Annotated in this window: 100 protein-coding genes and 2 pseudogenes (2 of these 102 only partly in view); 49 read left to right on the top strand and 53 right to left on the bottom strand. The window is 51.7% G+C overall.

What is annotated here, in order from left to right:
• Positions 1-897, top strand: partial view of a sugar-binding transcriptional regulator gene (locus OGX95_RS05665; RefSeq protein ID WP_286628642.1) — the 3' portion only. Its footprint begins 69 nt before the window's first position; the window shows 897 of its 966 coding nt (coding positions 70-966); the start codon falls outside the window, past its left edge; it ends in the stop codon at positions 895-897.
• Positions 898-927: 30 nt separating this feature from the next.
• On the opposite strand, the gene hxlB (OGX95_RS05660) is transcribed toward OGX95_RS05665, so the two are convergent.
• From hxlB (OGX95_RS05660) to OGX95_RS05640, 5 genes are read right to left on the bottom strand one after another with little or no spacing between them, the layout of a single operon-like run.
• Entirely contained in the window at positions 928-1,449 is a 522-nt protein-coding gene (gene hxlB / locus OGX95_RS05660; RefSeq protein ID WP_286628708.1) for a 6-phospho-3-hexuloisomerase, read from the bottom strand.
• A gap of 55 nt (positions 1,450-1,504) precedes the next feature.
• Positions 1,505-1,963, bottom strand: a complete 459-nt coding sequence (locus tag OGX95_RS05655) for a PTS sugar transporter subunit IIA (protein ID WP_286628707.1) — start codon at positions 1,961-1,963, stop codon at positions 1,505-1,507.
• The gene (locus OGX95_RS05650; protein ID WP_062938225.1) at positions 1,963-2,256 is read right to left on the bottom strand and encodes a PTS sugar transporter subunit IIB; all 294 of its coding nucleotides are present in this window, start codon (positions 2,254-2,256) and stop codon (positions 1,963-1,965) included. Before OGX95_RS05650 ends, OGX95_RS05655 begins: the two co-directional genes overlap by 1 nt.
• 21 nt (positions 2,257-2,277) lie before the next feature.
• On the bottom strand, positions 2,278-3,648 hold the full coding sequence (locus OGX95_RS05645) for a PTS galactitol transporter subunit IIC (protein WP_286628641.1): 1,371 nt from the start codon (positions 3,646-3,648) through the stop codon (positions 2,278-2,280).
• Positions 3,649-3,651: 3 nt separating this feature from the next.
• A complete protein-coding gene (locus tag OGX95_RS05640) occupies positions 3,652-4,188 on the bottom strand; it encodes an RpiB/LacA/LacB family sugar-phosphate isomerase (protein ID WP_286628640.1) in 537 nt (178 codons plus the stop codon).
• Positions 4,189-4,568: 380 nt separating this feature from the next.
• Here OGX95_RS05640 and OGX95_RS05635 point away from each other — a divergent pair, with 380 nt between their 5' ends.
• The 7 genes from OGX95_RS05635 (at position 4,569) to hxlB (OGX95_RS05605) (ending at position 9,839) form a co-directional block, all read left to right on the top strand.
• A complete protein-coding gene (locus OGX95_RS05635) occupies positions 4,569-5,324 on the top strand; it encodes a DeoR/GlpR family DNA-binding transcription regulator (RefSeq protein WP_286628638.1) in 756 nt (251 codons plus the stop codon).
• A 356-nt stretch (positions 5,325-5,680) separates the two neighbouring features.
• Entirely contained in the window at positions 5,681-6,130 is a 450-nt protein-coding gene (gene gatA, locus OGX95_RS05630) for a PTS galactitol transporter subunit IIA (RefSeq protein WP_286628637.1), read from the top strand.
• Between the two features lie 21 nt (positions 6,131-6,151).
• A complete protein-coding gene (locus OGX95_RS05625; RefSeq protein WP_000628511.1) occupies positions 6,152-6,445 on the top strand; it encodes a PTS sugar transporter subunit IIB in 294 nt (97 codons plus the stop codon).
• A gap of 27 nt (positions 6,446-6,472) precedes the next feature.
• On the top strand, positions 6,473-7,726 hold the full coding sequence (locus OGX95_RS05620) for a PTS transporter subunit IIC (protein WP_286628635.1): 1,254 nt from the start codon (positions 6,473-6,475) through the stop codon (positions 7,724-7,726).
• An 18-nt stretch (positions 7,727-7,744) separates the two neighbouring features.
• Positions 7,745-8,389, top strand: coding sequence for a ribulose-phosphate 3-epimerase (gene rpe / locus OGX95_RS05615; RefSeq protein WP_286628634.1), 645 nt, complete (start codon positions 7,745-7,747; stop codon positions 8,387-8,389).
• Positions 8,390-8,511: 122 nt separating this feature from the next.
• Complete coding sequence (locus OGX95_RS05610; protein WP_286628633.1) at positions 8,512-9,264, top strand: SDR family NAD(P)-dependent oxidoreductase; 753 nt, start codon at positions 8,512-8,514, stop codon at positions 9,262-9,264.
• A gap of 14 nt (positions 9,265-9,278) precedes the next feature.
• Complete coding sequence (gene hxlB / locus OGX95_RS05605; protein WP_286628632.1) at positions 9,279-9,839, top strand: 6-phospho-3-hexuloisomerase; 561 nt, start codon at positions 9,279-9,281, stop codon at positions 9,837-9,839.
• A gap of 238 nt (positions 9,840-10,077) precedes the next feature.
• Here the strand turns inward: hxlB (OGX95_RS05605) and OGX95_RS05600 are convergent, their stop codons facing one another.
• From OGX95_RS05600 to OGX95_RS05570, 7 genes are all read right to left on the bottom strand, one after another.
• The gene (locus OGX95_RS05600) at positions 10,078-11,148 is read right to left on the bottom strand and encodes an ABC transporter ATP-binding protein (protein ID WP_286628631.1); all 1,071 of its coding nucleotides are present in this window, start codon (positions 11,146-11,148) and stop codon (positions 10,078-10,080) included.
• Complete coding sequence (locus OGX95_RS05595) at positions 11,141-12,910, bottom strand: ABC transporter permease (RefSeq protein ID WP_286628630.1); 1,770 nt, start codon at positions 12,908-12,910, stop codon at positions 11,141-11,143. Before OGX95_RS05595 ends, OGX95_RS05600 begins: the two co-directional genes overlap by 8 nt.
• 76 nt (positions 12,911-12,986) lie before the next feature.
• Positions 12,987-14,075: an ABC transporter substrate-binding protein gene (locus OGX95_RS05590; protein ID WP_286628629.1), complete on the bottom strand. Its 1,089-nt coding sequence runs from the start codon at positions 14,073-14,075 to the stop codon at positions 12,987-12,989.
• A 182-nt stretch (positions 14,076-14,257) separates the two neighbouring features.
• The gene (locus tag OGX95_RS05585) at positions 14,258-14,956 is read right to left on the bottom strand and encodes a response regulator (RefSeq protein ID WP_137384444.1); all 699 of its coding nucleotides are present in this window, start codon (positions 14,954-14,956) and stop codon (positions 14,258-14,260) included.
• Complete coding sequence (locus OGX95_RS05580) at positions 14,949-16,601, bottom strand: ATP-binding protein (protein WP_286628705.1); 1,653 nt, start codon at positions 16,599-16,601, stop codon at positions 14,949-14,951. Before OGX95_RS05580 ends, OGX95_RS05585 begins: the two co-directional genes overlap by 8 nt.
• A gap of 207 nt (positions 16,602-16,808) precedes the next feature.
• Positions 16,809-17,345 (bottom strand): tetratricopeptide repeat protein, encoded by a 537-nt coding sequence (locus tag OGX95_RS05575; RefSeq protein WP_137384445.1) that lies wholly within the window; start codon positions 17,343-17,345, stop codon positions 16,809-16,811.
• A gap of 582 nt (positions 17,346-17,927) precedes the next feature.
• A complete protein-coding gene (locus tag OGX95_RS05570; RefSeq protein ID WP_271450303.1) occupies positions 17,928-18,392 on the bottom strand; it encodes a hypothetical protein in 465 nt (154 codons plus the stop codon).
• Between the two features lie 223 nt (positions 18,393-18,615).
• Here OGX95_RS05570 and OGX95_RS05565 point away from each other — a divergent pair, with 223 nt between their 5' ends.
• Complete coding sequence (locus tag OGX95_RS05565; RefSeq protein WP_286628625.1) at positions 18,616-19,065, top strand: IrmA family protein; 450 nt, start codon at positions 18,616-18,618, stop codon at positions 19,063-19,065.
• 62 nt (positions 19,066-19,127) lie between these two features.
• On the opposite strand, the gene OGX95_RS05560 is transcribed toward OGX95_RS05565, so the two are convergent.
• The 13 genes from OGX95_RS05560 to OGX95_RS05500 all read right to left on the bottom strand — a co-directional run bounded on the left by OGX95_RS05560 (position 19,128) and on the right by OGX95_RS05500 (position 38,079).
• Positions 19,128-19,628 (bottom strand): hypothetical protein, encoded by a 501-nt coding sequence (locus OGX95_RS05560; protein ID WP_286628623.1) that lies wholly within the window; start codon positions 19,626-19,628, stop codon positions 19,128-19,130.
• 46 nt (positions 19,629-19,674) lie between these two features.
• Positions 19,675-21,243 carry a formylglycine-generating enzyme family protein gene (locus OGX95_RS05555; protein WP_286628622.1) on the bottom strand — a complete coding sequence of 523 codons (1,569 nt, stop codon included), beginning with the start codon at positions 21,241-21,243 and terminating at the stop codon, positions 19,675-19,677.
• 48 nt (positions 21,244-21,291) lie between these two features.
• A complete protein-coding gene (locus tag OGX95_RS05550) occupies positions 21,292-22,506 on the bottom strand; it encodes an ABC transporter permease (RefSeq protein WP_286628621.1) in 1,215 nt (404 codons plus the stop codon).
• The gene (locus OGX95_RS05545) at positions 22,496-23,221 is read right to left on the bottom strand and encodes an ABC transporter ATP-binding protein (RefSeq protein ID WP_131380056.1); all 726 of its coding nucleotides are present in this window, start codon (positions 23,219-23,221) and stop codon (positions 22,496-22,498) included. Before OGX95_RS05545 ends, OGX95_RS05550 begins: the two co-directional genes overlap by 11 nt.
• Positions 23,221-25,182 (bottom strand): vWA domain-containing protein, encoded by a 1,962-nt coding sequence (locus OGX95_RS05540; RefSeq protein ID WP_280556971.1) that lies wholly within the window; start codon positions 25,180-25,182, stop codon positions 23,221-23,223. The genes OGX95_RS05545 and OGX95_RS05540 overlap by 1 nt, the downstream gene beginning before the upstream one ends.
• Positions 25,179-26,192 (bottom strand): flagellar basal body-associated FliL family protein, encoded by a 1,014-nt coding sequence (locus OGX95_RS05535; RefSeq protein ID WP_252170789.1) that lies wholly within the window; start codon positions 26,190-26,192, stop codon positions 25,179-25,181. Before OGX95_RS05535 ends, OGX95_RS05540 begins: the two co-directional genes overlap by 4 nt.
• Positions 26,186-28,900, bottom strand: a complete 2,715-nt coding sequence (locus OGX95_RS05530) for a virulence factor SrfC family protein (protein WP_286628617.1) — start codon at positions 28,898-28,900, stop codon at positions 26,186-26,188. Before OGX95_RS05530 ends, OGX95_RS05535 begins: the two co-directional genes overlap by 7 nt.
• Entirely contained in the window at positions 28,900-31,968 is a 3,069-nt protein-coding gene (locus OGX95_RS05525; RefSeq protein ID WP_271457256.1) for a virulence factor SrfB, read from the bottom strand. Before OGX95_RS05525 ends, OGX95_RS05530 begins: the two co-directional genes overlap by 1 nt.
• Before the next feature lie 17 nt (positions 31,969-31,985).
• Positions 31,986-33,467, bottom strand: a complete 1,482-nt coding sequence (locus tag OGX95_RS05520; protein ID WP_286628612.1) for an SrfA family protein — start codon at positions 33,465-33,467, stop codon at positions 31,986-31,988.
• A gap of 50 nt (positions 33,468-33,517) precedes the next feature.
• Positions 33,518-34,663 carry a tellurite resistance domain protein gene (locus tag OGX95_RS05515; protein ID WP_286628611.1) on the bottom strand — a complete coding sequence of 382 codons (1,146 nt, stop codon included), beginning with the start codon at positions 34,661-34,663 and terminating at the stop codon, positions 33,518-33,520.
• A 127-nt stretch (positions 34,664-34,790) separates the two neighbouring features.
• The gene (locus OGX95_RS05510; protein WP_286628610.1) at positions 34,791-35,297 is read right to left on the bottom strand and encodes a hypothetical protein; all 507 of its coding nucleotides are present in this window, start codon (positions 35,295-35,297) and stop codon (positions 34,791-34,793) included.
• 64 nt (positions 35,298-35,361) lie between these two features.
• Positions 35,362-36,099, bottom strand: a complete 738-nt coding sequence (locus tag OGX95_RS05505) for a hypothetical protein (RefSeq protein WP_286628608.1) — start codon at positions 36,097-36,099, stop codon at positions 35,362-35,364.
• An 867-nt stretch (positions 36,100-36,966) separates the two neighbouring features.
• Positions 36,967-38,079 carry an agmatine deiminase family protein gene (locus tag OGX95_RS05500; protein ID WP_286628607.1) on the bottom strand — a complete coding sequence of 371 codons (1,113 nt, stop codon included), beginning with the start codon at positions 38,077-38,079 and terminating at the stop codon, positions 36,967-36,969.
• 474 nt (positions 38,080-38,553) lie between these two features.
• On the opposite strand from OGX95_RS05500, the gene OGX95_RS05495 reads away from it, so the two are divergent.
• Positions 38,554-39,123, top strand: a complete 570-nt coding sequence (locus tag OGX95_RS05495) for a DJ-1/PfpI family protein (RefSeq protein ID WP_271449952.1) — start codon at positions 38,554-38,556, stop codon at positions 39,121-39,123.
• A 110-nt stretch (positions 39,124-39,233) separates the two neighbouring features.
• Here OGX95_RS05495 and OGX95_RS05490 read toward each other — a convergent pair.
• Together OGX95_RS05490 and OGX95_RS05485 are read right to left on the bottom strand one after the other, a co-directional pair.
• Positions 39,234-39,353, bottom strand: a pseudogene (locus OGX95_RS05490) (SAM-dependent methyltransferase); the annotation flags it as partial.
• 10 nt (positions 39,354-39,363) lie between these two features.
• On the bottom strand, positions 39,364-39,621 hold the full coding sequence (locus OGX95_RS05485; RefSeq protein ID WP_048212521.1) for a YjhX family toxin: 258 nt from the start codon (positions 39,619-39,621) through the stop codon (positions 39,364-39,366).
• 1,317 nt (positions 39,622-40,938) lie between these two features.
• Here OGX95_RS05485 and pepT point away from each other — a divergent pair.
• The 3 genes from pepT (at position 40,939) to OGX95_RS05470 (ending at position 44,491) form a co-directional block, all read left to right on the top strand.
• Positions 40,939-42,195, top strand: a complete 1,257-nt coding sequence (gene pepT, locus OGX95_RS05480) for a peptidase T (RefSeq protein ID WP_286628605.1) — start codon at positions 40,939-40,941, stop codon at positions 42,193-42,195.
• Positions 42,192-43,553 (top strand): C4-dicarboxylate transporter DcuC, encoded by a 1,362-nt coding sequence (dcuC, locus tag OGX95_RS05475; protein ID WP_286628604.1) that lies wholly within the window; start codon positions 42,192-42,194, stop codon positions 43,551-43,553. Before pepT ends, dcuC begins: the two co-directional genes overlap by 4 nt.
• Before the next feature lie 305 nt (positions 43,554-43,858).
• The gene (locus OGX95_RS05470) at positions 43,859-44,491 is read left to right on the top strand and encodes a DUF2913 family protein (RefSeq protein ID WP_286628603.1); all 633 of its coding nucleotides are present in this window, start codon (positions 43,859-43,861) and stop codon (positions 44,489-44,491) included.
• Between the two features lie 401 nt (positions 44,492-44,892).
• On the opposite strand, the pseudogene OGX95_RS05465 reads toward OGX95_RS05470, so the two are convergent.
• A pseudogene (locus OGX95_RS05465) lies at positions 44,893-45,510 on the bottom strand (LysE family translocator).
• 109 nt (positions 45,511-45,619) lie between these two features.
• Here OGX95_RS05465 and OGX95_RS05460 point away from each other — a divergent pair.
• The 3 genes from OGX95_RS05460 to foxA all read left to right on the top strand — a co-directional run bounded on the left by OGX95_RS05460 (position 45,620) and on the right by foxA (position 49,854).
• Complete coding sequence (locus tag OGX95_RS05460) at positions 45,620-46,525, top strand: LysR substrate-binding domain-containing protein (protein WP_286628704.1); 906 nt, start codon at positions 45,620-45,622, stop codon at positions 46,523-46,525.
• Between the two features lie 115 nt (positions 46,526-46,640).
• Positions 46,641-47,624 carry a helix-turn-helix transcriptional regulator gene (locus OGX95_RS05455; protein ID WP_286628602.1) on the top strand — a complete coding sequence of 328 codons (984 nt, stop codon included), beginning with the start codon at positions 46,641-46,643 and terminating at the stop codon, positions 47,622-47,624.
• Positions 47,625-47,745: 121 nt separating this feature from the next.
• Positions 47,746-49,854 carry a ferrioxamine B receptor FoxA gene (gene foxA, locus OGX95_RS05450; protein ID WP_286628600.1) on the top strand — a complete coding sequence of 703 codons (2,109 nt, stop codon included), beginning with the start codon at positions 47,746-47,748 and terminating at the stop codon, positions 49,852-49,854.
• Positions 49,855-49,980: 126 nt separating this feature from the next.
• Here the strand turns inward: foxA and OGX95_RS05445 are convergent, their stop codons facing one another.
• A complete protein-coding gene (locus tag OGX95_RS05445) occupies positions 49,981-50,490 on the bottom strand; it encodes a hypothetical protein (protein WP_286628598.1) in 510 nt (169 codons plus the stop codon).
• 181 nt (positions 50,491-50,671) lie between these two features.
• Positions 50,672-52,834 carry a TonB-dependent siderophore receptor gene (locus OGX95_RS05440; protein WP_286628597.1) on the bottom strand — a complete coding sequence of 721 codons (2,163 nt, stop codon included), beginning with the start codon at positions 52,832-52,834 and terminating at the stop codon, positions 50,672-50,674.
• A 446-nt stretch (positions 52,835-53,280) separates the two neighbouring features.
• Between OGX95_RS05440 and OGX95_RS05435 the strand changes: the two genes are divergently transcribed.
• From OGX95_RS05435 to OGX95_RS05415, 5 genes are read left to right on the top strand one after another with little or no spacing between them, the layout of a single operon-like run.
• A complete protein-coding gene (locus OGX95_RS05435; RefSeq protein WP_286628595.1) occupies positions 53,281-54,108 on the top strand; it encodes an ABC transporter ATP-binding protein in 828 nt (275 codons plus the stop codon).
• Positions 54,105-55,118, top strand: coding sequence for a FecCD family ABC transporter permease (locus OGX95_RS05430; protein ID WP_286628594.1), 1,014 nt, complete (start codon positions 54,105-54,107; stop codon positions 55,116-55,118). The genes OGX95_RS05435 and OGX95_RS05430 overlap by 4 nt, the downstream gene beginning before the upstream one ends.
• Entirely contained in the window at positions 55,115-56,167 is a 1,053-nt protein-coding gene (locus OGX95_RS05425) for a FecCD family ABC transporter permease (protein ID WP_286628592.1), read from the top strand. The genes OGX95_RS05430 and OGX95_RS05425 overlap by 4 nt, the downstream gene beginning before the upstream one ends.
• Positions 56,168-56,182: 15 nt before the next feature.
• Positions 56,183-57,130: an ABC transporter substrate-binding protein gene (locus OGX95_RS05420; protein ID WP_286628591.1), complete on the top strand. Its 948-nt coding sequence runs from the start codon at positions 56,183-56,185 to the stop codon at positions 57,128-57,130.
• A gap of 2 nt (positions 57,131-57,132) precedes the next feature.
• On the top strand, positions 57,133-58,026 hold the full coding sequence (locus OGX95_RS05415; RefSeq protein ID WP_286628589.1) for a MurR/RpiR family transcriptional regulator: 894 nt from the start codon (positions 57,133-57,135) through the stop codon (positions 58,024-58,026).
• 73 nt (positions 58,027-58,099) lie between these two features.
• Here OGX95_RS05415 and OGX95_RS05410 read toward each other — a convergent pair whose 3' ends face one another.
• The 3 genes from OGX95_RS05410 to OGX95_RS05400 form a co-directional block, all read right to left on the bottom strand.
• Positions 58,100-59,206 carry a 4Fe-4S binding protein gene (locus OGX95_RS05410; protein ID WP_286628587.1) on the bottom strand — a complete coding sequence of 369 codons (1,107 nt, stop codon included), beginning with the start codon at positions 59,204-59,206 and terminating at the stop codon, positions 58,100-58,102.
• Between the two features lie 219 nt (positions 59,207-59,425).
• The gene (locus tag OGX95_RS05405) at positions 59,426-60,814 is read right to left on the bottom strand and encodes a diguanylate cyclase (RefSeq protein WP_286628586.1); all 1,389 of its coding nucleotides are present in this window, start codon (positions 60,812-60,814) and stop codon (positions 59,426-59,428) included.
• An 88-nt stretch (positions 60,815-60,902) separates the two neighbouring features.
• Positions 60,903-61,535: a LysE family transporter gene (locus OGX95_RS05400; protein ID WP_286628585.1), complete on the bottom strand. Its 633-nt coding sequence runs from the start codon at positions 61,533-61,535 to the stop codon at positions 60,903-60,905.
• Positions 61,536-61,883: 348 nt separating this feature from the next.
• Here OGX95_RS05400 and yahO point away from each other — a divergent pair, with 348 nt between their 5' ends.
• Positions 61,884-62,159: a DUF1471 family periplasmic protein YahO gene (yahO, locus tag OGX95_RS05395; RefSeq protein WP_286628702.1), complete on the top strand. Its 276-nt coding sequence runs from the start codon at positions 61,884-61,886 to the stop codon at positions 62,157-62,159.
• Positions 62,160-62,207: 48 nt separating this feature from the next.
• On the opposite strand, the gene prpR is transcribed toward yahO, so the two are convergent.
• Positions 62,208-63,800, bottom strand: a complete 1,593-nt coding sequence (gene prpR / locus OGX95_RS05390) for a propionate catabolism operon regulatory protein PrpR (protein WP_286628584.1) — start codon at positions 63,798-63,800, stop codon at positions 62,208-62,210.
• 251 nt (positions 63,801-64,051) lie between these two features.
• On the opposite strand from prpR, the gene prpB reads away from it, so the two are divergent.
• The 4 genes from prpB (at position 64,052) to prpE (ending at position 69,600) form a co-directional block, all read left to right on the top strand.
• Positions 64,052-64,933, top strand: coding sequence for a methylisocitrate lyase (prpB, locus tag OGX95_RS05385; RefSeq protein WP_286628583.1), 882 nt, complete (start codon positions 64,052-64,054; stop codon positions 64,931-64,933).
• Positions 64,934-65,014: 81 nt separating this feature from the next.
• Positions 65,015-66,184 carry a bifunctional 2-methylcitrate synthase/citrate synthase gene (prpC, locus tag OGX95_RS05380; protein WP_286628582.1) on the top strand — a complete coding sequence of 390 codons (1,170 nt, stop codon included), beginning with the start codon at positions 65,015-65,017 and terminating at the stop codon, positions 66,182-66,184.
• Positions 66,185-66,221: 37 nt separating this feature from the next.
• Positions 66,222-67,673, top strand: a complete 1,452-nt coding sequence (locus OGX95_RS05375) for a bifunctional 2-methylcitrate dehydratase/aconitate hydratase (RefSeq protein WP_286628580.1) — start codon at positions 66,222-66,224, stop codon at positions 67,671-67,673.
• A gap of 40 nt (positions 67,674-67,713) precedes the next feature.
• Entirely contained in the window at positions 67,714-69,600 is a 1,887-nt protein-coding gene (gene prpE / locus OGX95_RS05370; RefSeq protein WP_286628579.1) for a propionate--CoA ligase, read from the top strand.
• Between the two features lie 98 nt (positions 69,601-69,698).
• Here prpE and OGX95_RS05365 read toward each other — a convergent pair whose 3' ends face one another.
• Complete coding sequence (locus tag OGX95_RS05365) at positions 69,699-72,776, bottom strand: beta-galactosidase (RefSeq protein WP_286628578.1); 3,078 nt, start codon at positions 72,774-72,776, stop codon at positions 69,699-69,701.
• Between the two features lie 106 nt (positions 72,777-72,882).
• A complete protein-coding gene (locus OGX95_RS05360) occupies positions 72,883-73,977 on the bottom strand; it encodes a LacI family DNA-binding transcriptional regulator (protein ID WP_286628700.1) in 1,095 nt (364 codons plus the stop codon).
• A 125-nt stretch (positions 73,978-74,102) separates the two neighbouring features.
• Here OGX95_RS05360 and OGX95_RS05355 point away from each other — a divergent pair, with 125 nt between their 5' ends.
• The gene (locus OGX95_RS05355; RefSeq protein WP_286628576.1) at positions 74,103-74,753 is read left to right on the top strand and encodes a class I SAM-dependent DNA methyltransferase; all 651 of its coding nucleotides are present in this window, start codon (positions 74,103-74,105) and stop codon (positions 74,751-74,753) included.
• Here OGX95_RS05355 and OGX95_RS05350 read toward each other — a convergent pair.
• Together OGX95_RS05350 and OGX95_RS05345 are read right to left on the bottom strand one after the other, a co-directional pair.
• Entirely contained in the window at positions 74,750-75,700 is a 951-nt protein-coding gene (locus OGX95_RS05350; RefSeq protein ID WP_286628575.1) for a GlxA family transcriptional regulator, read from the bottom strand. The genes OGX95_RS05355 and OGX95_RS05350 overlap by 4 nt on opposite strands.
• Positions 75,701-75,718: 18 nt before the next feature.
• Positions 75,719-76,495, bottom strand: a complete 777-nt coding sequence (locus OGX95_RS05345) for an MBL fold metallo-hydrolase (protein ID WP_286628573.1) — start codon at positions 76,493-76,495, stop codon at positions 75,719-75,721.
• A gap of 485 nt (positions 76,496-76,980) precedes the next feature.
• Here OGX95_RS05345 and OGX95_RS05340 point away from each other — a divergent pair, with 485 nt between their 5' ends.
• Positions 76,981-77,226 (top strand): YmjA family protein, encoded by a 246-nt coding sequence (locus OGX95_RS05340; RefSeq protein WP_005127954.1) that lies wholly within the window; start codon positions 76,981-76,983, stop codon positions 77,224-77,226.
• 86 nt (positions 77,227-77,312) lie between these two features.
• A complete protein-coding gene (locus OGX95_RS05335; protein WP_048212495.1) occupies positions 77,313-77,789 on the top strand; it encodes a cold-shock protein in 477 nt (158 codons plus the stop codon).
• A 39-nt stretch (positions 77,790-77,828) separates the two neighbouring features.
• On the opposite strand, the gene OGX95_RS05330 is transcribed toward OGX95_RS05335, so the two are convergent.
• Entirely contained in the window at positions 77,829-78,440 is a 612-nt protein-coding gene (locus tag OGX95_RS05330; RefSeq protein WP_286628572.1) for a cysteine hydrolase family protein, read from the bottom strand.
• 328 nt (positions 78,441-78,768) lie between these two features.
• Between OGX95_RS05330 and OGX95_RS22930 the strand changes: the two genes are divergently transcribed.
• The 4 genes from OGX95_RS22930 (at position 78,769) to OGX95_RS05310 (ending at position 82,342) form a co-directional block, all read left to right on the top strand.
• A complete protein-coding gene (locus OGX95_RS22930; RefSeq protein ID WP_353655419.1) occupies positions 78,769-78,993 on the top strand; it encodes a hypothetical protein in 225 nt (74 codons plus the stop codon).
• Positions 78,994-79,525: 532 nt separating this feature from the next.
• Positions 79,526-80,209 carry a hypothetical protein gene (locus OGX95_RS05320; protein WP_286628569.1) on the top strand — a complete coding sequence of 228 codons (684 nt, stop codon included), beginning with the start codon at positions 79,526-79,528 and terminating at the stop codon, positions 80,207-80,209.
• A 727-nt stretch (positions 80,210-80,936) separates the two neighbouring features.
• Entirely contained in the window at positions 80,937-81,653 is a 717-nt protein-coding gene (locus tag OGX95_RS05315) for a YebC/PmpR family DNA-binding transcriptional regulator (protein WP_286628568.1), read from the top strand.
• Between the two features lie 236 nt (positions 81,654-81,889).
• Positions 81,890-82,342, top strand: a complete 453-nt coding sequence (locus OGX95_RS05310; protein WP_286628567.1) for an acyltransferase — start codon at positions 81,890-81,892, stop codon at positions 82,340-82,342.
• 125 nt (positions 82,343-82,467) lie between these two features.
• Here the strand turns inward: OGX95_RS05310 and catA are convergent, their stop codons facing one another.
• The 3 genes from catA to OGX95_RS05295 form a co-directional block, all read right to left on the bottom strand.
• Complete coding sequence (gene catA / locus OGX95_RS05305; RefSeq protein WP_286628565.1) at positions 82,468-83,145, bottom strand: type A chloramphenicol O-acetyltransferase; 678 nt, start codon at positions 83,143-83,145, stop codon at positions 82,468-82,470.
• A gap of 148 nt (positions 83,146-83,293) precedes the next feature.
• Positions 83,294-83,605 (bottom strand): putative quinol monooxygenase, encoded by a 312-nt coding sequence (locus OGX95_RS05300; protein ID WP_286628564.1) that lies wholly within the window; start codon positions 83,603-83,605, stop codon positions 83,294-83,296.
• Positions 83,606-83,740: 135 nt separating this feature from the next.
• Positions 83,741-84,553 (bottom strand): DNA-binding transcriptional regulator, encoded by an 813-nt coding sequence (locus tag OGX95_RS05295; RefSeq protein ID WP_286628562.1) that lies wholly within the window; start codon positions 84,551-84,553, stop codon positions 83,741-83,743.
• 191 nt (positions 84,554-84,744) lie between these two features.
• Here OGX95_RS05295 and OGX95_RS05290 point away from each other — a divergent pair, with 191 nt between their 5' ends.
• From OGX95_RS05290 to mmuM, 9 genes are all read left to right on the top strand, one after another.
• Positions 84,745-86,409: a bifunctional 3-(3-hydroxy-phenyl)propionate/3-hydroxycinnamic acid hydroxylase gene (locus OGX95_RS05290; RefSeq protein ID WP_286628561.1), complete on the top strand. Its 1,665-nt coding sequence runs from the start codon at positions 84,745-84,747 to the stop codon at positions 86,407-86,409.
• 1 nt (position 86,410) lies between these two features.
• Positions 86,411-87,355 carry a 2,3-dihydroxyphenylpropionate/2,3-dihydroxicinnamic acid 1,2-dioxygenase gene (mhpB, locus tag OGX95_RS05285; RefSeq protein WP_271449923.1) on the top strand — a complete coding sequence of 315 codons (945 nt, stop codon included), beginning with the start codon at positions 86,411-86,413 and terminating at the stop codon, positions 87,353-87,355.
• A gap of 39 nt (positions 87,356-87,394) precedes the next feature.
• Positions 87,395-88,261, top strand: coding sequence for a 2-hydroxy-6-oxonona-2,4-dienedioate hydrolase (gene mhpC / locus OGX95_RS05280; RefSeq protein ID WP_286628698.1), 867 nt, complete (start codon positions 87,395-87,397; stop codon positions 88,259-88,261).
• A gap of 9 nt (positions 88,262-88,270) precedes the next feature.
• Positions 88,271-89,080: a 2-keto-4-pentenoate hydratase gene (gene mhpD / locus OGX95_RS05275; protein WP_286628560.1), complete on the top strand. Its 810-nt coding sequence runs from the start codon at positions 88,271-88,273 to the stop codon at positions 89,078-89,080.
• Positions 89,077-90,027, top strand: a complete 951-nt coding sequence (mhpF, locus tag OGX95_RS05270) for an acetaldehyde dehydrogenase (protein ID WP_286628559.1) — start codon at positions 89,077-89,079, stop codon at positions 90,025-90,027. The genes mhpD and mhpF overlap by 4 nt, the downstream gene beginning before the upstream one ends.
• Positions 90,024-91,037: a 4-hydroxy-2-oxovalerate aldolase gene (mhpE, locus tag OGX95_RS05265; RefSeq protein ID WP_286628558.1), complete on the top strand. Its 1,014-nt coding sequence runs from the start codon at positions 90,024-90,026 to the stop codon at positions 91,035-91,037. Before mhpF ends, mhpE begins: the two co-directional genes overlap by 4 nt.
• A 68-nt stretch (positions 91,038-91,105) precedes the next feature.
• Positions 91,106-92,320, top strand: coding sequence for a 3-(3-hydroxy-phenyl)propionate transporter MhpT (gene mhpT, locus OGX95_RS05260; protein ID WP_286628557.1), 1,215 nt, complete (start codon positions 91,106-91,108; stop codon positions 92,318-92,320).
• A gap of 275 nt (positions 92,321-92,595) precedes the next feature.
• Positions 92,596-93,999, top strand: a complete 1,404-nt coding sequence (gene mmuP, locus OGX95_RS05255) for an S-methylmethionine permease (protein ID WP_286628556.1) — start codon at positions 92,596-92,598, stop codon at positions 93,997-93,999.
• Positions 93,986-94,918 carry a homocysteine S-methyltransferase gene (gene mmuM, locus OGX95_RS05250; RefSeq protein WP_286628555.1) on the top strand — a complete coding sequence of 311 codons (933 nt, stop codon included), beginning with the start codon at positions 93,986-93,988 and terminating at the stop codon, positions 94,916-94,918. The genes mmuP and mmuM overlap by 14 nt, the downstream gene beginning before the upstream one ends.
• A 90-nt stretch (positions 94,919-95,008) precedes the next feature.
• On the opposite strand, the gene fbpC is transcribed toward mmuM, so the two are convergent.
• The 6 genes from fbpC to OGX95_RS05220 all read right to left on the bottom strand — a co-directional run bounded on the left by fbpC (position 95,009) and on the right by OGX95_RS05220 (position 102,802).
• Entirely contained in the window at positions 95,009-96,055 is a 1,047-nt protein-coding gene (gene fbpC, locus OGX95_RS05245; protein ID WP_286628554.1) for a ferric ABC transporter ATP-binding protein, read from the bottom strand.
• Positions 96,056-96,066: 11 nt separating this feature from the next.
• The gene (locus OGX95_RS05240; RefSeq protein WP_286628553.1) at positions 96,067-98,145 is read right to left on the bottom strand and encodes an ABC transporter permease; all 2,079 of its coding nucleotides are present in this window, start codon (positions 98,143-98,145) and stop codon (positions 96,067-96,069) included.
• Positions 98,146-98,213: 68 nt separating this feature from the next.
• Positions 98,214-99,245, bottom strand: a complete 1,032-nt coding sequence (locus OGX95_RS05235) for an ABC transporter substrate-binding protein (protein ID WP_271441120.1) — start codon at positions 99,243-99,245, stop codon at positions 98,214-98,216.
• On the bottom strand, positions 99,242-100,546 hold the full coding sequence (uhpC, locus tag OGX95_RS05230; RefSeq protein WP_286628552.1) for an MFS transporter family glucose-6-phosphate receptor UhpC: 1,305 nt from the start codon (positions 100,544-100,546) through the stop codon (positions 99,242-99,244). Before uhpC ends, OGX95_RS05235 begins: the two co-directional genes overlap by 4 nt.
• 85 nt (positions 100,547-100,631) lie before the next feature.
• A complete protein-coding gene (locus OGX95_RS05225) occupies positions 100,632-102,173 on the bottom strand; it encodes an MASE1 domain-containing sensor histidine kinase (protein WP_286628551.1) in 1,542 nt (513 codons plus the stop codon).
• The gene (locus OGX95_RS05220) at positions 102,173-102,802 is read right to left on the bottom strand and encodes a response regulator transcription factor (protein ID WP_286628550.1); all 630 of its coding nucleotides are present in this window, start codon (positions 102,800-102,802) and stop codon (positions 102,173-102,175) included. The genes OGX95_RS05225 and OGX95_RS05220 overlap by 1 nt, the downstream gene beginning before the upstream one ends.
• Before the next feature lie 584 nt (positions 102,803-103,386).
• On the opposite strand from OGX95_RS05220, the gene tauA reads away from it, so the two are divergent.
• Genes tauA through tauD form a run of 4 tightly spaced genes read left to right on the top strand, consistent with a single transcriptional unit; the run spans position 103,387 to position 106,801 of the window.
• Complete coding sequence (gene tauA / locus OGX95_RS05215; RefSeq protein ID WP_286628549.1) at positions 103,387-104,349, top strand: taurine ABC transporter substrate-binding protein; 963 nt, start codon at positions 103,387-103,389, stop codon at positions 104,347-104,349.
• Between the two features lie 12 nt (positions 104,350-104,361).
• The gene (gene tauB, locus OGX95_RS05210) at positions 104,362-105,129 is read left to right on the top strand and encodes a taurine ABC transporter ATP-binding subunit (RefSeq protein WP_286628548.1); all 768 of its coding nucleotides are present in this window, start codon (positions 104,362-104,364) and stop codon (positions 105,127-105,129) included.
• Complete coding sequence (gene tauC / locus OGX95_RS05205; RefSeq protein ID WP_286628547.1) at positions 105,126-105,953, top strand: taurine ABC transporter permease TauC; 828 nt, start codon at positions 105,126-105,128, stop codon at positions 105,951-105,953. The genes tauB and tauC overlap by 4 nt, the downstream gene beginning before the upstream one ends.
• On the top strand, positions 105,950-106,801 hold the full coding sequence (gene tauD / locus OGX95_RS05200; RefSeq protein WP_286628546.1) for a taurine dioxygenase: 852 nt from the start codon (positions 105,950-105,952) through the stop codon (positions 106,799-106,801). Before tauC ends, tauD begins: the two co-directional genes overlap by 4 nt.
• Positions 106,802-106,859: 58 nt before the next feature.
• Here the strand turns inward: tauD and olsF are convergent, their stop codons facing one another.
• The 3 genes from olsF to ampH all read right to left on the bottom strand — a co-directional run bounded on the left by olsF (position 106,860) and on the right by ampH (position 110,975).
• On the bottom strand, positions 106,860-108,575 hold the full coding sequence (gene olsF / locus OGX95_RS05195) for a bifunctional ornithine lipid synthase OlsF (protein WP_286628545.1): 1,716 nt from the start codon (positions 108,573-108,575) through the stop codon (positions 106,860-106,862).
• A gap of 112 nt (positions 108,576-108,687) precedes the next feature.
• Positions 108,688-109,662 carry a porphobilinogen synthase gene (hemB, locus tag OGX95_RS05190; RefSeq protein ID WP_137384668.1) on the bottom strand — a complete coding sequence of 325 codons (975 nt, stop codon included), beginning with the start codon at positions 109,660-109,662 and terminating at the stop codon, positions 108,688-108,690.
• Between the two features lie 155 nt (positions 109,663-109,817).
• Entirely contained in the window at positions 109,818-110,975 is a 1,158-nt protein-coding gene (gene ampH / locus OGX95_RS05185) for a D-alanyl-D-alanine-carboxypeptidase/endopeptidase AmpH (RefSeq protein WP_286628544.1), read from the bottom strand.
• A 381-nt stretch (positions 110,976-111,356) separates the two neighbouring features.
• On the opposite strand from ampH, the gene sbmA reads away from it, so the two are divergent.
• Positions 111,357-112,577, top strand: a complete 1,221-nt coding sequence (gene sbmA, locus OGX95_RS05180; protein WP_137384667.1) for a peptide antibiotic transporter SbmA — start codon at positions 111,357-111,359, stop codon at positions 112,575-112,577.
• Between the two features lie 14 nt (positions 112,578-112,591).
• Positions 112,592-113,695, top strand: a complete 1,104-nt coding sequence (locus tag OGX95_RS05175; RefSeq protein ID WP_286628543.1) for a DUF1615 domain-containing protein — start codon at positions 112,592-112,594, stop codon at positions 113,693-113,695.
• On the opposite strand, the gene OGX95_RS05170 is transcribed toward OGX95_RS05175, so the two are convergent.
• Positions 113,680-114,003, bottom strand: coding sequence for a YaiY family protein (locus tag OGX95_RS05170; RefSeq protein WP_286628542.1), 324 nt, complete (start codon positions 114,001-114,003; stop codon positions 113,680-113,682). The two genes, OGX95_RS05175 and OGX95_RS05170, sit on opposite strands and share 16 nt — an antisense overlap.
• Positions 114,004-114,267: 264 nt before the next feature.
• On the opposite strand from OGX95_RS05170, the gene OGX95_RS05165 reads away from it, so the two are divergent.
• The gene (locus OGX95_RS05165) at positions 114,268-114,489 is read left to right on the top strand and encodes a DUF2754 domain-containing protein (RefSeq protein ID WP_005120949.1); all 222 of its coding nucleotides are present in this window, start codon (positions 114,268-114,270) and stop codon (positions 114,487-114,489) included.
• Positions 114,490-114,511: 22 nt separating this feature from the next.
• Here the strand turns inward: OGX95_RS05165 and ddlA are convergent, their stop codons facing one another.
• On the bottom strand, positions 114,512-115,343 hold the 3' portion of the coding sequence (ddlA, locus tag OGX95_RS05160) for a D-alanine--D-alanine ligase (protein WP_286628541.1). Its footprint extends 263 nt past the window's final position; only the last 832 of its 1,095 coding nucleotides appear in the window; the start codon falls outside the window, past its right edge; its stop codon occupies positions 114,512-114,514.

Raw genomic sequence — 115,343 nt, 5'->3', positions numbered from 1 at the left:
AAGCGTTACTTCTCCGAGATGAAGACGAAAGTAGAAATTGCAGAGGAGCTCGGTCTGTCTCGCTTCAAAGTTGCACGCCTGATTGATGAAGCCATTGCGCAAGAGTATGTAAAATTTACCTTCCCTAAACAGCAGGCTCTTGATGAGGAAATAGCGCAAAATCTTTGTAAGAAATACGGATTGCAGGATGCGGTTGTGCTTTCCGTTTCCGAGTCCTGGTCTTCTCAGGAACAATTAAACGTCAAGCTGGGAGGGATAACGGCGACCTACTTGAGTGAGATTCTCAAAGAAGGTATGAAGTTTGGTCTGGCCTGGGGGCGGGTTCTTTCAAGTACGGTGAGTCAACTGACGACATTACCTGTTCTGGATGTGGTTCAGCTTTCTGGCGTTCATCCTGGCATTGAGTTTAGTCAGGGACCGATTGATCTAATACACAAAGTTGCCGCAATTTCCCACGGAAGAGCGCACCCGATGTATGTCCCCATGTGGGTGGATGACGAAAGTTTAGCCCAGAAACTCGCTGACGATCAGGCTGTTCAGGATACGCAAAAATTTTACTCAAATATGGATGTCGTTATTACGGGCATTGGGGCCTGGAAAACGGGTTCTTCCAGTCTATGCGATATATTCCCTGAAGCGTGGCGTGAGGCTTTAATAAGCCATGACATTACTGCTGATGTATGCGTAACACTGGTAAATAGCAAAGGGGAAATTCTGGATAGTCCGCTGAACCGACTGGGTTTCGGAATTACGACAGATCAATTGCGTGCTACAAAGAAACTGATTGGTGTGGCTGGGGGGGATGAAAAATATGAAGGTATAGTTGCCTCTCTCAAATCAGGTCTTCTGAATGTGCTGATTACTGATTTTGATACGGCTATTAAACTTCTGGATTAATAGCCGCTAGCGTTTTACGCCATGCCGGTATTATTCAATATCGGCGTGGCGTTCCTTCATCGTCTGACTCGTTTCATTAAGATTGGCCATTAATGACAGAACAATAGTGTCATAGGTCAGCAGGGAAGCCTGTTCGAAAAGAGAGCCCATCGGTTGGGTGCTGTAACCTGCCGGGATCGTGAGTACGTGATCCGCCAGGGTCGCCAGAGTTGAATCTGGTGCGGTAGTGATGAGCGCGATATACACGCCATTATTCTTTGCTATTTTCACTTGGTTGATCAGGCGTTGGGTCTCTCCGGAACCTGAACCAACGATCATCAGGTCGTTTTTGCGAGAATGTGGAGAACTGATTTCTCCTACCACGCTGACGGACAGGCCAAGGTGCATCAGTCGGTTGGCAAAAGCATTTATCATTTGCCCTGAACGTCCAGCACCGGCAAGAAATACATGACCGGCAGTGATAATAGAATCAACGAGTGAGTTAAATTCTATCTCATCTATTTTATCCACAAGTGAGGATAGCTCGTGCAAAACGAGGGCGTACTTTTTCATGATGGTCATTCTTTTTATTGAAAAAGGCAGATAGGGGATATCTGCCTTTTGTTTATCAGGATGCGGCAAGCATCTCTTCAACATATTTCCCGACTTCGTGTGTTTTAAGGTTACGGCACGACTCGATGAACGAAATATCCTGGAAGAGCGTAAAGAGGCGGCGCAGCACAGACATATGCTGATCGCTGGTTGCGAATGCGAGATTAAACATAATGCTGCATTCCACTGTGAGGTCAGCATCTTCCATCTGACCAAACACGACTCCATTATCAAAACGCACAATGCTTATGCTGTTGGTTTTTACCAGCGTATAGTCTGCATGTGGGATGGCAATGCCCTGACCGTTCGCCATCAATAAACCAGTTGGATAAGTCTTCTCACGCTCCAGGCAGGCCTGAATATACTCGGGAGTGATATAGCCTTTTTCCAAAAGCTTCTGGCCTGCAAACTCAATTGCTGCATGCCAGTCAGCGATCGTACCCTCGACGTCATTTACCAGAATCTCAAGTTTCATCATTTCACCTGGTTAAGCATTTCTTCTTTAACAGCATCAAAAATCTCATCTTCGCCGAGACCCGTTAACAGGCCTGCTCCCACAATCACACGAGTAGTGATGCCTGGGTTATCCAGCTTGGTTGAAGAAACAATCAGGTCATAACTGTTAAACGTGTCAGTGGTACAAGCCATCAATGAGGATTTATCTACCTGCGCTTCGATATTCTGTTCTTTCAGGTAGTCCTGCAGGACAGAAACCATAATGGAAGAAGAGGCGATACCGTTTCCACATACAACTAAAATCTTTTTCATTTTCAATCACCTTATGAAGTTTTAAGCCGTTTCTTCTGCCTCAGTTTTCAGCTGACGGCGCGCTTTCTGTTTGAGTAAGTAGCCTACGGACAACAGCAATACAGCGGCGAGAGCATAGCCTGCGATGCCGACATGGCTGAGTCCAGCAAAGAGACCGGTGAACGGGTTAGCTGACGGGTTAAGTGATGAGTACATCACGCTGGCATCAGGATTGGTGCCGAATTTCTGGAACACTTCATTCGTTGCTGGGGCCATCCAGGAAGCGATGTATAAGCCGCCGCCAAACAGGATGATGGAGGTCACCCAGGTACGAATAATGTTGCCATTAAAAACAGGTACCATGCACGCAATAAAGAATACGAACTGCGAGAGGTCCCCCAGAGGCATCACTCGGTTGCCGGGAAGGACAACGGCGAGGATAACAATGACCGGGATCAGCAGCAGTGCAGGCGCGATAACTGAAGGATGACCAACAATCAGTGCGGTATCCATCCCGACAGTGATCTCACGATCCGGGAAACGTTTAACCAGTTTCTTACGTGCCACGTTGGACAGCGGAACCAGACCTTCCATCATGATTGAGGTCATACGTGGCAGCAGGAGCATCACAGCGGCAAGGTACATACCCAACTGCAGGCTGGCGATAATGGTGTGATACGGAGATTCCCAACTATAACCACAGAAGCCAAGAAGAATACCAATAATGAAACCAACCATGGTCGGATCGCCAAGGATACCAAAGCGTTTCTGAATGCTTTCCGCCGTAACGTTCAGATTACGGAATCCAGGGATGCGATCGTATATCCAGTTAAACGGATAAGCGAACAGCAAATAGGTGTTTGCAACCGGGTGGGAGATGGCAACGCCTTTTGGAAGGTTGAAGAATTTTTCGTTGTTTTTAGCACCCAGGTCAGCCGCAATAAGCGCCCAGACATGGAACAATGCAGCCGTAAGAACACCGTAAAGGAAGCTGCCGGAGTAAACTCCAACGATCGCCCCCATTGAGGCATTCTGGTGAAGGTTAAATACGTCAACGTTTACACAGTCCGTCAGACGTGCTACCAGCATGGCAATATTCACCGCAACACACAGAGGGATGATAATCGCCCCCATACTTGAGCCAAAGCCCATTACGGCGGTGGCTGCGCCGCCAACATCAATGGCGCTCAGCGAGGAGCCGGTAGCCTCGGCAAGTCCTGTCACAGCAGGCTGCATTTTTTCAAGCATCAGCTTGATGGTCATTGTTAATGCAATAAAACCGATGCCGACTTTAATGGCGGATGAAATACATTCCGACAGGGGACGCCCCAGAAGTTTCATCAGTATAAGGAAGATGACCGGTATAAAAATAAAGTTACCCAGGTCATTGATAAACTGCGTGATCAGTTCCATTTATTAGCCCTCAGATTTCTCATCATCTGGTCTGAAACCCATATTCCATCGAACATCTTCAGGTTTCGTCAGCAATGCGTTGTCATTGCGCTCTGCTTCCAGTAGATTCTTTTTGGAATTTTCTCTTGCAGTGGCAAAGTCGAACGCGTTGTCATACCAGGCATCAATGATCATTTTTGTGTATTCAAGATCATTAACTCTGCAGCCAAGTCCAATCACCTGCGCATTGTTACTGAGTCTTGCTCGCTTGGCCGAGTAGGGGTTGGTGACGGCGACAGCACGAATCCCCCAGTGCTTATTTATCTGGCAAGTAAAGCCAATTCCAGTTCCGCAAATGTAGATACCGAGGCGACATTCGTCCCGCTGAATAACTCCCGCCATTTCATCCGCAAGACGAGCGAAGTTGTTGAAACCGTCTTCTTTTCGTTTAACGGGATCGTACACGACCTCGGCATTTTTCTCTTCTTCGAGGTATTTTTTAATTTCCTCCTTACGATCAAATCCCACATCATCACATGCGATTGCAATTTTCGTTTTCATCTCAACTAACCCGTCATAAAGAACTTAAGCCAAGTATGAGGTTGGTAAATATTGGTTGTCAACTGAGATCTAAATCACAAAATTAGTAACTTATTGATTTTTATTAAATTAAAAACCAACAAAAGCAAATAAAAGCTAATTTATGCCAATTTTATAGTGCGGTTCAGGGAAGGGATATCTACAGGTTGTAGTGATGTGACCCGATTTGATTTTATTAATCAGTTGATTTTAAATTAATTTATTTTTATTTGACCGTTGTTCTCACAAATGACCGTTCACATGCCATGGCGACTCGTCTTCTCCTGGAGTTTGTTTTAGTTTGCATCTTCTGTGTTATGATTCGCTTCATTGCATTGGGTTGAAAGGTTATAGGGGGAAGGATGTACCTGGTTGAAGAAAGGAGAAAATTGATCCTTGAAGAGATTATTTCGGCGGGTACCGTGTACGTTAGCGACCTTGCTAAAAAGTATGAGGTCACTTATGAAACTATCCGCAAAGATCTCACCTATCTTGAAAAAAAAGGGCTGCTGGTTAAAAGCCATGGAGGGGCAACCTTAAAGCAGGGGGCTGTCGAGCATCCTTTCCAGGTCAGGGAAAAAGAAAACAGTACCTTCAAACAAGCTATAGCCAGGAAAGCGCTGGACTTTATCCCCCCCAATAGCTCAATGATCATTGGTACAGGGAGTTCTAACTTTGAACTGGCCAATCTATTGTGCATGAAATCTGGCTTTAAAATTTTTACCGATTCTCTGCCGGTGGCCAGCGTGCTGATAGAGTCAGATAACCAGATCTTTCTGTTCGGTGGAGAACTGAGGAAGAAAAGCTCTTCTGTTTTTGGCGGGTGGGCTGTGTCAATGATTAATGATATTAACGTTGATCTCTGTTTTATCGGCACCGACGGCTTCAACAATATGACAGGCCCATCCACTCCCTCCTCCTCGGATGCCTTTCTGGATCGAACGATCATTGCCCATTCCGAGAAGAAATATATCCTGGGCGATTACACTAAGTTCCAGCGAAGCAGCTTATTTAAAATCTGCGACTGGTCTGAGATTACCGCGCTAATCACTAATGATATTGCTGATAAAGACGGTGTTGCAGAGGTTGCGAAGCATACGAAAGTAATAACCTGTTGATTTTAAATTCAATAATTCCAATAACGGTACATAGCATGTGCCGTTGTCCCGCAGAAACAACATCAACCTGACGCGATGCTCATAAGAGCATTTCATGTATCGCCATCAAAAAAATCATCAGAATAAAGCAAACCATTAAAATACGATAATAATCATGATATTACATGTTAAATGCGTATTGGTTTCTGATAATCATTGCTCATATGAGCGTTTGTTGTAATGCGCTTATGTGATTTTGTGTGATCGAGCTATAACTTTTGAAATCTCCCCATTTTAGCAAATCACTGATGTGCTATAACTGCTCATGTGATTAATTGGATGCTCACATGAGCATTCGGTGAGGTGAGGAGAATTAAGTGGGTACAATTTCTATCAGTGTCGCGGATGGGGCGGCATACAAAACGTATGATGAAGTGCTGGAGCACATTCACGAGAAACATCAGGCCGATGGGATCGTAAGAGAGACTTACCTCCAGGCGTTGCGTGATCGTGAAGCCGACTATCCTACTGGAATTTTACTTGATGGCTATGCTGTCGCCATCCCACATTGCGATAGCCAGCACGCTATCAGCCCGGCGATTTATATCATCCGTTTGCCTCAAGAAATAGAAGTTAATCAGGCTGATGGTGATGAAAAATTGTGGGTTCGCCTGGTTGTAAATCTGGTTGTTACTCAGCCAGCGGATCAATTGCAATTGTTGAAGGCGTTGTTTAACCATCTTCAGCTAGCTGATTTTTACCACCAGATGCTGGAACTTCCTGCTGAAGAAGCAAAGGCATTGTTTATTAACACGATAATTAAATAACAATTACCCGGAGATCTTACCATGATTACTATTCTCGTAGCCTGCGGAAGCGGTGTAGCAACCTCCACTCTTGCCGCTGATGAAGTTAAATCGGTTTGTGCTGAATACGGTATTGCCAACTTTAAGATTAATAAATGCAGCATGTCCGAACTGGCCTCCGAAATGCAAAGCGCTGATGTGGTCCTGACGACGAATAATTATAAAGGTGATATTGGTAAGCCGCACATGAGCGTCGCAGGTTTTATTACAGGTATTAACGAAGCCGCGCTGCGTAAAAAATTAGGTGAGCTGTTAAGCGAAATTTCCAAAGGCTAAAGTCTAAAAAAGACGGGGGATGGTTAAATGGAAATGTTAAAAAGCATCATGTTTACTATTACAAGCATGGGCGCAACAGCAATATTGCCGCTTGTTATTTTCCTTTTAGGTCTGGTTTTTCGAATGAAAATTGGTGCCGCCATTAAATCTGGCATCACTGTAGGTATCGGTTTCATCGGTCTGGGACTGGTGGTTGGGCTGCTAAACACAGCCCTGCAGCCAGCAATTGCGTATTACTCGAAAATTGGCAGTGGGTTCACCGTGGCTGATATTGGATGGCCTGCCGTTGGCGCAGCTGCGTGGGTTGCCCCATTTGCCGCAATGGTTATTCCTATCGGCATTATCCTGAACCTGATCCTGGTTCGTCTGAAGCTTACCAAAACTCTCAATGTGGACATCTGGAACTACATGCATTTCCTGGTTCCGGGGGCTCTTGCGTATTTCGTCTTTGACAGCTTTTTCCTTGGGTTGGGTGTTGCCGTGGCTCTGAGCGTCGCTGCACTGTTTATTGGCGATCTTATTGCGCCCAGATGGCAGAAATACTACGGCCTGGAGGGGACGACCTGTACCACAATGATCCACATCGGATGGACACTTCCATTTGCATGGGTTGTGAACAAAATTATCGATTTCATTCCGGGGTTAAATAAGCTGGATGTGGATTTAGAGAGTGTTCAGAAGCGACTGGGCGTATTCGGTGAACCCGCAATCATCGGCGTGATTGTCGGTTGTCTCCTGGGATTGTTAACCAAACAACCCATTACAACCATCGTGCCAATGGCGATGGGTGTGGCTGGCGTCATGGTGCTGTTGCCAAAAGTAGTTGGGGTCCTTATGGAAGGACTTAACCCGATAGGTAAGAGTGCTAAAGAAATTATGCAAAAGCAAATGGGTAAAGATGCGGAACTGAATATCGGGATGGACTGCGCCCTGGCGCTTGGCGACCCAGCAACGGTTACTGTCACCGTTATTACTATCCCTCTGACAATGCTTTGTGCGCTGGTTTTACCGGGTATTCAGATATTCCCAATCGGCGTGCTGATGTCAATTATCTACATGACGACCATGACAGTCATGGTCAGTAACGGCAACGTTATTCGCTCAATTATCTCAACCTTACTGTTCTGTGTGGTAGTTATGTATCTGGGGGGATATGTCGCGCCCGGTGCAACTCAGTTCCTGAACGGTGCTGGCGTCGGCCTGAATGGCCAGGGTACGGACTTCGTATTAACCGGCCCATGGGAGATTCTGACCTACTGGTTGAGCACAGTTACTCATTAATTTACGGAGTTGACTAAAATGGCACAAATTTTACCATCAGTATTTGGTGCGAACATATTACGTTTGCAGGAAGAGATTCAGTTTCTGGAAACAGAAAAAACAGAAATTCTGCATGTTGATTTAATGGATGGAACTTATGTAAGCAATATTGCTTTTGGTCCTAACCAAATTGCGGCAATGAAAAAAGCCAGTTCAATGACATTCGATGTGCATATGATGCTGGCAAACCCGGAAAGACATATCGATGATGTTATTAAAACCGGGGCGGAAATGATTTCAGTTCATTATGAATCAACTCCACATGTGCATTATATTATCCAGAAGATTAAGAAAGCCGGACGCAAAGCCGGTGTAGTACTCAATCCGGGGACTCCGGAACACGTAATTGAATACCTTTTGGATGATATTGATTATATTTTGATTATGACTATTAATCCAGGTCAGCCAGGTCAGACATTTATTGAAAAAAGTCTGAAAAAGATCAGTAATACTAAAGAAATGGTTGCTGGTCGCAACATTCAGATTGAAGTTGATGGCGGCGTTAACGCTGAAATTGCTAAAAAGGTGAAGGAAGCGGGTGCTGATTTAATTGTCGTTGGTGGCGCGTTATTTAATGATTCACCGAAAGAAAGTTATCAGGCATTAAGAGCAGCGATCCAATAGAAGTTTGGTACCAAATAAACCCAGTAACCCTACACGCTATTATTGGCATTCATCAAATCACCAATTACCTGAAAGGGGAGTTGTCCCCCCCTTTGTCATGAGATTTTGAGGAGTATAGTGAAATGAGTAATTTTGAAGGTAAAGTCGCGCTAGTAACCGGTGGGGCACATGGAATCGGTAAAGGAATTGCTAAGCAATTCGCAGACCGTGGAGCTCATACTGTCATTGTCGATTATAACGAAGAAAATGGGGCAAAGACGGCCGAAGAGTTAACTTTCGATAATGTTAAATCCTTATTCGTTAAAACCGATGTATCCGATCCGAAAGCTTTGGAAAACGTTCGCGAGCAGGTTTTTCAAACCTTCGGACGCATTGATATTTTGGTATTAAACGCTGGCGTGGCGTTTGCTAATAAGGTTAATAACATCACTTTTGAAGAGTGGAATAAAACGATTGCAATTAACCTTACTGGTCTGTTTAACACAGTTAAAGCATTTTACGACGACTTCACCACCAACCATGGATCTATCGTTTATATCTCATCCGGCTCCGCGCTTTCCGGTACTGGCGGCGGTGTGAGTTACCCGGCCAGCAAAGCAGGCGGTGAAGGATTGATTCGTGGTCTGGCAAAAGAACTGGGGCCTAAGGGGGTCAATGTTAACGCTATCGCTCCTCGTCTGATTGATACAGGCGAAATGATGCGCGTCAATTATCCTACCCAGGCCGATCTTGATGCTGTTCTGGAAAAAATTCCGGTGCGCCGTCTTGGCACCATTGATGATGTGGCTAACCTGGCAATCTTTTTGGCTGATAAAGATAACTCGTACATCCAGGGGCAAACCATCCTGATGGATGGTGGCCGTACCATCGCTTAAAGGGAGGGAATCACATGAGTGTTCAACAAAATACTTTAAATATCCTGAGCGAGCTGCAGCAAAATGCGATGAAGATTGATGATGCCCAGGCTGCCCAATTCGTCTCACAGATTAAGAATGCCAAACATATCTTTCTGCAAGGTGCGGGTCGTAGCGGCATCGCCATCCGCGGCTTTGCAAACCGTCTTCTCCACCTCGGTTTTTCGGTAAGCGTTGTCGGCGAAATTTCTTCTCCTCATACGAAACCGGGCGACCTGGTTATTATTGGCTCCGGCAGTGGTGAGACTGGCAGTCTGGTGAGCCTGGCGCAGAAGGCGGTAGCCTGTGACGTGGATGTGGCGCTTGTCACAATGAAAGCGGAGTCCACAATCGGCAAACTTGCCAAAAGTACTCTTGTGTTACCTGGAACCGTGAAAGAAGACAACGATCGTGAAGACGGTGCTTTTTCACAGCCTATGGGTTCGGCTTTTGAGCAGCTATGCTTTATCACCTATGACGCAATCGTGCTTGAGCTGATGGCCCAGCTCGGCGAAACCAGCGACACGATGTTTAAGAGACACGCTGACCTTGAGTAATCGGCAGGAAACGTCCCATCAAGGGACGTTTCCTTTTTTAGCATTAATGACGTTGGTTCTTTTGCTCATGAACAAAGATTCTTCTTTCGTCAATCTTGGACATTTAGCCTGGTGTGCTTTGGTGGCTCTCGGCCTCCAGCGGCACGATCGGCTGGTTGTTACCGAGGCACAGGAAAATCTGTATTACCGCTATCCTTCCTCCAGAAAAAGGAGCAGCGACAGCCGCTCCCTTCTGGCATCAGGACTTTGGGAACACCCAAACATGTTTTTCGGGTAACGCCAGGTGGCAGTGTTGCGGATCACGTACTTCGTTGCCGTAGGCGCGGATGACAAAATCATCAGCCACGGTGCGGAACAAGTACTCCCAGCGGTCACCGAGATACATGCTGGTGAGCAACGGGAGAGCCAACTGGTTTTCGCCTGGCTCGTCGGCCAGCGCCACACGTTCAACGCGGATCACCGCGGTGCCCTCATGGCCAACCTGAACGCCGTCACCCGCCTGACCCCACAGTACCCAGTCACGTCCTTCAATACGTGCCTTGCCGTCACGCACTTCAGTGACTTTGCCATGCAGACGGTTGTTGCTGCCCATAAATTCAGCGGTGAACAGCGTTTTTGGGGAACCATACATCTCTTGCGGCGTACCCTGTTGTTCAATTTTGCCGTTGTTAAGCAGCAGAATGCGGTCAGAAATCGACATCGCTTCTCCCTGGTCATGCGTCACCATCAGCGCGGACAACCCGAGATTAATAATCAGCTCACGCAGGAATACGCGCGCTTCTTCCCGCAGTTTTGCATCAAGGTTGGATAGCGGCTCATCGAGCAGGATCACGGGTGGGTTATAAACCAGCGCCCGGCCAATCGCTACACGCTGTTGCTGGCCACCAGAAAGTTGATGCGGATGGCGCTTACCCAGATGTCCCAGGCCCAGCTGATCCAACACACCCTGTACCCGTTGGTTGATCTCTGCGGTGGGGACTTTGCGCAACTTTAACGGGTAGGCCACATTCTCAAATACGGTTTTATGCGGCCACAAGGCGTAGGACTGGAACACCAGCCCCAGGTTACGCTCTTCGGCTGGGATTTCGCTGCGCGGCGTGCCGTCGTAGACTTTGTTGTTGCCGATGGTAATTGACCCTTGTGTCGGTTTTTCCAGCCCGGCCACCGCGCGCAGGAGGGTGGTTTTACCGCTCCCGGACGGCCCCAGTAACGAAACCACTTCGCCCCGTTTGAGCTCCATGGTCACACCCTTTAGCACCGGGTTATCGCCGTAGGTTAAGTGCAGGTTCTCGACCGATAATTCAATCATGTAATTTCACTCCAAAACGAAGGGCAATACCCAGGCCCACCACTACCAACAGAATATTGATAAACGAGAGTGCGGCGACGATGTCGATAGCACCTGCCGCCCACAGAGATACCAGCATCGAACCGATGGTTTCCGTGCCCGGCGACAGCAGATAGACGCCCGTTGAATACTCACGCTCAAAGATCAGGAACATCAGCAGCCATGAGCCAATCAGCCCATACCGCGAAAGCGGAATGGTAACGTGGCGGGTAATCTGCCCACGCGTCGCACCGGTGCTGCGAGCCGCTTCCTCCAGTTCTGGCCCTACTTGCAGCAATGTTGAGGAGATGAGGCGCAGACCGTAGGCCATCCACACCACCGTATACGCCAGCCAGACGCTGAAAATGGTGCTACGCAGCGAGCGCAGCCAGACAATCAGCGTGTCTCGCAACCACTGCGACCACGGCATGCCGGATAACCAGCCGGATTTCAGCGCGTTATCGAGCCACATCGGTAAGAACAGGAACACCCACAGAAACGCCAGACCCGCGAGCAGTCCCGGCACTGCACGGGGCACCAGCACACTGTAGTCGAGAAAACGTGTGGTGTTATCCGGCTTGCGGTGCATCGCGATGCCGATAAACAGATAACAACCTACCGCCAGCGCGCCGCCGATCACGCCAATCGCCATGGAGTTGACGATGGCCCGCAACAGATTCGGCTGTTCCCAGATGGTACGGAAGGTGCTGAGGGACAGCTCATCCCACAGCGACACACCCACCCCCCAGTTGGAGATAAACGCACGCAGCACCACGCCCATCAACGGTACGCCAATGGTGATGGTCAGCCATAACGCGACCACAGCACCCGCTATCCAGCGCCATTTACCCAGCGGTAACGCGCGGGCCTGCGAGGCTTTACCCTTCATGGTGACGAAGCGGTTAGCGGTACGCATCAGGCGACGCTGTAGCATTACCAGTGGGATGGTCAGGCAGATTAGTACCACGGCAACTGCCGCCATCAGGTGATACGACGGCGTACCCAGTTTATTGGTCAACTGATACAGGTAAGTCGCCAGCACCATGTTGCCTTCCGGATCGCCCAGTACCAGCATCAGACCAAAGACTTCCAGACCAAGGAAAAATAACAGCACCACGGCGTACAGAATAGATGGGCGAACCATCGGCAGGCTGACTGATGTCATGACCTGCAGCGGGGAAGCGCCGGAAATACGCGCGGCTTCCTCCACGTCTGAGCTCACGCTGCGCAGCGCTGACGAGATATACAGATAAGAGTGCGGTACGTGTGTCAGGCCTGCAATGACCACGATGCTCGACATGTCGTAGATATTCCACGGCACGAAGCCAATCAGCGATTGTGCCCACAGTGACAGGAAGCCTACCGGGCCTGCGGCCACCACATAGCCAAAACCCAGCACCATCGGTGAAACAAAAATAGGCACCAGGATCAGCGGCTCAATCAGACGTCTACCCGGTAAGTCGGTACGTACCATCAGGAAGGCCAGTATGCCGCCCAGAGGAATGGCGATAATGACCAGACCGAATGCGAGAATAAAGCCGCTTTTCAGCGCCTTATAGAAGTCAGGGTCGGTAAAAATAAAGCCAAAGGATTCAAGGCTCCAGTCCTTTGCCGGCGAGAAGAACGGCGCGGACAAAAAGCTTTGTATCACGATGAACGACAACGGCGTGTAGATAACCAGCGCGGTTAACAGCACGACGATGCCACGCGGCAAGCTTTGCCACTTTCTGCGTAATGCATTCATAAGCGGAGATCCGGTAACACGTATTCAGGAAACGAGTACCAGGCGCACCAGTGAACCGTGCGCCCGGTTCTGGCTCTTATTTGGCCGCGGCTTCACGCCACTGTTTGATGTAATCCAGACGTTTTTTCGGTTGCAGGTATTCAAGTAATGACTCATCAACCGGGATCGGTTTCAGCGCGCTACCCAGCATTTTGGTCATACCGTCGATGTCATTTTTACCTTCGATATCGTTACGAATAGACGGAATATCGGCCTGGTTGGCGAGGATGTTTTGCCCTTTTTCAGACAGCACATAGTCCAGCCACAGTTTGGCGGCATTGCTATGTTCTGCCTGCTGGCTGATGAAAGAAACTCGTGACAGTACCAGGGTGTAGTCCTTCGGATAGGCGATCCCAAGTGACGGGTCGTTTTTGGCACGCGCTTCGGCGTAAGAGCCGAGGATATTATAACCAATCAGATTTTCACCCGATGAAACCCTCTCCATCATAGTACCGGTGGACGATTGCACGGCTAACCCGCCTTTCGCCACGTCGGACAATGTTTTGAAGTAGTTCGGATCGGCCTTGTAATCCAGCACCGATAGCATGAAGCCAACCCCGGATTTTTCGATATCGTAGGTGGTGACTTTGCTTTTGAATTTATCCACCTGGCCTGCAATCAGCTTTGCCAGCGCGGCGTGAGAATCCGGAACCTCGTTCGCCGGGATGAGGCGCTTGTTGTAAATAAACACCACCGGCTCGTAGGTGGTGCCGTATGCTTTGTTGTGCCAGACCGCCCATTTCGGTAGCTGATTCTGCTCTGCTGAAACATACTCCATGGCATAGTCGGTCGCGAGCTTCATCGCGGTGTCCATGGAGGAGCTCCAGATGACGTCACCGCTGCCGCCGCCGGCAGCCTGTTCGCTGATATAACGGTTATACAGCTCGGTGCTGTTCATATCGTTATATTCAACTTTGATGCCCGGATAGGTGGCTTCAAAGCCCTGAATCAGCGGCCCCGCCGCTTTGGTATCCGTTGTGGAGTAAACCACGACTTTGCCTTCTTTGGTGGCGGCATCAACCACCTTTTGGTAGTCAGCCGGATACCCCTGCGGCAGCGCGGACAGGGCAGAAAACGACATGAAAACAGCAGCAGAGATCAGAGAGATGCGGAATGTGTTCGCCATTATTATTAACCTTTTAATTACATTTGAGGAACTAAAAGTCAACATAGCGGATGAAAGGGGAGAGACAAGAGGGGGGAGAGAGCCGACTGGTGGAAATGTGATTGTTGACGTTGTTTCGGTAATTAACACCATAGAAACCGTGAGCGCAGCGCTTAATCCACCTCATTTTTGCGATAAAGCACTTATCCCCGATCGGCTTTCCGGTACAACCGCCTGGGATGCCCAATATTTCCATACTGAATCTCAATCACAATAAAACCAATTTCCACGCAATACTCCAGATAGCGGCGACCCGTAGTTTTGCTGATCCCTGCGTCTTCCACCACCTGTTCGACTGACCAACTGGTGTCCGGATGTTCGCTGAAAATACGCTTCACCCGCTCAAGCGTTGCAGGTTCAATGCCCTTTGTTGATGGCTGGGTTGATGCCTCACCCGCGGGTAAATTGAACAGTTTATCCAGTGCATGTTGGTCAACAACCTTCACCTGACGCAGAGTGTGTACCAGCAACATAAAGCGCTCCAGCGATGCCCGCAGACGGTGGGAAAACACGGGTTTTAGCAGGTAGTCAAACGCGCCGCTGCGCATAGCGTGGCTGCAGGTTTGCATATCGCTGGCGGCGGTGATGAATATCACCGAGCACTCAAACTGTTTGAGCAGCGGGCTATCAATAAGCTCAACGCCCTGACCGTCCGGCAAATAGTTGTCGAGCAGCAGCAGACGTGGCCGATGACGGAGGATCAGCTCGCGGGCCTGTTCCAGCGAGCCGGCGATCCCCACGATGCGCAGGTGGAAGTTTTGCTCAATAAACTCCCGATGCAGCTGTGCGAGATGCGGCTCATCTTCAACAATAACAACCTCAAGAGGGCGGATATCAGTCATGGGAAGGTCCTGTCGAAAGTGAAATCTGGAACGGGATGAAAACCGAAAATACGGTACCCTGCGGGATGTTATCGCTCATTTCGATGCTGCCACCGGCTCGGCGAACGTAGCCCGCGACCAGGTACAGGCCAATACCATGTTCTGAACCGGTGAGTTCGCTGCTGTCGGTGGGTTTACTGGTGAAGCCTTGCTCAAAAATATGCGGCTTCATGGCCTCATCAACGCCACAGCCCCGGTCAGCCACTTCAATCACCAGTTCGTGGTTGCGATCCGATATATACACTTCCACCGGCGCGGTACGGGCTGGCGTTTTCAGCGTGGCATCGACAGCATTGTCCACCAGATTACCAATTACTGACATCAGCTCTGTTTCGCTCAGCCCTTCCGGCAGGCGCGAGAGCTGGCAGGCAGGGTCGAAAATCAGTTCAACACCTTTCTCGCGGGCACCGACATATTTCCCCAGCAGCAGGCCGCACAGCGCCGGAGAGACAAACTGCCTGGAGAGGAAATCCAGTACCTGCTGGGCCCCCTCTGACTGTACCTGGATATAACGCAGTGCGTCGTCATAGCGCTGCATTTGCAGCAAGCCGACGAGCGTCGCCGTCCAGTTGAGCTGCTCGTGGCGCATGATGCGCAGGTTATCGGCATAGCGGGTCACCTGGCTGAGTTGGCTGCTGAGCGTATTGATATCGTTCTTATCGCGGAAGCTGAATACCCAACCGCTTTGGGTTCCCGGCTCGACTTCAATAGCCACGCGGTTGACGATGGTTTCCCGTTGATTCAGGACGGTAATATGATCGTGATGGCGGCTGTCATAAGCGGTATTGCCCGGCGCAAAAAACGACGGTGGCAGTTGAATCACCTCATCCAGCGGCTTGCCGAGCAACGCTTGTTCACTCTGGCGAATATTGAGCATTTCCCTGGCGGCGCGGTTGATGAGTATGAGCTGCTTATCGGCATTCACCGCAAATACACCTTCGTACATGGCTTCCAGTAACGCCTTTTGCTGTAGCACCAACTGGGCGATATCTTTTGGTTCCAGTCCGAACATCTGTTTTTTCAGTGTGCGGGTCAGTAACCAGGAAAAAATAAACAGCAGCAGCAGCAGGGCAAGGCCGTACATTCCGGTGCGCCACAGCAGGCGGGCGTTGATATTGGCGATGTAGGAGGTGAGGTAACCGACGGAGACAATACCGATGACCTGATGCTGGCTATCGAAAATAGGTGCCTTACTGCGTAACGAGACACCGATCCCGCCCTTACGCACTGTGATAATGGTTTTGCCCTTCAGTACGTCAGCATTGTCGCCGCCGATCATCGGCAGGTTAAGGCGCTCCGGGGATTCTGAGTGGTAAAGATGCTGTTCGCGCGCATCACCAATCACAATATAGCTGGCGTCGCTTTCGGCGCGCAGTGGCTGAATCAGTTGTGCGATACCGGGAATATCCCGCTGCTGTACTTTTTCTGCCAGGCCGGGAATCAGGGCAATTTCGCTGGCCTGTACTCGCGCGCGTTGGCCCAAATCGTGGTGCAATTGGCGGTCGATAAAGTGAAACAGCAATACACCAAGCAGCGCCAGCAGAAGGCAGGAAAAAGCCACCAGTGAGAGGAACAGCTTTACCTGAAAGGACAATCTGAGTTTCATGTAGTCCGCAGCGGCCAGAGCAGAAAGGGTCATCTGAAAAGCCTATCATGCGAAAATACGAACCGTAATCGAGGGACGACAGAGTTGTGAACTGCCTACATTCTCCGCGAATTTCTGAGACAAAAAACGGTATGTCGACGATGCGATCCAACGGCTGTATTCATTGAGAATGCGCATCGTTGACGGTATTTTTTTGGATCTTTCGATCTATGACTCCGGGTGTCCGTCGATCGCGGCTTTCAGATCGCGATACTCTTCGCATTGGGTGCCGCAGATAGTCTTAATGGTTGCCAGCTCCGCTTTCGCCAGGTCGGGGCGGCCTTTAACCATCCATGCTTCCCCAAGATATTCGCGCACTTTCGCATAGTGCGGATCGAGGGCAATCGATCGCTGGTAGTAACTTATCCCTTCATCCGTACGCCCTAGCTTGCGTGTCGCATAGCCTCGATAGTTCCAGGCTTCACGCGTATTGGGCTGCTGTAAGGTATCGAGTAAATTAATGGCATCCTGATAATGGCCGGTTTTCGCCAGGTGATACGCATACTGCGTTTTATCCTGATCGTCGATCATGCTGCTTTTTTCTGGCAAACATTTTTGGGTTTTGTTGTCGTAGACCTGACCCTTCGGGCACGTTGGTGTGGTGGTATCGTCATTTCCCATGGCGCTGGCTGCAGCGGAGTAGAGCAGCCCGCCTGAGATCAGGCAAATCAACGGCAGTATTTTCGTCATGGCGTGCATCTTCATGGTCCTGTCCTCTCGGTATGAGTGAAGGTTCTTGCATGCTGTAAACCGCGCAGACCATGCTTTATTCATTATCGATGCCTATAAATTGACCTGCCGTTTATTTTTATAATACCGCTTTATTAGCAAAGAGAGAGGCGCCTATTTAATCGCAGCGCGTGGTCCCAAATGAGTCTGTGCGACAGGTTGTCGTGTTTCCTTGGGCGTCAGTTGTTCGGGTTGTACCAAAGCTGTCTGTACGAGATACAGAACCATCGCTACCGCGGGTCGTGCCAAATGAATCGGTTCGATAACTGGTCGTATTTCCGTTAGCACTGGTTACCCTTGTTGTTCCGAATGAGTCAGTGCGTGAGACGCTCCCATCGCTGCCACGCGTTGTTCCAAAACTGTCCGTGCGCCAGCTATTTCCTTGATCATCACGCGTCGTTCCAAAGCTGTCTGTTCTGTAGGTGGTGGCACTCGCAACAGAGGATAACAACATCAAAATGAAAAAACTGAAAACTGCTTTTCCCGACATCATGATATTCACCTTATGTGTATTATTTGTTTTTGGGATTAGGGCAGGTATGTTGGCCTCATTCCTGGTCAGATTTTACGCCCTTCCAGATGGCACTGGTAAGAAATACCGCCATGCTCGCCAATTAACCAATCAACAGCTTGTCCTGACAGTCGATTGATAGATACATGGGATACCAGCCCCCATGTTTTATTGTCTCGTGACCCTTCGATTTTGTATTCGATGGTCTTATCGGTGATTATCGGGTGTACGACTCTGAACCAGGTATCATCACGTCCTTGAGGCTGCCCATCAATATCTACAATGACTGCCTCTGTAAACCAATTCGTACTTTGACCATTGCTTACGCATGTGTCTCCCGAATCAGCACGAATATCAAGGCAGAGTTTATCTTTTGATAAATAAGGGGCTGGCCAGATTCCTGTTGCTGACTGATCGTTAGTATTTTGCGGTTCACATACAATTAAGGATGGTTCGGATGCGAGAACAGGCAGACTGCATAGCAAAGTAAAGGCAAAAAATGTGTTTCTCATGTGGCGAGTTATCCGTGTCTAAAGTTAAATTTACAGGATTATCTACATCTCTAATACTTAGAACAAATTTAAAACAAATCGATGATGTCTGGTTTACGTTGAGATAATATTAATATGTTAAACATTTTTAACGTATAATTATGAGCTCGTTTCAATTTTTAAATATTTAGATAAGATACACTATTTATATGTCTTTGGAAAATCACAACAGAGAAATATAAAAATGAAACATGCATTGGCCGGTTTATTTTTGGTAGGTGGGTTTTGTGGAACGATCAATCCAGTTATGAGCGCAGAAAGTGAGAGTCGCTATATCAATATTCGCAATACTGACAGCGGCTGGGTTCAGGGGGGGGCGTTGGTATTTGCTCTGGATAACGGGGGGAATGGCGCGTTTAATGACCTTACTATTACCCTTCAGCTCACCGATAAATCAGGTGCGACCCTGGAAACGGGGGCGCTTCACGTTCAGGCATTTGGTGATAGTGATGCGACTCGCTCAATTAATGCAGCAACAGAATTTAGCAGTGATTCAGTTGAAAATACGGTCAGTATTATCATTACTAAAGTTGATGAAGCCTCGCAGGATGGCTCATGGCATGCACTTCCATTATCAGTTTTTGACCCTCAATATTATCAACCGCTGAAAATTAGCGTAGGACACGGTAAGTAGTTCGTCTGTGTTTCTACAGGGGATATCCTGCGATATCCCCTGTCTGATCTGGCGCACGTATATTACTTATTGATTAAGTCGATAATACGATCGCCTTCAGCATCTTCCTGTGCCACCCGACTAAAGATACTACTGTCGCTTTGTGTACCTACCTTGATTGGTTCTTTACAATCTTTGTGGAATACTTTTTTTCCATTTTTTGTGACGACGACGCCAGACATATCACCGTGTTGCTCTTTGTCGTAAACAATATATTCATAGATCCCTTTTACGATGCGAATCCAGTATAAAGATCCTCCGGCGATCGTTTCTGCGCTGTAATACGCTGTGACTCCCGGCTGATTAGTGACAAGATTCAGCTCCGCAATAGGAGAAGATGCTGTTCCCAGAGCATATCCGGCAGCATCCTGGGCAATAAAAGCGCTGGCAAATTTATTATTGGTTAGCAGACACTCAAGTGTTAACTGTTCCTGATCCTCTGAACTATAGGTCTCGGCAAAAGATGTCTGGGCGGCGGCAATACAGCCTAAGACTATTGCCGCAATTTTTAAGCTAAACTTCACGTTCTTCACTCCTTAATAAACATGTGTGTTTAATCGTTGTGTGAGATTAATTTCCGCTTTTAATTTGCTTACAAGTATCCAGCCACCCGGCGGCATCAATTTTCCCGTTTGCCAGATATTTTTGCTGATTCTGCCAGTGCGCGGCAAGAAATGGCTTAAGACCTGCAAGACGTTTGTTCAGGGTGAGCATTTGATCGAAAACCGTCACTTCATGTTTCAGACCTTCCTGACCATAAAGTGTGGCTGAATCAACCAGACTACTGGCGTAGTAACTCGTCAGTTGTTGCAGGCGACCTGTTTGCTCGCCCAGTTTTGTTTTTCGGATCGCGCAATTTTTATCACTGTCATCTTTATCCTTACACAGCAATTCATAGTTGTGATTGAGGAAGTCAAGAAAGCGGCCATCATCCTGCAATTTTGTGCAAAGGAAGGAGCCGAGGTTAAGGCTGGCGCGGATCGATTGTGCCCGTTCTTCCTGCTGTTGCTGATTACTGGCGCGGAGCTGATTTTCCAGATCCTTCAGTTTCTTTTTCAGCTCTGTGTCTTCAACGCCTGATGCCAGGCTTCCCAGTGCTTTCGCGGTGTCTGTGGGGGCGTCTTTGCTCTTATCTATGCCCGGTTTATCTGCACCGAGAGTAGCCCAATTTTTCTCCAGCTGTTTCACTCGGTCTGTTGATGTAATGGTCGGAGAGACCAGAACCAGACGCAATCCGGTGGTTTTGCTGGTGAAAGGATGGGCTTCATCGTAGTAGTTAATTTCTTTACGGGTCGCGCTACGGATCTCTGATTCATTCGAGATGACGCTGCCTCCGCGAACCACAAAACCACCAGCCTGGCCGTGAAGTCTGTTGATTTTATTGAGATAGAACGGGGTGAACATCATCTCAGAGACGTTGCCCAGCATATCGTGTAGGCCGAGGGGGTTAGGGTTCAACAGCCCAATAAGCTGTACTTTGCCGTTAGAGGACTGCGAACCGGAATACCACTCGTAATTTTTCATGTCATCCATCGGGTAGTGGGAATCACGGAATTCCGCACTGTTTACCTTGAGGCCGCCGCGTGCTGCAAATTCCCATTCTACTTCAGTGGGCAGGCGTAAAAATCCAGGGTTGCCATCCTCTTTCGGTAATTTGTCGAGAGCATTCGTGCGTAACCACTGGTTATATTTATCGGCAAAATTTACCGCATCGAACCAACTGATATTGGTTTCTGCGATGCTTAACTTACGTGATGGCGTGGGGCAGGTACCGCTGGTTAATGCCTGGTATTGCAATGCTGTCAGTTCATATTTGGCCATCAAATAGTAACGACCTTTGCTTTTTTTGCTTTCGGTAAAGCTACCGGCGATAAAGGTTGGATAACTGTGTTCAACAAACCCCCATTCTCCGCCATCTTCTCCTAAGGTGATCGGCATATCATCCAGAGGGCCCGAGACCGGGATCTCTACCTGACGGAATACCATGGCACCTTCACAGGGCATGGGCAAAATAATATCTTCGCTATCCGGCTTGGGGTTATAGATTTTCTCTGCCCACGGTTCGGCCAGCACGGGCGACATCTTCACCAGCAGAGCCAGCGCCAGCCAGCGTGATAATGTGGAAGGGGTAAGGGTCATGAACGTTCTCCGCAAATGATAAATGCCTTGGGCAAGTAGGAATATGGGTTATGCCTCGCGCAGGCTCTGCGCAGGTTCAATATTAATGGCGCGCCAGGCACCAATGCCGGCGACCAGTGTCGCCACGACAATGGTGAGTATCAGAGCGACGAGGCCGTGCAACGGGGTAATCTTACAAATCATCTGACCTGTTGCCTGACTGCCCGCTAACGCCTGGTTAAAGACCTGACTGGCTAAAAGGTAGATCGCAAAGCCGCCGATATAAGCCACCAGACTAAGCAGACAGCCTTGAAAAATCACATAGGCACCCACTGCGGGACGGGTAAAACCGAGCAGGCGGAGGACAGCAATATGTTTACGTTTGCGGTCAACATTCGCGATAAATGAGCCAATAAGTGAGGCAATACAGCCAACCAGTGCAGTGGCGGCAATGGTATTAAAAATAATGCCCAAAACCCGATTGATGCTTTTCACATTTTCTATATCAGCCAGACGGCTGGTGGTTTCGATACGCTGTTCCCGGAGATCGCGCTCAAGGCTGGCAACCTGATCAATATCGCGGGCGTATAATCTGGCGCGTGCGTAGAGCGGTGGTTTACCGTCAAGCTGTGCACCGCTGGCCACCCCCAACCCGGTTACCGCAAAGCCATCGCGGAAATGTTCAAGCGCCAGCAATAACGAAGGCTGGGTAAAGATCGCGGCACGATTAAAATAGGTCGCAGGCAAAATCCCCACGACGGTAACGCTTTTTCGTCCCCATTCCCGGCGTTCATCAAGCATTCTGCTTACTCGCAAAGAGAGCGAATCACCGACACTGACCGCTAATTTACGTGCGGCTTCCTGGGTAATGACAACCTCGTTTTCCTGATGGAGTTCAAGGGACTTGAGTAAAGGGTCCCCTGAGTCTGTTGGAATAACTTCAGCGTTCTCAATGAAATGTGTGCTGTCTGTTTGCAGGTCAGCAAGCGTATTTAGCGAACGCGTTTGCCCGATGGCGAAACCCACATCGGGTCGCTGCCGTAACTCTTCGATCCAGTTTTGGTTGTAGCTGCCGCTACTCAGCATACGGATTTCCAGGTTGCGAGGGTCACTGGCCAGATCTTCTTGTAGCTGGTTCACAATCCCAAAACGCAAACCGAAAAGAAGTAATAAAGGTGCGATGACAGCGACAAGAGAAGAGACGATGCAAAAAGAAATGATGCGATCGTGCCACAGGTCTTGCATAGCCAGGCGGCCCAGCAGTCTGGCTCGGTTAAAGGACAAAATAGGTTCCTCCCTGTTCGTGCTTCGACGATGCCACTAACGGTTCAGGCTGGGCAGTTAAACAGGGTAAATTGAAATGTTGTACCAGTGGCCAGTCGTGGCAAACAATCAGCGCCATCATGCCTTCCTGGCGGACCAACTCAATAAACAGGCTAAATAATTTCTTTGCGTTGTAGGGATCAAGTGCGGCTGTTGGTTCATCCGCCAGTACCAGCTTTGGACGGTGCAATATCGCACGTGCGAAAGCGGTTCTCTGTCGTTCACCAAACGACAACTGCGTTGGATATTTGGCCAATAATGGCGCAAGTTTGAGGGCATCGATTACTCTGTCCAGCAGCGCGTTGTCGGGGCGTAATCCCAGCAACTGGCACGGCAGAAGGATGTTATCTTTGACGCTCAGATAGGGAAGCAACCCCCCATTTTGCAACACAAAGCCAAGCTGGCGGGCGCGAATACCCGCCAGTTCATTATGTTGTTCATCCTTTATCAGCGTTGCGATATCAAATTGCTGTGCACCTTCGTCCAGCTCAAAGCACCCGATTTTACTGGGCTGCAGTAATAAGCCGATGGCTTCCAGTAGCGTGCTTTTACCACATCCACTTTCACCTGTGACCGCGACCACCTGGCCTGACCGCAGCGTGAGCTGCGGCAGGTAAACCCGGTGAGCATGGCTGCCCTGACCACGAACAACGCACAACTCTTCTATGCGCAGCATCAGGGCATCATTTCCAGCGGGATGGGATAAACGCGATCGCGCGGATCGCTTCCTTTTGCCAGCTCAACCCAGCGATCAACATCGGCGTTATATTTTTGGTAATGACGCAGTTTGGATGACAGCGTGCGGATAAATTTCTCCTGTGACAATCCATCCCAGCTTTTCCAGGTCTCTTCGTCGAGGTTCAGGACATCGCTCTTATAGGGAAGATCGGCCAGATATTCTCCCAGTACCCCCAGATCGCCAATGCGGGCATTGTCCTGTTGTTTCAGCTGGTTAGGATCAGCACCCATGGTTGCCGCAACAGTTCGCAGTTGCTCAAACATTTTGGTCGGTGAGATCATCCCCTCATTTGCTGCTTTAAGGATCTGGCTGACAGCATCGCTTAAGTCGCTTAGCTGACCTTTGGTCAAGAGAACACGAACGTCGGTGGTAGGAATGTTTTGCTTAATCAGGTCGCGGTCGCTAATCCATGCCTGAAAGACTAACGGGGCTTGTGTGCTGTTACGCTTACCCAGATAGGCCAACTGCATGGCATGTCCAATTAATGCCGTATCCTGAAGCAGCTTTTGTTCCGGTGTCAGTTTCTGTCCATCGTCTTTCGCGTAAAGCGCACTACCAATCGCAGCATCACCCATGTAAGCGGATTTAACCTGCTCAGTAATGGCGGAGGCTAGCGCATCTACCTGCTGGCCAAACATCTTGATATCACCGGCATTTACGGCCTGGTAAAGGTTGGACTGGGTGCTGTCAAAATTGGAGAGATCGCGGTACTGGCTTTCGGCTTTGGCATGGTTATCTTTGCCGCCTGATGTTTTTAGGTGCAGCGTATAGATAGCAATACCGCGGTTACCCGCCTCAAGGCGAAGCTGGCTGGCATCCAGACCGGTACCTGACAGCTTGTTGCTACCGTCAATAGCACCTGCATCGGTAATCAGGACCATGTAACGAGCGCCAAACGGGCTCCAGTCAATGTCATCAATAGCTGATAGCACGCCGGAATACGCATCCTCGTCATACAGAGAACTGGAGACTTTCGCTTCTTTTAAATCAGCGACTTTCTTCAGGAAATCCGTACCATCTTTCACATGGTTAGGATCTGCGTAAATCTTTGTGCGGTACTCAAGGCCCGGAACGGCTTTGGTATTTGAGCGAAATGAGATCAACCCAAACTTAACCTGCCCATCCAGATGCTCTTGTTTGATCTTGCCATAGATCTTATTAACCGCTTCTTTGGTGCGTTCAATGTAAGGCCCCATTGAAATGGTTGAGTCAATAACGAAGACCACCGAGGCGTTAAACCCTTTCAATTGATTTACGTTATCTTCTTGTTTTTTAGCCGTTTCAGCTTTACTGACGGAGGCTACGTTAAGCAGGCGAGTATAGAAGCCATCTTCGGTCATGACCTCTTCGCCGCTCAGGATTGGCAGCAGATAAAACTGCTTTTGCAGATCGACAAAATATTCAGGCTCTTCAGCCTGAATACCTTCGGCGTGGCCATCCCGTTTTAACTTGGCGCGAAGTGGGGCAACCAGCGATACGGGATCGGGGGCAGAGAGAATATCATCAAGGCTTTTTCTCTCTTTAAAGAACAGCAAACGGTCACGGTTTGCCGGGTTGGTAAATGCCAATGTGAGCTGCATTTTCCAGTCGACGGTACATGACTTTGGTAACCAGCCTATAGTTTTACCAAAGCTATCCGGCCCGACCTTAAGCCAGCTCTGGCCGTTTGCATCTTCTTTTTGATAAACATACAGGCTGCTGAAGGCCGGCTGTAGCTGACCTTTATCATCACCTGCGGCAGTCCCAAGTTTGCAGCCCGGGGTAGTGAGAACACGTTGATATAACGTTTTCTTACCTTCCTGGAGCAGAGGTTTGTCGCCATCAGCGGCAAATACATGCCCGCTGAGCAACAGACCACATAATGGCAGAGCCAGACGACTCATCGGATTCCAGGTCATTTTCCTAGCTCCTCAAGGCGCTGTTTGGCTGTTTGGTTGTCAGGCTCCGTTTGCAGAACTGTTTCGTACCAATATGCTGCAGTATCTTTATCCGGTGTTTTGAAACATTCACTTGGCTGGTGGTATTTCGGGTCGTATTCACCTGCGTACACGAGCGCGATTTTGGTATCGCCACCCTGGGCACGGTTAGCATACAGACGCTGTGCAACACCACATTTTTTAGCCTCTTTTGCGGCCTGGATAATGGTCAGCAGTTTGTCACTGTCGAGTTTTTCCTGAACGCAGCTCTGGACGAAATCAAGCTCGTTCTGGCTGTTCAAACCCTGTGCAGAACAGGTGCTATGAGCGACAGGCTCTGGTGCGGCGGCGGGTGCAGACGCCGGTGTTTCTTGCTGTGTTTGTTCAACGGGAGGGACTTCCGGTGATTTATCCCGGCCTAAAAACCACCACAGTGCACCAGCTATCACGACTAATGCCAGTATTGCCGCGCCTATAACAGGAAGGCGGGAGGACCCCGATTTCGCCGGAGTTCTCGCTTCAGTATGAATTACCGGCTCTACAGGTTCAGGGGCAACAACGGTTTCTGTCGCAATGACGGGCTCAGAAGGAACTTCTGGAGTAGCCAGCATGCTGCTGCCGCTATAGTTACCTGTTTCACCTCTTGCTTCAGAAGAGAGCAGTTCGTCGCGCACCAGCTGTAACGTGGTATTGCGTGTTTCTCCAGAATCCAACTTGATCTGAATTTGTACCTGGCTTGCCGTCGCCAGCAATGGGTCAAGCAATGTTGGGCCAATACGAAAACCGCTACCATTATTTAACGCATAACCACCGTTCATGGTAAACCAGTGTTGCGCCGGGCTCCAACTGCCATCGGGTTGCAGGTAGTTCTGCTCGTTATTGCACAGAGTAAAGGTCAGATTAGTCAATATTGCGGTTTCACCACGCAGGCGGACCATCAATTGTGCAGTACCTGGCTCTGCCGGCTGGCAGGCGATGATTTTAGCTAGCATGGCATGTTCTCTTGTTTCAATTGGCTGATAATCTGACCAAGTTGACGATTCTGTTCGAAGGAAATATCCCGTGTGGCGCTATGACCCGCATTGTCCAGGACAACGCTCATCAAAGCAGAAAGCCAGTCACCCAGATAGGAAACGCCGGGCTGTGGTGCAACGGCGGCGAGTTGTGGCAACTCATCGTTAGCGAGCTGCTTCTGACGCAGAAACACTTTGTTTTTCTCGCCAACATAGCTGTTGGGTACCTTGTCTGCTGGCAGGGCGAGATAACCAAACCAGGCAATAAAATCACGAATGGTCAGTTGAGCGCGTAAAACCTGACGTGCTCGCATGTGTACGCGAGTTGTTTCAGCCTGCTCTTGACCCGCCAGGGCATGTTTCAATGTCCCTTCCAAATCCAAACGTGTGGCGGCGGTGATTAGCTCTTCGCTGAGTTGATTAATCAGCTCACTGCTCATGCCCAGTTGACGCCACTGCAACGGTTGCTGCGGCAACTCCCGTAGGTGGGCTACCCAGGCTTTAAAGGCCTGATGCGCGAAATCATCATCCTGGCCTACGCGTTCCGCTGCAGCAGTTGCTGGCGCATCAACAACGGCGGTTTCAACAGGGGTAGTCGCAAAGGGATCGCTGGCAAAGGGGTTATCAGCGAACGGATTACCACCAAACGGACTGGTTGCGAAAGCATTGATGGTCGGGCTTTCGCCTTCGTTTTGCGGTGCCTGCTCGAGGTCGCGAATACTCAAATAAATGTTGTTGAGCTCCTGAGTCGGCAGAACCAGGCGTTCGATAAGTTCCCCCATACTGTGGGAACATGCAGACAAGCCCTGCCATAACTCTTTGGCAATTGCTTGTTTTTTCACAATCTGCCCATCACCGTCTTTTTCGTACCACCGGCCAAGACGTTGATCGCCGGTTTCCATGCGACATTGCAGCAGTTGTTGCTGTAAACGTTTTAGCTTGAAGTCGAGATGGGCGACGCCGCGCAGTGCTTTCGTCAGGCGAGACATTCCACCGTCGTTGAGTTCGAGCATTGCCTGCCAGGCTGCTTTCGGTTCTGCAACATGTTTATTCACATGTTTTCCGCAGACGAAGGTGCTGCCCATAGTATCGAGTACATCGCGGTAACGATCGCTGATACCCACTTCCTGGAGTCTCTCCTGCCCGGCATCACCTTCAAGTCTCAGGAAAGGGTTATCAAGCCCGGGTTTGCGTACCAGGAAACAGTTGTTGAAAGGCTGGTTGGGTGCCCATTGTGAAAGCCATTCATAGTTCGAGAAACGCTCCAGTAAAGTCATGTGCATCATACCTTCCCAGCCTTCTTTTAACTGGCTTTCGGTATGTTGCAGGCTGTTGACGATACGCATATCACACATGGTGATTGCCCAGAACAAACCCGGGTTGCGGCCCCCGCGCTCTTCGGCACTCTTACCCTGGGTTTTCTCTACCCAGCGGTTTAATACCGGGCCCACATCAGCAACGTCGCTCTGTTTGGCTGAGCTGGCGCATACGACAAGCGCATTCATTTCCTGGTTATCGGTATAGCGTTCGAACAGGTAAGCAACTTTTCCGCGAAGCAGGAGCTGCGAAATCGCGTTAAGTCCATCCCGGCCAGCCTGTTCAAGTGCGGTGATCTTGAGACGACCGCGATAGCCAGGGAAGTCGAGCAGATCAACCTGTTCTACAACGCTGTTGGTTTCAACTTCTGCCAGAGGGAAAATCAGCTCTGTGGTTAAGGCCGCCAGTTCCGCCTGCGTTAAGTTGGCGCTACCAATTTGTTGTTCTTCTTTCCAATAACGGATCTCAACGTTGCGATCCTGGTTGGAGCCCAACCTGTTCAGGCTATCTACGTTCATGATGCTGCCGCTGCTATGGTCAGTCAGCGTTTCCAGCGGGGCAAATACCATCCGGGTATGGTTCAGTTTCGCCAGTACATTGGCTAATGAACGGTAGGTTTCGGTGAGAGCCGGCTGTTCTCCCCACAACAGGGAAAAGAGCTCTGCACGATCATTTGGGCTCAGCGTCGGGGCAATTTTCAACACCTGCGGCCACCAGGCGTGTTCAAGCTTCTCAACTGACTTTTTAAAGGAGGCGTTAAGGTAATCCCACAAGGCGACGACATCTTCCTGGCTGACGCCGTTATATTCCTGAACCTGCACAGCACGCTGCAGGAATGGGCGCAGGTGCTCTTCAACCCGGCTTTGGTCAAGCTGATAGCTCAATTGCTCATGGTTGAAGTCGTTAAACCAGGCGTTGGCCAGAATCTTAGCCAAATCGATTTCACTGAACAGGCGCAACGGCACTGGGTATCCAGCCGGCGCGGCAGGCGCCTGACGGGTAAAGCGAGTGACCAGCCCCGTCGCTTCTTTACCTCCGCCGACAGGGTTTACCTCTTTGATAAAGTCAACACGCCTTTCGCCGTAGAGTGCTTCCAGCGACCCATTGCTACCAGCAGCGAGCGCTGAAATGAGGTACGATTTCCCTGCCTGAGAAATACCGAAAAAACCGACGGTCATCGGTGTTTTGGCAACCTGAGTCAGGCTATTGGCCAGATTCCTCGTACGCAGCAAACTCAAGTTGAGTTTGTCTGCTTCGTTGTCTAAACGACGTGAACCGGGGCGTACGTTGTCGACCCATCCGAGTGCGTCCAGGCATCCCTGAGCGATAGCAGCCCAACCCTGAGTGAGAGATTTTTGTTCGCTATTCATTATTTTTTAACACTCCCGCTATCGAGCCAGTGACGGCTATCAATGAGCCCTCTGTCGGGCATCGTATTGAGTTCCAGATCCAAATCACGTTTGCTAAATGACTTATCGGTGTTGCTGCTGACATCGGCGATCGTCAGGCGATCGCTAATCAGTCCAAGCTGACGAGCTCGTTTACCCTTATCGATCGTCAGTCTGACTTTGAGATACGGGGAGCCATTATCCGTGGACTGAGCCGAAGAGAATTTTTTACGTCCTTCTTCGCTAAAACGGAGGGTATACAGCGGTGCTGCAGTCCAGCGTTCTGCATCCAACTGGCGATAGCCTAAGCGCAGGTCGCCACGCATAACGATGCTTTGTGTGGTTTTCTCGCCATTTTCATCGGTGATGGCCGGAAGCTTGATCTGCCCGTTTTCAGACTCGATATGTTGATAAACGATGTCGGCATCGCGAATCAGGTTATCCATATCAATGGTGCCGATATGGCGAATCGTTGAATATGGTTTCAGCTCTGAGGTGCGGAAATGGAAGTTAGGGATGCTGTGGTTTGCACACAACTGCGTGAGCATGGCACCCACTGAAGCCGTACTTTTCGGATCGTCGATATGACCGTTTTTATGGAACGGGTACCAGGTACCCGTCTGATAACCATGTAACGGCAGAATACGCCCTGGCGGTAACGGAAGGTTGCGACGAATAATCGCCTGAATCCCAGGTAACTGAGATGGCCGGCCGGTGAGTAGCAGCAGATCGCAATGATAATAAGACAGCACTTCACAGAGTGCAGTCAGGACTTTATCGATGCTGAACTTACCTGCACAGAGATCGCCATGGAGTTTGGCGAGTGGCAGATTAAGCATGATATCTGCGAGCTTAAAGTCGGTCGGACCTCCCGCTTTCTGAACTTCCCGGCGCACGAATCCTTCGACTTCATCACGAATACAACCCACCGGTAGCAAATCGCCGACACGTTGGTTAATCAGGGTATGCGTTTGTTCATCAAGCGGATCGTAATGTTCGTATGTTCCCAGGATATGTAATGCGAGCGGGACGAACAGTTGCAGGCTCAGTTGCTGGCGAAGCACGGCTTCGGCTGCACTAATATTCTGCGATCCGCACAACTGGGACATCAATGTTTCAGTGGACATCACACCGGCTTCACGCAGGGCTTGCTCAAAAGCGGGGAGAACGTATGACTGAATAACATCCAGCAAAATGTCATCACCTGCGATCTTAAAACTGTCGCGAAAGCGCTGGTGCGGGATGATATGTACGTTAGTACCACCACCAGTGTGCCCATTATGATCGAGGCGGTAATCGGTGATCACCAGATCGGTGGTCCCGCCGCCAATATCAATTGACGCGATAGTGATACTTTCACGATCGGTACGGTCTGGTCGGCCAATTGCGTCGAAAAACTCTTCCGGATGACCGGCAAAGTTCTGATTAATCTCGGTGTACAGGTAAACCAACTGTGCACAGGAGGCTTCGTCCCACTCCACCCTGATTTTAGGTAATGGGATCTTGATGTTTGCTTCCGTATGCTCTTCTTGTACGTCCTCATACGGATCGTTCTCGCCGTTGTGCCAGCGTAACGATTTCCACACCAGGCCGACAGCCTGACGCATGCGTTCATCCAACACACAGCGTTCAGCCATGGGCATACCAGGCGGAACCGTCAGAATAATATGGCGTAGCTGACGCGGGATCCCTGCGTGTCCCTGACGAATACGCTGCTCCGGGCTGTTAATCTGACTAATGGCCTGGGTCAGAACTTCTGCCAGCATAAAGGTCATCAGCGAACTGCGTGAGTAGCGTGGCGTAAAGACGGGGATGCGATCCATCTCATCTTCAATGGTGTGCAGGGCTTCGCCTCTTTCATCGATCAGGTTGGCAAACGGTGCTGCCGTTGCCAATGGATTGCTGTCCTGCACATAGCTGCCATTAAAACGCCAACCCTGACCATAAAACTTCTCATCCCACAGATAGCGTTTAGGGCTGGATAGGCCTGTTGAACCTTCGCTGCCTTTACGACGAGCCGCCAGACGGCTGGCTTCACCACCAATACGTGCGATAGTCGGCCACTGGAACGCGTCGTGGCGACCGCTGCGTACAGAGCAGTGATCTTTGCCGAAGAAGGCTTGCGAAAATTCGACCCGGCTTTCAAAAGGATCGGTATAGATATGTTCGGGGGCACTGAGATCACGTAGTTTCAGCACATAGTTATGCCTCATGCCTGAACCTGATTGCCCGTGATCTTCAATAAGAATGCCACAGGTGCGCGAGTTGCCCACGTCGAGTATCAGGTCGACGGCGATGGGTTTAATAGCATTGGTTTCCCGATTGGCGATCACCCTGAACTGCGGCAGTTCAATGACGGGTTCAGTCTGGGTTTGCAGACCTTCGACTGGAATCGCCATCAATGACAGAAGGTTCAGGTAATGTGCCAGCGGGTATTGCTGTGCAAGTTCCTGTTCACGCTCGTCGATATCCCGGCCTTTGCTCGCTTCTTTGAATACTTCTTTGAGCCAGTCGGTTATCCAGTCCTGAGTCAGGTACCAATTTAGGGCATAGGTTGCAGTTGCGACGGCGAAGGTTGCCCCGGCATTCACATCTTCCTGGTTCGGGCTGAGGTCAGCGGCAGCCTGCTGTTTAGCCATAATACGGGTGTCGATCGCCAGCGTCATGCGATGGCTATGACCATCTAAATCGGGTTCTGGTAGTTTGACTAAACGAAAACGAGCCCAGTTTAGCGGTCCCTCCTGGTACACATTCGGTGGGCTAAAGCGAAACAAAGGAAGCGGTAACCAGATGCCGTCGAACAACTTCAGGCTCTGTTCAACAGGGATATCGTACTGGCTTTTGGCCTTCTCGATGTTATCGGGGGTCGGCTGATAGAAATAGTAATCGCGCTGCTCGTTGTAAATTAAACGGGTGAGTACACCGTTTGCTAATTTGACAAACTCGCCAGCAGGCAGGCGGCCAAGGGACAATCCGAAATCCATAAACTGGATCCCAGAGTCACCCACGAGGGTAATTTGACGATCGAAAGATACAATCTCAGGCAACATAGTTATCTCGTCCCTGTTCAGGAATTAGGTTGAAGCATGCGAATAGGGAATGTTTTTTCCCCATCATTGCTGCCAATACAATCGGCGTGGCCAGCAGCGGGTGATTTGCACTCGATTGTCGGCACAATAAAGTTTGAACCGTCGCTACATTTCATCTGCTCAGGATTGGTGATACTCAGCGCCCCTTGCTGCACATTGCCGCTGGCAGGGCCACGACAGGTAACACCGCTGGACTGACGTATGCTGACGGTGCCATTGCCCTGGGCAAAGTTATATTGCAGTTGCAACGGTCGCCCGGTGAGCTTGTCCTGAATACCACCATTCACGCGCCATTCGCCGTTAAGAAACTGCGCTGGGCCATCGGGAAGGGCCGGAGGAAGCGTCAACGGAGTGCCCTGTGCCGGGATGACTGGCGGCGTGGTGACGGGTTGAACTGCGGGTGGCGTTTGAGCGTCTGCGGCGCCAGGTACAGCAGGAGGTGCCGGAGTAGTCGACGCATCGGCGTTGGCATCACTTGCAGGAACGGCTGGTGGAATTGTGTCGTCACCGACCTGTGCGGTTGTTGTCGCTGCCGGAACAGCTGGCGATGTTGGTTCGAGTGCTTGCTGTACATCGACTGGAGTACCCTCAGATATGCCAGGGACGACAGCTGAACCCACGACGGTTTCTGAACCTGTGCGGGAAACCTGCGTTGTTACATCGGAAACGCCTACGGCTGGACGTTCGATGGCAGGAGTCGTATCGATCGCCGTTTTATCCGTGGCGATGGCAGGGAGCCCCGGAATGGAGAGTGATGGCACACATCCGCGTAGTAGACCTAATAATAATGCCAGCAGCAGCAACGCAAGTAGCAACCAGAGTAACCAGCGCCAGCGCCAGCGCCAGCTCCAGCGTCTGCGCACAACGGTATCTACAACAGGTGTAACAGCCGGGGTTACGGCGGCGTCTACAGGAGCCAGAGGGGTTGAGGCCGCGAGAGGGGTTGCTGGTAGTGATGCCGGACTCAGCCAATGCATAGGATTACGTTGTTCGCCTTCCGGATGGACAAACCCCCAAAAGGTAATCACCAGGATCCCGTTTACGAGATACACAAATTCGTAATCCGGGAAATGTGTGACTGACTTCAGCAACTGCGCGAAGACGCGGCGATCGCCCCCGGTCCCGTTTTGCTCAGCATTGAGTAACTGTTCACTTAACGCCTGCACTGACATTTGAAACGCAGTAAATTGCTGGCGCGCTGATTCCCGCTCCGCTTCACTCGCACCGCTCCATGGGATGACATCGCCAGGGAAGCTGCTGTACCAATCGGTTCTGTCACCACCCTGATCGTTTTGTGGGATAGCTAAATGACGAGCCAAATCGCGCCCTGCATCAAGACGGTAGATTGCTTCACGTAACTGGAACGCCATCTTAAAAACGGGATAGCCCGTTTCACCCAGAGCCTTAAATGAGGAATTATGCCCGGTACGCAGCAGTGGTCCCTGAATCGAATTTCGCATTGTCTAAACCTTGTAAGGCTGTGATTTAACATAAGCCACAGTGATGCAGGCTATTTTTTACTCGCACCAGGAGTCCATTCAAAACCCCAGCCATAGTGCTTATCCAGCGACGTCCGGTCAGGGAAGAAACGGTCCAGACGTTCAACGTTGATATTGCCATCGACGTTTTTGAGTCTGGCTATCGCCGCAACGTTATTGCGCTGATTGCTGTCAGTCAGCGTGGATATAATGGGGGGTTGATCGGGCACATAAATCGTGATGGTGGCATTGGTCCCTTGCCAGTTGTCGGCACCGCCGTAAATGAAGCTATAAATCAGAACCTCATCTATATCCTGCCAGTGGCTGCCATTAATGAAGAGCCATTCACCATCTTGATCGTTACCCTCACGAAGATCTTGTTGCAGCAACAGATATGGCGGTTTGTCATAGTTACCCAGGAACTTACTCAACGCTTCGGCACCACTGATCTTGCCGTTTTTAAAACGAATAAAAGCGGCGATATCGAGGTCGATAGGCTCTTTATGGCTTCCCTGTTGCCAGGTCAGGTTGATTTTAATCCGCCCAAAATCTTTGCGTTTCTCCAGATTTATGCTGGGGTTTGCCTGGGTTAAGTTCGTGCTGGCGGGGGCGACAGCAGGCGCAGCAGCAGGCACATCGTGATGTACCGGAGGAGGGGGCGGGGCTAAGGCATTTTTATGCCACCACCACCAGGCGCAAGCGATCAGCAGCAACAATAACAGCAACAATAGCCATGGCAGGAAGCGTCGCCACCACGGGATAACGATCACGGGAGGTAGGGGGGCTTCACTGACAATGGCCCAGTTGATTAGCACAGGTTCGCCACCTACGCTATAGCAGTTAAGATCGCGCGAATGCGTTAGCAGTCTTTGTAAGGCATGCGCTGAATGTTCTTCGCCGCGTGCGAGTAGCTGCTCAATCAAACCGGCCAGAATATCCTGGTACTGCTGGCGTTTACTCTGGACGGCGGATTGTTCCGCATCGCTTAGCGCAGAAAAGGGCTTTGCCAGCCCCTGGCGTTCAGTCCACCATTCCAGATGTCCTTGTGAACCACGACGAGCAGTGGCGTAGAGTAGTGCCAGAGACGGTGGAAGATGACGGTGTATGATCGCAACCGTCTCCTCGTAGATTGTCAGAGTCGCTTCATCAATAGGCGCAGCAGTTGTTAATCGTTGCATAACCGAAATCATTATTGTTGTGAGTTGTATGCGTGGTATGCATGCAGCTGCATATCAGCAAGCCAGAGCCGTTTTCTTCACCAGCAGAAAAAGTGGTCAGGTGACCAGCGCCACTTTTAGTGCAGCCTTAGCGAAGGGTATTTGCTTCTTCCAGAACTTTGATTTTCTGCTTGGCTTCTGCGACTTTCTTTTCAATTGCAGCAATTTCACTTGCGCCACTGGCATGCTGAGACTGCCGTTGCAAGTCCTGCAATTGTTGAATTTCCTTCTGGCGTTCACTGCTTTTTATTTTGCTGGACTTCAGTTGTGCAAGGGTCTGTGACAGGTCTGAACGCACGGCATTTAACCTTGCTTGTTCATCGGCCAGCTTCTGATTGACGTTCTGCTGTCGGTTTTGGGTATAAGCCAGCTGTTGCTTCGCCGACTCATTTTCATACTGGCTGAGTCGAACCTGCTGCTCTTTTTGATCAACTTGCTGACGATAACCGCCGGATGTGGCGCAGCTTAGTTTGGTAATAAAACTCGGATCTTGTGCGTGTAAATCACAGTCCTGTGGCGATGTGGTACAGCCGGTAAGCACAATAGTGGCGAGAAGCAGATATTTTCTCATCAAATAATCCATAAATTTAGTCAAATAACGATGCTTTACATGTCAAAGCGGTCTAAAAAAGGCCGATAATCCTATCGGCCTAAAGTTGTTAGCCCAGAGAAATAGCCTGGCGTTGTTCGAAAAACTCGTTAGTTTCTTTTTCCAGGTCACTAATCTTGCTATTCAGGCTGCTGTACTCTTTGTTCAAATTAGCAAGCTTGGTTTTCTCTGCAGATGTGGCAGTAGTTTGACCTTGCAAAGCGACCTTATAGGCAGACTCTTTGTCTTTCATGCCTTTCACGGTCTCTTTCATCTTGCTGATGTTGGCATCGATTTGTGCTAATTGCGTTTTAGCACCTGCTTTATCAAAGCCAGCCTTATCTTTTTGGATGCTAATTTTGGTTAAGGTTGCCTGGTTTTCACTGATAACTTGTTTCATAGCGAGGGTAGATTTTTCTACTGCAGCGGTATCTTTGCTGATATCCGTATCCATTGCCTGCAGGCGATCGGCTGTGGAGGCATAATCTTTTTTCAGGCCATCAAGATAGTAGTTAGCCGTCATACCCGCTGCGCACCCAGCTGCACCACCAATAGCTGCACCTGCAATTGCTTTCTTGGTGTCACCAGCCAGAGCACCAACTACAGCACCAAGCGCAGCGCCTGATACCGCACCAATACCACAACCTTGTGCGCCAGAAGCGCTAAAAAACTGGGATTGCTCGGTGGTTGTCAGACGTGGATCCGGTTTTGCTCCTGACAGCAGAGTGCTTCCAGTATTGGCGCAACCGCTCAGCAGTAATGTTGCGGAAATTAGCAGACAAGCAGCATTTCGGTTAAAAGAGTTCACTTTTGTTTTTCCTTAAATCATAAATTAGCAACGATAAAAAGCTGTGTGGTGATTAAATTTCGCATAAGTAGCGATTTCATATAGGGCAAAATGAAATTCTGTATTTTTTATAACGTGATAACTTTTACCCCGGTAATACAATAAAACCACAATACTAAGTGGTGTATTAATTTCATTGCGTTACTATTGGTGGTGGAATAACAATTACTAACTTTGTTTTATTATTGTTTTAATGTGAACTATTTGATTTTTATATAATTTATGCTGTTTACATAAACCAGGTTGTTGAGCCTTCATACGACGTAAGTTATGCTGAAATGAGCAATAGTGCGGTTACCAGAGGAGTTTCCTCTTCTCACTGAACATAAAAAAGCTCGTCCTGAGTATACCTGATTTATTCACAATGTGAATTTATCTTAACTTTATATGCTTGTTTTCATACATGGCTGAAATAGTGAACATATAGATTGATCTGAGTCAATAATTAAATCACCATTAAGATTGGTAGTTGCGATGAGTGTTATCCGTAGGGGCCGTTTTTACTACGAGAACTTATCTATGACTTAACGGTTTTTCTTTTTTAAAGCATATTAGAGCAGAATATTTCACTTATGTGATGTGAGTATTATTTTGGGATGACCTTGCTTTTCTTCATTCGAAATATCAAATTTTCGGATAATAAAAGTATACTTTTATTTCTCTTTTCCAAAATTACCTTCAGGCTGGAAAGAATAATTGGTGATAAGAGTTGTATCCTGTTTGCATTTCCCCTCACGTTGTGAGGTTGCAAAACAGAATACATCCGGTAGGTATGCTATCACTGTTGTACATGTAACACGCCTGAACCCAGACGGGCATAACTAGCCGCTAACGAGGCTGTTGCTGGGTCGCACAGTGAATACCGCCGCCACCGGCTGCGATAGCGTCGATATTCAATTGAATAATCTCACGCCCGGTAAATTGCTCCTGCAAAATATCGCGCGTGTTACGGTCTGTGCGTTTATCGCCAAACTCCGGTGCAATGACGGCATCATTGCACAGATAGAAATTGATATAACCGGCGGCAAAATCACCGTTCGCATAGCTCTGGCGAATAGTTGATGGTCCTTCCAGTGTGATCACGTTCAGGTGTTGTCCTTTTGCATCTGTGGCTGTGCGTAAGATTTCCAGATGTCGCCGAGTTACGGCGTAGTCAAACGATGATGGATCCTGCTCAAGACCCGCTACCACCGTACCCGGATGTGTGAACCTGGCGTAAAAGTCCGTATGGCCGTCGGTAATATCCTTTCCGGCAATACCTGGTAGCCAGATGATCTTATCCAGTCCCAGCAGGCGCTTTAATTCGGCTTCACATTCAACTTTACTGACGCCCGGGTTGCGGTTGGGATTGAGCACACAACTTTCGGTAATCATGGCTGTCCCTTCGCCGTCTACCTCTATCCCACCACCTTCAAGAATCAATGTTGAGCGGATAAATTCAGCTTTAGCATGATCCGTGACAAACTCAGCCACTTCGGCATCGCGATCGTGTTCCTGCTTCTCGCCCCAGCCGTTGAAGTTAAATCCAACGCCGCCGGGCACGCCGTGGGGGCTTTTCACAAATACCGGTCCGGTATCGCGGATCCACAGGTCGTCAATCGGATGAACCAGCAGGTTAACTGATGGCCCGCATAGCTTTGCCGCGAGCGCGTGGTCTTCTTCGCGCACCAGCATATTCACGGGTTCAAAGGCGGCAATGGTATTCGCGACCAGCGCCAGATTTTTCCGTACCACGAGAAGCAGGTGAGGTTCCCAGATCGCCGCACTGGCACCAAACGCCATCCAGGTGGCAGCATGAGGTGCCCCTTCATCCGGCATCTGCCAGCGGCGGCCCTCTGCAGCGCTGGCAACCTGGCTGAAACTGATCCCCGTCATGCTGGTGAGTAGCAGACTCGTTGAAGTCACCAGGCTCTGCCTGACAAATGAACGTCTTGTTATCATGGGAATAACCTCTGTATTTATTCACCTGATATCAGATGCATAAAATAATAATATACACGTTATCCTTCAGGCAGCCCTGCATGGGCTGTGCTCACTTACCGCCTCAATGCAACTTGAATGATTTTGTGTATAGAAGATAAATAACATGGAGGTTTTTATTTATTAAATAATAAATAAAAAAATCCTCCTGAATTTCAGGTGGAATATAACACAGAGATTATAGGTTGCAATTGGCGATATTCAATATGACGCGTAAAATTTGCCAATATTAGAATTTCTCAACGATATATTTATAGATAATTTATATTTATTAAATGTGCTTGCTTTATTTGACTCACAGAAGACCCTTCTGGCGGGACTCTGTGTAGACTGTGATCCAGCCGATTGTTCTGCGGTATTTATTAATGTCCTGAGTCGTGTGAACTATAGTAAAGATGGCCGTTATTTCTCATTATTAATAACCGTGAGTGGGGGATGTGCATGAAGAAGATTCTGATGTTGGTCGGGGATTATGTCGAAGATTATGAAACGATGGTGCCTTTCCAGGCTCTGCAAATGCTCGGTCACCGGGTTGATGCCGTCTGCCCGGATAAAAAACAAGGTGACTATGTTCAAACCGCCATTCACGATTTTGATGGGGCGCAGACCTACAGTGAGAAACCAGGGCATCGCTTCACCTTGAATGCGAATTTCTCTGATGCGCGTGAGGCGGATTATGACGCTTTGTTGATTCCTGGTGGGCGGGCTCCGGAGTATTTGCGTCTGAATCCGGATGTCATTCAACTGGTACAAGACTTTAACTCTGCGGGTAAACCTATCGCCGCTGTGTGTCATGGCCCGCAATTGCTGGCTGCAGCCGGGGTGTTAGAAAATCGGACCTGCAGCGCGTATCCCGCGTGTGCGCCAGAAGTTCGGTTGAGCGGTGGGCATTATGCCGATATCGGGATTGACCAGGCGCACGTCGACGGCAATCTGGTTACCGCGCCGGCGTGGCCTGCCCATCCTGCCTGGTTGGCTAAATTTGTTGAAGTATTAATGAAGTAACGGATACCGGCTTTGCAGGTCGGTATAACCCATCCGGCTATACCGACTGCAAAAAATTACCGTTGCATGAGTACGAATACCCCCCAGCCGAGATATTCCCGGGTGAAGGTGACATGGCGTCCTGGTGTCATACGTAGCGCCTGACCTAATGTGGCATATTTTTGCACAGTGAATGGATTATGAATGCGATGAGCGCTTTCGCTGATAGTAAAAATTTGGGGAATATCCATCACTCTCTCCTTAGCGATTATCTAACTGGGCGCGAACATTGTTTAATCCGGTGGTGTTGATGCGGTAGGGCTGACCATTGACGGATTTGATCAATTTTTTGGTTCTGAGCTTTTTAAACACCTCAAGCGTGCAGTCGCAGAGCAGCAATCCTTCGCGGCTATAACATTCAACGGATGTGACGCGGCCAGCGCTATCGCGGACGTGCGCAATTCGGCCACCTTTGGCGAGAACGTGTAAGGTACGTTGTTCCTGACGGGATAAATTCATACTGGGAAACCTGTTTAATCATCATGTGCAGAACGTGCAAACACGCTGCGGTGTCCGCATTCTATTTCGGCGCATTGATAACCAGTCCGGCCTGATAAGGTCGGCAAACTGATTATCTGATGATGACATTCTCCAGCATCAAAGCCTCGGGTAGAGTTGAAAGATATTTACATGGTGAATGATAACAGTGAAATGTTGGAGGGGAACCTTGCGCCAGTAAAAGTGTGACCTGCAACAGGAAAATGGCCTGAATGACATCCCTTCGCAGCGAATAACTTTAAATTGTTGTAATGTTATTAATATATTAAATCATTAAAATATTTTATAGTTAAATGGCTTTTGAAAATATAATTTTGAGTTATTCTGCATTCTTTGTTCTTATATCACGCGCTAATATATTAGTCTGATTTAAGCGTGTCAGGATTGATAGCTTTATTTATGATAAGCAGTGTTTATTATAGCTATCGTAGGATAATGTTTTGTAAGTTATTTCTGTTTAAGAATTTTCTCTATGCTGAAAAATGTGTATACTTGTTTCTGCAAAAGGCTCTTCTGTTATCATTAAATATTATAAATCTGTCCTTAACACCCGTATTTCCTCTGCTCTGTATCTCTTCTCAGGGTAGAGGTTTTTTTTACCTGTAATTCATCGGGCAGCACCTGTTAATAATAATTTAACACTGTGCCAGGTGCTATTGTGGCGACTTTAATTAATGATGCCGGATGTCATGATTTTATAATAGTACCGCAGTGTTTCTATTCCGTAGTGAATTGTTCAACTATCCCTCTATTTACCAGGGTACAGTATAGTGGAGCTTATAATTGTCTGTTTTTCAGCGTGATATGTTTTTCTGGTCGTTGGGATAAATGTGACCTGGCTCATGGATTTTAATGCACTAAATGGCTATTTCTAGAGAAGTGCAAACGGTTGCACGTAGCTGTAATGGTATTCGTTCATTAAAAAAATATAGCGATGGTTTTCCTTATGCCTTTATAGGATATGGTGATTTAAATGATTTCCATTATCTCTTGGGTAGACGAAAACCGTTATGACTTCTATTAGCTTAACACCATGGAAAATAGTCGTAGAAACAAGCATGGAATAGGATGTGGTCATCAAGAAGGCGGTTTTTTATCACAAACATAACGATCGGTTTTGTATCTTTCTTAATATAAATCGTTGTCAGAACACCCATAAGATCAGTGGTCTGGGATGAGCGCTGATTTTATTTGACACTTCAGATGTATCCCACTCGCGCTGCATGCAGGTATCTCCTCGCAGTACCCCATAAATGAAACATTAAAGGATGTCCCACAATGGATATTGTTGAACGCTTTATTAACTACACCAAAATCAATACCACAACCTCACGGGAAAATGGCGCAAATGGCATCATGCCGTCTTCCCCTGGCCAGATGGTGCTGGCAAAACTGCTCGCAGCAGAGCTTGAAGCATTAGGGATGCAAAACATTGAAGTCAGGGATACGGCGATTGTAACGGCAACATTACCTGGAAATACTGACGATAATATTCCTGTCGTTTCCTTTTTTGGACATCTGGATACCAGTGCAGAACAGACTGCAGATACGCACGCGCAACGCCTTCACTATCGCGGTGGAGATTTATGCCTGAACAAAGAACAAAATATCTATCTGCGCGAAAGTGAATTTCCGGAACTGAAAAATTATATCGGTGATGACCTGCTCGTGACGGATGGAACCAGCCTGTTAGGTGCTGATGATAAAGCTGCCATCGCTGCCATCATGAATGCCATACAGTATCTGGTTGCACACCCGGAGATTAAACATGGACCGGTGAAGGTCGGTTTTGTTCCTGATGAAGAGCAGGGGCTACGTGGTGCCAAAGCCTTTGATGTTGCCGCGTTTGGCGCTGATTTTGGCTATACCCTGGATTGCTGCGGCATAGGTGAGTTTGTCTATGAAAACTGGAATGCAGGCGATGCGGAAATTATCTTCACCGGTCAATCTGCGCACCCAATGTCAGCTAAAGGTAAGCTGAAGAATTCTCTGCTGATGGCGCATAAGTTTATTGCGATGCTGCCGGGCGGAGAAGCACCTGAATATACGGAAGGTCGTGAAGGATATTACTGGGTAAAACAGCTGCAGGGTAACAGTGCCCGTACCGTACTGAAACTGGATATTCGCGACTTTAGTGAAGAAGGTTATAAGTCCCGTATGGCATTTATTCGCCAGCTTGCAGTGAGTGCCTGTGCACTATGGGGCGAAAATAGCGTGGTCTGCCATTTAACCGACCGCTATGCGAATGTGTTTAATAGCCTACAGGGCAATGCGCATTATCCTATCGATATTGCTATGCGTGCTTATCAGAAATGCGGAATCACTCCGCAACCTGTCGCCATGCGTGGGGGGTATGATGGCGCGGTTTTGTCGCAGAAAGGGTTACCGTGCCCGAATATTTTTACCGGTGCGCATAATTTCCATTCAATTTATGAATACTTGCCGGTGCGATCGCTACGGGCAGCCAGTGATGTTGTGGTCGCAGTAATTGAAGAAACCTACGCTGAGTTCGCTGAGGGGAGAACTCAGTCATGATTCAGGTTTTAGTTGCCCTTCTGGTTATCGTTGTGGTCGCTCGTCTGATCCTGAAGGGGTACCGGGCCGAACCTGTGTTATTTATCGCGGGTCTGGTGCTGATGATTTGTACCGGATTAACCGGATGGGGCTCCGTATTGCCGAAGGGGGTTGCCAGTACCGGGATTGCTTTTCTCGATCCATTTGAAGTCATGCGCGATCTGTTCAGCACACGTGCAGCCGATCTCGGTCTGATGATCATGGCGTTGATGGGATTTGCTCATTACATGGATCATATCGGGGCAAATGAAGCTGTGGTGCGCGTGGTGACGAAACCGTTACGGGCACTACGATCTCCTTATATTCTGCTGTTTTTTTCCTATCTGCTTGCCAGTCTCCTGCAACTGGCCATCCCTTCAGCAACCGGGCTTGCCGTGTTACTGATGGGAACAATGTTCCCGATTATGCTGGGCCTGGGGCTCTCTGCGGCTTCGGCCGCCGGGGTCATCGCCACCTCGTTGGGGGTGGCATATACCCCAACAGCGATTGATGCCATCAGGGGAGCGAAAGCCGTCAATATGGATGTAGTGGAATACGTTGTTTACCACCAGGGGCCAGCAGCACTTGCAACCGTACTGGTTGTCGGCGTTTGCCACTTTTTCTGGCAACGTCATTGCGATCGCAAAGCGGGGACGTTACCTCGGGAAATCGGGAGCGCTGAGATTGTCGATTCAGGAAAGGCGCCGGCTTTTTATGCTGTGCTTCCCATGTTGCCAATACTGATGGCGGTAGGATCATCCGCGATGTTTGTCAGTGGAATTAATCTGAACATAATCACCATCGTGCTTATCGCGATGGCTATTTGTATGCTGATTGAATGGATACGAGCGCGTGATTTAAAGTCGGTGTGTGAAGGGTTCAGCCATTTTCTGAAAGGAATGGGCGCGGCGTTTACCGGTGTTGTGGGCCTGCTGGTCGCTGCCGGGGTTTTCGCGCATGGCATCAAAGTCATTGGTGCCATTGATCAGTTAATTTTGATGGCAGAACATGTCGGATTACCCCCCTTTGCGATGGCCGTCGTCTTTGCACTGGTGACGCTTGCGGCAGCAATTATTATGGGCTCGGGGAATGCGCCATTCCTGGCATTTGTTGAGTTAATCCCACAAATTGCCGCGAGCATGGGCGCTAACGCAGTAGCCATGATCCTACCTATGCAGCAGGCATCACATATGGGGCGGGCTATTTCGCCGGTATCCGGTGTTGTTATTGCGGTTTCAAGTGGGGCGAAAATTACACCTTTCGATGTGGTTAAACGTACTGCCGTGCCGCTTATTGTGGGCTTTGTCACCCATACTTTGATTATCGGTATTTTCTATTAGCCGTAACGGCTGCAAGCAAACCTCCGGGTCGCGGAGGTTTGCTTGATAATGTTTTTATAACCTCAAATAAAACTGGTTGTCATGAGTTATTATTTGTTTTCATCTTTATCGCATTATTCTTATTGTTCGGTCACGGTGTCTTATATAGATGAATGGTTAGGGAAGGTAATATGTTAATCTGGTGTTTTTCATACGTGTGAATTAATTAATCTGGATCATATGATGCTGGTTTTAATTGTAGTAGCTTTTTAAATGAAGTAATGCCAGGTCCAAATGTGATAACGATTTATCTGGGTGGGTTTTAAGTGGTCAGTGATTTAGGAAAGGTCAGCGCATCGAGGCACAATTATCAGGATGAACTTGAAACGTTTACCTGGAGTGCATTAGTTGCCGTGGGTATCGCAATACAGGACCAGAAGGTTTGCTCTAAAATATCAGAGCATCTGTTCATTATGAACTGGCTGGTGATTGCGAAAAAAAGGAAGATATTTTCAAAAACTATCGCCAACGAACTTCAGTGGTTAATTGAAGAGGGGAAAAGGAAAAGTATAAATGCTCAACTTAAATTTAAGATAGAGTATTTATATGCTACATCAAGTGGTGATGTCACAATGCAGAGCTACTATTTTAAATTTACTCATGTTATTGAAAGGCTGAGGAATAATGGCTGGGCGAGTTTTCTTCTTACACCAGGGAAATGGCGTGATTTGAGTGAAAATGTTAAGGTTCGCAAAGGCAATTTTATTTTTATGGATGACACCCGACTTCAGGAGTGCTTTGGCACTCAGGGCGAGATATTAAAGCCTTTCTGTCTTCGGGTTTATGGTGATGTTGAATTTGCAAAGTCGCTGTTCATCAAAAATAGTCTTCCGGTTGAGATTGTGAAGCATGCTTCAAATGAATTTTACTACTTTTATTTTAATTTAGATGAGCGATAAATACTGGCGATACATAAAGAAAATTTACCAGTCATAATATGTTGCTGTAAACAGACTTTACATCATGAGATATAAATCGCGAAATAGGGACCGGGATGTTTACGCGAAAGTTAACGATCACGACTGAATGGATAAAGTTATCTGATGTTCCTGACAGTGTATTCATCGCTTTTCGAGGGGTAATCGAAATATGCGAAAGTTCATCTGTTCCTGATGACAAGACTCCCCTGCTAAGGTTAGAAAATGAAATGGCGATTATCACGGTTGACGCATTATCCTGGGTCAGAGCTCCGGCAGATAGTCGGGGAAATATTATGGTATATATTCTCTGATGTGCTGAATATTAACACCGATAAATTACATCAGACATCGGTACAGTCATCATGACCTGATTACGCGGGCTACAACATCCGTATTGCATTGGTGTTATAGATTATGCCAAACACCGCTACCGCCAGCAGGAACAGGGATGAGATAAAAACGTTGTATCTGACAAACCGCGCGGGCATCCAGCGTTTGAAAATCACGATATAAAATGACAAAACGGCAACGTCAAAAATGACCTATACCAGCGTGAGTATCAGCATGCTGGCGGCGAAATTATGTGTAATGGTGATGAATTGTGGAAAGAATGAAACGAAAAACAGAATATCTTTCGGGTTTGACACGCCAATCAGAAAACCGTTGATAAATCCCCCATGAGACGGCTGGCGAGAGTCTTCGCTGGCGGCTTGATTTCGTGCCCACAGGCTACAAAACGCGCTATAGCCGATATACAGCGATCCGGCGAGACCCAGCACACACAGCAACAGAGGAGAGAGTGATACCACCCCCGCCAGCATCAGCGCAGCAAGCGTAAGCAGTAGCAATGAAGCACCGTTAGTTCCGCATAGGGTCATAAAGGCCTGGCGATAGCCGTATTGTGCCGCTGTCGCGGTAATCAGCGCCACAACAGGGCCAGGCGTTAGTAACAGTGTTAGCACCGAGAGGCTGTATACAGCCAGTAAAGTGAGATTCATATCTGATGATCCTGACGTTATTTTTCATCAGTATTCCGCTTGCGGGCCACATTGAAAAACGAATAAAACTGCGCTCTACTGTGAGTAAAACTCAACATAGAAACCGATGATGACGCTACCCCCGTTGTATGCCCTGAGAGCTTTTGAAGCTGCTGCCCGTCTGGGGTCCTTTAGTAAAGCGGCTATTCAATTGAACGTCACGCCTGGTGCGGTAAGCCGTCATATTCGCACACTGGAAGCCTGGTTTGGCTGCGAACTGTTTGTTCGTAGCGGCCCCCGTATTGAGATAACGCCTTCAGGACAGGGGTTAGCGCAACAGCTGACAGCCGGGTTTCAGAGTTTAGAACATGCCTGCCATGCTTTTCGTAGCAGCAGTCATGAGCTGCGGTTGAAAGCACCCTCAACGTTGACCATGCGCTGGCTACTGGATGTGCTGCGGCATTTCCGGGAAGCCCATCCAACGCCGGTGATTGAAATCTCCAGCGTGTGGATGGACACCGATTCCGTCGCATTCAGTCGCGAACCGTATGACTGTGCAATCCTGTTGGGGAATGGTTATTTTGGTGAGGATACGGACAGCCGTTTGCTGTTTCAGGAGTGGCTTATCCCGGTATGCGCGCCTGTGTTGCAGGCTCAGGCGCAAAGTGATATCGCCGTCTGTGAATTGATTCATCCTTCCGTCGATCGCCGCGACTGGCGTCGCTGGTTGCAGCGTACCGGGGCATTTCCTGCGTTGAACCTGGCTCGTGGCAAAGTGTTCGATACCCTGGAACAGGGAAGTCTTGCGGCAATGAGCGGGCATGGGATCGCGGTCGCCGATCTGCTATTAAGCCTGACAGCTATTCAGGGCGGGATGCTGGCGTTACCGTTTAAACAGGCAGTCGCGACAGGAGAGGGGTATTACCTCGTCTGGCCAAAAGCTTCAACCCGACTACGAAATATTGAGTTGCTTTATCGCTGGTTAAAAGACGCTGCGCCTGAGGCTGACATGGCAGAACTGCTCTGGCTGGAATAACCCGCCGAACACCATATTGATAACAGTTCTCATTATTATTGTTGTGTTGTGCGGGTAATGGTAATGTTGCCACCCGTCGTACGTTGCAAATTCCATTTCCTGTGCAGAAGACAGCATGAACAACACCACCGCCCAGAATGCATCCGGACGTTTTACCCGCACCTTCACCGTCAGTGAGTTTAGGGACTTTGGTGAGCGTTACGGGATCGATTACCGTTTTCCGTTGCTGGCGCAAAAACCGGGTCTTCCGTGTTCCAGTGCCGTGTTGCAAGGGGAAGTAGAGGAGATGATGCTCCCTTGCGGGATGTGCGTCACACACTCTGATGTACAGGTGCTGCAACCGTATGAAACCACCTCCCGGCACAGTAGCCCCTTGTATATGCTGGTGGTGCTGGAAGGTTGCGTGATACTGACGCTCAACGGGCAGGAACATGTGGTACGTTCCGGCATGGCGTTTAGTTCGCGTCTGAGTGAACACCAGGCGATGAGCGCCCGTCACCCTGCAGACTGCAAGCTACGGACGCTATCGCTTGGGTTATATCCTGACGGGACATGGCGTACAGGATTACTTGAATCCCTTATGCGTGAGTGGGAAAGTTGCCAGACGCCAACGCTTATTTGGCAGGTGCCGGGGTTTTTACTCAGTGGATTACAATATGCGCAGCAGGGCTCGCTGAGTCAGGTTTCCCGCCAGTTGATGCTGGAAGGACTGATTTTACAATTATTTGGTCACGGTCTCAGTGTTTGCCAGGTAGAGAGCGGTAAATGCCTCGCTGCCAGTGGCGAGCAGCAACGGCTGGAAAGTGTTCGTCGCCTGTTGGAGCAAACCCCTGAAAATGACTACACGCTTTACGAGCTGGCGCAGCGCGCAGCGATGAGCCCCAGCAGTTTGCGCAGTAAATTTCGCATGGCCTATGGCTGCTCGGTGTTTGACTACCTGCGCGACTGCCGCCTGGAACGTGCGCGTGGCTATTTGCTGGAAGGATATAGCGTACAGCAAGCGGCCTGGATGTCTGGCTACCAGCACGCCACCAACTTTTCTACAGCCTTTCGTCGTCGCTATGGCTTTCCGCCTGGTGATGTTCTCAAACTTTGCTAATCCATTTTCCCGTTTTATGCGCGAGGCAGATTAATTATTTGGCGCTGCGCATACGCAACCTGGCATTCGGCATAGCTACTCCTGATACAAAAAGGGCAATAATTCTCATTTACAATTAGACATGCCTTGGGAGATGTTCATGTTCGCAAAGACTCGGTTGGCGCTGCTGGTAGGATGGGTGACCGGCAGCGTGGCTTTTCCTCTGCTGGCGCAGGAAACACCAAAAAACGATACGGTGGTTGTCACTTCGCAAATGCAGAGTGGGGCGACCAAGCTTGCCACACCGGATATAGAAACGCCGCAATCGGTCTCTATCGTTACCCGTGAACAATTTGAAGAGCAAGGTGCAACCAGCGTGCGGCAGGCTGTTAGCTACACGCCTGGGGTGTACAGTAACCAGATCGGTGCCTCCAGCCGCTTTGACTACATTGTGCTGCGCGGTTTTTCCGATGGTAGTCTGGACAACGTCTATCTCGACGGCCTGAAAATGATGGGCGACACTAACTCGCACAGTTCGCTGGTGGTCGATCCGTGGTTCCTCGATACGATTGAAGTGGTGCGCGGTCCGGCTTCCGTGTTGTACGGCCGATCTTCTCCGGGCGGGATCGTGGCGCTGACATCGCGTAAACCGTCGTTTGATGCGGGTGGAGAAGTGAAACTGTTTGCCGGAAACAACAATCAGCGCGGGGCCGCGTTTGATGTCACCGGGGCTCTGGACGATAACGATCGCGTGGCGGCGCGCCTGAGTGGCATGACGCGCTATGCGGATTCGCAGTTTGGCCCGTTGAAAGAAGAGCGCTACGCGTTGATGCCCAGCCTGACCTGGCGCATCACTGACCAGACGCGTCTTGACCTGATGGCCTATCTGCACCGTGACCCGGAAGGTGGCAGCCACTCTGGCCTGCCGTATGACGGCACCGTTGTGCCACACTATGGGCAGAAGATCGCCAACACCTTCTACGAAGGCGAGGACGAATACGACAAATACGATCGCCGTGAAAATATGGTCGGCTACAACATTGAGCACATGTTTGATAACGGCTGGTCGGTGCGGCAAAAGTTACGCTATTTGCATACCGACGTTGAGCTGAACCAGGTGTATGCGGCAGGCTGGTTGAATGAAACAGAGCTTAATCGCGGCTATTCCGGATCAGATGAAAAAATGTCGGCGATTGCTCTGGATAATCAACTGGATGGTAGCTTTGATACCTGGCTGGTCAATCACCGCTTGCTGGTGGGCATCGATTATCAGGATCGCAGCAACAATACTACCGGCTATTACGGGGCATTTCCGCCGATCGATGCGTTTAACCCGGTGTACGGGGCGAAGCCGGATTACATCAATATGTATGCGCGCGAGAAACACAAGTTGCGCCAGACGGGCTACTATTTGCAGGATCAGATGTCATGGGATCGCTGGCGTATAACGCTCGGTGGCCGCTACGATCAGGTGAGCATATCTAATATTGATAAGCAAAACGGCACTCGCAGCGATCTGGACAAAAATAACTTCAGCAGTCGCGCTGCGCTGCTTTACTTGTTCGATAACGGTGTTGCGCCGTACATCAGCTATTCCACCGCCTTTACGCCAACCAGTTTTGCTGATGAGAACGGTAACCTGTTGGAACCGATGAAGGGCAAGCAGTGGGAAGCCGGACTGAAATATGAACCGGAAGGGTTGAATAGCCAGTTTAGCGCGTCGGTGTTCCGCATTAATCAGACCAATATTGCCACCAAAGAAGAGCCGACCGATCCGTACCGTTCGATTGGCGAAATTGAATCTGAAGGGGTGGAGCTGGAAGCTATTAGCCAACTGACAGACAGTTTCCGTTTGCAGGCGGCGTATACCTACACCGATATTCGCTATAAGAAAAGCAGCCCGGAGGAACAGGGTAAGCGTGCCGTTTATGCACCGCGCAATCAGGCCAGTACATGGTTAAGCTACGATGTGAAAAGTGGCCCACTGGAGGGGCTGACGTTGGGCTCAGGCGTGCGCTACGTTAATGGTATTACCAGCGATCGCCAGAATACTCACACCCTGCCATCGTATACGCTGGTGGATCTGGCGGTGGGTTATGACTTAACGAACATCGGTATAAAAGGACTCAGTGCGCAGCTCAACGTTAACAACCTGACCGATAAACGCTATGTAGCGGCCTGTAACTCGCTTTCTTATTGTTACTTTGGCGCAGAACGCAGCATTGTGGGTAGCGTGTCGTGGAAATTCTGATGTTAACCCTCGTTTTTTAGCCGGATGATGGCGCTGGCGCCTTATCCGGCCTACAGGGGCACCCCGATGTCGGCCTGATAAGCGAAGCGCCATCAGGCATTCATTGCCCGTTGATGACCAGAACGGCTATTGCGTAAAACCGTTTTGCATACAAATCTGCGCGCTGGTTCTCAGGGTAAAGGCTAACTTGTCAGGATAGTGGCTGTAATAGTTATGTTCTTCTTCCAGCCCTTTTGCCTGCGCCAGACGTACCGTTTCCAACGAACAGGTTCGGTAGACCAAATCTTTATTCATATTGCTCTGCTTCTCGCGCTGTTTATCTGCAGACAGCGCCAGCCAGCGTTCTGACAGCGTATAATCGTAGACTACCCGATTATCTTTCGCCTGAACGTTCTCAATGGTAATGAACTCGTCAATTTTCAGTCTTGGCTGCCCGCGCATTTTTTTCTTATCTTCTGCGGCGGCATATTGCGCCAGCGCATTAATATCCATGCCAGCTATTTTTTGCTTATAGACTTCAACGTAAGCCGCAGGCTGTTGATAATGCTGAGCATAGGTATTTCTTAATTCCCCGTCACTCATTGAACAGCCAGCTAAAAATAAAGGTAATAGCAGCGTCAGTTTTGTTTTAGTCATGATATTATCCCATTCATTATTGTGGTCCCCAGTCGCCCATAACAAAATAAAAGAAAACGTATTACAGGTGATCTTTAGAGTTGTATAAACGGGGTGACGACAGCACAAGTGCAATTATCTTAAAATGGTGGAATAAGCGGGAAACCCTGCCAGAATTGGCAGGGTTAATAGATAAAGAGGATCAGAATTCCATTTTCACCGTGAACTGCACTTCTCGTGGGTCGCCAATCTGATTACCCAGATTATTGGTGGCAATGGACGAGGTGTAATAGGTCTTATCAAACAGGTTTTTCACATTGAGCTGCAATGTGACTGGATACTGCAGCTTCATCTTATAAGCGGCAAAAGCATCGGCGACAAAATAGCCTGGCAGATAATAGTCTGCGCCATTGGTTGCGGAACGGCGACTCACCCCATGACCACCACCGCCAATTGTCAGGGTATTGCCCATAAAAGCATTCTGAATATCGTAGGTGAGGAATAATGAGCCGGTATGCTTTGGTACATTAGGCAGTGGCTTACCTTTGTAATCAGGATCTTCTGTCACTTTCGCGGCGGTATAACCATAGCTGGCGATGATATTGGTGTTGGTGGTCAACGAACCGGCGACATCCACTTCCACGCCTTGTGAACGCACGCGACCCGCCGTTTTCGCCACGGTTTCACCATTGATCATTTCGTTGTACAGCACATTGCGTTTATCAATATCAAACAGGGCAATATTGGCGGTGATACCGTCAAAGATATCGAATTTTGCCCCCACTTCATAAGCCGTTGAGGTTTCAGGTGGCAGTTCGCCAATATAACTGGCGATAGAATATTGCGGCATGAAGGAGCGTGACACGTTACCAAATAACGATATGGACGGCGTCAGTTTATAAACCATACCGAATTTGGGCACCCACTGTTGGTCGGTACTGTCGGTGTTGACGTTGAACGGACGGCCTTTGCCAGCATATTCGGTGTAGTACTGATAACGCATCCCGGCGACGGCGATCCATTTATCGGTCAGGTACAGCGCGTCCTGCACATACGCGGAATAGCTCTCTTGTTGAATGGTCTGATCGCTATCAGCGGCAGAAACGTTAGTACATTTACCCAACGTACCGTAGACAGGATTATAAATATTGAACCCTTTTACGTTCTTGCAGCGGATCATGTCGGTGCGTAGCAGATCGTAGTTCTCATAAGAGACACCGGTGAGGATCTCGTTATAAAAGCCAGCGATATCGACGTTGCCCTGCAAATCGGCACGCGTGGCGTGCATGCGCTGGGTGGAGCCTTGAGTGGCATCAACACGGCGGGTCAGATTTCCGGTTGCAGAATCATAAGCCATCACGCGAGCCTGATTATCGCTGTATTTATCCTGGCTAAAGCTGTAGTCGAATTTCGCTGTCCATTCGCTGTTGAAGCGGTATTCAGCATTCAGTTGCGCCAGATCCGATTCGCCATCGGTGATATTAAACGGCTCATCAAAACGGGTTTTGCTATCCACATTCACCGCGTGTTTGGTGTTGAGATCGAAAATGGTGCCGCGATCGAACGGGGCTTTATAGTCACGATGTGAATAGAGCACATTGACGGTGGCGTTGTCGCCAAACCAGGTCAGGGACGGGGAGATGAAGCTGCTTTTATTCGTGCCGAAGTTACGCCAGTAATCCTCATGCTGATATTCGCCAATCAGGCGATAGGCCAACTGCGTGCCTTCAATCGGCCCGGTCACGTCAAATTGTCCTGTGCCGCCGCCGAAGCTGCTGGAGGTGGCTGAAATCGACCCGCCAAACTGCGTTTCTGGACGCTTGGTGACGACATTAATCAGGCCGCCGGGATCGAGAATCCCGTACAGGGTTGAGGCCGGGCCTTTCAGCACTTCCACGCGTGAGGTGGCGGCGTTAAAGCTGCGCGGCAATACGGTTTTCAGACCGTTGGTCATCACCGAGCCGTCACGGTTTGCGCCGAAGCCACGGCGGACAAACGCATCCTGTGTGCCACCTAATGTGTTGGTTTGCACGACGTTACTGACGTTATACAAAGCTTCGTCCAGCGTCGTGACATGCTGATCTTCCAGAACGTGATCGCTGACAGTGTTCACCACTTGTGGGATATCCAACAATGGCATGGATGTCAGCGTCGCGGTGGACGAGCTCAGCGGTTGGTAACCCGATGTTACGGCCTGATCGGCAGAAGACGCATCAGCCCGAACGGTGATGGTATCTTCCCCTTTAGGCGGAGTCGTCTCTTTCTCCGCTGCGAATACCGTCGGTGTTGTTGTTATGCCCAGAAAGAGAGCAGAGCACAATGCCCGCCCTTTCATCCCCGAAAAGTAAGTCGTTAACTCAGCCATTATTTTATTTATTCCGCAAAAGACCCTGCCAAAAATGGGCAGGGAAACAGGTTGATTCAATTCATTGCCCGGCTTACCAGCCCTGCATTTATCCATCTGTAAGCCGCCGTTACTGGCGTCAGATGTGTAATTGAGAATCATTCAACCATGAGCGTTTGTAGTAGTAAACGTAAAAATGAAAAAGAAACTACAGGTGATTTGACGCAATTTAACCGTCGTTTTTTTAAGGGTATTTTATTTTTAATCTATTGAAAAAGAATGGTTTTTATTGATTTTTCAGCGTTTTTTATTTGTGCTTTAGTTGTTGGCTACAGGTGATGTAACTACAGGGTGTAATTGCTTGACTACTACAATGCAAGCCAGCAAGATCACAAGGAGAATGAGTTTTATTTTTATTTAGAGAGTTACGCATGCAAGCTTTGCCATGCGGCGGCGCAGGAGTGAACATGCCACAGCATGTGGAAAATACCGCCCACAGAACGGGCATTGAACTACAACAGCTTTCTGCGGGTTATCGCCATAACACCATTGTCCACGATATCTGTCTCACTATCCCGCAAGGCAAAATGACGGTGCTGGTGGGGGCGAATGGCTCGGGTAAATCAACGTTGTTAAGCACGATCGCCCGTATGTTGAAACCGCACGGTGGTAGCGTATTGCTGGATGGCAAAGCCACTCATCAGCAGCCCACCAAAGCGGTTTCACGCCAGCTCGGCATCCTGCCGCAATCCCCACTGGTGCCCGAAGGACTCACTGTTTTCGAACTGGTATCGCGCGGGCGTTTTCCCTGGCAGAACATGCTTTCGCAATGGACGGACGATGACGAACGCGCCGTGGAGCAGGCACTCCAGTTAACCGGAACGGCTGATTTTGCGCATTTACCGGTAGAGAGCCTTTCCGGTGGGCAACGTCAGCGCTGCTGGATTGCCATGGCGCTGGCACAACAAACGCCGGTCATCTTGTTGGATGAGCCGACTACGTTTCTCGATCTGCGCTATCAGGTGGAGATCCTCGAACTGCTGCATTCACTGACTCGCCATCATGGCCGTACTGTGGTTGTGGTCCTGCACGACCTGAATTTTGCCGTGAATTATGGGGACATGCTGGTGTTCCTCAAACAGGGGAGGTTGCAGGGCGTCGTGCATGATGGCGAAAACTGCACGCCCGAGTTGATTAAGCACGTATTTGACGTCGACGTGCAGATGTCGGTGAATCCTCTCACCGGCAAACCGTTCTTTATGCCGTTTCGCGCGCCGGGCGGGGAAGAGCAATGACGGTCATGGCAAGCACACTGGCTCGTCGCCGTGGCCGGTTTATGCTGGCGCTCCCCGTGTTAATGCTGCTGTTGTGTGTTCTGGCGGTGGTGCACCTGGGTGTTGGCGCACGCACTATCAGCCCGCAGACCGTCGTGCAGGCGCTGTTCCACTTTGACGCGAAAAATTTCGACCACCGGATTATTGTCTCCTTACGTCTGCTGCGCATGGCGGCGGCGATGCTGGTCGGCGCGGCGTTAGGTGTTGCGGGTGTGCTGTTGCAGGCGTTGATTCGTAATCCGCTGGGAGAGCCGCATATTCTGGGGCTGAATGCCGGTGCGGCGTTTGTCGTTGTGTTGTGCGCCGCGCTTGGCGTGACGGGGGCAAGCCAGCCATTGCTGGCGGCAGGCGGAGCTGCGGCACTCTTTTCGTTGGTGATGGCGCTTTCATCTGCCGGGCACGGTGGCATAACGCCACTGAAGGTCACGTTGTGCGGCGTGGCGCTGTCGGCCATGGTGTCATCGCTTACTGCGGCCATCCTGATTCTGGATGAACAAACCCTGTTGGCAATGCGCACCTGGCTGGCGGGTGATCTCGCGGGTTTGAGTTGGGAAAGTGTCAAAAGTGCCGTTCCCCCATCGCTTGCCGGTATGGTGCTGGCGCTTGTTATCGCGCCGGGCCTGAATATTCTGGCCCTCGGAGACCGTATGGCCTGTGGATTAGGGGTGAACATTCTGCGCATACGCTTGCTGGCAATGATCGCCATTGCGTTGTTGTGCGGTGCGGCAGTCTCTGTCGTGGGGCCGCTGGGGTTTATCGGCCTGTTAGTGCCTAACGTGATCCGCCGTCTGGTAACAGAAGATATTCGTCAGATGCTACCGACTTCGGCATTGCTGGGTGCGGCGCTGCTGCTGCTGGCGGATATTGCCGCCCGCACGGTGCTGGCTCCGCAGGAGCTGGCTACAGGGATCATGACTGCCCTGGTGGGCGCACCGGCATTTATCTTCATTGCGTCGAGGTTTTTGAAATGAACGATATGCTGCAGCGTGCAGGGCTTCGTGCATGGCGGGTGGGGGGATTTTCTCGTGTCATTCGCCCCAAAACCGTGCTGTACAGCCTCGGCCTGACGGTGCTGGCAATCGCATTACTGCTGTTCGGCGTGATGCAGGGTTCACTCCCGGTTCCGGCTTCCGCTATCGGACGGGCGTTGTTTGACCCTCAGGCGTTGACGACTCAGCAACAGTATGTCGTTTGGGATGTACGACTGCCGCGACTGCTGATGGCGCTTCTGTGCGGTGCGATGCTCGGATTGGCCGGGGCGGCGATGCAATCTATCACCCGCAACGGGTTGGCCGATCCCGGGCTTATCGGTGTCAAAGAAGGGAGTTGCGTGGTGGTGCTGGCCCTGGTGCTGTTTTTCCCGTCCGCAAGTCTGGTTTGGCGGCCCCTGGCGGGAATGGCCGGTGGCGCACTGGTCGCCACACTGGTGATGCTGCTGGCCCGTGATTTCTCCCGGCCTCGCTTCGTGTTGATAGGCATTGGTGTGTCATGGTTCTTTGCGGCGGGAATGGGCGTATTTATGACCACCGCCGATGTCCGTGACGTACAAACTGCACTGGTCTGGCTGGCGGGCAGCCTTCATGCCGCCACCTGGCCACTGCTGCTGGTGGCGCTGGTCTGGACGTTGCCTGCAGCCATCATCTTATTTGCCACGGCGCGAGCTTCGGATGTGGCGCTGCTAGGCAATGCGACGGCAACGGGGCTGGGTGTACGTTTACCCCGACTGGCGTTGTTGCGTTTTCTCGCGCCGGTTGTACTCACTGCCGCCAGTGTTGCCTGCGTGGGCAGCCTCGGTTTTGTCGGGTTGATGGCGCCACACATGGCTCGATTCTGGCTGCGTGGCGGGCAAACAGCGCTGCTGTGGGGAAGTGCGTTGATCGGTGCGTTGCTGGTGCTGCTCACCGATACCGTGGGTCGTCTGGCGTTTGCACCATTGCAAATCCCTGCCGGGATTGTCATTGCCCTGGTCGGTGGACCGTTCTTTTTACTGTTGCTCTGGCGTCGCCGGGATCGTTTGTAATTGTTAAGAGGGTATATGCATTTAATCTTTTCATTGCTGCTGCTGGTCGGCTGCACCGTCCAGGCGGCGGTGCCGGTTCAGTCATTTACTGACGATCTCGGGCGGGTAGTGAACGTGCCGCTGCATCCGCAGCGCATTGTGTCATTGCACGATCTCGACATCACTATTCCGCTGATCGAACTGGGCGTGCCTCCGGTGGCCAGCCACGGTCGAACGCGCCCGGATGGCAGCCATTTTTTACGCTCCGGCGTGCTGCTGACCGGCGTGGATTTTGATAATTCGAACATGACGTATATCGGTACAGCAGACATTGATATTGAAGCCATTGTGGCCTCGAAGCCGGATTTAATTATCACCGAACCCAGCCGTAACACGCCGATTGAGCAACTGGAAAAAATAGCGCCGACGGTCAGTATCGACCATCTCGATGGCGGTGCGCCGGAGATCTACCGCAAGCTGGCGCAGCTTACAGGTACGCAGAACCGGCTGGCATTGCTGGAACGGCGCTACCGTGAAGAAATTGCCCAACTCAAGCGGACGGTAGATACGCAGCACATCTCTGTGGCGGTAATACAGGCTAATCAGGGTAAAATCAATGCGTTGCACACCTATCATTCTCTGGGGCGAGTTTTACGCGATGCAGGCTTCACCTTCCCGACGCTTATCGATAGCATTCCGCCGGGTGGGCGCATTGATGTCAGCGCGGAACGTCTGCCTGAACTGGATGCCGATTTTGTCTTCGCGACCTGGCGTGGGGATACCGGCGGTAAACCGCAGGATGAAATCACGGCGATGGACGCGGTGATGCCCGGCTGGTGTGAGTTCCTGACCGCCTGCCAACGCGGGCATTACATTTTACTCTCCCGTGAAGAGGCGATATCTAATTCCTATGCCTCGCTGAGCCTGATGGTGGCGCAGGTGCAAACGCACATCGCCGGACGATGGCTACCGGAGGCTAAATAACCATGCTGACGGCGAAAAAAGCCAAAAATCGTATTGATGTCTACGGTGACCGTTTTCGCGCCAGGGCGCATTTACTCTCGCCACGTATGCAGGCTGTGGCGCGTTATATCAACGAGAACCGCGAAGTGGTGCTGGAGTTTACGGCGATAGAAATCGCGGCCGCCACTCAAACCTCTGACGCGACGGTCGTCAGGGCAATTCAGGCGCTGGGGTTTGCCGGGTTGCGCGATTTAAAGCAGACCATTGAACACTGGTTCGGCCCGGGCGTGACCTCAGAAGAGAAGATGACCACTACGGTGAATACGCTCTCTTGCGATGTGAACTCCAGTATTGATTTTGTATTGCAGGGGCATCAGCGTACTTGTGACGCTCTTTCTACACCGCAAAACCGCTATGCAATTGCGCAGGCGGTAGCATTATTGGTAGAAGCCCGTCAGGTGGGGATTTTTGGTATTGGCGCATCCGGCGTATTGGCGGATTATACCGCTCGTCTGCTCAGCCGCATTGGCCTGCCTGCGGTAGCGTTCAATCGCACCGGGATTAACCTCGCGGAGCAACTGATCGCATTGCAGCGTGGAGATGTGCTGATCATGATGGCGCAGAAATCACCGCACCGGGAAGGGCTGACGACAATTCGCGAGGCCAGGCGGTTGGGGGTCCCGGTTATTTTACTGACGAACGCGCTGGATTCCCGTTTTAGTAAAGAAGCGGATGTGGTGATTAACGTGCCACGCGGCGGCGAGAATGGGAAAATGCCGCTCCACGGTACGGTGCTGGTGTGTCTGGAAATGATTGTGCTGTCTGTCGCTTCTACCGCACCGCAGCGATCAATTAAATCCGTGAAGCGGATTAACGAACTGTACCGGGGTATTGGTAAATCCGGGGCGAAGAAATAAACCGATGATACTCGATGTGCAGGCCGGGTAGGGGGCCGTCGCCACCCGGCATAAATGCAGACAGATCAAACCATTAATGACCGATCATGCCGGCCTTCGGGATCAACTGGAAATACATATGATCCGGCACCGGCGTCTGCCAGACGTTGGCGTACACCGCATAGCCTACGGCGGCAAACAGAATACCGAGCAGCAGTAGCGTCATTGTCCACCCTGATAACCTACCTTGTCGCCACCCTGGTTTCGGCGCTGCGCAGTGCCCTGATTGCGCGCCAGGCGGTGTTTTCAGTGACATGGTCAGCGTCGAGGCTACCGGACAGGATTCCACACAGGTCATACACCCCGTGCACTCAACGGTGCGTACCTGAATTAAACGATCGACCGGAATATTCGACGGGCAGTTCTTTGCGCATTTGCCGCAATCAATGCAACTGTCGGCATTACGGCGGATCTTAAACGGCGAAAGCAAAGAGAACAGTCCAAGCAATGCGCCATAGGGGCACAGATAACGGCACCACGCATTGCGAATAAACAGGCTCATGATGCTGATAACCGCTACCACGATGAGCGTCGTCGTGCCGACATGACGAAAGAAATCGAGCATCTTAACGTCGATAATCATGCCGTAGGCTGACATCAGAAAATACTGAATCCCCTGTGCTGGCATCGACAGGGCGATATACAGAAAGAAGCTCAGCAGCAGATATTTCAGGCTCAGTAAGGGGAGATCCAGCCAACGCGGCAGGGTGAAATTGCGACCCGCTATTTTTTTGCCCAGATTACCAATCAGCTCAGACAGCGTACCCACCGGGCACAACCACGAGCAGAACGCTTTTTTTAACAGCAAACTCATCAGGATAAAGGCAACAAGCAGCAGCATGGACGCGGCGTGAATGGGGGGAAGAAAACCAGTTTCCAGTGTGTATCTGATATTCATCAGACCGGCAATGGGAAGCCATCCCTCAATACCGCCGGGTCTTGGGATATAAACGCTGGTACCGGCTGTTTCGAAATAGCGAACCCAATACCAGAACGTCACGCCAATATAGATATTGATGGCCAACAGGAGAAACTGGGTGGCTTTTCTCCAGCTACTGGCATTGCGCCAGTCATTCCAGGGCAGTTTCCCTCCGGCTGTGCCAGGGCGGCGCTGCCAGCGCGTTTTCTTCTTCCCGTTCATGATCTTTTATTATCCTTCATATTTCCCCCTGCATTCAGGAAGACTCATCACCGGGATATGCTACCGCTATAAAGATATAGTGTATTTGATTTGCATCTTATTAATCGGCTGCCATTTCTATCACGCTAATGAGCATGTATAAAAATAACAGCACGATATTTATCACAGGTCAGATAAATACCCTGAACGAGGTATTTATTTATCTGTGGGGGACGACAGTCATTCCTGGTACGTTTCTACGCGGTTACGGCCATGGCTTTTCGCCAGATAGAGCGCGCGATCGGCTTTATCAACCAGTTGTTTGTAGTCGGGATGATAGTCATATTCGGCAACGCCGATACTGACAGTAATAGAGAAGGATTCAGTCATGGAAGCAGCTATACGCAGCTCGGAAATTTTCTTACGCAGGGTTTCCAGAATAATCGAGGCCTGCGATTCGTCTGATTCGACGAGCAGGATCATAAACTCCTCACCACCATAGCGGAATACGTAATCGCTGCTGCGGATGTGCTCATAAATTACGGCCGCGACGTTTTTCAGCGTCATATCGCCAGTATTATGTCCGTAGCTGTCGTTGATCTGCTTAAAATAATCAATGTCCAGCATTGCCAGGGTAAAGGGTTTTCGTGAATGTAACGCCAGCGAGATTTCACGGCGCATAATAGTTGGAATAAAGCGGCGATTAAGCAGTTGGGTCAGCGAATCTTTGCCATTTTCCTGTTTGACCAGCGCTTCAAACATTGAGGCGAGGAGAAAATGGATTTTGGCCGAGAGTTGTCGGACGTCCTGCAATAAGCTCATCCGTTCGGTTTCGCCAGGCTGATGCTGATTCGAGAGTGTCTGTGTCAGACGGTTATCGATCTCAGCGATCACGGATTCCATTTCTGCCAACAGATTACCGCTGCCAAGAATGTGTTTCCCCTTATGAGAGAACCACATACCAAAATCTGAGTCCGCCAGGAACACCAGATCACCGGGCGGTAATCCAGTCGCAATGTTGTAGATAAACTGATTTTCCCAATCGGTAAATGAACGGATTTGCCGTTCGCGCTCGACGTTGACGTCGTCGTAAATGGTCTGCAGCCGATACTGCTCCTGGGTGTGCATCGAGTTTTGATAGCTCGGAGAGTAGGAAACGGTCATGGCCTCCAGCGCGGTGTCCATCGCCAGACTGCTAAAACAGATAGCATCGCTCAACAGGCTGACAGAGTCGTCGGCCTTACTTTTCAGCAACTGATACAGCTCTTCTTTTAGCTTACGCGCCCCGCGGTTAACCAGATCGATAGGCAGGCCGATACGGGCGTGTACTACACCAATTTCACGCTGTTTTGCCAGCAAGAGTGAGAGATCTTCATATGCGCTGCCGAGCACGCTGCGTAGCCAGTCAAACATACTGCCGCTCAGTCGCGTACTGACCTGCTCCGTATTCAGAAACAACGCGCTCTCCGCATGAGAGAGCATGTAGTCATAAAAAACGGTCACTAAATGGCGGATCTCATCGTCGCTTAACCCTGTGAGGATCGTATGAACGTCAGGGGATGTCTGGCGTATTAGCGCCCGCCATTCTGTAAGGAGTAATGTGTCGTTTACGGGATCAACCTGTTCCATCTCACAGCCACTCAAAATGTGATTGAAAAATTCAGGCGGTATTACGGACAATTACGTCACGATGGTCAAGTGAAACTCTCTTTACGTATTAACGATGGCTAATACCTTCATAAATCAGCCTTAAGGCGAAGACGCCGATGATGGCACCAATCACCCGGCTGGCAACGCGCTGAATGCGACCATATGCACGGCGCACTGCAGGAAGAGAAAACGCCTGGCTGAGAAAAATACGCCAGATAACAGAAGAAAGCACAATGCCTGCCCATGCCATCAGTCTGGCCCAGGTCGGGGTTTCTGCACTTAAGGTGACTGAGAAAATACTAATAAAAAACAGTACGGTTTGCGGATTGGATAAATCCGTTAACAGCCCGCGACGAAAGAATACGTACCAGGGGGCGGAGATTGGTTGCTGTAACGTGGGCATTTGCGGTGTGGCCTGATGACGTATGCTATTCCAGGCAAACCACAGTAAGTATGCACCGCCGACGATTTTTATCAGTGAGAATATCTCTTCACATTGGGTGATAAGCGTCGCCATACCAAACAGGCCAAGCCCGGAGTAGAACGCATCGCCTAAGGCAACGCCCAGACCGGTCATCACACCCGCGCGTCGTCCCGACGCCAGGCTGGTTTGCACCACCACGAACAGGTTTGCACCGGGGTTGAAAAAGGTTAAAACAAACAGGCTAACGGTGAGCACAACGGCGTGCAGAGGTTCCATAGACAACGATTCCATCGGTGAGAAAATGAATGTTTACCCGCAGGTCATTTAAGCATCTGCACCTACTATAGTTTTAGTGCAATCACTATTCTGAGTATTCACTCACAGTGCACCATCAAACGCAGTTAATTTCTTAATGTCATCATTAATGCTATTTGTATCACCGGAATCGTCGGATAACGCGGCAGTTGTGGATTTCCTGTTGTGGCTACGGCGCAAGATTTCTTTATATTTCCGTTGGCTCTGGATCTTTTAATCAGGCTGAACTACTTATTAATCATCCTTGACTTGCATGCTGGATGTTCAGGGGTCGATGATGGCATAAATAACAAAACCTGGAGTTTTTATATGAAAACTGGATATAAGGTATTAATTGGTGCGCTAGCGTTTGTCGTAACCAACGTGTATGCAGCGGAATTTATGACAAAGGTTGAGTTTGAAAAGGTTGAGTCGCAATATACAAAAATTGGTGATATCTCAACCAGTAATGAAGTCTCCACCTCTGATGCGAAAGAAGATCTTCTGAAAAAAGCCGAAGAGAAAGGCGCAGATGTTGTGGTATTAACATCTGGCCAAACGGATAACAAAATCCATGGCACTGCCAATATTTACAAGAAAAAATAATACGTTGCATTGAAAGATAAAATACCCGCCAGTCTCTGTACTGGCGGGTTATTCTTTTAACCTGCGCCAAAACGTGGTCCGGCTGATACCGAGATATCGCGCCGCCGCTGTTTTATCACCGTTGAATTGTGCCAGCACCTGTTGTGGCGTCAGTGATGATATCTGGGGTATTTCGGCGACAATCGCCAGCTCTGGCAATAATTGTTGCAAGAAATGGACGTTAAGCTCTGGTTGTGGCTCGACGCTTAAAAACAATGCCAGACGCTCCATCATATTGCGCAGCTCACGAATATTCCCCGGCCAGCCGTAATTCAGCAGCGTATGTTCGCTGAGCCCCAGTCCTTTGCGCACAGACTCAGAAAACGGCACATCTAATTCCGCCAGTGACTGTTTTAAAAAGCCTTCCGCCAGCGGTAAAATATCAGGTAGCCGTTCGCGTAGCGGGGGGAGTTTGAGGCGCAGAATGCTCAGGCGATAAAACAGATCGGTACGAAACTCGCCTTGTTTCATCTCTTGTTCCAGGTTGCAGTGCGTGGCGCTAATCACCCGTACCTCTACCGGAATGGGGTGATGTCCGCCTACCCGGGTGACCTCTTTTTCTTCCAGTACGCGCAGCAGTCGGGTTTGTAGCGGCAACGGCATTTCACCTATCTCATCAAGAAACAGTGTTCCGCCGTGGGCGATTTCAAACAGACCCGCGCGTCCGCCCCGCCGTGAGCCGGTAAAAGCGCCATCCTCATAGCCGAACAACTCCGCTTCCAGTAAGGATTCGCTGATTGCCCCGCAGTTGACGGCAACAAACGGTGGTGAGGGTTTACCGCGTCGATTCTCCTGACGGGTGAAATATTCACGATGAATGGCCTGCGCCGCCAGCTCTTTCCCCGTACCCGTTTCGCCCTGAATCAACACCGGTGCGCGAGAACGGGCGTAGAGCATTATGGTGTGGCGAACCTGTTCCATCTGTGCCGAATGACCGCGCATATCTCCCAGTGCATAGCGGGTGCGCAGTGTATCGCCAGAAGCGTATTGACCGTTTCGCCGTAGCGTCAGGCGCGTCATATCCAGCGCATCGACAAAGGCCTGGCGCACGGTAGCTGCTGAATAGATAAAGATGCCGGTCATACCGGCTTCTTCCGCCAGATCGGTAATGAGTCCCGCTCCGACCACTGCTTGAGTGCCGTTGGCCTTCAGCTCGTTGATTTGTCCTCGGGCATCTTCTTCGGTGATATAGCTACGCTGTTCAAGCTGTAAATTGAAGGTCTTTTGAAAGGCGAGAAGCGCAGGAATGGTTTCCTGATAGGTAATGACGCCAATTGATGACGTGAGTTTTCCCGCTTTCGCCAATGCCTGTAGCACATCGAAGCCGCTGGGTTTAATCAGGATCACCGGAATTGATAAGCGGCTTTTCAGATAGGCACCGTTGGAGCCCGCCGCAATGATCGCATCACAACGCTCGCTCGCCAGCTTCTTGCGGATATAGGCGACCGCTTTTTCAAAACCAAGCTGGATAGGGGTGATGGTCGCCAGGTGATCGAACTCCAGGCTGATGTCGCGGAACAGTTCAAACAGACGCGTAACAGAGACCGTCCAGATAACCGGTTTGTCGTCATTCACCCGCGGCGGAAGATGCGTATCAGCCATAACCAACTCAAAAAGTAAGGAACCGAATATTGGGTTTAGTTGTGTTTCATACATGTTGCAATGAAACGTTCATCTCGGTTTCATGAAACGATAGCTGACACGCTTTTGTACATAAAAAATGCAGGGGTTAAATGTAATTCTTTGTTTTAAAAATAAAAAATAGGATTTCAGCAAAAATTCAGGTCTTTGGCATACCCCTTGCTTTAGGTTTATCAACGAACGATAACAAGTTGATAACAAGAGGACGGGATATGTCTCTACACTCCCCAGGGCAGGCGTTCCGCGCTGCGCTCACTAAAGAAAATCCATTACAAATCGTTGGCACCATTAACGCCAACCATGCGCTCTTGGCCCAACGCGCCGGATACCAGGCGATTTACCTGTCTGGCGGCGGCGTGGCGGCCGGCTCATTGGGATTGCCCGATCTCGGTATCTCTACGCTGGATGATGTGCTGACCGATATCCGCCGTATCACCGACGTTTGCCCGCTGCCGCTGCTGGTGGACGCTGATATCGGGTTTGGATCGTCGGCATTTAACGTAGCGCGTACCGTGAAGTCGATTTCCAAAGCTGGTGCTGCTGCGCTGCACATTGAAGATCAGATCGGCGCTAAGCGCTGCGGCCATCGTCCGAACAAGGCGATCGTTTCAAAAGAAGAGATGGTCGACAGGATCCGCGCGGCCGTTGATGCGCGTACCGATCCTGACTTCGTTGTCATGGCGCGTACCGATGCGCTGGCGGTGGAAGGGCTGGACGCGGCTATCGATCGCGCGCAGGCGTATGTCGAAGCGGGCGCTGACATGCTGTTCCCGGAAGCAATCACCGAGCTTGCGATGTACCGCCAGTTTGCCGATGCGGTACAGGTGCCGATCCTTGCCAACATTACTGAATTTGGCGCGACGCCGTTGTTCACCACTGATGAACTGCGCAGTGCGAACGTGGCGATGGCGCTGTATCCGCTGTCGGCCTTCCGTGCCATGAACCGCGCCGCTGAACGGGTATACAACGTGCTGCGCCAGGAAGGGACGCAAAAGAGCGTGATCGACATTATGCAGACACGCAACGAGCTGTACGAAAGCATCAACTACTACCAGTTCGAAGAGAAACTTGACGCGCTGTATACCCAAAAGTAAGCCGTCGTAGGCCGGATAAGATGTAGCCGCCATCCGGCAATAAATTTGTACCCTACATATTATAAAAATGACGAGGACAACATGAGCGACACAACGATCCTGCAAAACAGTACCCATGTCATTAAGCCGAAAAAATCAGTCGCGCTGTCCGGCGTACCCGCCGGAAATACGGCGTTGTGTACCGTAGGTAAAAGCGGTAACGATTTACACTATCGTGGCTACGATATTCTCGACCTGGCGCAGCAGTGTGAATTTGAAGAAGTTGCGCACCTGTTGATTCATGGGAAATTACCCACCCGTGATGAACTCAATGCCTATAAGAGCAAATTAAAAGCGCTGCGTGGCTTACCCGCCAATGTCCGTACTGTGCTGGAAGCGCTGCCAGCAGCATCACACCCGATGGACGTCATGCGCACTGGCGTCTCCGCGTTAGGTTGTACGTTGCCGGAAAAAGAGGGGCATACCGTCTCTGGTGCGCGCGACATCGCTGACAAACTTTTAGCCTCACTCAGCTCAATCCTGTTGTACTGGTATCACTACAGTCACAACGGCGAGCGTATCCAGCCGGAAACTGACGATGATTCGATTGGTGGCCACTTCCTGCATCTGCTGCATGGCGAAAAACCCTCGCAAAGCTGGGAAAAAGCCATGCATATTTCGCTGGTGTTGTATGCCGAACATGAATTTAACGCCTCCACCTTTACCAGCAGAGTGATCGCCGGTACTGGCTCAGACATGTATTCCGCGATTATCGGGGCGATTGGCGCACTGCGCGGCCCGAAACATGGCGGAGCCAACGAGGTATCGCTGGAAATCCAGCAGCGCTATGAGACACCAGATGAAGCCGAAGCGGATATCCGCAAACGCGTGGAAAACAAAGAGGTGGTGATTGGCTTTGGACATCCGGTTTACACCATTGCCGACCCGCGTCATCAGGTGATTAAGCGCGTGGCGAAACAGCTCTCTCAGGAAGGCGGTTCGCTGAAAATGTACAACATCGCTGACCGTCTGGAAACCGTGATGTGGGACACCAAAAAGATGTTCCCCAACCTCGACTGGTTCTCGGCGGTCTCCTACAACATGATGGGCGTCCCCACCGAAATGTTCACACCGCTGTTTGTCATCGCCCGTGTTACTGGCTGGGCGGCGCACATTATCGAACAGCGTCAGGACAACAAAATTATCCGTCCTTCCGCCAATTATGTTGGCCCGGAAGATCGCGAATTCGTCGCAATTGAAAAACGTTGCTAATGCAAAACCTCTAAAGATAAAAACAGGAACCCCTTTTATGTCCGCTCATATTTCGAACATTCGCCCTGAATTTGACCGTGAAATTGTTGATATCGTTGATTACGTTATGAATTACGAGATCACCTCAAAGGTGGCGTATGACACTGCACATTATTGCCTGCTTGATACCCTCGGCTGCGGCCTGGAAGCGCTGGAATATCCGGCCTGTAAAAAGCTGTTAGGGCCGATTGTGCCGGGTACGGTGGTGCCGAACGGTGTTCGTGTACCGGGCACCCAGTTCCAGCTCGATCCCGTTCAGGCGGCATTTAATATCGGCGCGATGATCCGTTGGCTGGACTTCAACGACACCTGGCTGGCCGCTGAATGGGGCCATCCTTCCGATAACCTCGGTGGTATTCTGGCGACGGCTGACTGGTTGTCACGCAATGCGGTGGCGGTCGGCAAAGCGCCGTTAACCATGAAAAAAGTGCTGACTGGCATGATTAAAGCCCACGAAATTCAGGGCTGTATCGCGCTGGAAAACTCCTTTAACCGCGTTGGACTCGACCATGTCCTGCTGGTGAAAGTCGCCTCGACCGCCGTTGTTGCCGAAATGCTCGGATTAACCCGCGATGAGATCCTCAATGCGGTGTCGCTGGCGTGGGTCGACGGACAGTCGCTGCGCACCTATCGTCATGCGCCGAATACCGGCACACGTAAATCCTGGGCGGCAGGGGATGCCACTTCACGCGCAGTGCGTCTGGCGCTGATGGCGAAAACCGGCGAGATGGGTTATCCGTCTGCGCTGACGGCGAAAACCTGGGGCTTCTATGATGTCTCCTTCAAAGGGGAATCGTTCCGCTTCCAGCGTCCGTACGGCTCTTACGTGATGGAAAACGTGCTGTTTAAAATCTCCTTCCCGGCTGAGTTCCACTCACAAACAGCGGTTGAAGCGGCGATGACTCTGTATGAACAACTGCAGGCGGCGGGTAAAACGGCGGCGGATATTGAAAAAGTGACCATTCGTACGCACGAAGCCTGTATTCGTATCATCGATAAAAAAGGTCCGCTGAATAACCCGGCGGATCGTGACCACTGCATTCAGTACATGGTGGCTATCCCACTGCTGTTCGGACGCTTAACCGCAGCTGATTACGAAGACGGCGTGGCGCAGGACAAACGCATTGATGCGCTGCGCGAGAAGATCAACTGCTTCGAAGATCCAACCTTTACCGCGGATTATCACGACCCGGAAAAACGCGCCATCGCTAACGCCATCACCGTGGAATTTACCGATGGATCACGTTTTGAAGAAGTGGTGGTGGAGTACCCCATTGGCCACGCGCGTCGTCGTAATGACGGGATGCCGAAACTGGTCGAAAAATTCAAAATCAACCTGGCGCGTCAGTTCCCGACCCGTCAGCAGCAGCGCATTCTGGATGTCTCCCTGAACAGAGCAAGCCTGGAGCAGATGCCAGTCAACGAATACCTTGATTTGTTCGTTATCTAAACCTGCGTGCGGCAAGGCGTAAGTTCAACAGGAGAGCATTATGTCTTATAGCGATTTTTATCAGCGTTCGATTACGCAACCTGAGTCGTTCTGGGCCGGGCAGGCCCAGCGTATTGACTGGCAGCAGCCGTTTGCTCAGGTACTGGATCATCGTCATCCACCGTTTGCTCGCTGGTTTTGTGGCGGGACGACTAATCTGTGCCATAACGCCATCGACCGCTGGCTGGAGAAACAGCCTGACGCGCTGGCGCTGATCGCGGTTTCATCGGAAACCGAAGAAGAGCGCACATTTACCTTTCGTCAGTTGTATGACGAGGTAAACGTCGCGGCGGCGATGTTGCTGTCGCTGGGCGTACAGCGCGGCGACAGGGTGCTGGTCTATATGCCGATGATCGCCGAGGCGCACATTACGCTGCTGGCCTGTGCGCGTATTGGGGCGATCCATTCCGTGGTCTTTGGCGGATTTGCCTCACACAGTGTGGCGGCGCGGATCGACGATGCCCAGCCAAAGGTCATTGTATCGGCGGATGCCGGGGCGCGCGGCGGCAAGATCCTGCCGTATAAAAAGCTGCTCGATGATGCCATTGCGCAGGCTCAGCATCAGCCGCGCCATGTGGTACTGGTTGATCGTGGTCTGGCGAAAATGGCGTGGGTTGAAGGACGCGACCTCGACTTTGCCGCGCTCCGCCAACAGCATCTCGGCGCACGCGTGCCGGTGGTCTGGCTGGAATCGAATGAAACCTCCTGCATTCTCTACACGTCCGGTACAACCGGTAAACCGAAAGGCGTGCAGCGTGATGTGGGCGGTTATGCGGTAGCGCTGGCGACGTCGATGGACACCATTTTCGGCGGCAAAGCGGGCGGCGTTTTCTTCTGCGCGTCGGATATCGGCTGGGTGGTGGGACACTCGTACATCGTCTATGCCCCGTTGCTGGCGGGGATGGCGACAGTGGTGTACGAAGGGCTGCCAACGTATCCGGACTGCGGTGTATGGTGGAAGATTGTTGAGAAGTATCAGGTCAGTCGGATGTTCTCGGCACCGACAGCTATCCGTGTGCTGAAGAAATTCCCCACCGCGCAGATCCGTAATCACGATCTCTCCTCGCTGGAAGTGTTGTATCTGGCGGGTGAACCGCTGGATGAACCGACCGCGAGTTGGGTAACGGAAACGCTGGGTGTTCCGGTTATCGACAACTACTGGCAGACCGAATCTGGCTGGCCGATTATGGCGATTGCCCGTGGGCTGGACGACCGACCGTCGCGCCTGGGCAGTCCTGGTGTGCCGATGTACGGCTACAACGTGCAACTCCTCAATGAAGTGACTGGCGAACCTTGTGCTGCAAATGAGAAGGGGATGCTGGTGATTGAAGGGCCGCTGCCGCCGGGCTGTATTCAGACCATCTGGGGTGATGACGAACGGTTTGTGAATACCTACTGGTCGCTGTTCTCCCGCCAGGTTTACGCCACCTTTGACTGGGGCATTCGTGACGACGACGGTTACTACTTCATTCTGGGGCGTACGGATGACGTGATCAACGTCGCCGGACACCGCCTGGGCACGCGCGAGATAGAAGAGAGTATCTCCAGCTACCCGAACGTTGCTGAGGTAGCGGTAGTGGGGGTGAAAGATGCGCTAAAAGGGCAGGTGGCCGTCGCGTTTGTCATTCCAAAGCAGAGTGACAGTCTGGAAGACCGCGACATTGCGCATTCTGAAGAGAAGGCGATTATGGCGCTGGTGGACAGCCAGATTGGTAACTTTGGTCGTCCGGCACATGTCTGGTTTGTGTCGCAACTGCCGAAAACACGCTCCGGAAAAATGCTCAGGCGTACGATCCAGGCGATCTGCGAAGGCCGCGATCCCGGCGATCTCACGACCATTGACGATCCGACATCGTTACAGCAAATTCGCCAGGCGATAGAAGAGTAGCCGTGATGAATTGGCCCGGTGGCGCGATGCTTACCGGGCCTGCGACAGCGACATGACACTCCCCAGGCCGGATAAGCGCAGCGCCCTCCGGCGTAGGGTTAGCGCCAACTCAGCTGATAATGATAACGCCCTGCGCTCAACTGAAATTCCGGCGACACTGAAGGGCTCCACGAATCATCCCCGCCGACGCCCATATGGAAACCGTCAATGTTGAGCCATGTTCCTGCTTCCGGCTGCAGCAGATGGCGATGGCTGGTTTCCATCAGCTGCTTCTGGCTGTAACGGCTGATGTTGAACTGGAAGTCACCACGCCACAGATGCTCCCCGTAGCGTAATTCGCGTGTCCCGCAGCGCAGGCCGTTTTCACTCGGGAAGACGTACGGCGTATACATCTCATCCAGCGTCAGATCCCAACGATCAAAACAGGCAGCGCTCAGGCGATCCGGGTAGTTCTCGTGCGGCCCAAGACCCAACCAGTTCACCCGCTCAGCCACCTGCGCCAACTGGCAACTCAGGCCGATACGCGCCGGATGCGGCGTGCCGCTGGACACATCGACATCCACAGTAATCTGCATCTCGCCGTGGCCGTCGAGATGATACGATTTACGGCTGACAAACAGCGTTTCGCCCTGATACTGCCAGGCATGCGCGGTGGTGATAAGGATGCTGTTCGACAGCGCTTCGGCCTCGCATTGCAATAGCCATGGCTCAGCACGGTAATGGCCCGCGGCCTTCCAGCGTTCGACCCAGGCATTAGGATCGATGCGCGTTACTTCGCTGATGCCGATGTCGTTATCCAGCGGCGCGCGGGTAAACTGATCGATTAACGGCGCGAACAGCTGTGCTTCTTCGGCCAGCCAGTATTGCGTCAGTAAGCCAGTCCGGCGGCAGAATTCCCAGCGTTTATCGCTGATGATTACCGTAAACGCGTCATCGCGGATCGTCAGCTGTGGCGCTGTGCTGGTGTGAGGTTTACGCGCCAGATTGAGTTTCTCTTCCAGCTTCCACTGCTGCCAGGCACTGATATGCCCGGCGTCTGACCACGCAGTAGCCTGGGGTTGTTCCACGCGGACTGTCAGCCATAGCTGGCCTGCGGTTTCCGGCATCGGGATAGCCGGCAGGGTGATCAACTGGCGGCCCTGTGGGGCGATATTCAGAGTGATTTTTCCGGCGGCCAGCGGATTGCCGTCCTGGGCGATGGACCAATGCAGGATTTCGTTATCGCTGTGGCGGAACAGGTATTCACTGCGAACTTCAATCTGGCGTTGGGGGCCAGGCAATAGCGTAAACTGGAAAAACTGCTGCGCGTGTTTGGCCTCATACAGCGACGGATGCGGTGTGCGGTCGGCAAATACCAGCCCATCCATGCAAAACTGGCGGTCGTTCGGTGTGTCGCCAAAATCCCCGCCGTAGGCTGACCACGGATTACCGTTGTTGTCATATTTAATGAGCGACTGATCGACCCAGTCCCAGACGAATCCTCCTTGCAGACGCGGATACTGGCGGAATGCCTGCCAGTATTTGGCGTAGCCGCCAAGGCTGTTACCCATCGCATGAGCATATTCGCAGAGGATCAGCGGGCGCTGCTCGCCGGGCATCGACAGCCATTTTTTGATTGACCATTTGGGGACCGCCGGGAAGAGTTGATCCTGGTCTACGCGGGCGTACATCGGGCAAATAATGTCTGTGGCTACGGTATCCGCGCCGCCGCCTTCGTACTGCACCGGGCGAGAGGGATCTTCCGATTTCAGCCAACGATACAGCGCGTCGTGGTTCGCGCCGTGACCGGACTCATTGCCCAACGACCAGATGATGATACTTGGGTGATTGCGGTCACGCTGTACCATGCGCGTGACGCGCTGGCTCATGGCGGGAAGCCATGTTGGGTCGTCGCTCAGGCGATTCATGGGCACCATACCGTGGGTTTCGATATTGGCCTCATCCACCACATACAGGCCATAGCGGTCACACAGGGTGTACCATAGCGGGTGGTTTGGGTAATGCGAACAACGTACGGCGTTAAAGTTGTTCTGTTTCATCAGCATGATGTCCTGCACCATCGTCGCTTCGTCCATCACCTGACCGTTTTGCGGGTGATGTTCGTGGCGGTTAGCACCACGAATCAGCAGCGGTTGACCGTTAAGCAACAGCAGGCCGTTTTCGATGCGGACCTCGCGGAAGCCGACGTCACAGGCCTCGGCTTCAATCAGCGTACCGTCAGCGGTATGAAGCTGCACAACGGCGCGGTACAGATTAGGCGTTTCGGCACTCCACAACGCCGGGTGTTGAACGTGGAGGCGCAGCGTAGTGCGATCATGATAAGCGCCGCGTTCATCAACAATCTCGCTGCCGGGCGGTGAGGTGAATTCGCCAACCAACGTTTCGCCGTTCCACAATTGCAGGGTCACGCGTATATCCTCACGCTCATCGCCTGCTATCCGGACTTCCGCTTCCAGCACCGCACGACTGAAATCATCATTAAAGCGGGTGCAGATGCGTAGGTCACGGATCTGCGTTGCGGGTTTATGCAGCAAAGAAACGTCGCGAAAGATGCCGCTCATGCGCCACATATCCTGATCTTCCAGATAGCTGCCATCGCTCCAGCGCAGCACCATGACGGCCAGGCGGTTTTCGCCGCGCAGCAGATAATCGCGAAGATCAAATTCAGACGGCAGGCGGCTGTCCTGACCGTAGCCGACCCAACGACCGTTGCACCACAGATGAAACGCGGAGTTCACACCGTCAAAAATAATACGCGTCTGACCCTCATCTAACCACACGTCTTCGATACTGAATGTGAGCGAGTAACATCCGGTAGGGTTCTGCGTCGGCACACAGGGCGGATTGACCGGGAATGGATAGGTGATATTGGAGTAGATTGGCGCATCATAACCGCTCATCTGCCAGTTAGACGGTACGCAGAGGGCATCGGCCTGCGGTAAATCATGCTCAAGCCAACTTTCTGGCACTGCCTCTGGTGCGGCAAACCAGGCGAACTGCCACTCGCCGTTTAACGAAATCCGTTGGGATGAAGGCCGGTTGTTACGGGCATCATCCACACAGCGCCAGCTATAAAACGGTGGATGTGCTTCCAGACGGTTTATCTGTGTGACGCCGGGGTTTTCCCAGTCACGGCGCGCCAGTACGGCGGCAAGTGAGTCCGAGCTCAGAGCCATAGCGGTATCTCATATTTGTTATTCGCTCACAATTTAATAAACATAAGGCGTGCGGTGAGACGCTGTAAAGCCGGGCGGGTTTAATGGGTGAACTGACTCACAGTAATTAGCGTTCGCCGGATGGCAGCAGAGACACCTGACGCGCCAGCTGCATCAACGACTCCGCCAGCACCTGAGGCGTGGCGGTTTGTGTGTCAGGCGGCAGTACGGTTTTCCGTTCGACCAGCGTGACCGGCAGCAGCAGATTGCCGGGGGCGGACATTCCCTGCGTAAGCTGCAACAACCGGTCAACGCTGGTCTGTCCGAGAGTGGGGAAATCCTGCCTGATGGTGGTCAGCGGCGGGATGTAGCAGGCACTGTCCTCGGTGTCGTCGTAACCGATCACGGAGATGTCCGCGGCAACTCGTAGCCCAGACTCGCTGATTGCCCGCATTGCGCCCAGCGCCATTTGATCGTTGGCGACCAGCATCGCGGTTGGAATGATACCGTCGTTAAGCATGTGCATGGTTTGATGAAAGCCGGACATGGCACTCCAGTCACCTTCACGTTCCGCAATGGGACGTAGCTGATAGTGCGCCAGATATTTATGCCAGCCGCTATGCCTTAACCTGGCGGAGACCGATGAGTGCGGCCCGGCCAGCAGGGCAATGCGCCGATGTCCGTGTTGAATCAAATGTTCAACGCCGAGTCGTGCGCCGTCATCATGGGAGAAAACGACGCTATTAATCGGCGCCTTGTCAGAGACATCGAGAAACAATACGGGCACCGTGCCGCAGGTGGCGGCGACCATCATGGCGTCTTCTTCATCCAGTGGATAGTTGATGATAAGCCCGGTTACGCGTTGAGAAAGCAGGTTGTGTACCGCGGCTTTACACGCCTCAACGCCACTGCGCTCAACCATGGCGATCACCACGCTGGCGGCAGACTGGTCGGCGCGGCTTTTTATGGCGGCAACGATCTGCGAGGGCGCGTGCAGGGCAAGGTTAGCGGTCACCACGCCAATCAGCGGGGTTTGTTTGCCCGCCAGTTGCTGCGCGACGCGGTTAGGAATGTAATTGAGCTCCGCCATCGCGGCCTCAACTTTTTGCCGGGTTTTGGTGGAAACGTGGCTGGCCTGATTCACGACGCGTGAGACGGTCTGGTAAGAGACGCCTGCATGGTCTGCGACATCGTATAGCGTTACCGGTTTCACATTATTCACCCTGATCATGACATTATCCACGCGCTATCATGCCACAGCGCAGACTATTTTTGGCTATTTGTGGTCGGGTTCTGCGAGGCGCATTCCAGGGACATGAATTGGGCGATGGCAGGTCAACAGCCTTTATGCTTAACATAATGACAGAACAGCAGAAAAGTGAGGACATCGTGAGCGATGCTGCGGCAAACAACATTCTTTCTATCTATCGGCGTCATGCGGAGGCTTTTGCCCGTCAGCGTTCACGCGCGCTGTTTGAAAAAAACTGGCTGGATAAGTTCATCGCGGTGATGGGCGGGCAGGGCCATATTGTGGACATTGGCTGCGGAAACGGTCAGCCGATTGCCGGTTATTTTATCCAGCAAGGTTTGCAGCTAACGGGGATTGATGGCTCGGCGGCGATGCTGGCGCGCGCCCGGCACGTTTTTCCCGCACAGCGCTGGCTGGAGCAGGATATGCGCGAGCTCACGCTAAATGAAACTTTTGACGGTCTGATCGCCTGGGACAGCTTTTTCCATTTAACCCAGTTGGACCAGCAAAAGATGTTCCCCATTTTTGACCGCCTCAGCCATCCCGGTAGCGCGCTGATGTTTACCAGCGGCACGGACAACGGCATCGCCATGGGACAATTTGAGGGGGAGCCACTGTTTCACGCCAGCCTCGCGCCTGATGAGTACCACGCATTGCTGTCGGCACACGGCTTTACGGTGATTGAGAGGGTGATGGAAGATCCGCACTGTACCGGGCACACCATCTGGCTGGCGCAAAAAAGAGGTTAATCGCCGCGAAAGGTTTTACGCCATTCAGCCGGACTGACGCCGAAGTGGGATTTAAAATGCTGCCGCCAGGTGATAGGGGAGAGAAAACCGACCTGTTCGGCAATGCGTTCAACGGGTAACTGACTGGACTCCAGCAAGATTTGGCTGCGGCGCAGGCGCTCGGTAATCAACCATTCAGCCACGCTTGACCCGGTGGCCTTCATAAAATGACGGGTTAGCGTGCGACGACTCATCATCACCCGCTGCGCCAGAACGTCGAGATGATGCGGCTCGTGGAGATGCTGGCGCAAATAGTCGAGCAGGGCGTTGATGCGTTGATCCTGGGTATTTTTCGCTACCGGTTGTTCAATAAACTGTGCCTGACCGCCCTCACGATGCGGTGGCACAATCATCCGTCGGGCAATCTGATTCGCCACCGTGCTGCCAAAACGCTGGCGGATCACGTACAAACAGCAATCCAGCGCGGCGGCGGTACCTGCTGAGGTAATAATGCCGTCGTCATCCACGTACAGGGCGTTGATATCCAGGTGGGCCGCCGGAAAGCGTGCCTGAAAATCCTGCTCGAACTCCCAGTGCGTAGCGGCCCGTTTACCATCCAGTAACCCCGCATAGCCGAGGACAAACGCCCCCAGGCACAGCCCGACAATCTGTGCGCCGTTTTGTCGCGCACGGTTGAGCGTATCAAGCAGGCTTTGCGGTGGACAATGCGCGGTGGTGCCCCACCAGGGGATCACCACGATATCGGCGGCCTCCACCGCTTCATAACCGTGAGTTGCGGTAACGGAGAAACCATCCTGCGAGGAGATGATGCCCGGTTTTTCGGCGCACATCTGTACCTCAAAGCGCTTTTGCGCCGCCATTTTGTCACTGAAAATGATGCATGGCACCGAGAAGTGAAACGGGCTGAAATCTTCCACGGCAACAATGGCGACGTTAAGCGGCTGCATACGATTCCTTTGTCGGGATTAAAATGTCAGGGTTTCCCCATCTTCCGGCACGTTGACGCAATGTTCAATCTGGTTATCACGAGCGTACTCTTTCAGGGCCGCGCGGGTCAGCAGACAGTGGTTAATCGCCTCCATATGGGTCGCTACAATTTGTGCTTCGGGTAAGGTGAAGTGGGTTTTCAGCACATCTTCCGCACCCATGATAATTGGGCCAAACCCGATGACGTGGGCAAAACCCGCGTTCAGAATGACCACGCCGGGCTGGAATGTATGCATGTTGGCTTCCACCTCGTCGCGCCAGAGGGTGTCGCCGACCAGATACAGCGTTTTTTCCGCCGGATGCATAAAGATAACGCCACAGGCATCGCCCAGGCGCTCTGCCATTTGTGGAATCGCATAGGCGCGATCGGAGCCGTGCTGGCCGCCAGTTTTACGCAGAGTGATAGCGCCGACGACGGTATTTTGCGTCAGCACGGTGAGTTGCGTGAAACCCTGCTCCCGCAGCACGTGTGCATCATGGTCATTTTGCACATAGATTGGTTTGTCTTTCGGCACGACACGAGCGGCAACCTCGTCCCAGTGATCTTCATGCAGATGGGTCACGATCAGCGCATCGACATTAAGCAGGGTATCGAGGTCGATGGGCAGGTCGACGGTTGGGTTGCGAATTTCGGCACGTGCGGTTCCGGCAAAACCCGGATATGCGCCTTTCGCTGCCAGCATAGGATCGACCAGAAAAGTCATTCCACCAAAGGTGATGTGCTGTGTGGCATTACGGATTTGCGTGATGTTCATGGTGTGCGCTCTACGTGTTGGGTCAGTGGTGTCATCGTAGAGTGTTGTCCAGAAGATGAATGTGGGCAAATGGGCGACTAACGATGGGATTGGGCCAATTGCAACGCAATGATGTCAGTAGGAGATGGCGGGGCGTTTATCAGCCCTACGGGACGAACCTTTATTTGCTGTTTTTAATCACCGGGTTATTGTCTAAATTATTTAATGTGCTGGAAAATGATTAAAGGTAGTTGATTTAAACTAAGCTTATGTTTCTTTTTGATAGCACTATTTAATTCTCCACTATTGTACCGAACTGAATAAAAATACAGTTAATCAAGTATGGGAAGGTTTATTAAGTACGAAGTGGTTCCAGAAAATATAATGGATAAATGCAACGTATCACAGTGAATAAAACAGATCGCGAACCATGAAATAACAATGCTATCATTCACCCCAGACGCGGCAGGCAACTGCTGGCACACGTATTTACCCCGGAGCACCTGATGAACAACGACATTCCGCTAAAATATTATGATATCGCCGATGAGTACGCGACCGAAGCCGCAAAGCCGGTGAGCGATGCCGAACGCGATGCGCTGGCGCACTACTTCCAGCAGCTGATCACCCGTTTGATGAACAACGAAGAGATCAGCGAAGACGCGCAGCAGGAGATGGCAACTGTGGCCGGAGTTGACGCACAGCGTATTGATGATATCGCGGAGTTCCTCAATCGCTGGGGTAACGAGTAGCCAAAGACAGGGTCTGTGTTTTACACTGCGCGCAAATTGAGTAGGTATGCTCTACGAGTATTCGGTTTAATCAGGCGGAAACAGCAATGAACGGAACAATCACAACGTGGTTTAAAGATAAAGGCTTTGGATTTATCAAAGATGAAAACGGCGACAACCGCTATTTTCATGTGATTAAGGTTGCTAATCCTGAGCTGATCAAGAAAGACGCGGCGGTGACTTTTGAGCCCACCACCAACAACAAAGGCCTGTCTGCCTATGCGGTGAAAGTCATACCCGACAGCAAATACATCTATATCGCGGGCGAGCGCCTGAAGCTCACGGCGATCAAGTCTTACCTGGTGTACAGCGAAGAAGTGCCGGTTGAAACCCGTATCGACAAAGAAAACGCGGTGCTGTCTGTCGGCGTGCTGATGAACAGCATCCGACCGAAATCAGATGTGAAGCCTGGCGAAATGCGCACGCTGAAAAAGCTGGCGATCACTACCTTCCAGGGCACGACGCTGATCTTTTCCGAAGATGAAATCGACATCGACGAGACGGTGAAACTGCTGAAAGTCTGACGTCCTTCAGAGTGAATGAATGCCGAAACGCTGCTCTTTTCAAAAGCAGGGTTTCGGTTTTTTTGATAGCCGTTCATTTAACTCTTTTGTTGTTACCACGGTAGCAAAATCCGCAGCCAGAAGCGCAAGTGTGACATCCAGGATGGTTTTTGCCCCCGGTTCACCGCCTTTCAGTGCAAAACTAATAACAGCATCCTGAATCACGGTCATCTTAAGACCTGCATCAGCCCCCGCTCTAACCGTGGAAGTGACGCAAAATCCAGCGACGGCACCGATAACAATACACGTTGAGAGTTGATGGTCTTTTAAATACGTTAACAGCCCGGTTGAGCTGAATGCGGATGAGGTATTTTTTACAAATACAGGCTCCCCCTGTTTTTCTTCAAAACCTTTTACAGGCTGAGAAAGGGGGGTACTGTGATGCAATAACGATCCCTCTTCGGTGGAGTGATGCCGTATGTGTATCACTGGAATCATGCTGTTTCTGAATATGTCCAGAATGGTTCGCATGTTATCCATTGCGTTATGTGGGAACATTTCCACGCCCTGATTTATTCTGTCTGTCACAAAATTTTGCATATCAACAACCAGTAACGCAGTAGTCATTATTTCTCCTGGGTATAATAAATTAAAAAATGAGATAATTATCACACCTGAAATTTATCTCTTTGTTTAATTAAGCATATCCATGCATTGTTCGCTCTACAGTCATTATGTTATACGCTCCCCGTGGATATAAAATATGATAACGTTGGTTATTTCGCAACCAGCTGAGAGAACAATTGCGAACATCCGTCCCTCGCACAGCGCAGCCAGTCATACCGGACGCCTGTCAGCAGTCGAGCAACCTGCGATGGGCCGAATTAACTCAACGTCCAGCCAGGACGAAAATGAATATTCACACTACATTTTTTGGTGGTTATGTGCAGGGCGTTCATCTATTCTGCTTGCATCAGCGAGCAGGCAGGAGTCACTCTTTGTGGATAATCCGATACTTCAGAAAACCATCATTACCGTTGTTTTTGTTCTGTGGGTAATAAATGAATTCAGGACAAAGAAAAAAAAGCATTCTGACCCTGCCATTGAAGAAGCCGACGCCAGAGAACGCCATGAATGGCGATATCTCAGATGGGGAGGGCGGGCAATACAACTGGCTGCGATAGTGTTTATTTTTGTTCAGCTGATGCAGTTTTTACTGAGATAGCCTTTCACTGGCTGATGCGCTCGACGGAAGTACATGGCTGCCCTGGATGACGGAGGTTCGCCCTGGCCATGCTGGCTTGAATGTCTTTTGAGTGACAGAAGCGGACATTACTAATACGACAGTGTACGAATAAATTTGGGATAGGCTATTTCATGGCACAATAAGACCATATCTGACGCTCTATTACAGACTATTCCCTGTAAAATGTTTGGTTCGACGTGTTAAATAAAATTCGTTTTTAAGATTAAATTTCCGTACAAAACCATAACAATAAAACTTAAGTTTTTTAAGAGTTAATGTGGGTTTTTATCTTTAAATATTTAATGTAAACTACAAATCAATCTCTTTGACAATTTTATGACACTCATAGCAATAATAGGGTTATACTCTTACATGCAACCTCATCAAATGCTTTTGGAGTTTAAATAAATCAGTGAGTTGCACATATCGTTGCTCGCTTTTCAACATGTGCGTATAATGCGCAATACATTATAATTAATAAAAGTGGTTGGAAGTGATTACTGGAATTAAGATGAATTTAAAAAGCGCATCATTGTCTGAGCGTGATAACTGTACCTCCTTTGAGCCCAACAAGTTAGGTTTGTACAACGTTTCAGAAATGTTCAATCGTTTTGATGAAGGTAATGATAGATCTCATAAACTCGCATCTACAATGTTGCTGGATAACTACCCCCAATCAGAGAGTTTCATTAAGATAGGCAGTGAATATTTTTCTGATCTCTCTACCTTTTGTTATATGGTGAGATTCAATAGTGAAATATATTCTGACGGTTGTAACATGCTGGAGTCTGGTAAATGTACAACGTATGCTGAGTATGGAGAAGCCTTTGCAAAGAAAGCCTCTATTGTATCTTTATTTGGAAACGATGAGGAATGTTATTTTACTAATGCTCTTTTCACAATGTCTCGCTTTACTTTCAGTGTTGAAACATCGAAAAATCTGGCAATAAATTATATGATATTGCTTGACAGGCTTTGCAAGGAAATTGATTTGCAGGGCGAAGTAAATACATTTTTTCGGTCTAAAGCATGGTGCTCATTAGATCACGAAATACATGAATTTATTTCTAGGCATATTCAAACAGATCCTGGTTTGCAAAATAAAGAGTTATTCTGGAATAGTTATAATTCCTGCCTCACTTTCTGTAATGAAGTGGCTGAGAATTTAGCGAAAGTATTGAAAGAAAAACAGTGAATTAGAAATAATTTTTGGAAACGAGATCACTTGTAACGTTAGTTTTTTTCAGAAAGAGGCCTATTTTAAGCTACATCACAGATGTCTACAGCGCGTTTACACCTCATAAAAGAGAGGGTGATACATGTGTATTGCTCAATTGGTCTGCTCTCTGTAGATACACACAATATTCTACGAGATCCACTGCTCGCTCACAACGGAGCTTCAGCACCATGCGCCTCCCGCCAGAAGCAGACGTAAATGTTTTATATAAAAGGCGAAGTCGGTACTTTGCATAAATGCCATTTGAAATAACAACCTCCAGAGTCGACCCCGTTTATGACCTGTGTAATGCCAAATCCCGCATTGTCGATGGGATTGCCCCGTTCCGGTAGACGATCCCGCCGATGAGCGAACGCGATCAGTAAGGTGCTTCGCACGATGACCTGTAACGTCCTGTACATAGTGCTGCGGAAATATCTGGATTATCCCTTTTGCTTCTCTTGTCTTATCTATTATTGCTGCGGCTCAATGATTAATAATAAAAACAAAAGCCCCAAAAGGGAGTTTGGAAATATCTTATCCATAATGTTAATTATTGATGAAATTAAAGTAACACCCCGTAAAGTTTGGATATTTTTATTTTCCATAGACGAGAATTTACATATGATGATATAATGTGCCGGGAAAAACAGGCTGGTTATTAACCTGCCTGTCATGCAAATAAATTGTCGAGGAGACTCTTCCAGTGGGACGTAAATGGGCCAATATTGTTGGTAAAAAAACGGCTAAAGACGGTGCAACGTCTAAAGTATATTCAAAATTCGGTGTGGAAATCTATGCTGCTGCTAAACAAGGTGAACCAGACCCGGAATTAAACACAGCTTTAAAATTCGTTATTGAACGTGCAAAACAAGCACAAGTTCCAAAGCATGTTATTGATAAAGCAATAGATAAAGCCAAAGGTGGCGGCGATGAAACGTTCATGGCAGGGCGTTATGAAGGCTTTGGACCAAGCGGTTCAATGATTATCGCTGAAACGTTGACTTCAAATGTTAACCGTACGATTGCTAATATTCGCTCAATCTTCAATAAAAAAGGCGGAAATATCGGTGCGGCGGGTTCTGTCAGCTATATGTTTGACAATACCGGAGTCATTGTATTTAAAGGCACTGACCCAGATCATATTTTTGAAATTTTGCTTGAAGCTGAAGTTGATGTTCGTGATGTAACCGAAGAAGAAGGTAGTATTGTTATTTATACTGAAGCTACGGATCTTCATAAAGGCATTGCAGCCCTCAAAGCAGCTGGAATTACTGAGTTTTCAACAACAGAATTAGAAATGATTGCTCAATCAGAAATTGAACTTTCACCAGAAGATTTAGAAATCTTTGAAGGACTTGTTGATGCCCTTGAAGATGATGATGATGTTCAAAAAATATATCATAACGTTGCAAATCTCTAATTATAAATTAAAGAAATCTGTCATTGTGGCAGATTTTATAAATTGTAAGTTTGTTATGATCAACATGTCTGATAAGATGTGTTGATTATAAAAAACAGATAAAATACTATTACTAAAAGAAAAGCATTAATTTAAATTCCTGGCCTTAACTATCTGATAATCTATGGCAAAGGAGCTCCTGCACGTTCAGGTTTTCAATACTGAACCGTATTATCTTGAGTAAGGACAATGCTGATATGAATATTATTGAAAGTGGTATTCGTGACGTAAAACAAGGTAAAAATGTCACAATAGTCATGCCTGTGAATCTTTATGAATGCGAGCTGGGCCATGATGTGTTTGTCGGACCATTTGTTGAGATACAAAAGGGATGCGTCATAGGCGATAGAACTAAAGTGCAGTCCCATACTTTCATCTGTGAGAACGTTACCTTAGGCGAGGACTGCTTTATAGGGCATGGCGTGACCTTTGCTAACGATCTTTTCAAGAGCGGAAGTCCTGACGCTTCTGCAAAAAGCTGGATTAATATTGTATTAGGCAACGCAGTAACGGTGGGGAGTGGAGCCACAATTTTAACAACGGAAATTTGCAGTGGTGCGGTGATTGGTGCCGGTAGTGTGGTGACAAAGCCCGTGCTGGTAAAAGGCGTGTATGCTGGCAATCCGGCCAGACTTTTGCGAAAGCTTTAAGTATTACCTTTGCCATCGCGAACCCAAATTTATGTTCTTCCCGGACTGTTCATGTCAACCCCTCTTGTTCGCAGACGGGGCGACTATTCTTGCTGCTCACGCCATATAAAGAAACGTCTGCTGCATCAGACGTTACGTTCTTCTGAATGGTGCCGCAGGTCATGACTCATTTCCTGTAGTTCATTGATTAGTCTTGCTAAATGGAAACCATCGCACACGGAGTGATGTACCTGAACGGCGAGAGGTAACAAGACTTTCCCATCTTGTTCATAGTATTTTCCAAGTGTAAACATGGGGGCAAAAAAGTTCTGCATGTTCGCAATGTTGATATTAAAACTGGTAAAACTTACCCAAGGAATAGCCGATACGAAAAATACATTTTCCGGAGATTCTCCCTTCGGCCAATAAGAAAGATTATTACAATAGCGTGTCACGTCTTCTGAATAAGTGTTTTGAAAGTGATGAATATTGCCATCGTAGCGGCTCCATAATGATGAAAAAGTCTCAGTTTCATTATGGAAAATGGTATAGCTTGGATGAATTTCATTCCATATGACAAGCTCATTGTTCTTTACGGCCATACGGAATTCAGTATGCTTGTTGACAACTTTAGAAAGGAGGGAAATCATAGTAGGGTAGAATTTCCAGCCAATCTTTTTTATATGTTTTAGTACTGCGGTAATGTCTAACAGAACAGTTTGGTTAATTGTACTTTGAGCAAAAGACTGAAATACCTCAAAATGCTCTTTCCTCGCCCAATGAGATAAGTCAACAGTCGTATATTCTGGCGTCGTTTTTTTCATTTTTTATCCTTTGATTTGCAATCAAATATCATATTTTAGCCTAAGTCTTTCCATGACTTAATCACCCTGCATGTCCCGAAGTATGTTACCAGCGAACGCATTTGTGAGAGTAGCGTATCCTTATACAGGAGGAAAGATTAACTCTTCTTCACAAGAGACTTTGCACCCCTGGATTTACGATACCATTCATCAATATGTAACGTGCTTCTTTGCGCGTGTATTGATCGATTAACGGCACAAGTCGTCTGAAATGCTCACTCGCACAATGTTCATCGAGCGCCGCGTGGTTTGGCCATTCTTCTATAAAAATAAAATGCCCGGGATCTTTTTCATCAATATAGAGGTCATAAGCAAGACAGAGCGGTTCTTTCTTCGTGGCGGATATGAGTTCACGATACAAAGGGAGAACGGTTTCAATATATTCAGGTTTGATAAAATCTTCAGCAATGACCTTTAACATGTAGCCTCCTGGCAGAAAATGAATGCACACTCTGCAATGAAGATATTATTTAAGCAAGATGACACCACGTGATATCGACTGATGAGTGAATCATTCCAGCTATCAATCAGATGATGTGTATAACTGTGATCCACCTCACCTCCCGGCAACCAAAATTTCCTGCGACTCGACGCCATCCTCTATCTGTTTTGCCACCTTTTGTAAGGCCGGAAGATGTTTTTCTGCAGCCTGTTCGATGCTCATCGCGCTGGCCATATACACCAGATTCAGGCAACCGATCACCCGCTGTTCACTGCGAATGGGGACGGCGATGGAGGCGATTTTCTCCTCCTGATCCCAGCCGCGATAGTTCTGGCCAAAGCCGTCTTTTCGCGCGCGGGTCAGGATGGCATTGAGCTTCAGTGGCTCTCGCGCTAACTGGTATTCTTCTCCGGGTCGCGAGGCCAGCATCTCGATCAGTTCCTGACGTTCATTCTCCGGGCAAAATGCCAGCCAGGTCAGGCCGGAGGCGGTTTTCAATAGCGGTAAGCGACGTCCAACCATCGCGCGGTGAAACGATAAGCGGCTGAAGCGGTGGGTGGTTTCACGTACCACCATTGCATCCACATCCAGGGTGGAAACATCGGTCGGCCAGATGACCTCGCGCAGCAAATCTCCCAGCAGCGGGGCAGCCAGGGCAGAAATCCACTGCTCGTCACGAAATCCCTCACTGAGCTGGCGGACTTTAATGGTTAAACGAAAGCTGTCATCGGAAAGACTGCGCCGGACGTAACCCTCATCCTGTAACGTTTCCAGCAGTCGCCTGACCGTAGTGCGGTGCAGGCCGCTCAGCTCAGCCAGCAGGCCAACACTGGCTCCACCATCGAGTCGGTTTAACATATTTAATAACATTAATCCGCGCGTTAATCCGCGTACGGTTTTGTATTCGGTACCGTCGTCATTTTTCATATTTATTGACAAATCTACAGGTAAAACAACGTTGTGCACTTAGTGCACGTCCAGGCATGTTTTGATTGTAGCGCAAAAACTCACTCCTATACTGACCGCACAATAAAAAATAATTTACATCTTTTTAACAAAATGAATTGCGTCTCGCCAGGGCCTGCAATTGCGTTTTGTCCGAGTAGTGAGGTTCTGAAATGACAACGATAAACCCGGATATCCAGCCCGCTGTACAGCACGCCGTGCAGGTGGCGATTGCCGGTGCCGGCCCGGTAGGGCTGATGATGGCTAACTACCTTGGCCAGATGGGCATTGAGGTACTGGTGGTGGAGAAACTCGACAAACTGATCGACTATCCCCGTGCCATCGGCATTGACGATGAAGCGCTGCGCACCATGCAGTCCGTTGGCCTGGTCGAAAACGTTTTGCCGCACACCACGCCGTGGCACGCGATGCGCTTTCTTACCCCGAAAGGCCGTTGCTTTGCCGATATCCAGCCGATGACCGATGAATTTGGCTGGTCGCGCCGTAACGCGTTTATTCAGCCACAGGTGGACGCAGTGATGCTGGAAGGGCTGTCGCGTTTTCCCAATGTGCGCTGCCTGTTCTCCCGCGAACTGGAAGCCTTCGGCCAACAAAACGGCGAAGTGACACTGAACCTGAAAGCGCCAGACGGTCAGCGTGAAACGGTGAAAGCGCAGTGGCTGGTGGCCTGCGATGGTGGTGGCAGCAATGTCAGACGTTCGTTGAATGTACCGTTTGAAGGAAAAACCGCGCCGAATCAGTGGATTGTGGTGGATATCGCCAACGATCCGCTCAGCACGCCGCATGTCTATTTGTGCTGCGATCCGGTGCGTCCCTATGTCTCTGCCGCACTGCCGCATGCGGTGCGTCGTTTTGAGTTTATGGTGATGCCGGGGGAAACCGAAGCGCAACTGAGTGAGCCGCAAAATATGCGCCAGCTGTTGAGCAAAGTACTGCCGAACCCGGATAACGTCGAACTGATCCGCCAACGCGTCTATACCCATAACGCCCGTCTGGCCGAACGTTTTCGCATTGACCGCGTACTGCTGGCTGGCGACGCGGCGCACATTATGCCGGTCTGGCAGGGGCAGGGTTACAACAGCGGCATGCGCGATGCCTTCAACCTGGCGTGGAAACTGGCGCTGGTTATCAACGGTAAAGCCGGTGATGCGCTGCTGGATACCTACCAGCAGGAACGCCGTGACCACGCCAAAGCGATGATTGATTTGTCCGTTACCGCAGGCAACGTGCTGGCACCGCCGAAACGCTGGCACGGCGCGGTGCGCGACGGGGTTTCCTGGCTGCTGAACTACATTCCGCCGGTCAAACGCTACTTCCTGGAAATGCGTTTTAAACCGATGCCGCAGTACCACGTCGGGGCGCTGGTGCGTGAAGGCGAGGCGAAAACGTCACCGGTCGGCAAGATGTTTATCCAGCCGAAAGTGACGCTGGAAACAGGCGAGGTGACGCTGCTCGACAACGTTATCGGAGCGAATTTTGCGGTGATTGGCTGGGGCTGTAATCCGCAGTGGGGCATGAACGAGGCGCAAATCCAGCAGTGGCGCGCGCTTGGCACGCGGTTTATCCAGGTGGTGCCGGATACCCAGATTAATACCGAGCAGGATAACCATGACGGCGTTATCCGCATTGGTGATACGCAGAACCGCTTGCGTGCCTGGTTTTCTCAGCATAACGCCGCGCTGGTGGTGATGCGCCCGGATCGCTTTGTTGCTGCCGTTGCCATTCCGCAAACCCTGGGCAATACCCTGAATAAACTGGCGTCGGTGATGACGCTTACCCGCGCCAATGCCGCTGTTCCCGTTGAAAAGGTAGCCTGATATGCACGCTTATCTTCACTGTCTTTCCCATTCGCCGCTGGTGGGCTATGTCGACCCGGCGCAGGCCGTGCTCGATGAAGTCAACGGCGTGATCGCCAGCGCCCGTGCGCGCATTGCGGCGTTCGATCCTGAACTGGTGGTGTTGTTTGCCCCCGATCATTACAACGGTTTTTTCTACGACGTGATGCCGCCCTTCTGTTTAGGCGTGGGGGCCACGGCGATTGGCGATTTCGGCAGCGCAGCGGGGGAACTGCCGGTGCCAACAGATCTCGCTGAAGCTTGTGCCCACGCGGTGATGAAAAGCGGCATCGATCTCGCCGTGTCCTACAACATGCAGGTCGATCACGGCTTCGCGCAGCCGCTGGAGTTTCTGCTCGGCGGTCTGGATAAGGTGCCAGTGTTACCCGTGTTTATTAACGGCGTCGCCACGCCGCTACCGGGCTTCCAGCGTACCCGCATGCTCGGCGAAGCGATTGGTCGTTTCGCCAGTTCGCTGAATAAGCGCGTGCTGTTTTTAGGCTCCGGCGGGCTGTCGCATCAGCCGCCGGTACCGGAGCTGGCAAAGGCTGATGCGCACATGCGTGACCGCCTGCTCGGCAGCGGCAAACAGCTACCCGAAAACGAGCGAGAACTGCGCCAGCAGCGGGTAATCAGCGCCGCCGAGAAGTTCGTGACCGATCAAAACACGCTGCACCCGCTTAACCCCGTCTGGGATAACCGCTTTATGACCCTGCTTGAGCAGGGACGTTTGCAGGAGCTGGACACGGTCAGTAACGAAGAGCTGTCCGCGATGGCGGGCAAATCAACGCACGAAGTGAAAACCTGGGTTGCTGCCTTTGCCGCCATTTCTGCCTTTGGTAACTGGCGCAGCGAAGGCCGTTATTACCGCCCGATCCCGGAGTGGATCGCCGGATTTGGCTCCCTGAGCGCCACTACACAGAACTGAAACAGAACTGAAACAGAACTGAATATGCAGGAGAACATGATGACTTACCAACCGCAAACCGAAGCCTCCACCAGCCGTTTTCTTGAGGTGCAGGAAGCAGGTGAAACCCTGCGTGTGCATTTTAATGACTGTGGACAGGGCGAAGAAACCGTCGTGCTGTTACATGGCTCCGGTCCGGGCGCGACGGGCTGGGCGAACTTCAGCCGTAATATCGATCCGCTGGTGGAGGCCGGTTACCGGGTGATCCTGCTGGATTGTCCTGGCTGGGGCAAAAGCGATGGGATCGTTAACCGTGGGTCGCGATCCGATCTCAATGCCCGCATCCTGAAAAGCGTGGTCGATCAACTGGATATTCAGAAAATCCACCTGCTGGGCAACTCGATGGGGGGGCACAGTTCCGTAGCATTTACCCTGAGCTGGCCGGAGCGCGTGGGCAAGCTGGTGCTGATGGGCGGCGGGACGGGCGGCATGAGCCTGTTTACGCCGATGCCAACCGAAGGCATCAAGCGCCTGAATCAGCTGTACCGCGAACCGACCATCGAGAACCTGAAACTGATGATGGAGATCTTTGTTTTCGACACAAGCGATCTCACCGAAGCGCTGTTTGAAGCGCGTCTGAACAACATGCTGTCGCGCCGCGACCACCTGGAAAACTTTGTTCAGAGCCTGGAAGCGAACCCGAAACAGTTCCCTGACTTTGGCCCGCGTCTGGCGGAAATTAAAGCCCAGACCCTGATTGTCTGGGGACGCAACGACCGCTTTGTGCCGATGGACGCCGGTCTGCGCCTGCTCTCCGGAATTGCCGGTTCTGAACTGCACATCTACCGCGACTGTGGGCACTGGGCGCAGTGGGAACATGCGGAAGCCTTTAATCAGCTGGTGCTGAACTTCCTCGCACGCCCTTAAGGAATGGATATGACGAAGCAAAATCTTGAACAGTTAGCCGCCGATTTACGTCAGGCGGAGGAAAAGGGCGAAGCGATAGGGCCATTGCGTGAGCTGATTGGCATGGACAACGCCGAGGCGGCTTACGCTATTCAACGCATCAACGTGCAGTACGACGTGGCGCGTGGGCGTCGCGTGGTCGGGCGCAAAGTGGGGCTGACGCACCCGAAGGTGCAGCAACAGCTGGGCGTCAATCAACCGGACTTCGGCACGCTGTTTGCCGACATGTGCTATGGCGATAACGAAACCATTGCGTTTGAGCGCGTGCTGCAACCGCGTATTGAAGCGGAGATTGCGCTGGTTCTGAACCGAGATCTGCCCAATGCCGACACCACCTTTGACGAGCTGGTTAACGCCATCGCGTGGGTATTACCGGCACTGGAAGTGGTCGGCAGCCGTATCCGCGACTGGTCAATCAAGTTTGTTGATACCGTGGCGGATAACGCCTCCTGCGGCGTGTATGTGGTCGGTGGCCCGGCACAGCGTCTGGCAGGGTTAGATTTGAAAAACTGCGCGATGAAAATGACGCGCAATAACGAAGAGGTCTCCAGCGGGCGCGGCAGCGAATGTCTGGGGCATCCGATCAACGCCGCTGTCTGGCTGGCACGCAAAATGGCCAGCCTCGGTGAGCCTCTGCGTGCGGGAGACATCATTCTCACCGGGGCGTTAGGTCCAATGGTGGCGGTGAATGCGGGCGATCGTTTTGAAGCCCATATTGAGGGTATTGGTTCAGTTGCCGCCACGTTTTCTGCGGCGGTGTCAAAAGGAAGTCAGTCATGAGTAAGCGTAAAGTCGCCATTATCGGCTCCGGCAACATCGGCACCGATTTGATGATAAAAATTCTGCGTCACGGCACGTATCTGGAAATGGCGGTGATGGTTGGTATTGACCCAGAATCCGATGGTCTGGCACGCGCCAGGCGTATGGGCGTCGCCACCACCCATGAAGGTGTGACGGGGTTAATAGCCATGCCTGAATTTGCCGACATCGACATCGTGTTTGATGCCACCAGCGCGGGCGCGCACGTGAAAAACGACGCCGCCTTACGGGCGGTGAAACCGGGCATTCGCCTGATCGATCTCACACCCGCGGCCATTGGCCCATACTGCGTACCGGTGGTGAATCTGGACGCTAACGTCGATCAGCAGAACGTCAATATGGTGACCTGCGGCGGGCAGGCGACTATCCCAATGGTCGCGGCGGTTTCTCGCGTGGCACGCGTCCATTACGCCGAGATTATTGCCTCAATTGCCAGCAAATCGGCGGGGCCGGGCACCCGCGCCAATATTGATGAGTTTACTGAAACCACGTCGAAGGCGATTGAAGTGGTGGGTGGCGCGGAAAAAGGTAAAGCCATTATTGTGCTTAACCCGGCAGAGCCGCCGCTGATGATGCGCGATACGGTGTATGTGCTGAGCGAAGACGCTTCTCAGGCGGAAATTGAGGCGTCGATTAATGAAATGGCGGCGGCGGTACAGGCGTATGTGCCGGGCTATCGCCTGAAACAGCGCGTGCAGTTTGACGTCATCCCTGAGGATAAACCGGTCAATCTGCCGGGCATCGGTCAGTTCTCCGGGCTGAAAACCGCCGTCTATCTGGAAGTGGAAGGCGCGGCGCACTACCTGCCAGCCTACGCCGGTAACCTCGATATTATGACCTCCAGTGCGCTGGCGACCGCCGAGAAAATGGCGCAGTCACTTACCTGTCAGGCAGGAGAAGCAGCATGAACGGTAAAAAACTCTATATCTCTGACGTGACCCTGCGCGACGGCATGCACGCCATTCGTCACCAGTATTCGCTGGAAAACGTGCGCCAGATTGCCAAAGCGCTGGACGACGCGCGAGTCGATTCCATTGAAGTGGCGCACGGCGACGGTCTACAGGGTTCCAGTTTTAACTACGGCTTTGGTGCACACAGCGACCTGGAGTGGATTGAGGCCGCGGCGGAGGTGGTGAAGCACGCTAAAATCGCCACGCTGTTGCTGCCAGGTATCGGCACCATTCACGACCTGAAAAATGCCTGGCAGGCCGGTGCGCGGGTGGTGCGCGTGGCGACCCACTGCACCGAAGCGGATGTGTCAGCCCAGCATATTCAGTATGCGCGCGAGCTGGGTATGGACACCGTCGGCTTTCTGATGATGAGCCACATGACCACGCCGGAAAACCTCGCTCAGCAGGCGAAGCTGATGGAAAACTACGGCGCAACCTGTATTTATGTGGTTGATTCCGGCGGGGCGATGAATATGAGCGATATCCGCGACCGCTTCCGCGCCCTGAAAGCCGTACTGAAACCGGAAACAGAAACCGGGATGCACGCCCACCATAACCTGAGCCTCGGTGTGGCGAATTCAATTGCCGCGGTAGAAGAGGGCTGCGATCGTATTGATGCCAGCCTCGCGGGGATGGGCGCAGGTGCAGGTAATGCGCCGCTGGAGGTGTTTATCGCCGCAGCGGATAAGCTCGGCTGGCAGCACGGCACCGATCTTTATGCGTTGATGGACGCCGCCGACGATCTGGTGCGCCCGCTGCAGGATCGCCCGGTGCGGGTGGATCGTGAAACACTGGCGCTGGGTTATGCCGGGGTGTACTCCAGCTTCCTGCGCCATTGCGAAGTGGCGGCAGCGCGTTACGGTCTGAGCGCGGTAGATATTTTGGTGGAACTGGGCAAACGCCGAATGGTCGGCGGCCAGGAAGATATGATCGTTGATGTGGCGCTGGATCTGCGCAACAGCAAGTAAAAATGATTACGCGGCTGGCAATGTATCAGCCGCGATTCACCTGCATCGTGACCTCTGAGGGACATCTTATGACGACCCGTACCTCCGCATCCTCTTCGCGCCTGACGCTGACCGTCGGGCTGTGTTTTTTAGTTGCCCTGATGGAGGGGCTGGATTTACAAGCCGCCGGTATCGCTGCCGTTGGTATCGCTCAAGCCTTTGCGCTGGATAAAATGCAAATGGGCTGGATCTTCAGCGCCGGGATTTTGGGATTACTGCCCGGCGCGTTGGTGGGCGGCATGCTGGCCGACCGCTATGGGCGCAAGCGCATTCTCATTGGCTCCGTGGCGCTGTTTGGCCTGTTCTCCCTGGCAACGGCGCTGTCGTGGGACTTTTCAACGTTAGTCATCGCCCGCCTGATGACCGGCGTCGGGCTGGGAGCCGCATTGCCGAACCTGATTGCGTTAACCTCCGAAGCCGCGGGCCCGCGTTTTCGTGGTACGGCGGTGAGCCTGATGTACTGCGGTGTGCCAATTGGTGCGGCGCTGGCGGCGGCGCTCGGGTTTAGCGGCCTGGCGTCTGCCTGGCAAACGGTATTCTGGGTAGGAGGCGTGATCCCGCTGCTGCTGGTGCCGCTGTTGATGCGCTGGCTGCCGGAATCACAGGTTTATACCCAGCAAATACAGGCGGCACCTGCGCCGCTGCGCGCGCTGTTCGCACCCGCGACCGCGACCGCCACGCTGCTGCTGTGGCTGTGCTATTTCTTCACCCTGCTGGTGGTGTACATGCTGATCAACTGGCTGCCGATGCTGCTGGTCGAGCAGGGCTTTCGCCCATCCCAGGCGGCAGGCGTGATGTTTGCCCTGCAAATCGGTGCGGCCAGCGGCACGTTAATCCTCGGGGCGTTGATGGACAAACTGCGCCCGGTGGTGATGTCATTACTGATTTACACCGGTATGCTGGTCTCGTTGCTGGCGTTGGGGACGGTTTCGTCATGGAGCGGCATGCTGATGGCCGGCTTTGTTGCTGGCATGTTTGCCACCGGAGGACAAAGCGTGCTGTATGCGCTGGCGCCGCTGTTTTACAACACGTCAATCCGCGCCACCGGCGTAGGCACTGCCGTGGCGGTTGGGCGCTTAGGCGCGATGAGCGGCCCGCTGCTGGCGGGCAAAATGCTGGCGCTGGGCACCGGAACGGTAGGCGTGATGGCGGCCTCCGCGCCGGGCATTCTGCTGGCCGGTCTGGCAGTATTTATCCTGATGAACCGCAAATCTCAGATGCCGATTCCAGACAGCGGTGCTTAAGCGCTCATTCGGTTGTATGAGCGGGGGAGATACGGTTCCCACTTCCGGGTGAACGCCAGCCGACGACCACGTTGCCAGAGTTTATATAAAGCCTGGCAACGGAGGCGTTATGAGCTGGCGGCCCTTTTTGTATCTGATTATTAATCCTCACCCGGTATTAAGCGCCAGGCGTGGTCATCTGCGTCTGGTGCAGGGGTGACTTTGCATTCTGTTAACAAACACGGTATAACAAACCTTCTTTGGATGTTTAGATGTCCATACGTTTGGAAGGTTATATGCAAACAACACAACAAAATGCGCCACTGAAGCGCACGATGAAAACGCGTCACCTGATTATGCTCTCCTTAGGCGGCGTGATTGGCACAGGGTTATTCTTCAATACCGGGTACATCATCTCGACCACGGGGGCGGCGGGAACGCTACTGGCTTATCTGATTGGTGCGCTGGTGGTCTGGCTGGTGATGCAGTGCCTGGGCGAGTTGTCGGTCGCAATGCCGGAAACCGGGGCGTTTCACGTCTATGCTGCGCGCTATCTCGGACCAGCGACGGGGTATACCGTCGCCTGGCTCTACTGGCTGACCTGGACTGTGGCGCTGGGTTCAAGCTTTACCGCTGCCGGATTCTGCATGCAGTACTGGTTTCCTCAGGTGCCGGTATGGGTCTGGTGTGTGGTGTTCTGCGCGATTATTTTTGCTCTCAACGTTATCTCTACACGCTTTTTTGCCGAAGGGGAGTTCTGGTTTTCGCTGGTGAAAGTGGTCACCATCATCGCGTTTATTCTCCTCGGCGGAGCGGCTATTTTCGGCTTTATCCCGATGCAGGATGGTTCACCCGCACCGGGACTGAGTAACATCACGGCGGAAGGCTGGTTCCCGCACGGCGGCCTGCCGATCCTGATGACCATGGTCGCGGTGAACTTTGCCTTTTCGGGGACTGAGCTTATCGGTATTGCCGCTGGCGAAACGGAAAATCCGCGCAAGGTGATCCCGGTGGCGATTCGTACCACCATCGCCCGGTTGATTATTTTCTTTATCGGCACTGTGTTTGTGCTGGCGGCGCTAATCCCAATGCAACAGGCAGGCGTGGAGAAGAGCCCGTTTGTGCTGGTATTTGAGAAAGTGGGCATTCCGTACGCCGCTGATATTTTTAACTTCGTGATCCTGACCGCCATTCTTTCTGCGGCGAACTCCGGGCTGTATGCTTCCGGACGCATGCTGTGGTCGCTGTCGAATGAACGAACGCTGCCAGCCTGTTTTGCGCAGGTCACGAAAAATGGCGTACCGTTGACGGCGCTGTCTGTCAGTATGCTTGGCGGTGTGCTGGCGCTGTTTTCCAGCGTAGTGGCCCCGGATACGGTGTTTGTCGCATTGTCGGCGATCTCCGGATTTGCGGTAGTGGCGGTGTGGCTGAGTATCTGCGCTTCGCATTTTGTGTTTCGCCGCCGCCATCTGCAGCAGGGTAAGGCATTGAGTGAATTGCATTATCGCGCCCCGTGGTATCCGCTGGTACCCGTACTGGGTTTTGTGCTGTGCCTGGTGGCCTGTGTGGGACTGGCATTCGATCCGGCGCAGAGAATTGCGTTGTGGTGCGGGTTACCGTTTGTCGCGTTGTGTTATGGTGCTTATTTCCTTACTCAACCCCGTAAAGCAAAACAGGAGCCAGAACATGTCGCAGAATAATCCGTTACGCGCCCTCCTCGATAAACAGGATTTCCTGTTGCTGGATGGTGCTCTGGCGACGGAGCTGGAAGCGCGAGGGTGTAATTTAGCCGACAGCCTGTGGTCTGCCAGGGTGCTGGTAGAAAACCCGGAGCTTATCCGCGAAGTTCACCTGGATTACTTCCGGGCAGGGGCACAGTGCGCAATCACCGCCAGCTATCAGGCAACACCGGCGGGTTTTGCCGCGCTCGGTCTGGATGAGGCGCAGTCGAAAGCGCTGATTGGCAAAAGCGTGGAGCTGGCGCGCAAAGCGCGTGAGGCGTATCTGGCGGAAAATCCGCAGGCCGGGACGTTACTGGTTGCGGGGTCCGTCGGGCCTTACGGTGCCTTTCTGGCCGATGGCTCCGAGTATCGTGGCGATTACGCGTTAAGCATTGAAGCGTTACAGGCATTTCATCGTCCGCGTGTTGAAGCGTTGCTGGATGCCGGGGCCGATCTGCTGGCCTGTGAAACGATGCCGAATTTTGCTGAAATTCGCGCGCTGGCTGAGTTGTTAACCATGTATCCGCGTGCGCGGGCATGGTTCTCGTTTACCCTGCGTGACAGCGAACATCTGAGCGATGGTACAGCGCTGCGCGACGTGGTCGCTTTCCTTGCGCAATATCCGCAGGTGGTGGCGTTAGGCATTAACTGCATTGCGCTGGAAAAGACCACCGCTGCGTTGCAGCATCTGCATGGCTTAACGGCGCTGCCGCTGGTGGTGTATCCCAATTCCGGCGAGCATTACGATGCGGTGAGCAAAACCTGGCATCGTCACGGTGAACACTGTGCGCGGCTGGTGGACTATTTGCTGCAATGGCAGGCGGCGGGCGCGCGGTTGATTGGCGGGTGCTGTCGCACCACGCCTGCGGATATCGCCGCGTTAAAAGCGCAAAGCTGAGACTTATTGCCCGATGGCGGTTTACGCCTTATCGGGCCTGCAACTCGCACGAACTGTAGGCCGGGTTAGCGCAGCGCTACCCGGCACAAATCATGCCGCATCCGCCAGAACAAACATGCCGTACGGATGGATTTCGAGGTAATACTGTTCGCCAACGTCCGGCTGCAGACGCGTGGCGTTAACCTGCAATAGAATCTCCTGACCGTGCCACTCTACCGTGACCTCATACTGCGGCCCCATATAGGCCACGTGGCGGATCACGCAGCGCTGACTCTCTTCGCCGCGATCGCTAAGCGTGATGGCCTCCGGGCGCACGCCGACCATGCCTTCCCCCTGCGTGTCAAAGTGCAACGGGCGCGGCAGATGGTAGCCGTATATATCGACGTATCTGTCGCTGAAGGTGGCCGGGAACAGGTTAGCATCGCCCATAAAACTCGCCATAAAGCGTGAGGCCGGCTGGCGATAGAGCTCCTGCGGCGAGCCAATCTGCATGATGTGCCCCTTGTTCATGACCAGTACGGTATCGGACACCGCAAAGGCTTCGCTCTGATCGTGGGTGACGTACAGTGAGGTGATATCAAACTGTTTTTGCAGTTCGCGGATCTTATCGCGCATGCTGCGACGCAGGTTGGCATCGAGATTACTCAGCGGCTCATCAAACAGCAGTACCTTTGGTTTGAGGATCAGCGCGCGCGCCAGCGCTACACGCTGCTGCTGCCCCCCGGAGATCTGATCGACATAGCGTTCTTCGAAACCCTCCAGATCGACCATCGCCAGCGCTTCTTTGACGCGAGCCTTCACCTCTGGGCGCGATACGCCAAGCATTTTCAGGCCATAGCCGACGTTTTCTCCCAGCGACATATGCGGGAACAGGGCGTAGGACTGAAACACCATACAGATATCGCGCTGTTGAATAGAGCGGTGGGTGACGTCTTCGCCATCAATAAAAATCTGCCCTTCGCTCGGTTTTTCCAGTCCGGCAACCAGGCGCAAAATGGTGGTTTTGCCACAACCGGACGGGCCGAGCAGCGTCACCATTTGTCCCTGTGGGATGGTGAGATTGATATTGTCGATAACCGTGTTGCTGCCAAATCGTTTGGTGACGTTGCGCAGTTCAACGAAATTTTTCTGGGTCATAGTGCGCTCCATTACGCCTGGTTTTTGGCTTTTGAACGGGAGGTTCGTGATTCACCGATCAGCCAGTCAAAGATAAAAATAATCGCCAGCATCACCACGATCAGAATGGAACCGTAGGCAATCGCCACGCCGTATTCGCCGTCTTCTACGCGGTTCAGGATGTAAGCCGTCGCCACACGGGTATCCGGCGTGACGAGGAACACAATGGCGCTGACGGTCGTAATAGCGCGGACAAAGCTGTAGATCAGCGCAGAGAGGATTGCCGGGCGCAGCAGCGGCAGCAGGATGTGCGTAATCGTACGCAGCGAACCGGCGCGCAGGCTGAGTGAGGCTTCATCCAGTGATTTATCGATCTGGCCTAATCCTGCGATACCCGCACGAATGCCGACCGGTACGTTACGCATCACCATCGAGATAATGACGATTGCTGCGGTACCGGTGAGGTACACCGGGGCGCTGTTAAAGGCCAGAATATATGACACACCCGCGACGGTGCCCGGTACGGCAAAGCACAGCATGGTGGTGAACTCGATGGTCTTCTTACCTTTGAACTGCTGACGTACCACAATCCAGGCGATAAGCAGACCGAAGATGGCGGTGATCGGCGCAGCAATCCCGGCGTAGAGCAGGGTATCGAGCAGTGAAGGCCATGCACCGTCGCTCATTCCCTGGCCGAACAATTTGGTAAAGTTCGCCAGCGTCAGGGTGTAGTCCACGCCCCAGTTGACGGTGAAGCTGCCGTAGAAAATGCTGCCGTACAGCAGGGCGTTGAAGGCAATCCACACCGCCAGCAGGGCAACCACGCTCCACACCAGCGTGACGGGTAGCGGCTGCACGTCGCCACGGTAGGATTTACCTGAAACGGTGACGTACGAGCGTTTACCGATCCACATGTACTGCACGCAGAATACCAGCAGTGAGAACAGCAGCAGGAAAGCGCCCAGCGTACTGGCGGCCTGGTAGTCGAGTTGTGATCCGGTGATATAGAAGTAAATTTGCGTTGCCAGCACGTCGAAGTTGCCGCCGAGCACCAACGGGTTACTGAAGTCGGCCAGCGACTGTACCACCACGATCAAAAAGGCGTTCGCCAGCGCCGGTTTCAGCAGCGGGACAAATACGCCGTTAAAGGTCTGCCAGCGGCTGGCACGCAGGGTATATGACGCCTCTTCCAGTGAGGGATGAATGGTTTTGATCGCGCCATCGAGGATCATAAATGCCATTGGGGTAAAGGCCAGTACCTGCGCCAGCCAGATGCCGGTAAAGCCGTACAGCCAGTTGGTGTTGGTCAGCCCGAACCACTCAACCATAAATTCGGTGATGTAGCCGGAGCGTCCCATCATCAGGGTGACACCCAGGCCAACGACAAACGGCGGGGTAACGATCGGCAAAATCGAGAAAATACGGCCAATGATGGCGCTGCGTTTGGCGATGCGGGTGGTGTAGATAGCCAGCACCAGACCGAAGAAGGTGCAGCCAATACCAACGGCGATCGACAGCATAATCGAGTTGAGGATCACCTGAATAATATGCGCCTGGGACAGCACATTCATAAACGCCAGCGGGGCAAACTCCCCGGCGTCGTTGGTGAACATCGGAATGAAAATCGCGATGCTCGGCCAGACGATAAAAATACCGATCAGCGCGACAATGGCGGTGAGCGAGCCGATAACGAAACGGTCGCCGCCCAACCATTCGAGGCGGGTGAGCGCCAGGGTCATAATCGCGCCAAGTGCCACAAACAGTACGATGGTGGCATAACCTAAGCCGCGCCCTTCAAGGGTGGCGCTGGCAACGATAAAGGCCATGCAGAAAAACGCCCAGCCCGCGTCAAGATAATGGCGGCTGCGCTGTTCGCGTCGGGCTTCATTAAACGGACGCACCAGCAGCAGGCTCGGCAGCAGATACCATAGCCAGCTAATGTTGAAATGTGACCAGCTGTAGGCGTCGAGAATTTCGTCGCGCGTGGACTCCAGCAGGCCATAGTCCAGGCTCCAGCTTGGCAGCAAGGCAAACGCCAGCCAGCCGAGCAAAACCCAAAGGAATATCGCATCCCGTTTTTTCACGGGATGGAGTGCAAGTGTATGTGACATAGCGGTTCCGATAATGTAGGCCGGGTCAGGCGTTTACGCCGCACCCGGCAAATGAACGCAACGTGGGCTTATTTACCCATCTTCACTTCGCTAACCCACTTATTGATCAACGCTTTACGCACATCGGTAGAGCCGTACTTATCCATGTCGTAATTGATAAGCTTCAGATCGTCGAGTTTCAGCGAGTTCGGCGAGGTCTCGGCGGTGGTGTTGGTCAGGATCTGATAGGACTTGCCTTTCTTCCACGCCAGCTCCTGAGCCTCTTTTGACAGTACCCAGTCAACGAACAGTTTGGCGTTGTCGAGGTTACGCGCGCCTTTCAGGATGCTGACACCGCCAATTTCATAGCCGGTACCTTCGCATGGGGAGATTAGCTCCAGTGGGGCACCCTGTTCTTTTTCCAGCGAGTAGTCGTGCAGGAAGCCAATGCCAATCGCCGTTTCGCCACGGGCGGCGTTACGTGCCGGGGCAATGCCTGATTTAGTGTATTGAGAGACGTTGGCGTTGAGCTGTTTCAGGTAGTCAAAGGCCTGATCTTCACCCCACAGTTGAGCAAAGGTCGCCAGTGCGGTGTAGGCGGTGCCTGAACTCTGCGGGTCAGCAATCTGGATTTCACCTTTGTATTCCGGTTTGGTCAGATCTTTCCAGCATTTTGGCACCGGCAGGTTTTTCTCTTTCAGGCGCTGAGTATTGACGCCAAAGCCCAGAATACCGACGTAAACCGCGGAGGAGAGGTTGCCTTTTACTTTTGCCGGATCGCGGAATTTCTCCATGATTTGTGTGAGGTTCGGTGATTTATACGGTTGCAGCAGACCCATTTCCCCGGCCTGAGATTGCGGGTCCAGCGTACCGCCGTACCACACATCTGCCTGTGGGTTTTTCTTCTCGGCATCGACTTTCGCCAGCGTACTGCCGGAGCCGTTGCGAATGAACGATGTCTTCACGTCATATTTGTCGCCGAAGGCTTTGGTTTCGGTTTCACACATCTCGTTAGTGGCGCTGCAATAGACCACCAGACGACCTTGTGCTTGTGCCGCACTGCTGAAGGCAGCCAGCGCCAGAGTAGAGGCAATCAGGGTAGAGGTAAGCGTCAGTTTCATTGTTTTATCCTTTGACTGAGAGAAGGGGCGATACCCGCGATGAGCAGCGGCATCAGCAATAAACCCATAAAGACAGCGGCAACCGAGAGCAAACTGAACATCCCCGACCAGCCGTAATGTTCTATGACCAACGACAGCGGCCAGCCCGCCAACGCGGCCCCCAGATAGGCGAACAGCCCGAGAAAACCGGTGATTGAACCTGCCGCCGCCTTGTGTCCGCATTCGACGGCCGCCAGACCAATCAACATCTGCGGGCCAAACACAAAAAAGCCCACGGTAAAGAAACAGACCGCCAGCAGTGCGTAGTGGTGAACCGGCGCCAGCCACAACGCGGCGACGGAAACCATCAGCCCTAACGTGAACAGCAAAATCATCGGGGCGCGCTGACCGCTGAACAGCAAATCCGATCCCCAACCGGCAAACAGCGCACCGAGCAAGCCGCCGACCTCAAACAACATCACCGTGGCGTTGGCGCTGAGCAGGTTGACGCCGTGGCTTTCCGTCAGCCAGATGTTGCCCCAGTCGTTAAGCGCGATGCGGATCAAATACACCAGCACATACGACACCCCCAGCAGCCAGATCATCGGATTCTTCAGCATGGTAGTGCGTAACATTTGCCACAATCCCATCGGTGGGCTTTGCTGTTCCTGGCGTAGCTCCAGCGGGTCGTGCCGCCACTCCCCCACTGTCGGTAATCCCTCTTCCTGGGGCGTGCCTTTCAGTTGCAGCGTCAGCCAGATACCTAATGCCATGCTGATGATCCCTGGTGCCAGCATCGCCGCCTGCCAGCCCCACCAGTGGGCGGCAAAGGCGCTAATCAGTGGGATGATGGCCCCACCGATGTTGATTGACATATTCCAGCAGCCCCACCAGAAGCCGCGTTCGTTACGCGAATACCAGTGGGTCAGCAGGCGGGCGCAGGGCGGCCAGCCCCAGCCCTGAAAAAATCCGTTGAGCGTCCAGACCGCCAGCAGCAGCGTCAGCGATTCACCAAACGCGAACACCACGTTCAGGATGCCGGTAGCGAACAGGCCTATTCCCATAAATGCGCGCTGCCCGTGGCTGTCATGCCAGAGTCCCGCGGTAAACTTCGACAAACCATAGGTCAGGTAAAACAGCGATCCCAACAGACCGATATCACTTTTATCCAGTCCCAGATCCGTTTGCAGTGCCGGGAGCACGTAGTTAACGCTTTTGCGCGTCAGGTAAAATGCGGCATATCCCACCACCATACACATCAGCAGCCGGGGACGTAGTGTCCGGTAGCGTTGGTCTGTTTCGCTGGCTGAGCGTGCATGCATAGCTGTCTCCGTTTGTGCTGACTATAGGTAAGCGAAAGCAAAAGGGGATGAGAGAAAGTCCGGAGTGACTAAGACTTTTTCCTGGTTAAGGGGCGATTTGTTGCAAATTTGTGGGCAGGTTAACAATTACCCGCGTACCGTGGTGAGATTCGAGCGTCAGCTCGCCGCCGAGCGCGCTGACCCGTTCACGCATCCCCTGGATACCAAAACCGGGAATTTTTTCAGGAAGAATGCCCACGCCGTTATCATCGACTTCCAGCAACAGGCAGTGATCCTGTTGGCGCAGCGCAATCGACACCTCGCTGGCATCGGCATGTTTACAGACGTTATTGAGCAATTCCTGCAACAGACGGTACAGCGTAAAGCGCACCGTTTCATTTTCTGGCGTATTTTCCAGTCGGTAATCAAACCGGCAGTGAATACCCCGTTCGGCAAAGGCAAATTCATTAACCAAATGGTGCAGCGCATCTTTAAAAGACAGCTCGTCAAGCGCGGGCGGGCGTAGCTGGCGCAGTAACTGGCGGGTTGAATGGTGGATACGCCGGGCAAGATCGTTGATCTGGTTCGCCGCTTCGAGCGTTTGCTCAGGACCCTGCGAACGTTTAACCAACTGAGACTGAATTTGAATGGCGGTAATGTTCTGGCCAATTTCATCATGCAGTTCCCGCGCCAGGCTTTTGCGCGTGTTTTCTTCCGTGCGGATCAGTTGTTCAGTCAATGCGCGGCGGGCCGCCAGTTCGCTTTCCAGACGCTGGCGATAATGGTGCAGGTTTTGCGCCAGATGCTGCTGGCGGCTGATGGCTATTCCCAGCCCTATGCCCAGCAGCGCCTGGGTGGTGAGGAAAATCTCCAGTTCGACCAGGTTGCTAAATCCTACGCCTATCTGGCGGGCGATGGTGATCATCATACTGCCGAGCAGTCCGGACAAAACGCCGCCCTGCCAACCGAATTTCCATGCCATCACCACGTTGGGCAGGAACACGACAATCAGCAACAGGCGTTCGATGTCTGGCGAGAGCACCATCTGCGTGCCGATACCAATAATAAAGAACAGACTGCACCAAATGATAAGTGAAGTGCGCAGCGGTGGATTGGTGGTATCCAGACCGAGTAAATGATAGCGGTGTTGCTGGCGCAGAAATTCGTAGATCAGATAGACAAACGGGGTGAGCAGCACACCACCGGTAAACGATGCCAGCCCAATCAACATCGCCGGGCTTTGAATAAAGGGAGACAGCAGCGCAGTATTGAGCAGCGACGTGATTGTCACGGCGGCCAGCAGTAAGGTGAGCCGCTGCCAGTAGAGCGGGAAGCGATGCCAGTATGACTGACCGATACTGGCCGGTATCAGGCTTATCAGCGGTGCGGCTGGCAGAAGATAACCATTGAGTAACTGTTCGTTGTGCAGCCAGAACAGGATCAACACCGGCGGCAATACCAGCGCGGGCCAGTAGCGGCGGGACAGCAGGATCAGTAGGGCGAGATAGACGCCGTGCGGCAGAAATAATGCCGCCTGCTGACCGTTATGGGTCAGGTAAAAACCTAACGTCCACAGCATTAGCCAGCCTGAACCCCAGGCCAGTAGAATAAACAGAGAGATAACCCAGTGGCGAGCAGAGCGAGACATTAATGCCCCGTCAGCAACTGGTGGTCGAGAGCAAAATGCACCAGATCGATGGTGCTGTGGCATTGCAGCTTGCCCAGTACATTCGCGCGGTGGACGTGGACCGTTTTATGACTGAGGTCGAGCTTAAAGGCTACCTCTTTCACGCTGTCACCTTTGACCAGCAGATCAAACACTTCGCGTTCGCGCGGGGTTAATACCTCCAGCACCTGCGCAGGTTGCTCCCCACCGCGTAACGCCCGCAGCGCATCGGCGCACAGGTAATGGCCTCCCATACCGACTGAGCGCACTGCCTGTACCAACTCTTCCGGTCCACAGCGTTTGGTCAGATAACCGCTGGCCCCGGCATCCAGCGCGCTTTGTACAAACGTCGGCGCGTCATAAATGCTGAGAATAATGGCGCGAAAGCCGGGTTTTTGCGCCCGCAGCCGTTTTAGCAGACTCAGACCATTTTCATCCGGCATGGCGATATCCATGACCGCGACATTGACGTCCTCGCGCAGTAATGCCGACCAGGCCTCTGCCGCACTGCTGTACTGGCCGATAACGGCGAGATCCTCTTCGAGACCGAGTAATTGCGCAAAGCCGGAACGCACTACCACATGGTCATCCACCAGCACAACATGAATCATGATATTGCTCTCTTGCCTGACAAGGATATCTATGATGCCTGCCAGCGCCGCGCTGGCAATCAGTCAGATGCAGTTATGTAATGGATGTAACAAAAATGTAATGTTTTGTCGGTGTGGCTGATGGCGCTGCGCTTATCAGGCATTGAGGGATAGCAAACTGCAGTATATGTAAACAAGAGAGACTTTTCCGTTCACCTCATGTGTGTTGCCTCTCTGGAATTGCCGCGGACGTGAACGGGCAAGGGAGGCTCGCCGCCGGCTCCCTTGCAACCCGGGAGCCGGGATTGTTAAGGGCGTGGCGGAGAACGCCCTTAACACGTTCGCGGGTGAATTGTACCCAGAGGAACAATGAACGTAAGGCGAACGGAACCCTTATCTGAAATGACATGAGGCATGCCAGCAGCTCATGCCTGATGGCGCTGCGCTTATCAGGCTTACGAATTCCATCTGTAATGAGCAAAATCGCTAACCATTGCCGCTTTTTTTCTAAAAACAGATCGCTATTAGCCAGAATTTTTAATTACTTCATCAAACGCATCGCGCCGGAAATACTGCACCCATAACAAATAAGGGGAGCAGACACTATGGCACTAACATCGCGTATCACACTCATTGCCGCATTGGCACTCGCGGCATTCCAGGCACAGGCGGTAAACGTCACTGTCGCCTATCAAACCTCCGCCGAACCGGCCAAAGTGGCGCAGGCGGATAACACCTTTGCTAAAGAGAGCGGGGCCACCGTTGACTGGCGAAAATTCGACAGCGGGGCGAGCATCGTGCGCGCACTGGCGTCCGGCGATGTGCAGATTGGCAATCTCGGCTCCAGCCCGCTGGCCGTCGCTGCCAGTCAACAGGTACCGATTGAAGTTTTCCTGCTGGCGTCAAAACTGGGTAGCTCTGAAGCGCTGGTAGTGAAGAAAAATATCAGTAAGCCGGAGGATTTGATCGGCAAACGCATTGCCGTGCCGTTTATTTCCACAACCCATTACAGCCTGCTGGCTGCGCTCAAACACTGGGGTATCAAACCCGGTCAGGTGGAGATTGTGAACCTGCAGCCGCCGGCAATTATTGCCGCCTGGCAGCGCGGCGATATTGATGGTGCTTACGTCTGGGCGCCGGCCGTCAATGCGCTGGAAAAAGATGGCAAGGTATTAACCGATTCTGAAAAGGTTGGCGAGTGGGGCGCGCCGACGCTGGACGTGTGGGTGGTGCGTAAAGATTTTGCCGAGAAACATCCCGAGGTGGTGAAAGCCTTTGCCAAAAGCGCGATTGATGCGCAGCAACCCTATATTGCTAACCCCGATGAATGGCTGAAACAGCCGGAGAATATCAGCAAGCTGTCGCGCTTAAGCGGCGTACCGGAGGCGGATGTGCCGGGGCTGGTGAAAGGGAATACCTACCTGACTGTGCAACAGCAAACCGCCGAGCTTACCGGACCGGTAAACAAAGCGATTGTCGATACTGCGCAGTTCCTCAAAGAGCAGGGCAAAGTGCCAGCTGTCGCGACGGATTACAGCCAGTACGTTACCGATCGCTTCGTGCAATAAAAGGAGGCGCTGATGCTGCAAATCTCTCATCTCGCAGCCAGCTACGGTGGAAAAACGGTGCTGGACGATATCAATCTGACGCTTGATAGCGGCGAACTGCTGGTGGTACTCGGGCCTTCCGGCTGCGGCAAAACCACGCTGCTAAATCTGATTGCCGGGTTCGTGCCGTATCAGCACGGCAGCATTACGCTGTCCGGTATGAAGGTGGAAGGTCCGGGCGCGGAACGCGGGGTGGTATTCCAGAACGAAGGTCTGCTGCCCTGGCGTAACGTGCAGGATAATGTGGCCTTTGGTCTGCAACTGGCAGGGGTGGAGAAAGTGCAGCGTCAGCGTATCGCCCAGGAGATGTTGCAGAAAGTAGGGCTGGACGGTGCAGGAAAACGTTTTATCTGGCAGCTTTCTGGCGGCCAGCGTCAGCGTGTTGGCATTGCCCGGGCGCTGGCGGCCAATCCACAGCTCCTGCTGCTCGATGAACCGTTTGGTGCACTTGACGCGTTTACCCGCGAGCAGATGCAAACCCTGCTGCTGAAGCTCTGGCATGAGACCGGTAAACAGGTGTTGTTAATTACGCACGATATTGAAGAAGCGGTATTTATGGCCACCGAGCTGGTGCTGCTCTCATCCGGCCCTGGTCGGGTGATGGAGCGTCTGCCGCTAAACTTTGCCCGGCGCTTTGTGGCCGGGGAAGCGAGCCGCAGCATTAAATCCGATCCGCAGTTTATTGCCATGCGCGAGTACGTGTTAAGCCGCGTCTTTGCGCAACGGGAGGCGTTCTCATGAGCGTAGTTATTAATGATAAACCGCGACAGCGTACGCTGAACTGGCGCTGGCCGTTTTCACGCCAGATAACGTTAAGTCTTGGGACGTTGGTCGTCATTCTGGCGGTGTGGTGGACGGTGGCAGCGCTGCAATTAATCAGCCCGCTGTTTTTGCCCGCGCCCGGTCAGGTACTGCAAAAGTTGATCACCATCGCCGGGCCACAAGGATTTATGGATGCCACGCTGTGGCAACATTTGGCAGCGAGCCTGGCGCGAATTGTCATCGCGCTGCTGGCGGCCGTGCTGCTGGGTGTTCCGGTCGGGATCGCGATGGGACTGAGCCCGACAATTCGCGGCATTCTCGATCCGATCATTGAATTGTACCGTCCGGTTCCGCCGCTGGCCTATTTACCGCTGATGGTGATCTGGTTTGGTATCGGTGAGACCTCCAAGATCTTATTGATCTACCTGGCGATTTTCGCGCCTGTTGCGATGTCGGCGCTGGCCGGTGTCCGCAGCGCGCAGCAGGTAAGAGTGCGCGCTGCACAATCACTAGGGGCCAGCCGCGTGCAGGTGCTGTGGTTTGTTATTTTACCCGGTGCATTGCCTGAAATTCTGACCGGGCTGCGCATCGGGCTGGGGGTCGGCTGGTCAACGCTGGTGGCCGCGGAGTTGATTGCCGCCACGCGAGGTTTAGGTTTTATGGTCCAGTCCGCCGGTGAATTTCTGGCAACGGATGTGGTGCTGGCAGGGATCGCGGTAATTGCCGTTATCGCCTTTATTTTAGAACTGGGTCTGCGCGCGCTTCAGCGTCGTCTGACGCCCTGGCATGGAGAAGTACAATGAGTGAACGTCTGAGCATTACCCCGCTGGGGCCGTATATTGGCGCACAAATTTCCGGTGCGGACCTGACGCGTCCGCTAAGCGATAACCAGTTTGAGCAGCTTTATCATGCGGTGCTGCGCCATCAGGTGGTGTTCCTGCGTGAGCAGGGGATTACGCCGCAGCAGCAGAGAGCGCTGGCACTACGTTTTGGCGATCTGCATATTCATCCGGTCTACCCGCACGCCGAGGACGTGGAGGAGATTATCGTGCTGGATACGCACAACGATAATCCGCCAGATAACGATAACTGGCACACCGATGTGACCTTTATCGACACGCCGCCAGCCGGGGCAATTCTGGCAGCAAAAACGCTGCCTTCGACCGGAGGCGATACGCTGTGGACCAGTGGAATTGCCGCTTATGAGGCGCTCTCTGAGCCGTTTCGTCAGTTGCTGAGCGGCCTGCGGGCAGAGCATGATTTCCGCAAATCGTTCCAGGAGTACAAATACCGTAAGACGGAAGAAGAGCATCAGCGCTGGCTGGAAGCGGTCGCCAAACATCCCCCGTTGCTGCATCCGGTGGTGCGAACGCATCCGGTAAGCGGTAAACAGGCGCTGTTTGTGAACGAGGGATTTACTACGCGGATTGTGGATGTCACGGAGAAAGAGAGCGAAGCGCTACTCGGGTTCTTGTTTGCGCATGTCACTAAACCAGAGTTTCAGGTGCGCTGGCGCTGGCAGCCTGACGATGTGGCGATTTGGGATAACCGCGTGACGCAGCACTACGCCAATGCGGATTATCTGCCGCAGCGGCGCATTATGCATCGGGCCACGATTTTAGGGGATAAGCCGTTCTATCGTGCGTCGTAACAGAGAATTACACCATTCGGCACGATGCGGCACCGTGCCGAATGGCGACACAAACGTCTTATTCTGCCTGCGAAACCAAATGCGGTTCGATATACCGCTGGTAGCGATTTGCCTTCAGATACGTTAAATCCACCAGTACCAGGCCATCCACGCAGTTGTTAAAGTCCGGGTCGCTGCCAAAGTCGATAAACTGTACGCCACCTGGCTCACACACTTCGGAATATTGCTTGTAGAGTGGTGGAATACCACAACCAAGGTTGCCGAGTAGCGACTTCAGCCGCGTCAGGTCTTCGCTGTAATCTTCCCCGCCAAACTGCGCCAGTGCGTCGGGTAACGAGGCCGGGTACGGTCGGCGCGACTCCGCCAGCGGATGCATTGCCGGAAACCATAGGCGATAAAAGGCAACCAGCAAATCGCGGGCCGAAGGCGGTAGCCCACCGGAAATAGAAACCGGGCCAAACAGGTAGCGATAGTGGGGATGGCGCGCCAGATATGCGCCGATACCGGACCACAGATAGTCCAGCCCGCGGCGTCCCCAGTAGCGTGGCTGAATAAAGCTGCGCCCCAGCTCGATGCCGTGCTGGAGGATATCGTCCATCCGTTCGTCGTAATGAAACAGGCTATAGCTGTAAATGCCGTCCAGCCCGCGCTTTTCCATCTGTAGGGCGGTCGGCATAAAGCGGTAGGCACCGACGATCTCCAAATCGTCTTCATCCCACAGGATCAGATGCAGGTAGTCATCGTCATAACTGTCGATGTCGCGGCGTCTGCCGCTGCCTTCACCTACCGCGCGGAAGGCGATTTCCCGCAGACGGCCCAGCTCGCGTAGCAACGGAACCTCTTCCTGACCGTTACGTTGCCAAAGATAGATAACCTTACCGTCTGCTGTACGCCCCAGGCACTCGGCCTGGTGTAGCTCGCGCTTGAGCAGGGCACGGGGTTCCGGGCGAGCGATCGCGCTTTCGGTTTTAAAGATGCCCGGCAGTCCTTTCCCCAGTAGCTGAACGTGTCGGTAGCACTTGTCTGTCATTTCTCGCGGCGTGGTTTGCGGGGTGCACCATGTCGACCACGCAATTTGCTCGCCAATGGTCACCGGCAGGTTGCTGTTCCGGCGGCGGAACATCTGCTGCATTAACAACAGCATCGGCAGGTTCTGCGACACCAGGGTGCTGGCATAAAACAGCGTACTGTTACGTGCCTCAATCCACGCAGGTAAGAGCGGTGCACGGTATTTGGCGGCGAGCTTAATAAAGCCGGAGTGCCATTTTTTATCGTGAATACCACGCCGGGTTATGCGCGAAACTTCACCGGCCGGGAAGAAGATCAGTACACCGCCGTTTTGCAACTGTCGGTCCATCAGCTGTAGCGCCGCTTTAGCAGTGCGGCCATTGACATTATCCACCGGAATAAACAGCGAACTGAGCGGTTCGAGATGGGTGAGCATGCGGTTGGTGACGACTTTAACATCGCGGCGAACGCGCGAGACGGCGTACAGCAGGGCCAGGCCGTCGAGTGTGCCGGTAGGGTGGTTGGCGATGATAACCAGCGGCCCTTGTTCGGGAATTTGTTCCAGACTACGGACCGGAATTTGACAGTGAATGTTGAGATGCTCCAGCACCTGTTCGACGGTATCTAACCCTTTCAGATGGCGGTGACGAACAGCAAACTGTTGGAATTCCTCTTCATGTAACAGTTTTCTCAGTACTTTTTTTTGCCACGGGGCGGGCCTCGCCTCTGGCCACAGGTCGTCGATGACATTGTCGAGACTAAACATAGCGGCTCCTCCTCTGTCCTTTTGTGACAGTAGAAGGGCGATGTGTCGGTTAGATGGCGGTTTGGTGACGTTTTATGATAAAACGCCCCGCATTGCGGGGCGTTGAAAGGAATTAACGCAGGATTTTTTTCTCAGCCAGATCGCGTGCGAAGTAGCTGAAAATCAGATCTGCACCCGCGCGTTTGATCGAGCCTAAGCTTTCCAGCACCACTTTCTCTTCGTCGATGGCACCGGCCATGGCTGCGAACTTAATCATCGCGTATTCACCACTTACCTGGTAGGCACCAATTGGCAGTTCGGTGCGCTCGCGGATATCGCGCAGGATATCCAGATAGGCACCTGCCGGTTTCACCATCAGGCAGTCTGCACCCTGAGCTTCATCCAGCAATGATTCGCGAATTGCCTCGCGACGGTTCATCGGGTTCATCTGATAGGTTTTACGATCGCCCTTCAGCGCAGTACCTGCGGCTTCACGGAACGGACCGTAGAACGAAGAGGCAAACTTGGTGGAATAGGACATGATCGCCGTATCGGTGAAGCCTGCCGCGTCCAGCGCCTGGCGAATCGCCTGTACCTGGCCGTCCATCGCGGCGGAAGGGGCGATGAAGTCAGCACCCGCAGCGGCGGCAACCACCGCCTGCTTGCCAAGATTGGCCAGGGTTAAATCGTTATCAACGCCGTGTTCACATAATACGCCGCAGTGGCCGTGCGAGGTGTATTCGCAAAAGCAGGTGTCTGACATGACAATCATTTCCGGCACGGTCTGCTTGCAGATGCGCGACATACGCGCTACCAAACCGTCTTCTTTCCAGGCGTCGCTGCCAGTGTCATCGGTGTGGTGGGAAATACCGAAGGTCATCACCGAACGGATTCCGGCGTTGGCAATGCGTTCAATCTCGCGTGCCAGATGTTTTTCCGGAATGCGCATCACGCCTGGCATGGCCTCGATGGCTTTGTAATCGTCGAGTTCTTCTTCAACAAAAATCGGCAACACCAGGTCATTTAAGCTCAGTGTTGTCTCTTCAAACATAGCGCGCAGCGCAGGGGATTTGCGCAGGCGGCGAGGGCGTTGGATTAGGTCTGTCATGGTATGCCTGATGTTTGTGAAATCGAAGGCCGTAGTATACCCGAACCTGATGCAAGGGAGTTTATGAAAGTTGCCTTTATGCCGCATCCGCCAGGAAAGCGTTTGTGAGCACAGGCAAACGGGAGATTTCAACCCGTTGCCTGTGGCGTGCTGAATCAGGAAGCGGGGATCACTTGCGGTTTGTTGCCGCTCAGTTCGCTCACCAGATTGTTGATTCCGTCGCTCATCGCGGTAAAGCGGGTCAGCGGGGAGCGGGTCACCACGACAAAGGCTCCCACGTTTTGCTGTGGGATCATCGCCATATAAGTAATGAATCCACCGCCACCACCGGTTTTTTGAATAATTCCTGGACGCCCATTCTTCGGCGCCATATAGACCCAGCCCAAACCTAGCGCATCGGCCCTACCCGGAACATCCATCCCTATCACTTTGGTTAATTGCGTACGCTGATAAATCAACGTCTGCATCCGGTCGGCCTGCTGGCTACGATGATAAAAATCAGAGGAGAGATACTGTTGCATCCAGCGCATCATATCGCCGGGCGTAGAATAGACGCCGCCGCTGCCCATGGCCGCCAGCGTATTGTTACACGGGCTGGCACCTTTTTCCGCGACCATCAGGCGTGCGCACTGATCGGGTGATGGGGTAAAGGTGGTGTCTTTCATCCCGAGCGGTCGGGTGATTTTCTCTTCAAACAACTGCGGATAAGGTTTGCCGGACGCGGTTCCCAGCGCATCGGCCAGCAGGTCAAACGCCAGGTTCGAATAGGATGCCTGGGAGCCCGGTGCGGCTTTTAGCGTTGCGGTAGAGAGATAGCTCCAGCGTTGCTCGCGAGTCGGCCAGACAAAGACCGGGCGTTTTGCCGCGCCGCCAGGCTGCTCGCGTGGCAGTGCGCTGGTGTGCGTCGCCAGATTCACTAGTGTAATAGGCGTTCCCTGATATGTCGGAACGCGTGCGCCTGGTGGTGCATATTTACTCAATGGATCGTTGAGTTTTACTGTGCCCTGATCGAGTAATTTCACTAACATTTCGCTGGTCATTAATTTGGTCAACGACGCGATGCGAATGACGGAATCCAACTGCGGGTGAACATTATTGCCGGGGCGCGTTTCACCAAAGCTACGAAACACGCGCTGATTACCATCAATCACCACAAGCGCCATCCCTGTCGCTCCGCTGCCGTAGAAAATATGGTCGGCATAACGGTCGACAATGTCAGAGGCAAAGACGGGATCGGTTATAGGCTGTGCCGCCTGGACAGATGTCAATGACGCCGCACACAGCGCGGCAGAAAAAAGCAGACTACGTTTCAACGGTGGTGTCCATGAGTTAGAGGAAATAAAAGATGACGTGCGTATGCGTATTTATACTACTCGTTGGCATATTGCAAAGCGCTTATCAGCCAATGATAGTGGGAAAAACGTAACGATGAGTAAACGTGGGTTTTTCCCGGAGAGTGGATGTTCGCTTTTGTGATCTCACGCTGTAATAATCTGAACATGCCGGAACGCTGTCGGTGTGAAAACCGCAGAAACAATTCTACAAAACCAGATAGCGAACTAAGTGCGTCGGTTCTGGTCACAATTGTCGGTTTCAGCTTGTGTTTATTGGGCGTAAGCCGTCTTGCCGCGGTAAACCACCGTGGCAAATGCACAGCAGTCGTCATAACGATAAGAAGTTAGCAGGAGAGCACTATGTTTAAGTCTTTTTTCCCAAAGCCGGGGCCGTTCTTTATTTCGGCATTTATTTGGGCACTGGTCGCTGTTGTATTTTGGCAGGCTGGCGGGGGAGCCTGGGTTGCACAGATTACCGGCGCTTCGGGGGATGTACCGATTAGCGCCGCGCGATTCTGGTCGCTGGATTATCTGATTTTTTATGCGTACTACATTCTGTGCGTTGGCGTGTTCGCGCTGTTCTGGTTTCTCTACAGCCCGCACCGCTGGCAGTACTGGTCGATACTCGGTACCTCGCTGATTATCTTCGTCACCTGGTTTCTGGTTGAAGTCGGCGTCGCCGTCAACGCATGGTATGCGCCGTTCTATGACCTGATTCAAACCGCGCTCAGCACGCCGCATAAGGTGAAAATTGAGCAGTTCTATCAGGAAGTGGGGATCTTTCTCGGGATTGCGCTGATAGCCGTCGTCATTGGCGTGATGAACAACTTCTTCGTCAGCCATTACGTCTTCCGCTGGCGTACCGCGATGAACGAACATTATATGGCGCACTGGCAGCATCTGCGTCATATCGAAGGTGCGGCACAGCGTGTGCAGGAAGACACCATGCGTTTCGCTTCTACGCTGGAAGACATGGGCGTGAGTTTTATTAACGCGATCATGACGCTGATTGCCTTCCTGCCGGTACTGGTTACGCTCTCTGCGCATGTCCCGGATCTGCCGATTGTTGGACATATTCCCTACGGTCTGGTGATTGCCGCGATTGTCTGGTCGTTGATGGGGACCGGGCTGTTGGCCGTGGTGGGGATCAAACTGCCTGGGCTGGAGTTCAAAAATCAGCGGGTGGAAGCGGCGTACCGTAAAGAGCTGGTGTACGGTGAAGATGATGGCAATCGCGCGACGCCGCCGACGGTTCGCGAGCTGTTCCACGCGGTGCGCCAAAACTATTTTCGCCTCTATTTTCACTATATGTACTTCAATATTGCCCGTATTCTTTACCTGCAGGTTGATAACGTTTTCGGCTTGTTCCTGCTGTTTCCATCGATTGTTGCCGGTACGATTACGCTCGGTCTGATGACGCAAATCACCAACGTGTTTGGTCAGGTACGCGGCTCGTTCCAGTATTTGATTAATTCGTGGACGACGCTGGTTGAGCTGATGTCTATCTATAAGCGTCTGCGCAGTTTCGAACGTGAACTGGATGGTCAGGAAATTCAGGCTGTTACCCATACGCTTAGCTAACAAAAGGAGATGTTATGTCGACGGTTTCCCGTCTTTACCCTTGGTCTGGTCTGGCGGCGTTGGTGCTGGTGGGGTGTAGTAGCCAACCCGCGCAACCATTAAAAAAAGGGGAGCAAGCCGTTGATGTGGCGAGTGTGGTGCGGCAAAAAATGCCTGCCAGTGTGAAAGACCGGGACGCGTGGGCACAGGACCTGGCAACAACGTTTGCAAGCCAGAAGCTGGCACCGACGGTTGAAAATATCTGTTCGGTGCTGGCGGTGGCGCAGCAGGAGTCCAACTATCAGGCCGATCCGGTGGTCCCGAATTTAAGTAAAATAGCCTGGAAAGAGATTGACCGTCGCGCCGAGCGTATGCATATCCCGGTGTTTTTGGTTCATACCGCACTGAAGATTAACTCGCCAAATGGGAAAAGCTACAGCGAGCGTCTGGATTCGGTAAAGACGGAAAAGCAGCTTAGCGCTATTTTTGATGATTTCATCAATATGGTGCCGATGGGACAGACATTGTTTGGTTCGCTCAACCCGGTGCATACCGGGGGACCGATGCAGGTCAGCATTGCGTTTGCCGAACAGCATACTTCCGGGTATCCGTGGAAAATGGCAGGAACGGTACGTCAGGAAGTCTTCACCCTGCGCGGTGGACTCTGGTTCGGCACGTATCACTTGCTGAATTACCCGGCAAACTATAGCGCGCCCATCTTCCGTTTCGCAGATTTTAATGCGGGATGGTACGCCAGTCGTAATGCGGCGTTTCAGAATGCCGTCAGCAAAGCCAGTGGTGTAAAGCTGGCGCTGGATGGGGATTTGATTCTCTACAACAGCAAAGAACCGGGTAAAACGGAGCTGGCGGTACGCAAGCTTGCCGGGAAGCTGGGGATGAGTGAGAGCGATATCCATCGTCAGTTGCAAAAAGGCGACAGCCTGGCCTTCGAGGAGACGGCGCTGTACGAGAAGATGTATAAGCTGGCGGAAGCAAAGGCAGGAAAAGCGTTACCACGGGAAATGCTGCCAGGTATTCAACTGGAAAGCCCGAAGATTACGCGTAATTTGACCACGGCATGGTTTGCTAAACGCGTGGACGATCGTCGGGCGAAGTGTATGGGTCAGTCATCGTTATGATGACGATGGCGCCAGCGCACCACCGCCGCGATGACGCCAAGGATAAGGCATCCAGTGAGGAAGGGAATCAGTCCAAACAGGGTGCCTACGCCTAAGCCAATTTCAACACGCGGGCGTCCGGTCTCTTGCATCTGTAGCTGCATCAGTTCTTCATAGATACCGGGTGCATGGGCTAACAGATTTAAAACCTGAGCCCCGGCCCAGAAGCAAAACAGCACAAAAACGGCATACGCAATGTTGCCGGTCAGAGAGGAGGGATCCCGATGCTTGCCCTTAAACAGGGATTTTGAGAGCGTAAAATCAGCCATAGGGACCTCCAGAAATATCCTGCGTTGTCGATGCCATACCCGTTACTGACAGTGAGTCTGACAGGTGATCGGGATTGTCAATATCAGAATGATGGTAATTTCAGGTAGAGATTATTCCTGGATTTTGGTTTTTTGTTGAGCGCCACAAACATGTAACCTTAAGTTAAATTAACTCACATTTCAGAATTTCCGCACAGGACACAGACGCCCGCAGGGAAATGTGCGAGGATGCTACATCAACGATGTACTTCCACCGGAGCTGTTATGAATCTGCCTGTAAAAATTCGCCGCGACTGGCACTATTACGCGTTTGCCATTGGGCTGATCTTTATTTTGAATGGCGTGGTGGGATTATTGGGTTTTGAAGCGAAAGGATGGCAAACCTATGCGGTGGGGCTGGTTACGTGGGTGATTAGCTTTTGGCTCGCCGGACTTATTATTCGTCGCCGTGCCGATGAGGATGAAGATGTCAAGGATGCCCAATAGTTATCGGGCATCCTGTCTGCTTTTACATGCTGGTTTTCAGCGCGCTATCGGCAGCGTGGCGCTCCAGCGCCAGCTCGATCAGACGTGTGATCAGATCGGTATAGCCTAAGCCGCTGGCCTGCCACAGTTTGGGATACATACTGATGTTGGTAAAGCCCGGCAGCGTGTTGATCTCGTTGATCACCACATCATTCTCTGCGGTCAGGAACACATCCACCCGCGCCATCCCGGCGCAACCCAGCGTCTGGTAAGCCTGAATAGCGATCTCACGGATCTTGTCGTTAATTTCTGGCGCAATTGCCGCCGGAACCACGACTTTGGCCCCGTTATCGTCAATATATTTGGTATCGTAAGCATAGAAATCGCTGTTCAGGACGATCTCGCCACAGGTGCTGGCCTGCGGGTGATCGTTACCCAGTACCGCACACTCGATCTCGCGGCCTTTGATCCCTTGTTCCACCACCACTTTATGATCGAACTCAAACGCCAGTGCAACAGCCTGGTCGTATTGCGCTTCGCTGGTGACTTTGCTGACGCCAACGGATGATCCCTGATTGGCTGGCTTCACAAACAGCGGCAGACCCAGACGCGATTCGACCTCAGCAAAGCTGATGGCATTGCGATTGGCGCGGGTGAGCGTAATAAATGGCGCGATGTTTAATCCGGCATCGCGCAGCAGACGTTTGGTGACGTCTTTATCCATGCAGGCCGCAGAGCCCAGTACATCAGAACCGACGAACGGTAAATTCGCCACGCGCAGCATGCCTTGCAGTGAACCATCTTCACCCAGCGTGCCGTGCACGATAGGGAAAATAACATCGACCGTAGGCAGTGGCTGGCCGTTTTGAGCATCG

The sequence above is a fragment of the Citrobacter sp. Cu233 genome, from assembly GCF_030332225.1.
GTDB lineage: Bacteria > Pseudomonadota > Gammaproteobacteria > Enterobacterales > Enterobacteriaceae > Citrobacter.
This window is presented reverse-complemented; position numbering and strand designations above follow the sequence as displayed.

Bases quoted from the DNA above. Each gene is read 5' to 3' on its own strand.
- OGX95_RS05165 (WP_005120949.1), top strand. From the start codon at position 114,268: ATGAATCTGCCTGTAAAAATTCGCCGCGACTGGCACTATTACGCGTTT.
- mmuM (WP_286628555.1), top strand. From the start codon at position 93,986: ATGTCGCAGAATAATCCGTTACGCGCCCTCCTCGATAAACAGGATTTC.
- OGX95_RS05335 (WP_048212495.1), top strand. From the start codon at position 77,313: ATGAACGGAACAATCACAACGTGGTTTAAAGATAAAGGCTTTGGATTT.
- OGX95_RS05540 (WP_280556971.1), bottom strand. From the start codon at position 25,182: ATGACCTGGAATCCGATGAGTCGTCTGGCTCTGCCATTATGTGGTCTG.
- OGX95_RS05555 (WP_286628622.1), bottom strand. From the start codon at position 21,243: ATGACCCTTACCCCTTCCACATTATCACGCTGGCTGGCGCTGGCTCTG.
- OGX95_RS05235 (WP_271441120.1), bottom strand. From the start codon at position 99,245: ATGAAACTGACGCTTACCTCTACCCTGATTGCCTCTACTCTGGCGCTG.
- OGX95_RS05350 (WP_286628575.1), bottom strand. From the start codon at position 75,700: ATGCAGCCGCTTAACGTCGCCATTGTTGCCGTGGAAGATTTCAGCCCG.
- OGX95_RS05655 (WP_286628707.1), bottom strand. From the start codon at position 1,963: ATGAAACTTGAGATTCTGGTAAATGACGTCGAGGGTACGATCGCTGAC.
- olsF (WP_286628545.1), bottom strand. From the start codon at position 108,575: ATGTTTAGTCTCGACAATGTCATCGACGACCTGTGGCCAGAGGCGAGG.
- OGX95_RS05635 (WP_286628638.1), top strand. From the start codon at position 4,569: ATGTACCTGGTTGAAGAAAGGAGAAAATTGATCCTTGAAGAGATTATT.
- prpB (WP_286628583.1), top strand. From the start codon at position 64,052: ATGTCTCTACACTCCCCAGGGCAGGCGTTCCGCGCTGCGCTCACTAAA.
- rpe (WP_286628634.1), top strand. From the start codon at position 7,745: ATGGCACAAATTTTACCATCAGTATTTGGTGCGAACATATTACGTTTG.
- OGX95_RS05610 (WP_286628633.1), top strand. From the start codon at position 8,512: ATGAGTAATTTTGAAGGTAAAGTCGCGCTAGTAACCGGTGGGGCACAT.
- foxA (WP_286628600.1), top strand. From the start codon at position 47,746: ATGCCTTGGGAGATGTTCATGTTCGCAAAGACTCGGTTGGCGCTGCTG.
- mhpT (WP_286628557.1), top strand. From the start codon at position 91,106: ATGACGACCCGTACCTCCGCATCCTCTTCGCGCCTGACGCTGACCGTC.
- tauC (WP_286628547.1), top strand. From the start codon at position 105,126: ATGAGCGTAGTTATTAATGATAAACCGCGACAGCGTACGCTGAACTGG.
- OGX95_RS05495 (WP_271449952.1), top strand. From the start codon at position 38,554: ATGTGCATGAAGAAGATTCTGATGTTGGTCGGGGATTATGTCGAAGAT.
- OGX95_RS05295 (WP_286628562.1), bottom strand. From the start codon at position 84,553: ATGAAAAATGACGACGGTACCGAATACAAAACCGTACGCGGATTAACG.
- OGX95_RS05340 (WP_005127954.1), top strand. From the start codon at position 76,981: ATGAACAACGACATTCCGCTAAAATATTATGATATCGCCGATGAGTAC.
- prpC (WP_286628582.1), top strand. From the start codon at position 65,015: ATGAGCGACACAACGATCCTGCAAAACAGTACCCATGTCATTAAGCCG.
- prpE (WP_286628579.1), top strand. From the start codon at position 67,714: ATGTCTTATAGCGATTTTTATCAGCGTTCGATTACGCAACCTGAGTCG.
- OGX95_RS05520 (WP_286628612.1), bottom strand. From the start codon at position 33,467: ATGCGAAATTCGATTCAGGGACCACTGCTGCGTACCGGGCATAATTCC.
- dcuC (WP_286628604.1), top strand. From the start codon at position 42,192: ATGATTCAGGTTTTAGTTGCCCTTCTGGTTATCGTTGTGGTCGCTCGT.
- uhpC (WP_286628552.1), bottom strand. From the start codon at position 100,546: ATGCATGCACGCTCAGCCAGCGAAACAGACCAACGCTACCGGACACTA.
- OGX95_RS05415 (WP_286628589.1), top strand. From the start codon at position 57,133: ATGCTGACGGCGAAAAAAGCCAAAAATCGTATTGATGTCTACGGTGAC.
- OGX95_RS05225 (WP_286628551.1), bottom strand. From the start codon at position 102,173: ATGTCTCGCTCTGCTCGCCACTGGGTTATCTCTCTGTTTATTCTACTG.
- hxlB (WP_286628708.1), bottom strand. From the start codon at position 1,449: ATGAAAAAGTACGCCCTCGTTTTGCACGAGCTATCCTCACTTGTGGAT.
- OGX95_RS05460 (WP_286628704.1), top strand. From the start codon at position 45,620: ATGACGCTACCCCCGTTGTATGCCCTGAGAGCTTTTGAAGCTGCTGCC.
- OGX95_RS05545 (WP_131380056.1), bottom strand. From the start codon at position 23,221: ATGCTGCGCATAGAAGAGTTGTGCGTTGTTCGTGGTCAGGGCAGCCAT.
- OGX95_RS05300 (WP_286628564.1), bottom strand. From the start codon at position 83,605: ATGTTAAAGGTCATTGCTGAAGATTTTATCAAACCTGAATATATTGAA.
- OGX95_RS05375 (WP_286628580.1), top strand. From the start codon at position 66,222: ATGTCCGCTCATATTTCGAACATTCGCCCTGAATTTGACCGTGAAATT.
- OGX95_RS05345 (WP_286628573.1), bottom strand. From the start codon at position 76,495: ATGAACATCACGCAAATCCGTAATGCCACACAGCACATCACCTTTGGT.
- mhpB (WP_271449923.1), top strand. From the start codon at position 86,411: ATGCACGCTTATCTTCACTGTCTTTCCCATTCGCCGCTGGTGGGCTAT.
- OGX95_RS05355 (WP_286628576.1), top strand. From the start codon at position 74,103: ATGCTTAACATAATGACAGAACAGCAGAAAAGTGAGGACATCGTGAGC.
- OGX95_RS05530 (WP_286628617.1), bottom strand. From the start codon at position 28,900: ATGAATAGCGAACAAAAATCTCTCACTCAGGGTTGGGCTGCTATCGCT.
- OGX95_RS05420 (WP_286628591.1), top strand. From the start codon at position 56,183: ATGCATTTAATCTTTTCATTGCTGCTGCTGGTCGGCTGCACCGTCCAG.
- OGX95_RS05500 (WP_286628607.1), bottom strand. From the start codon at position 38,079: ATGATAACAAGACGTTCATTTGTCAGGCAGAGCCTGGTGACTTCAACG.
- OGX95_RS05535 (WP_252170789.1), bottom strand. From the start codon at position 26,192: ATGCTAGCTAAAATCATCGCCTGCCAGCCGGCAGAGCCAGGTACTGCA.
- mmuP (WP_286628556.1), top strand. From the start codon at position 92,596: ATGCAAACAACACAACAAAATGCGCCACTGAAGCGCACGATGAAAACG.
- OGX95_RS05580 (WP_286628705.1), bottom strand. From the start codon at position 16,601: ATGAAACTCAGATTGTCCTTTCAGGTAAAGCTGTTCCTCTCACTGGTG.
- mhpC (WP_286628698.1), top strand. From the start codon at position 87,395: ATGACTTACCAACCGCAAACCGAAGCCTCCACCAGCCGTTTTCTTGAG.
- hxlB (WP_286628632.1), top strand. From the start codon at position 9,279: ATGAGTGTTCAACAAAATACTTTAAATATCCTGAGCGAGCTGCAGCAA.
- OGX95_RS05485 (WP_048212521.1), bottom strand. From the start codon at position 39,621: ATGAATTTATCCCGTCAGGAACAACGTACCTTACACGTTCTCGCCAAA.
- OGX95_RS05435 (WP_286628595.1), top strand. From the start codon at position 53,281: ATGCCACAGCATGTGGAAAATACCGCCCACAGAACGGGCATTGAACTA.
- OGX95_RS05600 (WP_286628631.1), bottom strand. From the start codon at position 11,148: ATGATTGAATTATCGGTCGAGAACCTGCACTTAACCTACGGCGATAAC.
- hemB (WP_137384668.1), bottom strand. From the start codon at position 109,662: ATGACAGACCTAATCCAACGCCCTCGCCGCCTGCGCAAATCCCCTGCG.
- OGX95_RS05585 (WP_137384444.1), bottom strand. From the start codon at position 14,956: ATGACTGATATCCGCCCTCTTGAGGTTGTTATTGTTGAAGATGAGCCG.
- OGX95_RS05445 (WP_286628598.1), bottom strand. From the start codon at position 50,490: ATGACTAAAACAAAACTGACGCTGCTATTACCTTTATTTTTAGCTGGC.
- OGX95_RS05290 (WP_286628561.1), top strand. From the start codon at position 84,745: ATGACAACGATAAACCCGGATATCCAGCCCGCTGTACAGCACGCCGTG.
- mhpE (WP_286628558.1), top strand. From the start codon at position 90,024: ATGAACGGTAAAAAACTCTATATCTCTGACGTGACCCTGCGCGACGGC.
- OGX95_RS05240 (WP_286628553.1), bottom strand. From the start codon at position 98,145: ATGTCACATACACTTGCACTCCATCCCGTGAAAAAACGGGATGCGATA.
- OGX95_RS05575 (WP_137384445.1), bottom strand. From the start codon at position 17,345: ATGAAGATGCACGCCATGACGAAAATACTGCCGTTGATTTGCCTGATC.
- OGX95_RS05525 (WP_271457256.1), bottom strand. From the start codon at position 31,968: ATGTTGCCTGAGATTGTATCTTTCGATCGTCAAATTACCCTCGTGGGT.
- OGX95_RS05320 (WP_286628569.1), top strand. From the start codon at position 79,526: ATGAATTTAAAAAGCGCATCATTGTCTGAGCGTGATAACTGTACCTCC.
- OGX95_RS05430 (WP_286628594.1), top strand. From the start codon at position 54,105: ATGACGGTCATGGCAAGCACACTGGCTCGTCGCCGTGGCCGGTTTATG.
- OGX95_RS05640 (WP_286628640.1), bottom strand. From the start codon at position 4,188: ATGAAAACGAAAATTGCAATCGCATGTGATGATGTGGGATTTGATCGT.
- tauB (WP_286628548.1), top strand. From the start codon at position 104,362: ATGCTGCAAATCTCTCATCTCGCAGCCAGCTACGGTGGAAAAACGGTG.
- tauD (WP_286628546.1), top strand. From the start codon at position 105,950: ATGAGTGAACGTCTGAGCATTACCCCGCTGGGGCCGTATATTGGCGCA.
- mhpF (WP_286628559.1), top strand. From the start codon at position 89,077: ATGAGTAAGCGTAAAGTCGCCATTATCGGCTCCGGCAACATCGGCACC.
- OGX95_RS05170 (WP_286628542.1), bottom strand. From the start codon at position 114,003: ATGGCTGATTTTACGCTCTCAAAATCCCTGTTTAAGGGCAAGCATCGG.
- OGX95_RS05595 (WP_286628630.1), bottom strand. From the start codon at position 12,910: ATGAATGCATTACGCAGAAAGTGGCAAAGCTTGCCGCGTGGCATCGTC.
- OGX95_RS05590 (WP_286628629.1), bottom strand. From the start codon at position 14,075: ATGGCGAACACATTCCGCATCTCTCTGATCTCTGCTGCTGTTTTCATG.
- OGX95_RS05410 (WP_286628587.1), bottom strand. From the start codon at position 59,206: ATGAACGGGAAGAAGAAAACGCGCTGGCAGCGCCGCCCTGGCACAGCC.
- OGX95_RS05625 (WP_000628511.1), top strand. From the start codon at position 6,152: ATGATTACTATTCTCGTAGCCTGCGGAAGCGGTGTAGCAACCTCCACT.
- OGX95_RS05565 (WP_286628625.1), top strand. From the start codon at position 18,616: ATGAAACATGCATTGGCCGGTTTATTTTTGGTAGGTGGGTTTTGTGGA.
- mhpD (WP_286628560.1), top strand. From the start codon at position 88,271: ATGACGAAGCAAAATCTTGAACAGTTAGCCGCCGATTTACGTCAGGCG.
- pepT (WP_286628605.1), top strand. From the start codon at position 40,939: ATGGATATTGTTGAACGCTTTATTAACTACACCAAAATCAATACCACA.
- fbpC (WP_286628554.1), bottom strand. From the start codon at position 96,055: ATGACCCAGAAAAATTTCGTTGAACTGCGCAACGTCACCAAACGATTT.
- tauA (WP_286628549.1), top strand. From the start codon at position 103,387: ATGGCACTAACATCGCGTATCACACTCATTGCCGCATTGGCACTCGCG.
- OGX95_RS05425 (WP_286628592.1), top strand. From the start codon at position 55,115: ATGAACGATATGCTGCAGCGTGCAGGGCTTCGTGCATGGCGGGTGGGG.
- OGX95_RS05405 (WP_286628586.1), bottom strand. From the start codon at position 60,814: ATGGAACAGGTTGATCCCGTAAACGACACATTACTCCTTACAGAATGG.
- sbmA (WP_137384667.1), top strand. From the start codon at position 111,357: ATGTTTAAGTCTTTTTTCCCAAAGCCGGGGCCGTTCTTTATTTCGGCA.
- OGX95_RS05175 (WP_286628543.1), top strand. From the start codon at position 112,592: ATGTCGACGGTTTCCCGTCTTTACCCTTGGTCTGGTCTGGCGGCGTTG.
- OGX95_RS05440 (WP_286628597.1), bottom strand. From the start codon at position 52,834: ATGGCTGAGTTAACGACTTACTTTTCGGGGATGAAAGGGCGGGCATTG.
- prpR (WP_286628584.1), bottom strand. From the start codon at position 63,800: ATGGCTGATACGCATCTTCCGCCGCGGGTGAATGACGACAAACCGGTT.
- OGX95_RS05400 (WP_286628585.1), bottom strand. From the start codon at position 61,535: ATGGAACCTCTGCACGCCGTTGTGCTCACCGTTAGCCTGTTTGTTTTA.
- OGX95_RS05220 (WP_286628550.1), bottom strand. From the start codon at position 102,802: ATGATTCATGTTGTGCTGGTGGATGACCATGTGGTAGTGCGTTCCGGC.
- OGX95_RS05620 (WP_286628635.1), top strand. From the start codon at position 6,473: ATGGAAATGTTAAAAAGCATCATGTTTACTATTACAAGCATGGGCGCA.
- OGX95_RS05455 (WP_286628602.1), top strand. From the start codon at position 46,641: ATGAACAACACCACCGCCCAGAATGCATCCGGACGTTTTACCCGCACC.
- OGX95_RS05570 (WP_271450303.1), bottom strand. From the start codon at position 18,392: ATGAGAAACACATTTTTTGCCTTTACTTTGCTATGCAGTCTGCCTGTT.
- OGX95_RS05365 (WP_286628578.1), bottom strand. From the start codon at position 72,776: ATGGCTCTGAGCTCGGACTCACTTGCCGCCGTACTGGCGCGCCGTGAC.
- OGX95_RS05650 (WP_062938225.1), bottom strand. From the start codon at position 2,256: ATGAAAAAGATTTTAGTTGTATGTGGAAACGGTATCGCCTCTTCTTCC.
- OGX95_RS05645 (WP_286628641.1), bottom strand. From the start codon at position 3,648: ATGGAACTGATCACGCAGTTTATCAATGACCTGGGTAACTTTATTTTT.
- OGX95_RS05515 (WP_286628611.1), bottom strand. From the start codon at position 34,663: ATGCAACGATTAACAACTGCTGCGCCTATTGATGAAGCGACTCTGACA.
- catA (WP_286628565.1), bottom strand. From the start codon at position 83,145: ATGAAAAAAACGACGCCAGAATATACGACTGTTGACTTATCTCATTGG.
- yahO (WP_286628702.1), top strand. From the start codon at position 61,884: ATGAAAACTGGATATAAGGTATTAATTGGTGCGCTAGCGTTTGTCGTA.
- OGX95_RS05310 (WP_286628567.1), top strand. From the start codon at position 81,890: ATGAATATTATTGAAAGTGGTATTCGTGACGTAAAACAAGGTAAAAAT.